We start from the raw sequence: 115343 nt of genomic DNA on the forward strand, positions 1-115343 counted from the left end.
AGAAGCGCCCTCCTCACCCAAGCGATCACTTCAACACTTTCACCGGGACGTGGTGGTATCCGGCGACGTTCTGCATATGCACGCGTTGCGACCGTCGAAATCGACCTCGAAGCGCGGCATGAAATCGAGCAGGTGCTCGAGCGCGATGCTGGTCTCCAACCGGGCCAGCGCTGCGCCGAGGCAACTGTGGATGCCGTAGCCCAGGCCCAGGTTCTGCGCTTGCGTGCGGTCGCGGGTGATGTCGAACGTCTCGCCGTCGTCGAAGGCGCGGGGGTCACGGTTGGCCGCCGCTTTCATCAGGAACACCGGCTTGTTGGCGGGAATCGTGCCGCCCGGCACTTCGGCTTCCTTCAACGTGTAGCGCACGTTGTACTGCACCGGACCCACATAGCGCAGCAACTCCTCGACGGCGGCGGGTAGCAGGCTGCGGTCGTCGAGCAACATCTGCCACTGCTCGGGATGCCGCGCGAACTCGACCACGGCACTGCCGACCAACTTGGTGACGGTCTCGGCGCCCGCGCGCCCAGTAGCGCGACGAAGCCGGTGATCTCGATGTCGTCGAGCTTGCGCATTTCGCCGTTCTCGCCCGGGATCTCGGCGGCGATCAGGCGGCTGATCATGTCGTCCTGGGGGTCGTGCCGGCGCTCCTGCACCAGGCCGAAGTAGTAGACCCCCGCGTCCATGTTGGCCTGCATGTTCTCTTCAGAAAGGTCGACCTGTCCGGGTTTGACCTCCAGGCCTTCGATCCAGTGCCGCACCTGCTGGCGGAACTCCTCGGGCACCCTGCCATCCGGGTGATCACCTCGACGAAACGGGCCGGAGAAATCCTGCACCACATCGAAGTTGTCCGGATCCACCTTGGACAGGTAGTGCTCGACGAGTTCGACGACCGTGTCGCGTTGCGACTGGATCGCCCGAGGGGTGAACGCCTTGTTGAGCAGGCTGCGCATGAAGCGGTGTTCGGGCGGATCCATGAAGATGATGGATTTCTGGAACCCCTTGCCGGACTTGATCATGTTCAGGTGGCACCCGCGGGTGGAAGAGAACGACTCGTGGTCCTTGAGTGCCGCCGCCACGTCCGCATGCCGGGTCAGCGCGTAGAAGTCCTGCTCCTCGTCGTAGTAGATCGGCGTCTCGTCGCGCATCCGCCGGTAGATCTCATACGGGTCGTCGAAGTACTCCTGCGAATACGGGTCGAACACCAGTTTCGGCTTGGTGATCTCCTCTTTCGCGGCGGGCTGGTGACCGCTTTCCGTTACGCGAGGGCGCAATTGTGTAACGTCAATAGTATGCCCCACGGGAAGGGTTTGAGTAGAGCGAATCGCTGTGTTCATAGTCGAATTCCGGCATTGATGACGTCATCGAGCAGGCCCAGCTCGCTGCCCAGCTCAGCCGCCGTTTTGCGGACGACGTCGACGTCCTTGCCGATGAACTCGCCGACATCGGCGACGAACCCGGCGACCGATCCGCGAGCGGAGATGAACTCCCCGACGCGGCTTGCCCCGCTGCCATGGGACACCGATGCCAGCAGCTTGGCCTCGTCCACGCCGAGGGAGGCGCCCAGCGACACCGCTTCGGTGAGCAAACCGATCTGTGCGGCGAACAAGGCGTTGTTGATCAGCTTGACCGCCTGGCCTGCGCCGAGCGGGTCGACATGCAGGATCGGGTCGCCGTAGGCTCACCACGGGTTGCACCCGCGCGACCGCCTCGTCGGAGCCGCCGACGAACAGGGTCACCTCGCCGGCGGCGATGTTGTGGCCCGCCGCTGACCGGCGCGTCGACGACCTCGACATCTCCGAACTGCTCGGCGATGGTCCGTGCGGTGGCGGGGTTTCCGGTCGTGTGGATGACGAGCGAGGCCCGCGGTTTCATCGCCGCCACCAACCCGTCGCGCAGGCAGATCTGCTGCACCTGCTCGTCGGTGAAGACGCACACGATCACCACGTCGGCGTCCGCGGCATCGGTCACGGTGCCGACCGGACCGCGCGCCGAGATCGCGCACCGCAGCGCGCTTGTCGTCGGTCCTGCCGACGGCTACGACCTCATGACCGGATGCGACGAGGCGGCGCACCATCGGGGCGCCCATCCGACCCGCCCCGACGAACCCGACGCGTGTCATCGCGGGTGATCCATCGACTCCAGGGCGGTGTCGGCCACGGTGAACACCGAACCCTCCGGCGCCGAGGCGCTCGCGGCGATGTTGGCCGCGTGCCGAACGTCCTTCTGCAGCAGCGCTCCTGCGATCGGGGCGAGACCCTCCACGGTGCCGCCGAACATGGAGATGCTGCCGAGCGCTTTGCTGGTGGCCGATCCGCCATTGAGGACCTCGGCGAGGCGCATCCGCGGGATGCCCAGCGACTCACCCAGATCCAAAGTGCTCAATGCGGCACCGAGGTTCGCCGTGAACAACAGGTTGTTGAGGATCTTGGTGACCTGTCCGCTGCCCAGCGGACCGAGGTGAACGATCGGGTCGGCATAGGTGGCGAACACCGGACGGCAGCGTTCGACGACCTCATCCTCCCCACCGACCATGACCAGCAGCTTGCCCTCCTCTACGGCGGGCGCGCCGCCACTGACCGGCGCATCGATGACCGAAACCCCCTGTTCGGCAGCGGCCTTCGAGATCTCCCGGCAGGTGTCGGGATGTACGGTGCTGTGAATGGCGACGATGCCGCCGGGGTAGACCGGCGAGCACACGGACTCGCCGTTGAGGACCTCGCGGACGTCGTCGTCCCCGACCACGCACAGGCAGACCAGATCGCTGGCGGCGCCGAGTTCGGCGGGTGAACTCGCCGTCTTCGCGGGGGTGTCTTTGTAGGGTTCCAAGCTGGCCTCTCGGCGGGCCCACAGTGTCGTCTCGAAACCGCCTTCGGCGATTCGGCGTGCCATGGGACCGCCCTGACTGCCCAGCCCGATGAATCCGACGCGCATCAACCCGCCTCCAACTTCGTTTCTGCGCTCAAGTGCGCGACTACACATTCCTCGACGAACGACAAGACCTTCAGGTGATATGCCGCAGCGCTGACCGACAGCGACGTGTTGTGTCCGGCGTTGCGTTGTTCGTCGAGAACGAACGCCGGTGCGGCCGTGAAGATCGCGGCGATGTCGGCCAGCGCGTCGGGATCGGTGCGCCACACCCGTTCGTGCTCGGCGACGATGAACTGCACCGGGACTTCCACCTGCGCCGCGAGCGCGGGGAAGTCGTGTCGCGGCCAGGTTTTTGTCATCTCCGCTTCGTACTGCGCGCCACCGGAGGAGTTGGTCATGCCGGAGAGCACCTCGGGCGGATAGAATTGCGCGGGCTGCCACAGCAGTTCCCGTAACCCGACCGGTCGCCGGGTGGCCGTCGCGGTCTTCATCATCTCGGCGGCCTGATCGCCGTACCGCAGGCCGGTGCCGGCCAGGCTGAGCCGAGAATGCCTGCGTCGACGGCGTTTTCATCTGCGGCCATCCGGACCGCCAGCTCGCAGCCGGCCGAGTGGCCGAGCAGGAACAGCCCGGCGCCGCGCGAACCGTCGGCGAGGACTTTCTCGACGGCGCCGTACGCCAGCGCGACGCGTTGGTCCGGTTCTTGCATCGCGTCCGGATACGGCGCCGAACTGCCGTAGCCCGGTCGGTCCAGCGCGACCACGGTGAATCCGAGTGCGGCGCCGACGCGTAGCAGCGACAGCCGCGGATGGCCAGGGCAGTCGAAATACGCTGCGGTGCTGGCCCCGCCGTGGAAGGCGACGATGACGGCCCTCGGTTCGTCGACGGCGGCGACAAGCCCCGACATCGGTACACCGTCGACGAGGACGACGCGAGGCCGGGGAGCCGCACCGGCGGCGACATCAGGCCGGGGAGCCGCACCGACGGCGACATCGAACCGGGGAGCCGCACCGGCGGCGACATCAGGCCGGGGAGCCGCACCGGCGGCGACATCAGGCCGCGGACTCACACTCACGAGTCGGTCCGCATCAGGATCGCCCGCTGGTGTCAGTCCGCCGCTGCTGACCACGGCGACGCGCGCATCCTCGACCTGTCGGTCGCCGGCGTCGCCGCGCAACTGTGTGACCGCCTCGTGGATCAGGCCCATGCCGTGGGTGCGGCCGTGGGACAGCTGACCGCCGTGGGTGTTCAACGGGATCACGCCGTCGCGGGCGATCGCCTGACCACCGTCGAGGAAGTCCTTGGCCTCGCCGATGCCGCAGAAGCCGAGTGCTTCCAACCAGGACAGGCAGTTGAATGAGAAGCCATCGTACAGCTCGGCGACGTCGACGTCGCTGGGCCGCAGGGAGGTTCGCGTCCACAGGTGCGCCGCCTGGCCGAGCACCTGGGGCTCGTGGGTGAGCGTGCTCTGGTCCCAGTCCGTGCGCTCGACGATCTGCGTGCCGACGGCTTCGAAGAGCACGGGTTCACGCGGCATGTCCTGGCGGCATCGACGGCCGAAACGATCACCGCGACCGCGCCGTCGCATGGCACGTCGCAGTCGTAGAGCCCGAACGGCGTGGTGATCATCCGAGCGCCCAGGTAGTCATCCATGCCCATCGGATCGCGGTAGATGGCAGTCGGGTTCAGCGCTGCATTCGCGCGCTGGTTCAACGCGATCCAGCCGAGAGTCTCCCGCGTGGTGCCGTACCGGTCGAAGTGCCGCTGCGCGTTCAGGGCGAGCGTGTGCGCCGCCGACATCGCGCCGAACGGCATCTGCCAGCTCGACGTGCGGGCACCACCGGGTGGTGCGGCCTTGCCTTCTTTCATCAGCTGCTGGAAAGTGGCTTCCCATCCGAAAGCACAGCACGTGACGGGCCATGCCGGTGGCGATCGCCATCATCGCGGCGATCACCGACCCGCCCGGACCGAACGTGTCCATGCCACCGTTGATCCACGCCGGACGGATTCCCAGCGCGCCCTCGAGCGCGGAGACGCCGCCCTCGCCCATGCCCGCGATGTCCAGGCCCGGATAGGTGGAGAGTCCGTCGATGTCGTCGAAGGACAGCCCGCGTCCGCGACGCCTCGCATCGTCAGCGACAACGGCGGCACCATCAGTCGGCGGCCGATCCGGGAGGCGCCGATGCCGACCGCGGAGTGTTCCTCGAACCGGTGCGTGGTCAGCGGGGTGCTGACGTGCTTGGCGAAATCCTGCGGTGCGATCTCGTCCTCGGGCGGGCCGGTCTGCTTGTCCGCGCTCGGCCGAAACACCGGCAGGAAGACATCTTCGAGCTTCTCGAACTGAACCTCGACGAGTTGGCCGAGTTCGAGATCGTCGGGATCGCAGTCGACGATGTTGGTGGTCAACCGAACTCGCGGATCCTCGATGACGGCGACCTGAGCCACCACATACGGCGGCGGGAGGTCGGGAAGCCGAACCGGTGGTTGACCGACAGGGTGGCCTTGCCGGACACGTCGCGCACACCCATGTTGTGACTGCGGCAGTACCGGCACACCGGCTGCGGGGTGGATCAGCGCCGCACAGTCGCGGCACTCCTGGATGCGCAGCACGTTGTCAGCACCTGCGGTCCAGAAGAACTCGTTGAGAACCGTGAGTTCCGGTAGCGGTCGAGTCACCGAACGAATCCCGAGATCGCTTCGTTGCTGTCGCCGGCCGTCGGATCGGGCTCGGAGGACTCGCGCGGTTCTTCGCGCACTTTGTTGTCGTCTGACGGCCGGTGTTCACCCATGTAGATGATCGCGTGGACGGGACAGTCGAACAGGGCCCGCATCACCGCGTCGCGGTCATTCTCCGGCACCGTTCCGTCGCCGATCAGCGACGCGTAACCCCAGTCGTCGAGCGAGAAGTACTCCGGCGCGTGCTTGGCGCAGATCCCGAAGCCGTCGCACAGCGTCCGGTCGAGCCGAATCCGCAAGCCATCACTCATGATTGGGCCACCGCCTCCACTTCGTAGGGTCGGACTGCTTCGAAGGCGCCGGCGCGGCAGGTCTGGCAGTCGTTGGCCAGATGGCGGGCGATTGCCTGCGGGAACTGGTGCAGCAGGCTGGCGGCGATGTTGGTGGCGCCGTCGAGTGCCGCAGGCGCCGCGACCGCGCAACACCACCGACCACCGTTGAAGGCGCGCGACGTCGTCGTCGGTCGCCACCCGTCGCGTAGTGCGGAGGCGACCGCGCTCATGGCGGCGGTGCCGTTGAAGCAGCTTCCGCACTGGCCGGCGTTCTCGCGGTCGAAGTAGGCCATCACCGACGCGGCGACGGCCACCGGGCAGTCGTCGGTCAGGATGGAAATGGCCCCGCATCCGAGGCCACTGCCCAGGCGGCGCATCGCTTCGTGGTCGAGCGTCGCGTCGAGGATGTCGGTGTTGAGCAGGCCGTATCAACGCGCCGGTGACGACCTCTTTGTCGAGTCCGTGCAGCTGCAGCAGCTCGGAAAATGCTGCGCCGTGCGGGATCTCGTAGAGCGTGGCCGGTCGAGCACCACCGGTGATGGTGGCGAGGAACGTTCCGGGCGACATCGGCGTGCCCACCGACCGGAACGCCTGCGCGCCGTGCTCGTGGATGAACGGCAGGTTGGCCAACGTCTCGACGTTGCTGACCATCGTCGGCAGCCCGGACACCCCTCGAAGGGCCGCGGCGGCTTGTCGGTGGGCTTGGCCTGCCCGCCGTTGATGCGCCGCACCGCCGCGGTCTCCTCACCGGCGACATATCCCGGTTCGACCGTCACGACGTTGACTTCGGTGCCGCCGAACGTGTCCGGTGGAAGTTGGCTCAGCGCGGTGCTCACGCGCGCCGCGAGGGCGTCGGAGACGTACACGTAGGCGCGCCGGCTCCGGCGACGGCCGCGGCCAGGCGTAGCCCGTCGAGAACCAGGTACGGGCGGTGGCGCAGCAGCCAGCGGTCTTTGATCGACGCCGGCTCGCCCTCTTCGCCGTTCGCGACGACGACCGTGTCCGAGCCGCGTTGGTGTGCGTCGCGCACGGAGCGCAGTTTGGTGCCGATGGGAAAAGCCGCGCCGCCGCGACCAGCAGTCCGGACAGGTCCACTTGCTCGGCCAGCGCCTCGGCGTCGGACAGCGGCTGGTAGCCACCGGCCTGCGCGTAGTCGGCGTAGTCCTCGGGGCCCGAGCCCGCTGGGCGCAGCAGACGCGGCGTGCAGTCCGGCCACGCGGTGACGGTGAGTTCGGTGGCGGTGGAGGTCATGAAGCGTCCTTGTGATCCGCGGATAGGCTGACGGCCATGAGGACTGCGGTGGTGCGCGTCGGCGTCGACCGTGCCGGCGAACTCGATTCTGCGCAGCTCGACGAGGGTGCGGCCCGCCTGCGTGAGCTGGCCGGTGCGGCAGGCATCGAACTGGTCGAGAACAAGCTGTCCGGTCTGCCCGCCCAACGCCGCGAGGTCGAACTGCTGATCGAAGGCGACGATCCCGACACGCTCACGCGTACCGCGCTCGACCTGTGCGCTCGAGCCTTTGGCGCGTTCGGCACCACACCGGTACCCGGCGTGGTGACGTTCATCAGTCGCGGCACCGACGCCGATGCGCAAGGCGTGCTCGCCGGATTGGGACTGGCCGGTGACATCGAACGGGTGCCGGGCGACGACGGCTGGGACGTCGTACACGTGACGCTGCGCAAGGCCGACCTCGAGCGCGTGCCCGAGAGCCGCGTCCACACCGCGCTCGAGGCGTCACTGAATTGCGAGGTTCGCATCCGCACGGTCTGAACCGGCGTGTGGGCCCACGCCAGCGGGGGGAACGTTCGCCCGCTCATCTAGCTGTCCAGGAACTTCAGGATCGCGGGCGCTGCCTGCACCCACGTGTCGAACATGTTGAATCGCTTGACCTTTCCGGAGGCGCGAGCCTCACCTGCGCGCTCCCAAGCGTCCTCGGGCCACGGCGGGTCAATGAGCTCGGAGCCCTTGATCAGGCAGCTCACCTCGAGCGAGGTCCGCTTCGGATGGTCGAGGTCGTTCTCACCGCCGCGGATGATCAGCGTGGGAACCTTGATGTTGTCGAACATTTCGTCCTCGACGCCGGGGATCGTCTGGCCGGGTTTGGGTACGAACGCGTTGAGCCACCGCAGCATCAGCTTGAGGAACTCGTCGGGATCCTGTGCGAGGATACGGTCCCGGTTGGCCGGATTCTCGGCGATGCGTTGTTTCCATTCGTCAACGGCGGCAACCGCCTTCATGCCGGCGCCACGCACCGCGAGGATGCTCGGCACGATGTAGTACGAACCCAGCACGAATGAGCCGTACACGCCGCCGACGATGTTCCACACCACGAGCTTCCGGACGATCTCGGGATGCAGCATCGCGGTCAGCATCGAGTCGCGGGCGCCGCCCGACCCGCCGGCGATGACGCACGGGCCGATGTCGAGGCGGGTGATCAACGCGTGCAGCGTGTCGGCGCGCATGTGCGATTCGCTCTGCCCGTAGAACTGAACGTCGGACTTGCCGCAGTTGGGCCGGTCCCACAGCAGCACGCGGTAGCCGCCCTTGACCAGCTCTTGCGCCAACGGCCAGCCCCTCTCGATGTCCTTGCTGAATCGACCGCCCGGGGTAAGCGCGATGAAATCGCCTTCTTGCCGAGGATCTCGTAGACGACGTTGCCGCCGTTGATCTCGATCGTCTTCTCGCCGCGTTTGAGCTTGGGGCCGGCGGACTCGGTCGTGGTCATGATCCGCCTCCGCGACGGTGCGCAAACTGACGATTTTTGGCGGCGTGTCGTGTGCAAACACGCACGGTCGCGCTGATGATGGGGCGCCTGCTCATGCCTGCACCAGCACCTCGTTGCCGACCACCCGGACCGGGTAGGTGCGGACGCTCCACTCGGGCTTGACCGCGGTGGTGCCGGTGGCCAGTTCGAAACCCCATTGGTGCCACGGGCAGTAGATGTACTCAGGTCGCGGACCATCACCGCGTCGCCGGGCACGCTGTCGTCGACGACGGTGCGCCCCCGGGCGCGGCCAGAACACAGCGGACCGCCTTCGTGCGGGCAGTAGTTCGCGATCGCGTAGAACGTGCCGTTGACGTTGTACACACCGACGCCGTGGCGTCCGATCGGCACCAATTTGTGCTTGCCTGGCGGGATTTCGTCGACGGTGGCGACGACGTGCTCACGCCCCTGGGCCAGCCGGGGCGTCTTCTGCTGCTCGTCCAACTCAGAACACCCGAACCTGGCCCTCGAGGGCCGGAACCGTCTCGGGAAGGTGATACGTGGCGATGCCGTTGCGGAACATCACGGCCTCGCGGGCGTGCTCGGGCAGGTGCTTGACCAGCCAGCGGGGATCGTCGAACGTCCAATGCGGATAGTCGCTGCTGTAGAGCAGGATCTTCTCGCACTCCATCCACTCGAACGCACGCGACAACTCGGTCTTGTCCTCGGGGTAGTCCAGCGGTTGGGTGGTGAACTTGATGTGGTCCTTGACGTACTCCGAGGGCTTGCGCTTGATGTCCAGCCACGATTTGCGGGCCTCGTAAATCGCGTCCATCCGCCACATCAGCGGCAGAATCCACGAGAAGGCGTGCTCCACCAACACGATTCGCAGTGTCGGGAACCGGTCGAACAGACCGTCGAACACCATGCTCATCACCTGGTTCGCGGCCAGCAGCGAGTAGGTGACCATGAAATCGTGGTTGTAGCTGGGGAATCCGACCGGCGGGATCGGCAGCTCTTCGTGATGGCTGCGCGACAGGTGACAGCTCACCGTGATGTCGTGCTTGGTGGCGGCCTCCCAGATCGGGTTGTACTTCGGATCACCCCATGCCGGGCGGGGTTCGGCTTTGATCAGCACCTGGCCCATGTACGGATGCCCGGCCCAGCGCTCGATCTCGCGTGCCGAGTCCTCGGGCGCCTCGATCGCCACACAGACCGATCCCCGCCAGCGCTCATGCCAGTTGTTGTGGCTGTCCAGCCAGTGGTTGGCCTGCCAGTCGTTGAGCGCGACGCTCATCGCGTGGTTGACCTCCGGGAACCGCGCCGGATAGGCGGCGGGTTCGAGGATCGCGATGTCGGCCCCGGCCTCCATGATCAGCTGCTTGAACGCAAGGGCCGGGTCGCTGCCGGCGAAGTTGCCGTCCGACGGGAACGTGTCGACGCGCATCGCATAGGCATGCGCGTAATCCGGCGCGTCGTAGTAGATCTGATCGCCGACCTTGCGCGTCAGGAAGTACTTGCTGCGCCATGGCTCCGGGATGTACGGCGTCAACTCGCCCGCTCTCGGCGTCGGGTGCACATCGGAATCGACGCAGCGCACCGCGACGCGCTCGGCCGCCGGCTTCCGCTCTGTCACTGTCACGGTCATCGTGGCTCCCTGCCTTCCAACTGCTTCCCAAGCCCTATCACTGTGCGCTCATCGACGCGCCGACGTCTATGCCGTACAGCTCCGCGGCGTTGCGCCAGCAGAGCTTCTCGCGCTGTTCGTCGGAGTACGCGGCGGGCACCTTCAGGTCGTTGAGCTGCCAGTGGGGATAGCTCGACCCGTACATCACCATGTCGTCCTTGCCGGTGAAACTCAGCCATTCCCCGGCATAGTCCACGTCGCCGGGGCCGTCCATCGCACCCTGCACGAAATACGTGTGGCCCGGCAGATAATCGCTTGGCATCCGCGGCGCCCACGGCGTCTGCTCGAGGTGCGGTCGGCCGAAGCAGTCCATCCGCCACATGAACGGCGTCATCATGTCGGCCGCCCCGTCGGCCCAGACGAACTTCAATGTCGGCATCCTTTCGAATACCCCTTCGACGATGAGATTCATCAGGTGGTACAGGTAATTCAGCGCCATGAAGCTGACGTAGTTCTCGTAGGTCCTCGGCACTCCGGACGGTGTCGGTGCGTACTGGACGCCGGCCCCCACCTCGATGTGCACCGCAACGGGCAGGTTCGCTTCCACTGCGGCCTCCCACAGCGGCCAGTACTGCGGCTTGCCGTACAGCTCGCGGGACTGCAGCGGGACAGCGATCTGCACCACCCGCGGATGATCGGCGTACTTGGCGATCTGCAGGGCGCCGGTGATGTCGTCGGGGTTGACGCGGATGGTGCCGCGGAACCGGTCGGCGTACGGATTGTCGTCGAGCCAACGCGTGACCATCAGCTCGTTGTGTGCCGCCGCGATCGCGGTGCCGAGATGGCGATCCGGCATGACGCCGCGCGTCATCGGGTGCAGGACAGCGACATCGACGCCACGTTCGGAGAACAGCTGCCGACCGACGAAGTCCGGGTCCGACCCCGGATACATGCGGTCGCGCTCGGTTTCGGGTGCGTACTCGCCACCGGGCGCGCCGTACCAGTCCATCTCGTAGTCGGGGAAGCCGCGGCTCTTGAACGGCTCGCGCATGAAGCTGCGCAGGTCTTTGTTCGACTTGCTGAAGATGTGCACGCTGGCGTCGATGAGCGGCGTGTCGACGGGCGTCGAACTCCCGTCCGGGTGTTGCATCACCAAGGCTGTCCTCCGATGTCATCCGGCGGTCGGCGGCGCCGGAGGGCGCCGCGCGAAACACCGAACACCTCCAGTGTAAAGCGTTGTTCTTCAATCGCAAGAATCCAGTTCTCAACGAATCGCTTACTTTTGCGCAGGTCAGGGTGCGCGCTGGTCAAGTGCACGACACACTACCTCCGAAACGGGTAGTCAAATCGGGAGAACGATTACGACGTCACAGGAGAATGTTATTCTCGCCGGGACGCGCTGCACATCTCTGAGGTCCCCGGGAGGCTTGGTGTTACTGGAGTTCGACGCCGATCAGCGACTCTGGCAGGAGACCGTGCGCGACGCGGTCACCAAGCAGTGCCCGGCCTCGCTGGTGCGCGGTATCGCCGAGAACGGGGTCGACCCGACACCGCTCTGGAAGACCTACGTCGACGCCGGCTGGACCGAGTTGGCCGATCCGGAGAACGCGGTCGAACTGGCGATCGTGCTCGAGGAGCTGGGCCGGGCCACCGACCCGACACCGTTCCTGGCGACCCTGACGCAGTTCGCGCCGCTGGCCGGTGACCGTTTTGATCCCCAACAGGCAGGCACGGCGGTGTACGACGGCGTGGCCGCGCACCGGGTCGAAGACGGCTGGGTGCTCAACGGCACGGCCCGGCACGTCCTCGACGGCGACCGCGCCGAGCGGTTCGCCGTCGTGACCGAGGCCGGCGTGTTCGTCGTCGACGCCGACAAGGCCACCTCACGCCGCAGCCCGTCTTCGATCCGGTGTTGCACATCGCCGAGGCGTCGTTCGTCGACGCCCGGGTGCCCGACACGGACCGGGTGCGGGTGGACGCCGAACGGGCCCGCCACGTCGCGCTGACCGGGATGGCCATCACCACGGTCGGCGCGTGCCAACGCATCCTTGACCTGGTGCTCGAACACGCCAAGCAGCGCCAGCAATTCGGCGTCGCGATCGGTTCGTTTCAGGCGGTCCAACACAAGGCGGTCGACATGCACGTCGCGACCGAACGTGCGCGGGCACTGTCGTACTTCGCGGCGCTGACGATCGCGGCCGACGATCCGCGTCGCCGGCTGGCGGCGGCGATGGCCAAGGCGTCGGCGGGGGAGGCGCAGGCGCTGGTGTTCCGGCACGGCCTTCAGCTGTTCGGCGCCATGGGTTTCACGTGGGAGAACGACCTTCAGTTCGCGCTGAAGCGAGCCAAGGCCGGCGAGCTGTTGCTCGGCGGCGCCGCGGAGCATCGCGCGGTGATCGCGGAGGAGTACAGGAGTAACGGTGCAGCTGACCTTTGATTCCGACGTCGAGGAGTTCCGCGCCGAGTTCGCGGCCTTTCTCGACGAGCACCTGCCGTCCGAGGCGCAGACGTTGGAGCGGCCGCGGTCGGTTTCGCACATGCCGCAGTGGGCACGCGACTGGCAGCGCCTGCTGTTCGACAACGGCTGGCTGCTGCCCGCGCAGCCCCCGGAGTTCGGCGGGCGCAACGCGACCGTCGTGCAGCAGTTCGTCCATCTCGACGAACTGTGCCGTCGGCGCATCTATCACAGCTTCAACCCGCAAGGCGTCAACATCATTGCGGCATCGTTGATTTCGTTCGGTTCGGAGGAGCAGAAGCACCGTTGGGCGGTGCCGGTGCTCAAGGCCGAGATCACCGCGTCGCTGGGGATGAGCGAACCGAGCGCAGGCTCCGACCTGGCCTCGTTACGCACCCGAGCGGTCCTGGATGGTGACCACTTCGTCGTCAACGGCCAGAAGGTGTGGACCTCGGGCGCGCACGACGCCGACTTCCTGTTGACCTTCGTGCGCACCGACCCCGATGCGCCCAAACACAAAGGCATCAGCGCGCTCATCATCGGTACGGACACACCGGGTGTGGTGTGCCGTCCGTTCGCCGACATGACGGGACAGGACAACCTCGACTTCAACGAGGTGTTCTTCACCGACGCCCGCGTCCCCGCCGAGAATCTGGTCGGACCGCTCAACGGCGGTTGGGGTGTCGCCAACGGTTCGCTCGGCCACGAACGCACGATGATGTGGCTCGGGTTCGCCGACCGGATCGACAACATGATCGCCGACTTCCGGCCGCGCACCGAACTGCAGCGCGACCAATACGCCACCACGATCATGGACTATCAGGCGTTGCGGGCGATGGGCTCGGCGGCGCTGGCGCGCGCCGCGCGCGGCGAGATGGACACCGCCTCGGTGTCGGTGCTGAAACTGTTCGGCTCCGAAGCCGAACGTCAGGCCATGGAGAACGCATTGGCGGCCGCGGGCGCCGACGGGCTGGTGCACCCGTCGACCTCCGGGCCCTACGAGCACATGAACCTCGACCACTACTTCGCGAGCTGGTTCGAGCGCTACGCCCGCAGTTTCGGCGGCACCATCGCCGGCGGTACGTCGGAGATCCAGCGCAACATCATCGCCACCCAGGTGCTCGGGTTGCCACGGCGCTGACGACGGTGACCGAGACGCTCGATATCGACCGGTCGAAACCCGGCGTCGTTGTCGTGCAACTGAATCGGCCCAACCAGCTCAACGCGATCAACGAGGCCATGCGCGACGAGCTCGTGTGGACGCTCGACCAGATCGCCGCGGACACGTCAGTGCATTCGGTGGTGCTGACCGGTGCCGGGCGCGGGTTCTGCTCCGGTATCGACGTGCGGAGTTTCGGCCCCACGGCGCCGGATGCGTCGGCGCCCGCGATCGAGCGGATGCGCTTTCAGGAGGCCATGGCCGCGCTGCCGCAGGCGATCCGGGCGCTGCCGCAGCCGGTCGTCGCGGCGGTGAACGGCCCGTGTGTCGGCGCGGGGCTGGCGTTGTGCCTGGCCGCCGATATCCGCATCTGTTCGACCGCAGCGACATTCGGCAACGCCGCGATCCTGCTCGGCCTGTCCGGCGCCGAAATGGGCATGAGTTATCACCTGCCCAGGATCGTCGGGACCAGCGTCGCGGCCGACTGGATGTTGACCGGCCGCACCGTGTCCGCCGAGGAAGCCGACCGCCGCGGCCTGGTCAGCGCGCTCGTCGAACCGGACCGGCTGATCGAGCGGGCGGTCGAGTTGGCCACGACGATTGCGGGCCTCTCGGCGCTGGGCGTGCAGTTGACCAAGCGGGCCCTGCAGGCCAACACCGACGCACCGCTGGACGCCGCGCTCGAACTGGAGAACCGCAACCAGGTGCTCAGCCATGCGACCGACGAGGCGGCGCAGCGGCGGCGCAAGTGGTCGGACACCTGAGGCACGAAAGGACGACCTGTGGCGTGGGACTTCTCGACGGACCCGGAGTGGGCGGAGCAACTGGCGTGGGTCGAGCAGTTCGTGCGCGAGGAGTGCGAACCGATCGACTACATCGTCAAGGAGTCGCATGACCTCAATGACCCGGTGCGCCAGGCGCTGATCCCGCCGCTGCAGGAGATCGTCAAAGAGCGGGGGCTGTGGGCCACCCACCTGGGCCCGCACCTCGGCGGGCCCGGTTTCGGTCAGGTCAAACTGGCGCTGCTCAACGAAATCCTCGGCCGATCCGAGTGCGCGCCGATCGTGTTCGGCTCTCAGGCACCGGATTCGGGCAACAGCGAGATCCTTGCCCACTACGGAACACCGGAACTCAAGCAACGGTATCTCGAACCGCTGCTCGACAACCGGATCGTGTCGTGCTTCTCGATGACCGAACCCCACGGCGGCGCCGACCCGAAGGTGTTCACCACCACGGCCACCCGCGACGGTGACCAGTGGGTCATCAACGGCGAGAAGTGGTATTCGTCGTTCGCCTCGATGGCGTCGTTCATCATCGTCATGGCCATGACGGACCCCGATGCCCCGCCTTATCAACGGTATTCGATGTTCGTGGTGCCGGGCGGCACTGCCGGCGTCAACGTGCTGCGCGATGTCGGGCTCGGCTATCAGCCAATCGGCGGTGGCGGGCGAGAAGGGTATGTCCGCTACGAGAACGTCCGCGTACCCGACGATCACATGCTGGGACCGCGCGGCGGCGCCTTCGTCGTCGCGCAGACCAGGCTCGGCGGCGGACGCATCCACCACGCCATGCGAACCGTCGGTCTGGTTCGGCGGATCTTCGACATGCTTACTGAGCGGGCGGTGTCGCGCTACACCCAAGGTTCGGTGCTGGCCGACAAGCAGATGGTGCAGGAGATGATCGCCGACTCGTGGATGGAGATCGAGGCGTTTCGGCTGCTGACCCTGCAGACCGCGTGGAAGATCGACAAATACAACGACTACAAGGCCGTGCGCGGGGACATCTCCGCCGTCAAGGCCATGATGCAGAAGGTGTTACACGACGTGTCGGCACGGGCCCTGCAGCTGCACGGCTCGCTGGGCACCTCGCACGAGATGCCGTTCGTGCAGTACCTGACGGAGTCGTTCGTGTTGGGTCTTGCCGACGGGCCGACCGAGGTCCACAAGGTGACGCTGGCCCGGCTGCTGCTCAAAGACGTCACGCCGGCGCCAGACGCGTTTCCGTCCGAACACCTGCTTCGACTGCGGGCAGCCGCCGAAGCCAAGTTCGCCGACAAGCTCGCGGGTATCCCGCGGAACTGACTGGGAGGGCGCTCGATGTCCTGTGACGGAAAGGTCGCACTGGTGACCGGCACCAGCCGAGGGCTGGGCAGGGCCATCGCGAAGCGGCTCGCCGCCGAGGGCGCGACCGTCGCGTTGACCGCCCGCACACTCGAGCCGGACCCGAAATACCAGGGCTCTCTGCACGAGACACTCGCGGAGATCGAGAGCCAGGGCGGGACAGCGGTCGCGGTGGCCGCCGACCTGTCCCAGAGCGACGAGCGTGAGCGGCTGTTCGCCGAGGTGGACGAAAAGGTCGGAGCCCCCGACATTCTCGTCAACAACGCGGCGGTCACCTTCTTGCGACCGCTGGATGAGTTCCCCGAGCGGCGGGTCCGCCTGATGATCGAGATGCACCTGATGGCTCCGCTGCACCTCACGCAGTTGGCCGTTCCCGCCATGCGTGCCCGCGGCCGCGGCTGGGTGCTCAACGTGACGTCGGTCGGCGGCGACCTGCCCACCGGTCCGCCGTTCTCCGAGTTCGACCGCACCGCCGGTTTCGGCGTCTATGGGACGGTCAAGGCGGCACTGAACCGGCTGACGAAAAGCCTTGCCGCCGAGCTGTATGACGACGGCATCGCGGTCAACGCCGCCGCGCCGACCAATCCGGTCGCCACCGAGGGCGCGGGCTCCTCGACCTGGCCAAGAGCGATACCGAAGACATCTTGCTGATCACCGAAACCGCGTTCCGGTTGTGCACGGGCGACCCGAAGACGCTGACCGGCAGCATCGCCCACACCCAGGCATTCCTGAAGGAGATCGGCCGGCTATGAGGGTTCAGCCTGCGGCGTACCTGCGCACCACACTGCCGCTGGATCTTTCGGTGCTGGAGACCCTGGACAGCGGCCGCTACCACTCGATCTGGCTACCCGACCATATGGTCAGCTTCTGGCCGGACTCCATCTGGACACCCGAATTCACCGACCTGGCAACGGTTTCACCGTCGCCGCACCGACACCTCGACGGGATGGCGGTCGCGGCAGCCGCCGCGGTGTTGACCCGTAACGTCCCTTTGGCGACCAGCGTCGTCGACACCGTCCGGCGCCACCCGTCGCTGCTTGCGCAGAGCGCGCTGACCATCGACCACCTCGCCAAGGGGCGCTTCATCCTGGGTCTGGGTAGCGGGAGACCGAGAACACGGTGCCGTACGGCTTCGACTTCGCCCAACCGGTCGGCAGGTTTGAGGAGGCGCTGCACGTCATCCGGCTGCTGTGGGAGAGCGAGGGTCCCGTCGACTTCGACGGACGGTTCTACCGACTGCGGCACGCGCGTCTGGACAGCGAACCGTTCGACGGTCGGCTGCCGCGGATCTGGATCGGCGGCAGCGGGCCTCGCACGCTCGACATCGTCGGGCGCTACGCGGACGGATGGTGGCCCACGGGGGCATGGACGCCGGAGGACTACGCGGAAAAGCTTGCCGCGGTGCGGCTGTCCGCCGAGAGGGCAGGCCGCGACCCGGCGGCGATCACGCCTTGCTTCATTCAGGTATGCCTGGTGGGTCGTGACGACGCCGCAATCGCCGAGATCCTCGACGCACCGCTGGTGAAGTCCTTCCTGCTGCAGGTGTCCGCCGAGGTGCTGCGCAAGGCAGGGTTCGAGCATCCGATGGGCGAGGATTGGCGCGGATACCAGGACATCGACCCCGCGGTGCTCACCCGCGAGCGCATCGTCGACTTCCTCGACCGGGTCCAACCGGAGATGGTCCTCGCGATGGTGCCGCACGGCACACCGAAACAGCTCGCACGCGTCATCAAGGAGTACGTCGACGCGGGCTTGCGGGTGCCGAAGATCATGGATTACGGCGCCGTGGCGGGCCTGCGGTACACCGCCCAGTCGGCGCAGAATGTGCGCGAGGTGGAGGACGAGCTGATGAACCTGTGCGAAGACGTGCAATGACTCACCTCGACGCGGGAGAGATGCTCGCGCGCGCCGAGGCGGCAACCGGGTTGCACGACTACGGCGATCCGAGACTGCCCGAGCGCTTTTCGTTGGTCGTGGAGCACCTGAATTCGGTCGGCATGGACGCCGGCGGTGCGCGGCGGGCCGCCGAGGTGTGCCACTGGCTGCTGACCTCACGGCTGGAATTCTTCGCCGACCGTCGCCGCTATCCGCTCACCGAGGAGGTCATCGAGCGGCCGATGTTCGTCACCGGCGAACCGCGCTCGGGCACCACGCTGATGCACGCGCTGATGTCGGTGGATCCGGAGTCCCGCGCGCTTCGGTTCTGGGAGGTCATGTACCCGTCACCGCCGCCGGGCACTGTCGAGGCCGCCGATCCGCGGCGCGCACGCGCGGACGCCGACTGGCGCGAGATCAACGCCAAACTGCCGAAGTGGCTGCACAGCCACCCCTACAACGACATGCTGGGCGACGGCCTGCCCGAGGACGAACGGACCTGGGCGTTCGACTTCCGGGTGCTCACACCCACCGCGTGGTGGCGGGTGCCGATGCAGACCGTCGTCGGCGGGCTGCCCGCCGACCCGACGGCGCAGTACCGGATCCACAAGGCGATGCTGCAGAACTTCCAGTTTCACCGGCCGCGTAAGCGATGGGTACTCAAGGGATTCCACGGATTCCGGCTCGCCGAGTTCTTCGACGCTTACCCCGACGCGACGCTGCTCTGGTTGCATCGGGACCCGGTACAGGTCGCGGCGTCGCGCACGATGATGATGGCCGACATCCTCGAAGGCATCGTCGGCCCCGTCGATCTGCAGGCCGCCGCGAAGATGCACCTACAGTTGACCCGCGAGAGCATCGCCAACACGATGACCAATCCACTGGTCGACGATCCGCGGATTCTGCACGTGCGCTACACCGACTTCGTCGCCGATCAGGTCGGCACGGTACGTCGCTACTACGCATTCGCGGACCGGGGGCTGAGCGCGGATGCCGGGGCCGCGATGCGCGCCTACCTGGCAGCCAATCCCGGCGATCGGCACGGCAAGTTTCGGTACTCCACTTCGCTGCTGACCGACATCGGCGAAGATCTCGACGCGTTGCACGACGAGTTCCGGCCCTTCCGGGAGCGTTTCGGCGTCGAAATCGAGAAGCGGGGCTGAGGTGACCGACGAACGGCTGTCGGTGCACAGCGTGACGTTCATGGGCGCATCGCTGCGCGAGATGGAGTCGCACTGGCGGGCGCTCGGCGTCCGGCGGCTCAGCCTGATCGACTCGCAGTTGGCCGAGCCGGATCTGGCAACGATGGTCGCGAGCGGGTATTCGGTCGAAACGGTGTGTCACCTGTTCGCAACGCGGGATTCGCTGCTGCGGGTCATCGAGGGGGCGGCCGACGTCGGCGCGAGGGCGGTCTACATGCTGACCGGCGGGCGTGGCAGGCTTGATTGGGCGGACGCCGCCGAGCGTTTCCGCGATGCCGTCACGCCCTGCGTGGCGGCCGCCGAGCAGGCGGGGGTGGCATTGGCGATCGAGAACGCGTCCAGTCTCTACGCCGACATCCACATCGCCCACAGCCTGCGCGACACGATCACACTGGCAGAGATGACCGGGCTGGGAATCTGCATCGACCTGTTTCACTGCTGGGCCGAGGCGGAACTGCCGGCGCTGCTCGAGCGGGCGTTACCGCGAACGCAGGCGATCCAGTTGAGCGACTACGTACTCGGCGACCGCGCCCTGCCTGCGCGCGCCGTGCCCGGCGACGGCACCATTCCCATCGAGCGCTTCGTCGCCACGGTGCTCGGGGCGGGATATCCACATCACTTCGACCTCGAACTGATCGGGCCGCGCATCGAGCGGGAGGGCCGCCTGGAGGCCTCCCGGCGCGCCTGCGCGGTGGTATCGGCGATGCTGGAAGAACGCGACGGCTAGGAGACGGCGATGGCGTTCGGAGACGGCCCGGATGATGCGGCGCTTAAGTCGGCGTGGGAATCCTTCTGCGACCGGTTGAAAGCGGCGGGGGATCGGGTCTTCAAGGACCACAACCCGGCGTCCGGCGTCCATCGTGTCGACGGATTCCGTTTCCTGACACAGAATCTGGGTCAGGCCTTCGACCTCGCACTGGAGACCCGGGACACGCGATACCCGATGATCCACACGTTCTGCCATGCCGGACGCAAACTCGGCGGCGACTGTGCGGACTTCCTCTACCAGCAGGCATGGATCGACGGGAGGTCGACCTACCGCATCACCGGCGAACGCGGCACGGCCAGCTTTCTCAACATCACCGTGCAGGGCCACGCCGCGAGGGGCCGGGTATTGCACGAACCGTTCGGCGATGTGCCCGAGGCAAATCTGACCGGCGCGCAATTGCACACGTCACCCGGCGGAGATTTCGAGATCTACATCGGCGGGCCGCAGCGCGACGGGAACTGGCTGCCCACCACGCTGGGGACGCGAAAGCTGTTCATCCGCCAGGGTTTCGACCGCTGGGATGAGCGACCGGCCCAGATGCACATCGAGCGCGTCGACATGGATTCGTCCCGACCGCTGCCGAATCCTGCAGACATGGTGGCGGCGATCGACTGGGCGGGCGACTTCCTGACCGGAATGATGGCCGACTGGCCCGAATACCCTTTCGTCTATGGGGGAGTCGACGCCGACCGGCCCAACGCGTTCCCCGAGATCGCGTCGACGGGCGCGGACGCGAAGCGAGGCCGCGCCGCGGTGAACATGCACTGGCGCCTCAAGCCCGACGAGGCGGTGATCATCGAGTTCGACGCGCACGACGGGCTGTGGATGCTGACCAACATGGGTGCCTTTTTCACCAGCATGGACTACCTGTACCGCCCGGTGAGCTACACGCCCAGTCGCACCGCAGTCGACGACGACGACCGGGTGCGAATCATCCTCTGTCACGACGACCCGGGCTATCACAACTGGTTGGACACACAGGGATTCGAGCGGGGGAACCTGACCTACCGGCACATGCTTGATGGCGAGCCCGCAACATTGACCACGCGGCTGGTCAAGCGCGCGAATCTCGCCGACGCGCTTCCACCGGACACCGCGACGGTGACGCAGGCGCAGCGCACCGCTCAGATGTGGGAACGCTTCCGCAGTGTTCGGCAGCGCTACGGGTGGTAGCGAGACCTCGCTTACAGCCGTTGCAGCTTGAACGTCCAGAACTGCATGCCGGGGACCGTTGAAACAGCCGACGTTGTAATGGGACTCGATGGTTCCCACGAGAGAAACCTCGTCCCACGAGTAGGTCTCACGGGTGGGGAGCACCTGGCCGGGGCAGCGCAAGCCGTCGGGCACGTCGACGGTCATGGTGTAACGCCCGTCGACCAGCTTTGCGGCCCCTTCGTAGTACGCGTAGAACTTCAGCCGCGGACGCGCGCGGACATATACGCAGTCGAGTGGTTTGTCCGGGAGGCAGGTGGTGATATACCAGACCCACGATGCCCGGTCGTACCTGTTGGTGAGCAGATCGTAGTTGCCCAGCGTCATCATGGCCTGCGCCGGCGGAGGCGCGACGAGGCCGGTGGCCATGAGGAGCGCGGCCGCCACGACAAGGATTTTGAAGCGCTTCAACGTCGGTCCTCCCAGTACCCCGCCCCGCTGCTCATCAAATCATCTCTCCGCGAATACCACGTGCCGATCTGTTGTTTGATCGACCGACTCCTCATCGCCTCGTCCCTCGGCGCATCGTCGCCGATCAGGCGATGACGGCGCCTTCCTTGCGTTCGGTGATCGGCCGCGCCAGTTCCTGTTCGTCGCAGACGCGCTGCAGCTTCTCCAACGTTTCGTCGAGACCCGGGCCGAGCGGCTTGCCCGGCGTGAAGGTCGCGGGCAGATTGCGCATGCCTTGGATCACCCCGATCGTGTCGTAGTGCACGGTGCCCGCGGGGTCGCACACGTAGTCGGGCATCCGGTCCAACACAGCCGTCAGCATCGACTTGAAGACCGTGCGCGCCACGTTGGAGCCGACGCACCGGTGCACGCCGATGCCGAAGCTGAAGTGCCGGTTGCCCTTCCGATCGAGAATGACCTCGTTCGGTTTCTCGAACACAGACGGATCGCGGTTGGCCATGGCCCACGACAGCCAGAGCCGCTCGTACTGCTTGAACTGCTGGCCCTCGACCTCGACGTCTTCGGAGAAGGTCCGGCCGTCGCCGGGCGCCGGGGTGAAGAAGCGCAGGAACTCCTCGGTGGCCGGGTGCAGCAGCCTGTCCCGCTCGCGGCTGAGCCGTTCCCGTTGATCGGGGTGCTCGCCGAGCCATTCCAACGCGTGCGCGGTCAGTGCGGTCGTGGTGTCGAAACCTCCGCCGATGATGAGTCCGAGGTTGCCGAGGATCTCCATGTCGGGTGGGGGTTCGCCGTCGATGCGCAACTGCATCAGCGCGTTCACCAGCCCGGGCCGCGGATTCTCGCGGACCTCCATCATGTTGTTGATGAGGTCGATCCCCATCTCGCGGTGCTGCTCGTTGATCTTCTCGCGCTCAACGGAGTGTTCGGGTGTACACCGAGGCGTGGGTCGGCTCGCTGTAGACGTTCCACTTCTTGAGGTCGATACCCATCATCGCCAACGTGAAGACCGCGGGTACCACGTTGGCGAGGTGCTCGACGAAGTCGATGCGGCCCGATTCGATGTGCTCATCGAGGGCCGCGCGGGTGATCTCGTCGACGAACGGTTCCCAGCGTTTGATCGCGGCGGGGGACAGGTACGGGTTGAGCGCACCGCGGTAGACACTGTGCTCGGGCTCGTCCATCTCGAGGATGCCGCCGCGAACCACCGTGGCACGACTGGCCTTCGGGATCGTGATGCCCTGAAACGGTGTCTCATTGGTGATGTCGTGGTGATTGGACACTGCAGGGCAGCGGGCCAGTTCGAAGACATGCTTGCTGTCGGCGGCGACCCAGTGCCCGTTGTAGGTGTCCGTCCAGGCCATCGGGCACCGGGACTGCATCTCCTCGGTGATCTTCTCGAACTGCAGCCGGTATTCCGGTGTGTGCCGGTCGAAGTGGTACCTGTGCTTTTTGCGGTCGTCGTCGGTCGCGACATCCTCGATGGTCACGGCGCGTCTCCTATTGCTCGCTCGGCGGCCGGCAGTACCGGCATCATTCGATGACGATGGCCTGTTCCGGACATGACTGCGCCGCCTCCCTCACGAGGTCCTCCTGATCGGCGGGCACCACTTCGTTCACCGGCGATGCATGGCCGTCGACATCGTCGAGTTCGAACGAATCGGGTGAGATCATCGCGCACAGGGTGTGCCCCTGGCAGCGTGTTCCGTCAACCGAAACCTTCACTATCGCAACTCCTTTCCGCCTAGTTGTGGTAGTCGTACCACTTCAGGTAACCGCCGGCGTCGACGCGCAACTGTGCACCGGTGACGAAGCGCGCTTCGTCGGAGGCCAACCACAGCACCGCATTGCTGATGTCCTCCGGCTCGATCCACGGCACCTTCATGGCCTGCTGGACGTAGAACACCGGCTCGGCATCCTTGAGCTCGGGCTTCTCGAGGTCGGGCCGGAAGGAGCGGTACATCGGCTCGCTCTGCAGCATGTTGGTGTTGCAGTTGGTGGGATGCACGACATTGGCTCGGATGCCGCGCGGCGCGAGCTCGGTCGCCAGATCGTGCACGTAGGCCGACAGCGCCCGCTTGGAATGCACGTAGGCCATGCCGCCGGGGTCATTACCCGGGTCGTTCTTCTGGTGGGTGTCCATCAGTGCCGCGGTGGATCCGGTCGCGATGATCGACGCGCCCTCCTTGAGGTGCAGCAGCGACACCTGGATCGCGTTGATGGTGCCGATCAGGTTCGTGTTGATGACGTCGATCCACGCCTGCAGCGGCGGTTGGCCTTTCATCCCCGCGACACCGGCCTGCGCGACGACGATGTCCAGTCCGCCGAGCTGGGAGATACCGTCCTCGAGCGCGGCTTTCAGCTGCGAGGCCTCGCGCACGTCGGCCTTGGCGGTGACCACGCGCTGACCGGTCTTCTCGATGAAGGCCGCGGTCTCCTCGAGATCCTCCGGGGTGGCCATCGGGTAGCCGATGGTGTCGATGTTCTCGCAGAGGTCGACCGCGATGATGTCGGCGCCTTCCTCGGCCAGCCGTACCGCATGGCTACGCCCCTGCCCACGCGCCGCACCGGTGACGAATGCGACCTTTCCCTGTACGCGTCCCACTCGAGATCCTTTCCCTTGCCTAGCTCGGTTGCCTAGCTCGCTACGTGTTTCGGCCGCCGTTGACGCCCAAGATCTGCCCGGTGATGTAGCCGGCCTCCTCGGAGACCAGGAACGCGCATGCGGCCGCGATGTCCTCGGGCCTGCCGATCCGGCGCACCGGGGTGGTGTCGATGTTCTGCTGCACCACCAGGTAGCCGCGCTCCTCGGACTTGCGCAGCATCGGGGTGTCGATGAATCCCGGAGGCACCGCGTTGACCGTGATGCCGCTGGGTCCATACTCCAGCGCAAGCGACTTCGTCAGCCCGTTGACCGCCGACTTGGCCGCCACATACGACGACATGTAGGGCTGCCCGGAATGGGTGCTCGACGAGGAGATGTTGACGATCCGGCCCCAGCCCGCCTCGACCATGTCGGGCAGCACCGACTGGATGCAGTGGAACACCCCGTTGAGGTTGACGTCGATCACGCGTTGCCAATCGGCGAAACTCAGATCGGTGAAACGTTTGAACTTCTCCATGCCCGCGGCGTTCACCAGAACCGTCACCGGCCCGAGTTGGGCGCGCACCGCGTCGAGCGCCTCGTCCACCTGGGCGCGGTCGGTCACGTCCGCGGTGAAGGCGAACTCTTCGTCCGACGGGTTGATGTCGATGACGGCAACATGCATGCCGTCGGCGCGCAAGCGGTGCGCCACGGCCTGTCCGATGCCCGAACCACCTCCGGTCACGACGGCGTTCTTCATGACTCCGCCTGGCCTCCGCCCATCAAGAATCGTCCTTTCGATTATGAGAACCGTACTCTCGCGTCTCGTACCTCCGCAAGACACGATGCGGCTGTGATTCGCACTGGTGAGACGTTCGAGGGCCGATTGTCGCACCGTTATCCGCAGGCAGCGGCGATTCCCGTCATTCCCTTGAGTTCTCTCCAGGCGAATGTATGATTCGCCGGTGATGAGAATGAAGTTTCCATCACACCACAACCCCATTAACCACGCTGGCATTGGCTGCTGAGGAGGATGATGCAGGAAGCGACGACCATCTCGGGTGACGAAGCGGCTCCCGATGCCGCCGTCGACCGGCGCCTGCTGATCGGCGGAAAGCTGCTCGAGACCTCCCGGGCGTTTCCTTCCATCAACCCCGCCACCGGTGAGGTGCTCGGGCATGCGCCCGACGCCACGGTCGCCGACGCCGAAGCCGCGGTGGCGGCGGCGCGGCGCGCGTTCGACGGGACCGACTGGTCGACGAACACCGAACTGCGCATCCGTTGCCTCGAACAATTCCACCGCGCACTGGTCGAGCACCGCGACGAGCTCGCCGCTCTGACGATCGCTGAAGTCGGCGCCACGGAGACGCTTTGTCAGGGCGCACAGCTGGACCAACCCATCGAGATCGTGCGCTACTACGCCGAGCTGGTGAAGAGCTATCCGCTGACGGAGGATCTCGGCAACATCGAGAGCCGCGGCATGCAGCACCACCGCTGGGTGGAGAAGGAAGCCGCAGGCGTGGTGGCGGCGATCATCGCCTACAACTATCCGAACCAGTTGGCGCTCGCGAAGCTGGCGCCGGCGCTGGCCGCCGGGTGCACGGTGATCCTGAAGTCCGCGCCCGACACCCCGCTGATCACCCTGGCGCTCGGTGAGCTGATCGCCGAGCACACCGACATCCCCGCCGGCGTCGTCAACGTGCTCAGCGGGGCCGACCCCGACGTGGGCGCAGCGCTGACCACCAGCCCGGACGTGGACATGGTGACGTTCACCGGGTCGACGCCGACCGGCCGCCGGATCATGGCGGCCGCCAGCGAGACGCTGAAGAAGGTCTTCCTTGAACTGGGCGGCAAGTCGGCCGCGATCGTCCTCGACGACGCCGACTTCAACACGGCCGCGCTGTTCAGTGCGTTCAGCATGGTGACCCATGCCGGCCAGGGCTGCGCGTTGACGTCGCGGCTGCTGGTGCCGCGTTCGCACCACGACGAGATCGTGGAGCTGGTCAAGAACAACTTCGGCCTCGTGCGTTACGGCGACCCGGCCGATCCCCAGACGTACATGGGGCCACTTATCAGCGGGAAGCAGCGGGACAAGGTCGATGGCATGGTCATGCGGGCCGTGGCGGCCGGCGCGACGGTGGTGACCGGCGGCGAGAAGGTCGACCCCGGCTACTTCTATACGCCGACGCTGCTCACCGACGTCGATCCAGACAGCGAGATCGCGCAGGAAGAAGTCTTCGGTCCCGTGCTCGCCGTCATCGCTTACGACGACGATGACGATGCGGTGCGGATCGCGAACAACTCGATCTACGGACTGTCGGGCGCGGTGTTCGGCAGCCAGGACAGGGCGCTGGCGGTCGCGCGCCGGATCCGCACCGGTACCTTCTCGATCAACGGCGGCAACTACTTCAGCCCCGACAGTCCGTTCGGCGGATACAAACAGTCCGGCATCGGCCGCGAGATGGGCACCGCGGGACTCGAAGAGTTCCTGGAATCGAAGACCTTTGCAACGGTGGTGAGTTGAGCACATGAGTAGACCGCTTGAAGGCATTCGCGTCTTGGAAGTCGCGATGTACGGGTTTGTTCCATCCGCAGGCGCGGTGCTGCGCGAGTGGGGCGCCGACGTCGTCAAGGTCGAACATGCGGTGACGGGTGACCCGCAACGCGGGCTGCGGCAGACCGGCCTGCTGCGCGTCGAAGGCGATCCGAACCCCAACATCGAGCACGCCAACCGGGGCAAACGCAGCATCGGGCTCGACATGTCGGTGCCCGAGGGCAAAGAGGTGCTGCTGGAACTCGCCCGCCGCGCCGACGTCTTCTTGACCAGCTTCCTGCCCGGGCATCGGCAGAAGTTCGGCATCGACGTCGACGACATCCGCGCCGTGAAACCCGACATCATCTACGCCCGCGGCAGCGCGCTGGGCCCACGCGGCGAGGAGTCGGTCAAGGGCGGGTACGACATGACCGCGTTCTGGTGCCGGGCCGGCACCGCGGCCACCATCACGCCGCCCGGCACGCCGGGCATGGTCGGCCCTCCCGGTCCGGCTTACGGCGACACCATCTCCGGCACGAACCTGGCCGGCGGGATCGCCGCGGCGCTACTGAAACGCGAGCGCACCGGCGAGCCGTCGGTGGTCGACGTCTCGCTGCTGGGCAGTGGGCTGTGGTCGCTCGGGCACACTGTCGCGCTGACCAAGCATCTCGGCCAGCGCATGGAGGCCTTCCCGCCGGGCGTGCACGGCTCGCCGATCAACCCGCTCGTCGGGCTCTACCCGACCGCCGACGACCGCTACATCTCGTTTGTGATGATGCAGCCGACCAAGTTCTGGGCTGACGTCTGCAAGCACATGGACCTCGACGAGCTCGCCGACGATCCGCGCTTCGCGACCGTCGAGTCGATCGCCGAGAACACCGAGACGGCCGCCGAGATCCTGAAGGAGGCGATGTCCAAGCGGCCGCTGGCCGAGTGGAGCGAGCGGTTCGCGACGCTGCTCGGACCGTGGGCACCGGTGCAGGACACCCTGCAGGCCGCCGAGGACGCGCAGATCCGGGCGAACGAATACATGGTGCAGGCGGGCGAACTCGAACTGGTCGCAAACCCCGTGCAGTTCGATGTCACCGCTCCGCAATCCGGTCCCGCGCCCAGCTTCGCCGAGCAAACCGACGAAATTTTGCTGGAACTCGGGTTGGATTGGGACCGCATCATCGAGCTCAAGACGGCCGGCGCGGTCACCTAGGTTCGAGGAAGAGTCTCCAATGCCCTTTGTCGCGTCGATCGGCACGTACCTGCCGTGTTGGGGTACGCCCCAACGCCGCGTGCCCGGCGACGACGAGGACGCGATCACCCTGGCCGTCGAGGCTGGCCGGGCGGCGTTGACCGCCAGCGGAGCCGTCGAGCGGGTGGTGTTGGTCAGCCGCGATCTGCCGTTGCTCGACAGCAGCAACGCGGCGGTGCTGCTCGCCGGGCTCGGGCTCGACCCGGAACTGGAGGTCGACGAGCGGCTCGGCGGTGCGCCCGCGACGCTGGACGCGGTCAGCTCCGCGCGGCCGCGGACATTGATCATCGGCACCGACCTGGACCCGGCGGGTGCGGCCGCGATCCTGACCGCAGAGCGCGGGCTGCAGGTACGCACCGCGGCCCGCGTGGCGCGCAGCCTTCCGGTGCGCACGCGCAAGTCGACCGGCGACGTGCACGACTACGGCGACCCCCGGCTCCTGCATGAACGAGGTCTCATCGCCTCGTTGGAAGCGGCATGGCTCGACACCCCGGCCGCGGTCGCGGGCGTCGACCATGCGTGGGCGGCCGAGCTGACGCTCGGTGATCCGCCCGAGTTGCCTACCACCGGCGCGAGTGCCAGCCTGTTCGCGATGGCCGGGATGTCCGAACGGAATTCGACCGGCCCCCTCGTCGCCGTCGAACAGGCCAGTCTCTCGGGCATCACTGTCACCGGCGGTGTCGCCGAGTTGCATCGGCGCGAGCCGACGGCGCGTCCCCAACCCGAGGGAACGGTCGTCGGGGACGCGGAAATCCCGATCTCGCTGGCCGCCTATGAGCGGGCCTTCGAAGCCAAGGTGCGCTGGGAAGCCGGTCGTCACCCCGATTCTGAGGAGCTGGAGTTCCCGCCCCGCTACCGGTTGGCCGACAACGGCACGCTGTCGACCGGCTATGAGCTGATTCCGTTGCCGCGCACCGGAACCGTGTACACCGAGACGACAGTGCACATCCCGGTGCCCGGTCTGCGCTCGCCCTACTCACTGGTGATCGTCGAGCTCGACGGCGTCGGCGTGCGGGCGCTGGTGAAGGTGACCGGAGCCGAGCCGGGGTCGGTTGACATCGGCACCCGCGGCCGACTGGCGCTGCGCCGCGTCGCCGTGCGGTCCGGAGTGCCCGATTACGGCTACATGTTCGAGCCGGACGCGGTGGCGGCATGAGGCGCGTAGCGGTTGTGGGCGCCGGAATGACCGCGTTCGGTGAACATTTCGCGCTCGGACTCAAGGATCTTCTGCCGATGGCGTTCGCCGAATGCGCGGCCAGCGTCGACAAGGGCTTGAAGAAATCGGACCTGCAGGCCGCCTGGTTCGGCGCAATGGGTACCGCCGACGGGTTTCCGGCCGGCATTCTGGCCGATACGCTCGGGCTGCCCGATCTGCCGGTCACTCGCGTCGAAAACTCCTGCGCCACTGGTAACGACGCAATTCGCAATGCCCTGTTCGGCGTCGCATCGGGTGCCTTCGACGTCGCGCTGGTGATGGGCGCCGACAAGCTGCGCGACACCACGTCACGAGACATGTTGTGGGAGTGGGAGGCGATGGCCCGCGACATGGCCTGGGACTACCCGCTCGGCGTGGTCTCGCCCGCCGGCTTCGCATTGCACGTCCGCCGCTACCTGCACGAGTCACATGCAACACCTGAGCACCTTGCCATGGTTGCCGTGAAGAACCACCGGCACGGCGCGAACAACCCCAAGGCGCGGCTGCGGTTCGAGATCACGATGAAACAGGCGATGGAAGCGCCGATCGTCGTCACCCCGTTTCGGCTCTACGACTGCGCGCCCCAGAGCGACGGCGCGGCCGCCCTCGTGCTCGCGGCGGAAGACGTCGTCGACCGATTCACCAACCGCCCGGTGTGGATTCGGGGCGTCGGCCTTGGCCTGGACTCCGTGATGCACCAACACAAAGCGGACATGACGACGATGCCCGCGACGGTGCGGGCCGCCAAGCAGGCTTTTGAGATGGCCAGTCTTGTTCCTGGCGATGTTCATGTTGCTGAAGTTCACGATTTCTTCACGGGCATCGAGCTGATCAGCTATGAAGATCTGGGATTCGCCGAGAGGTTCGGGGGACACAAACTCGTCGAAGCAGAAGTGACGACTATCGGCGGGGGGTTGCCCGTGAACCCGAGCGGAGGACTGAAGGCCAAGGGGCATCCGCCCGGCGCGACAGGTGTCGCGCAATGCGTCGAGCTGTTCGCACAACTTCGCGGTGAAGCCGTGAACCAGGTGGACGGTGCCCGGATCGGCCTTGCCCATAACATTGGCGGGCCAACCGCGGTCGCGGCGGTGACCATCCTGGAAGGAGACGGCAATGGCGCAGGGTAGTGGGCCGGAGCGCTGGTCTGCTGGGTTGCCGCCGTTGCGGAACCTTGCGGGGCCGATGCAGGCGGTTGGTGCGTTGTTTGCGATGTCGGCTGATGCGGTGCGGTTTGTGTTTCGGCGGCCGTTTCAGTGGCGGGAGTTTTTGGAGCAGTGTTGGTTCATTGCGCGGGTGTCGTTGGCGCCGACGTTGTTGGTGGCGATTCCGTTCACGGTGTTGGTCAGTTTCACGCTCAATATTTTGTTGCGGGAGTTGGGTGCGGCTGATCTGAGTGGGGCGGGTGCGGCGTTCGGCGCGGTGACGCAGGTGGGTCCGATCGTGACGGTGTTGATTGTGGCCGGTGCGGGGGCCACGGCGATGTGTGCTGATCTGGGTTCGCGCACGATCCGTGAGGAGATTGATGCGATGGAGGTGTTGGGCATCAATCCGGTGCAGCGGTTGGTCACGCCGCGGATGTTGGCTTCGGGGTTGGTAGCGTTGTTGCTCAACAGTTTGGTGGTGATCATCGGGATCATTGGTGGTTACACGTTTTCGGTGTTCATCCAGGACGTCAACCCGGGCGCGTTCGCGGCGGGGATCACGTTGTTGACCGGGGTGCCCGAGGTGATCATCTCGTGTGTCAAGGCGGCGTTGTTCGGGTTGATCGCGGGTCTGGTGGCGTGTTTTCGGGGGTTGACGATCACCGGTGGTGGGGCCAAGGCGGTGGGCAATGCGGTCAACGAGACGGTGGTGTATGCGTTCATGGCCCTGTTCGTGATCAACGTGGTCGTCACCGCGATCGGTATCCAGATGACGACGGGCTAGGGCGGGTTGTCGATGGGCACAGTGGCGGTGATCCGTAGCACTTATCCGCGGTTGACGCGCGGGGCGCGGCGGCCGGTGGAGTTTTTGGGTCGCATCGGCGATCACATGTTGTTTTATCTGCGGGCGTTGGCCGGGGTGCCGCATGCGGCGGTGCATTTCCGTAAGGAGATCGTGCGGTTGATCGCCGAGATCTCCATGGGTGCGGGCACGTTGGCGATGATCGGCGGCACCGTTGCGATCGTGGGGTTTTTGACGTTGGCCGCCGGCGGCACGCTGGCGGTGCAGGGGTATTCGTCGTTGGGCGATATCGGGATCGAGGCGCTGACGGGGTTTTTGGCGGCGTTCATCAATGTGCGTATCGCTGCGCCGGTGGTGGCCGGGATCGGGTTGGCGGCCACGTTCGGGGCTGGGGTGACCGCGCAGTTGGGCGCGATGCGCATCAACGAGGAGATCGACGCGCTGGAATCGATGGCGATCCGGCCGGTGGAATACCTGGTCAGCACCCGCATCGTGGCCGGGATGGTGGCGATCACGCCGCTGTATTCGATCGCGGTGATCCTGTCCTTCGTCGCGTCGCAGTTCACCACGGTAGTGTTGTTCGGCCAGTCCGGCGGCCTCTATGACCACTACTTCGACACCTTCTTGAACCCGATCGACCTGTTGTGGTCGTTCCTGCAGGCGGTGCTGATGGCGATCACCATCCTGTTGATCCACACCTACTTCGGCTACTTCGCCTCCGGCGGCCCCTCCGGCGTCGGCGTCGCGGTCGGCAACGCGGTACGCACCAGCCTGGTCGTCGTCGTCTCGGTCACCCTGCTGGTCTCCCTGTCCATCTACGGTTCCAACGGCAACTTCAACCTCTCGGGATAAGGTCGCGCCGATGAAGAGCAGTGTCGTTCGCCCACTGACGGGCCTGGGCATGATCGTGGCCATCGGCCTCATCATCGCCCTGGCCGTCAGCCTGTTCCGGGGCGATTGGGCCGATACCGTTCCGGTGACGGTGATCTCGGATCGTGCCGGGCTGGTGATGAACCCCGAGGCCAAGGTCAAGATGCGCGGCGTCCAGGTGGGCCAGGTCGACAAGATCGAAAGACGTCCCGACGGCACGGCTGCGCTTACCCTGGCGATGGATCGCTCTGCGCTGCACCTCATTCCGGGCAACGTGGACGTCGACATCACGTCGACGACCGTCTTCGGTGCGAAGTTCGTCCAGATGAACGCACCGCAGGATCCGTCGTCTCAGACGCTGCGTCCCGGGCAGGTCATCCAGAGCAAGCACGTCACGGTCGAGATCAACACCGTCTTCCAGAAACTGGTTCAGGTGCTCGACAAGATCGATCCCGCCAAGCTCAACCAGACGCTCGGAGCGATCGCGAGCGCGTTCAACGGCCGCGGCGAGAAGTTCGGCCAGACACTCGTCGACTTCAACGCGTTGCTGGCGAAGATCGAACCGAGCCTGCCGAACCTCGCCCATGACATCGAGGCCGCGGTGCCGACGCTCAGCGCCTACGGCGATGCTGCGCCGGATCTGATGTCGACGATTGAGAGCACCACGCAGATCAGCAACTCGATCGTCGATCAGCAGCAAAACCTCGACGAGTTCCTGGTCAGCGCAATCGGTTTGGCGGACATCGGCAACGAAGTGATCGGCGGGAACCGGCAGGCGCTCACCGACGTGACCCACGTGCTCCTGCCGACCGTGGAACTGCTCAGCAGGTATCGGGAGTCGCTGTGGTGCGGCATCGGTGGCCTGATCCCGTTCTCGAAGTCTGGGCCCCAGTACTCGGGCATCATCGTCAATGCCGGCCTGACACTCGGCGTGGAACGCTATCGCTATCCCGGCGACCTGCCCAAGGTCGCGGCAACGAGCGGTGGTAAGGACTACTGCCAGGAATTGGGCCTTCCGGAACTGCCACCGGAGTTCGTACCGCCGATGATCGTCGGTGACGTCGGCAACGACCCGAACCGCTACGGAAACGCCGGCATCCTGCTGAACTCCGAGGGCCTCAAAAACTGGCTGTTCGGGCCACTCGACGGCCCACCCCGTAACACCTCGCAGATTGGGATGCCGGGATGACGCGTTCAACGGGCACGCTGATCAAATTCAGCATCTTCGCATTGGTGATGACGGTGCTGACCGCCTTCCTGTTCGTCGTGTTCAGTGAGTCGAGAACCGGTTCGACGGAGAGCTATTCGGCCGTCTTCAACGATGCGTCGCGGCTCGAGGCGGGCGACAGCGTGCGGATCGCCGGCATCCGCGTCGGGACCGTGCAGGACGTTTCGCTGCAGGCTGATCGGAAGGTGCTGGTCAAGTTCGACGCCGACCGCAGCACCAAGCTGACCACCGGCACCAAGGCCGCCATCCGCTATCTCAACCTGGTCGGCGACCGCTACCTGGAGCTCATCGACACCCCGGACTCCGCGAAGATCCTGCCAGCCGGCGCTCAGATTCCGGAGAGTCGCACCGCCCCCGCACTCGACCTCGACCTGCTGCTCGGCGGCCTGAAACCCGTTATCCAGGGGCTGAATCCCGAAGATGTCAACGGTCTCACCTCTTCGCTGATCCAGATCCTGCAGGGTCAGGGCGGCACCCTGGAATCGTTGCTGTCGAAATCGTCGTCGTTCACCAACTCCCTCGCGGACAACAATCAGGTCATCGAGCAGTTGATCGACAGTCTGCGCACCACACTCGACACCTTGTCCAAAGACGGCGACGACTTCTCGGGCGCTATCGACAGGCTCAGCCGGCTCATCGAGGGCCTCTCGGCCGACCGCGATCCGATCGGTACCGCGATCGAGTCCCTGGACAACGGGACGACGTCGCTCGCCGATCTGCTCGGCCGGGCACGGTCACCGCTGAACAACACCGTTGATCAGCTGGCCCGACTGGCCCCGTTGGTCAACACCGACTTGGAACGCCTCGACGCGACGATCCAGCGCCTGCCCGAGATCTACCGCAAGCTCGCGCGCGTCGGCTCCTACGGGGCGTTTTTCCCGTACTACATCTGCGGCGTCACGTTCCGGGCCAGCGATCTCGAGGGCCGCACCGTGGTGTTCCCGTGGATCCGGCAAGAAACGGGAAGGTGCGTGGACGAGTAATGCTCAATTACCGCGGAGCACAGCTGATGAGGGCGGGCTTCATCGGCGTGGTCCTGATCATTTTGGTCATCACTGTCGGCCTGCAACCCGAACGGCTGATTACCTGGGCGACCTCGCTTCGGTATGAGGCGCTGTTCACCGAGGCGGGCGGTCTCGTGAGCGGTAACGATGTGACCGTGTCGGGTATCAAGGTCGGCTCGGTCTCGTCGGTCGAGCTCGTCAACGGCGATGCGCTGGTCGGCTTCACCATCGACGGCAAGTACGCGCTCGGCTCCGACACCACCGCGGATATCCGAACCGGCACGCTGCTCGGCGAGCGGGTGCTGGCACTGGAGTCCGACGGTAGCGGGACGTTGGATCGGAGCCGACCGATTCCGACGTCGCGAACGACGTCGCCGTACTCGCTGACCGACGCGGTTAGCGACCTGACCGCCAACACCGCCGCGACAGACACCGACACGCTCAATCAGTCACTGGACACCCTGGCGGCCAGCCTCGATCAGATTGCACCGCAACTGGGTCCGACATTCGACGGGCTCTCGCGATTGTCCCAGTCGCTCAACAACCGCAACGAAAGCCTCGCCGAGCTGCTGCGGACCGCCGGGGATGTCACCGGGATCTTCGCGGAGCGCAGCAAGCAGGTCAACGAGCTGATTCTCAATTCCAACGATCTGCTCGCGGTGCTCAACGAGCGCCGTTATGCGATCACCAGCCTGCTCAACGCCACTTCGGCGGTGTCTCAGGAGTTGACCGGCATAGTCGCCGACAACGAGAAAGAGTTGGCGCCGGCGTTGGAGCACCTGAACACGGTCGTCGCGATGCTGGAGAAGAACCGCGACAACCTCGCCAAGATGTTGCCCGGCGCGGCCAAGTACTACATCACGCAGGGCGAGATCGTGGCCAACGGCGCCTACTACAACGCGCTGGTGCCCAACCTGGTGTTCGGCCAGATCCTGCAGCCGTTCATGGACTACGCGTTCGGGTTCCGACGCGGCATGGACGCCGGCCAACCGCCGGACCAGGCGGGCCCGCGGGCCGAACTGCCCTTCCCCCGCAACGGAATTCCTCAGCCAGGAGACCTTCCCGATGATGGCAACCCGTAAGCGGCTGGTGGCCAGCACAGCGATCCTGCTGGCCATCGGTCTGGTCGCCGGCGCGGCGTTCCTGGTGCGCCAGGCGTTCTTCGGGCCGATCACCATCACCGCATACTTCCCCACGGCGACGGCGATCTACCCGGGCGACGAAGTACGGGTGTCCGGCGTGCAGGTCGGCACGATCGAATCCATCACACCCGAGGGCACCGAGACGAAGATGACCCTCAAAGTCGATCGGGGCGTGCCCATTCCGGCCGACGCCAAAGCGGTGATCGTCGCGCAAAACCTCGTCGCGGCCCGCTACGTGCAACTCACCCCGGCCTACCGCAAGGGGGATGGGCCGACCATGCCGGACGGCGCGGTCATTCCCAGCGACCGGACCGCCGTTCCGGTGGAGTGGGACGAGGTCAAGACCCAGTTGATGCGACTGTCGACGGAATTGGGTCCGCAGACCGGAGTTTCGGACACGTCGGTGTCCCGGTTCATCGACAGCGCAGCCAACGCGATGGGTGGCAACGGCGACAAACTCCGCCAGACGCTGGCCCAACTGTCCGGTGCCGCACGGATTTTCGCCGAAGGCAGCGGAAACATCGTCGACATCATCAAGAACCTGCAGATATTCGTTTCCGCGCTGCGCGACAGCAAGCAGCAGATCGTGATGTTCGAGAATCGGCTGGCGACCTTGACCAGCGTCCTCGACGAGAGCAGGTCGTCTCTGGACGCCGCGCTGTCGAACCTGTCCGTGGCGATCGGGGAGGTGCAGCGCTTCGTCGCCGGCAGTCGGGAGCAGACCACCGAGCAGGTCCAGCGGCTGGCCAACCTCACCCAGATCCTGGTCGATCACCGCCTGGATTTCGAGAACGTGCTGCACATCACGCCGAATGCGATCGCGAACTTCCAGAACATCTACTACCCGAACGGTGGTTCGGTGACCGGCGCATTCTCGCTGGTCAACTTCACCAACCCGGTGCAGATGATCTGCGGCATGGTCGGCGCGGTCGCCAACACCACCGCGCCGGAGACCGCGAAGTTGTGCGCGCAGTACCTGGGCCCGGCGCTGCGACTGCTGAACGTCAACAACGTCCCGTTGCCGATCAACGCGTATCTGCGACCGGCGGTGAGCCCGGATCGGATCATCTACACGGATCCCAAGCTCGCGCCGGGCGGTTCAGGGCCGGAGGACCCGCCCGAACCGCCGCCGACGGTGTCCGCGTACACCGGCGCGGGTGATGTGCCGCCGCCGCCGGGCTGGGGACCGAAGCCTCCCGGGCCGCCAGGACTGTACACAACCGACGATGATGCGCCCGCAACTCCGTCGCCGGCACTGTTCCCCGGCGCGCCGATTCCCGGTCCGCCCAACGTGGTGAGCGACGTGCCCGCACAGCCGCAGAGCATCGAAGGCATGCTGCTCCCGCCGTCCGCGGCGCCGGCCGCTCCGCCACCGGTAGCGCCGAACACACCCCTGTTGCCTGCGGAAGGGACGCCTCCAGCATGATCCGCGGACATGTGAAGCGATGGACGGTCGCCGGATCCGCCCTGGCGCTGATGCTGACCGGCTGCTCCTTTCAGGGGGTGAACTCACTGCCACTGCCCGGCGCCGTGGGTCGTGGTCCCGACGCCGCTACCTACCACATCGAGGTCGCCAATGTGGCGACGCTGGAAGCGAACTCGCCGGTGATGATAGACGACGTGGTCGTCGGCAGCGTCCGCAAGATGACGGTCGACGACTGGCACGCCGACGTCGAGATCTCGGTCAAACCCGGCGTGGCGGTGCCCGCCAATGCGGTGGCGACGGTGGGACAGACGAGCCTGCTCGGCTCGATGCACCTCGCGCTCAACCCGCCGCTGGGCGAAAAGCCGCAGGGTCGACTCGCGCCCGGCGCCACGATCCCGCTGAGCGACACATCGACCTATCCGTCCACCGAGCGGACGCTGTCCTCGTTGGCCACCGTGGTCAACGGCGGCGGACTCGGCCAAATCGGCGACGTCATCCACAACTTCAACACCGCGCTGAACGGGCGGGAGCCGCAAATTCGCGAGCTGCTCACCCGGCTGGACAACTTCGTCGGAGTGCTCGACAGTCAGCGTGACAACATCATCGCCTCGATCCAGCAACTCAACCGCGTCGCAGGCACATTCGCCAATCAGCGCGACACGATCGACCGCGCGCTCAAGGAGATCCCCCCGGCGTTGGATGTGCTGATCAAGGAACGGCCGAAGCTGACCACCGCGCTGGAGAAGCTCGGCCAGTTCGGTGACACCGCCGCCGGCCTGGCCAACGATGCCGGCGACGCCCTGGTGAAGGATCTCGAGAATCTCGGTCCGGTGCTCGGCGCGCTAGCCGACATCGGACCCGACCTCAATCTCGCACTCCTGTGGACCACGGCGTTCCCCTACGGGCCGACCTTCGCCGACCGGATCACCCGCGGTGATTACATCAACCTCTACGCCATCTTCGACCTCACCTACCCGCGGCTGAAGAAGACGCTTCTGCTCGGCACCCGGTGGGGCGACGAGGACGCCAAACTCATTCCGGCGCCCGGCGACCCGTACTACCTGAACTACTCCTACAGCCCGATGTCGCTCGGGGTTGCCCCGCCGCCGTATTCTGCGCCGCCGCCCGAGGGTGGCCCCCCGGCCGCCCCCGCGGCCGCGCCGCCGATACCACCGGCGACCGGACCGCTGCTGCCGGTCGCGCCGCCGCCGCCGGCCGCGCCTTGGCTGCCGCAAGCGACGATCAGCACGTCGGCGCAGATCTTTGCGGGTCCGTATGGGGCCGAAGCGCCCCCAGCACCTGCTCCGGCTGAGCCCCAACCGACTCCGGGAGGTGGTGGCTGATGCTGACCCGCTTTGTACGAAATCAGTTGATCATCTTCACCATTGCCTCGATCGTCGGTGTGACGGTGATGTTGTTCGTCTACATGCGGGTGCCGACCCTGCTCGGCATCGGTCGACTGACGGTGACCATGGAGTTGCCCGCCGCGGGCGGCCTCTATCGCTTCGGCAACGTCACCTACCGTGGCGTGCAGATCGGCAAGGTCACGGAGGTGAAGCTGACCGAGAACGGGGCCGAGGCGACGTTGTCGCTCGACACGTCGCCGAAGGTCCCCGCGGACCTGCAGGCCGAGGTGCGCAGTGTTTCGGCCGTCGGCGAGCAGTACGTGGATCTGCGCCCGCGCATCGACTCCGGGCCGTATCTGCAGGACGGGTCGCGAATCTCGGTCTCCGACACCACAATTCCACAGGAGATCGGTCCGGTGCTGGAGGGAATCAACAAGCTGGTCGGCAGTATTCCTGGCGACCGAATCTCCGATCTGCTCGACGAGTCGTTCAAGGCGTTCAACGGGGCGGGCCCCGATTTCCAGTCGCTGCTGGACTCGGCGGCCAAGGTGAGTGCCGAGGCCAACACCGTCTCCGACCAGACCCGTGGGTTGATCGACGACAGTGGGCCACTACTTGATTCGCAGGCCGAGACTGCCGAGTCGATCCGCACTTGGGCGAAAAGCCTTGCGGGCGTGACCGGTCAACTCCAGCAGAACGATCCGGAGATCCGGACGCTGCTGCAGCAGGGACCCGGCTTCGCGCAGGAGGTTTCGACGCTGCTGAACCAAGTCAAGCCGACGCTGCCGATCCTGCTGGCCAATCTCACCACCGTGGGTCAGATCCTGCTCACCTACAACCCGTCGTTGGAGCAGCTCCTGGTGATCTTCCCGGGCATCATCGCTGCGCAGCAGTCGTTCGGGCTTCCGCAGAACAACCCGACCGGCCTGCCCACGGGCGACTTCGCGCTCACCATCAACGACCCGCCGCCGTGCACGGTCGGCTTCCTGCCGCCGTCGAGCTGGCGGTCGCCCGAGGACACGACCTCCATCGACACCCCGGACGGGCTGTACTGTAAGCTGCCGCAGGATTCGCCGATCGCGGTGCGCGGTGCCCGAAACTACCCCTGCATGGCTCATCCAGGCAAGCGGGCGCCGACCGTCGAAATCTGCAATGACCCCAAGGGATATCAGCCGTTGGCCATGCGTCAGCACACGCTGGGCGCCTATCCCATCGATCCGAACCTCATTTCGCAAGGTATCCCGCCCGACGACCGGGTGGACTTCTCCGAGCGGCTCTATGCACCGGTGGAGGGCACTCCGCTGCCGCCGGGTGCTGCGCCGTCGGGAACGCCGCCCGGCATGCCGCCCCCGCCGCCCCCCGTCGCCGGTGCACCCGTACACGGCGCGGCATCTGCACCGCCCGCGCCGGCAGCAGCCCAGGCGCCGGTCGCACCGCCGCCACCACCCGGTAACTCCATCAACGGGACGCCGATTCCGCCGCCGCCAGCGGCGCCAGCGTCGGGCGGGGCAACGGCGGTGGCGCCGAGCGCCCACAGCAGCAACGCTTCCGGCGGGCCATCGGTCGCCGTCGCGCACTACGATCCGCAAACGGGTGAGTACATGACGCCCGACGGCCTGCTGCAGCAGCAGACGAATCTGGCGACGAACGAACCGAAATCGTGGAAGGACCTACTACCGACGTGATCGCACGCCGGTTCGGTCAGATTTTCTGTACCTTGACCGGCATTTCGATCACGACGGGGTGATTGGTGCCACACGCCCCGCTGGGCCCCTTGGTCTGATCGCGGCCGATGAGGAAGTCGGTGTTCTTGGTCATTCGCTGATTGATGGTGGGATTCCAGCCCAACAAAATGAACTTCTGGTGGCCGGGGGAGGTGCTGCCGTCGGGGCACCGAAGCCAGTCGGGGATGTCGTGATCGATATACCAGAAGTCGTCGAGCCGAATGGTCGCAGTCCAGCCGAGATCGCTGTGCACGACGCCCGTGCACTCGATCGGGCTGACACAGTCGGTGCTGATCGTCCAGGTCTGAACAACGGTCTTCTGGTCGAAGAAGACGTCGGCGCCACCGGGCGCCATGCCCCGCTTCGCCCATTCCCCGTCGGACATCACCCGATAGGTGCCGTTGAGCGCAACTTGGAAATCGTCGGCGTGCGCCGGCGTCGTGGCGCTTAGACTTCCGACCAGAGCGATTGCCGCGGCGCCCGCGGCCAGACCTACTGCACGCATGCCGAAAGCCTATCGTGGCCAGTGCATATCCTCTCCGAAAGGGAGAATTTCGTTCCCCGCGTATGTGACAATGGCGCAGTGCGATCCGTCGTCGCAGTGTTGGCTGCCTTGGTGACTCCCGCGTTGCTTTCCGGTGCGCCCCCCGCGGGCGCACAACCCGCGCTGCCGCCGCTGCCGCCGCCGGGCGCCGAATGCAGGAGCCCCAACTGCACGCCGGGCATCCGGCCGGGCGTCGTGCTGGGTTCCTACTGCAACAACACCACCTACTACGTGTTCGGGGTGACGTCGTGGGGACGCTTGGTGTTCTGCGGATCTCCGCGCCGCTACGAGCCGCGCTGGTTCCGATCACCGGAGATGCACGGCGTCAAACTGGAGAACGATCTGTGTCCCGGGATGGACGGCGAGGTCGCCCAGGCGCCCGACGGTCTCTTCCTTACCTGCGTGGCGAAGGACGGCCGAACGTACTGGGAGCGCGGGGACCTCTGAGCCGTTCTACCTGAACGCCGAGACTGCGCACAGACCACCGAAACCGCGAAAAGTACTATCTCCCCGCAGTTTCGGCGCCGGGCGCGGTTCAGCCGATCGGCTTGAACTCGATGTTGATCTCCGTCAGCCCACGCAGAATGAACGTCGGTTCGTAGAGGTACCGACGGGCGTCGATCGGCCCGTGCTTCTCCTCACTGACCGTGATGTCGGCCATCCGGTCGAGGATGCGCTCGATCGAGACCCGGCCCTCGACACGCGCGAGCGGTGCGCCGGGGCAGGAGTGGATGCCGCGGCTGAACGCAATGTGCTCGCGTACGTTCTTGCGGTCGAGTGAGAACTCGTGCGGGTTGTCGAACCGCTTGGGGTCGCGGTTGGCCGCGCCGGGGCTGACCATCACCGTGGTTCCCGCGGGCACCGGGGTGTCTCCGAGAGTCGTTGTCTTACGGGCCATCCGGAACACGCTCTTGACGGGGCTGTCCATCCGCAGGCACTCCTCGACGAAGACCGGGATGAGGCTGCGGTCGTCGCGCAACTGCTGCTGGATGTCGGGCCGGTCACTGAGCACCCGCATGGCGGCGCCGAGCAGTTTGGCGGTGGTCTCCTGGCCGGCTGCGAACAGGAACGTCGCGGTGCGGACCACGTCGACCACTTCGGGCGTCGATCCGTCCGGGTACTTCGCGGTGGCGATCGAGGTGAGCACGTCGTCGCGGGGGTTCTCCCGGCGCTCCTCGATGTAGCGCGCGAACTTCTCGTCGGCCCACTCGAGCGGGTTGGTCGCGATCACCTCGTGATCGAGGCCGCCGATGTTCGATCCCGGGCGCTGCGCGCCGAACGAGTCGCGGAACGCCTCGTGGTCCTCCTCGGGAACACCGAGCAGGTCAGCAACGACCAACAGCGAGAACGGTTTCGCGTACGCGGCGAGGAACTCGCAGCGGCCGTCGGCGATGAACTCATCGATGTGGCGGTCGGCCAACCGCCACATGAAGTCCTCGTTCTCCTTGAGGCGCTTGGGCGTCAGCAATCGGGCCAGGATGGACCGCGCGTCGGTGTGCTGCGGCGGGTCCATCGTGACCATGTGCTCGAACATCGGGATCTCGGTGCGGTGTTTCTCCAGTTGCTCGCAGATGTCGTCACCCTCGGGCGTGAACGGCATCGGCGTGAACGGACCCATCACCGCAACACAGGACGAGTAGTTCTCGCTGTCCTTGTAGACGCTGTTGGCGGCGTCCCAACCGGTCACCGCGAGCACGCCGTTGTCGATCGGACAACAGACCGGGTCCTTCGACCGGATGTGGTCGTAATAGGGGTGCGGGTCGGGAACGAGGGAGGGATCGGTGAAGTAGTCAACCGAATCGAAATCTGTGGTCATGGTCTGTAAGCCCTCCAGGGTCAACGCTTACCCGCGTGGTGATGAGCGGACGTCGCCGCTCACTGAATTACTTGACTGAATATGCTGAGCACTTGCTTAGCATGGGGTTAAGGTCGGGGTCAAGGTCACACGACGGGCCCGCCACTACGATCGGCGTGTCGGATGGGGCGGGAAAGAGAAATGATCAAATGACAACGGCTTCTGGGCCGGCGCGAAGGATCGGAGCGCCGGACGCGAAGAACCGCGGCGTGCTGCTCGACGCCGCCGAACAGTTGCTCCTCGAGGAGGGCTACGCGGCGGTCACGTCGCGACGGGTGGCGGACAAGGCGGGCCTCAAACCGCAACTCGTGCACTACTACTTCCGCACCATGGAAGATTTGTTCCTGGCGGTCTTTCGCCGGATGGCGGAGGCGGGCCTCGAAATGCTCACCGAGGCGCTCGCGTCGCCGCAGCCGCTGTGGGCGCTGTGGCGGTTCAGCACCCAGCCGGAAGCCACCCGGCTGACGATGGAGTTCATGGGCCTGGCCAATCACCGCAAGGCGCTACGGGCCGAGATCATCTACTACGCCGAACGGTTCCGCGAAGAGCAGAACAAGGCGATCGCCGCCGCGCTCCAGCGGTACGGCGCACAGACCAGCGAAGTGCCGCCGGTGGTGTGGACGGTGTTCGCGACCAGCGTGTCGCAGGCGCTGGTGGTGGAACGGGCGCTCGGCATGACGACCGGCCACGCCGAGACATTCGCGTTCTGCGAGAAGTGGATTCGTCAGCTGGAGGGTGAACCGCTTCCGGCCGATCGCACGAGTCCGCCGGCTGGTCACCAGTTCCGGATCGAGCAGAGCGCGCCCTTCGGACCCTGATGGGTGGCGACGACCACCCCGTCCACCGCGAGCACGCAGTGGATGTTCGGCGTCGCCTCGCCGGGCCCGCTGGTCGCCGTGACCATCGCCCATCGATTCGGGTCGGCCAGTTGCACGTCCAGGTTCCACTGCTGATCGGGGCCGACCTGGGCCTGGACCTTCGGGCTGAACTCGTAGGGATTGTGGCTGTACGCGGCCCAGTTCGGCGGGTCGACGTCGCGGTAGTAGATGTCGACGTAGAACGGTTGCTCGGCGAAGACGGAGTACTTGACGTTGTGCAACGGTGGCGGTGGCGGAGGACCCTGCGCCACGGCCGGCGCGTTGACCGACAGCACGCCGCCGGCCGTCAGCGCGGTTGCTGCCACGACAGCGAGCAAAGCGGGCCGGGCCGGGCGACGGGGGCTGCGCGCGAAGATCATTTCCGGATCTTAGAACGATGTTCGCGGGTCAGGCCCCGAATCGAGAACCGCATCAGCGCGCGAGGATCGTCGCCGACGCGGTGCCGGGCGCGCCGTACACCTGGGCCAATCCCACCTTGGGCTCGCCGGGCACCTGGCGGTCGCCGGCCTCGCCGCGCAACTGCCGGACGAGTTCGTGCACCTGCCGCAGCCCCGAGGCCCCGATCGGCTCACCGTTGGCGATCAACCCGCCGTCGGTGTTGATCGGCAGCGAGCCGTGGATCTCGGTGGCGCCGTCGGCGAGCAGCTTCTCCTGCTCGCCGTCGGCGCACAGGCCGGTCTCAGCCATGTGGATGACCTCGGCGCCCGCATCCGTGTCCTGCAGCTGGGCGACGTCGACGTCCTCGGGGCCCAGGCCCGCGGCCTCATAGGCCGCCTTGGCGGCGTACACGGTCGGGGAGGCGTCCTCGTCCAGCGGCGCTGACGTGGCGTGGACTTCGTAGGCGCCGAAGCGGCGGGTGCGAATCTCGGTGGCCCGCACGTACACCGGCTTGTCGGTGAAGCGGTGCGCGATGTCACCGCGGCACATGATGACCGCCGCGGCGCCCTCGTCGGGCGCGCAGAACATGTACTGCGTCAGCGGATAGTTCAGCACCGTGGAGTTGAGGATCTCCTCTTCCGGAATTGGCTTGCGGCGAAACGCGTTCGGGTTCAATGCACCGTTGCGGAAGTTCTTGGCCGCCACCTTGGCCAGCGTGCCCTGCGAGATGCCGTGCTTGTGAAGGTAGTGGTTGGCCTTCATCCCGAAGAACTTGGTGGTGACGAACTGGCCGTTCTCGGCGTACCACTGGGGCAGTGCCAGTTTGGCCGGGTCGTCGGTGAACGCCCCGCGCGGATGCTTGTCCAGGCCGATCGCAATGCCGATGTCGTACTTGCCGAGCCGGATGGTGTCGGCGGTCTGCTGAATCGCGCTCGCGGCGGTGGCACATGCGTTGAACACGTTGGTGAACGTGATGCCGGTCAGGCCGACCAGGCGAGTCACCGCGTCGGGATTGGAAACCTCATAGCTGCCCCCGAAACCGAACTGGATGTCCTTCCAGTCCACGCCGGCGTCGGTGAGCGCGGTCTGGATGGCCTCGGCGCCCATCTCCATCGCCGTCTTCGGGAATCGACCGAACGGGTGCAACCCCACGCCGATGATCGCCACGTCGTTTGTCATCTCGGTACTCCTGGGTCTAGACGGGCTTGAAGGCGAAGGTGACGACCTCGTGGCCGTCGTCGTCGGTGGTGAACGGCACCATCGTCAGCTCAACGTCCATACCGAACTCCAGCTTGGCAGGGTCGTTCTCGGTGAGCCGGCCCTCCACGCGGATGACGTCCTCGAGCTGGACCAGCCCGACGCCGAAAGGCACGAAGTCGTTGCCGGTCGGGCCCTTGTAGGGCGCGCCCGGCGGAAATCCCTGCGTCGTCCACGCCACCAGCGTGCCGCGTCGGGGCAGCTTGAGTTCGGACATCTCCCCGGCGCTGCACCGCGGGCAGCGCTGCTGGACCGGGAACGCGGTGGCGCCGCATGCGCCGCACCGGCTTCCGATCAGCTGCGGGTTGTCATCGGGCCAGGTCGAGATTTCGGGCGCGAGCGCCACTTGCTGTGTCGGCACGCGCCGACGATAACCGGAAATGACGTTCTCGTCTAGAGAGAACCTAATCGTCACCCGAGCGCGCCGGCTGTTAGCCTGCGCGGTGTGGACGATGACAAAGCGCAGATCACCGAGGTGCTCATCCGCTACGCGACCGGAATCGACTCTAAGGACTGGGCGCTGTTTCGCACATGCTGGGCCGACGACGTCGACATCGACTACGGCGACCTCGGTCGGCACAACGATCCCGACGACTTCACCACGCTGATGGAGCAGATCCACGGCGGCATGGGGCAGACGTATCACCGCATCTCCAACGCGGTGGTGCACGTCGACGGGAACAGCGCGACGGCGCGGTCCTACGTGCACGCGATACTGCAGGCGGTCCCCGGGGATTCGGCGAGCTGGATCGACGCGCTCGGCCACTACGACGACGAACTCGCCCGCACCGCCGAGGGATGGCGCATCGTCAAGCGCACCACCAACATCGCGCGGGTGATGAGCGCGGCGCAGTGACGTCCGAGTTCGCCGCGCGGTACGGGCCGTGGGCCGTGATCGCCGGAGCGTCGGAGGGTATCGGTGCCGCGCTGGCCGACCAGTTGGCCGAACGCGGACTCGATGTCGTGCTGATCGCCCGCAACGGCCCCCTGCTCGAGGAGGTCGCCGCCCGGCTCCGCGATCGACACGGCGTCCAGACCCGTGTCGTCGTCCAGGACCTGACCTCGCCCGACGTGGTGACGCAGCTGGCCGCGGCCACCGACGACCTCGAGATCGGGCTGCTGGTCTACAACGCCGGCGCCTCCGACCGCACGAACACGTTCCTGGACAACGAGATCGACTACTCGCTCAAACAGGTGGCGCTGGACTGCGTCGGGCCGATGGGTTTGGCCCATCACTTCGGCTCGGCGATGCGGGCGCGCGGCCGCGGCGGCATCGTGATCGTCGCGTCGCTGGCCTGCCTGGCCGGCTCGGCCACTCTCGCGGTGTACTCCGCGGTCAAGGCGTTCCAGCACACCTTCGCCGAAGGACTGTGGGCCGAGTTGCGCCCGCACAATGTCGATGTGTGTTGCACACCGCTCGGCATGACCTACACCCCGGCGTTGGCGCGGATGGGTGTCGAGCACGACCCGCAGACGCAGATGCGCTCCGAGGACGTCGCCCGCGAAATCATCGAAAACATCGGCAACGGGCCGACCTTCGTGGTGGGCGAGAACAACCGGGCGATGGCCCAGCAGGTGTGGACGGTCGACCGGCGCACACTCGTCGAGATGATCAGCGCGGCGTCAACGGATTTCGCCGCCAAGAGGAAGGGTTGACATGCGCGCGGTGGTGCTACGCGACGGCAAGCTCGACGTCCGTGAGACGGCCGATCCGGAACCCGGCCCCGGCGAGGCCGACGGCCGACTCGCCCTCGTTGTGCACCACGGGGCGTCATGACGATCCTGCCCGGGCCGATCCGTCAGATCGGTTATGTCGTCACCGATATCGACCGGGCGATCGAGAGCTGGCTGGAGCTCGGTGTCGGCCCCTGGTTCGTCATGCGGAACCTGACGCTGGCCGCCCGATACCGGGGCGAGCCGTGTGAGATCACCCAGTCGCTGGCGCTGAGCAACAGCGGCGACATGCAGCTCGAGCTGATTCAGCAGCACAGCGAGGCGCCGAGCATCTTCACCGAGTTCCTCGACGCCAGCGGTGAGGGCTTTCACCAGTTTGCTTACTGGGCAACTGATTTCGATGAAACCATGCAGGCCGTGGCCCGGGCCGGCTGGCCAGTCGTATGGTCGGGCGGCGAGGACGTCGGCACCCGCTTCGCCTACGTCGAACCACCCTCCAGCCCCGCACAGGTCATCGAGATCATGGAGCTCAACGAGGTTAACAGCGGCATGGCGCAGTTCGTCCGCGGTGCCGCCGAGAACTGGGATGGCAGCGAGCCGATCCGGGTGCTGGGCGGGTGACCCGCGCGCGAGCGTGCGCAAAGTGATGAAAATCTGCGGTGTGTCATGTGCAGACATGCACGCTCGCGGAAACGACTGAGAGCTATTTGGCGCGGTTCATCGCCTTGTCGGCGGCCGCCCAATGCTCGTCGGACACCCACAGCCGCGCGAACGCGTCGACGGCCTCGTCGGTGGAGGCGCCCTTCATCACACGCTTGATCTCGCCCGCCGCACGGTGCGCGAGTTGGCGGGCGATCGCGCGCCACTCGTCGTCGAACGACTCGCGCGCCAGCACCCGGTCGATCAAGCCGATCCGCTCGGCCTCGGCGGCCGAAAGGATGGTGCCGGTACCGGCGAGCAGCAGCGCCTTGCTGTAGCCGACGAGCGGCACCAACCGCTCGGCTCCGCCCCATGCCGGCATGATCTCGAGCGCCACCTGGTTGAAGCCGATCTTGATGTCGGATGCGGCCAGGCGAATGTCGGCCGCGACGGCGAACTCCGCGCCGCCGCCGAGCGCGTGCCCGTTGAGGACGGCGACGGTGACGCCGGGGAAGGTTGCGATGCGGTCGCACACCGAACGCATGCGCCGTGCCATGGCGGCCGCATCGGCCTCGGTGCGCAGCGCGGCCAGGAGTTTGAGATCGCCGCCCGACACGAAAGCGCGATCGCCGGCGCCTTTGACCACCAGTGCCGTGGCGCCCTGTGCTCCGTCGAGCGCGGTATGCAGCTGCTCCATGGTCTCCGGTGCGATCGCATTGCGTGCCTGCGGGCGATCGATGGTGATGACCGCCAAACCGTCGTCCAACTCGAGGTCGACCATCAAACGTTCTCCATTTGCGGTATTGGCATTCTCGAAATCAGAGAATAACATCGCCTCGAGTCGGAGCTGCCGCCCAAGTGTGGGGAGTCCATGCGCAACATTCCGGTCGAGCTGACCAAACGCTACGAGGAAGAAGGCTGGTGGACCCCCGAAACGCTCGGTGAGTTGTTGGCCCGCAATCTGGCCGCACATCCGGACATCGGGTTTTGGGTGCACTCCGATGTGCGTCCGTTCGCCGGCACCTTCGCCGACGTCGAGTTGCGGGCCCGACGCCTGGCTGCGGGCCTGCGCAAGCGGGGGGTGGGACCGGGCGATGTGGTCGCGCTGCAGCTGCCCAACTGGATGGAGGCTGCGGTCGCGTTCTGGGCGTCCACGTTCCTGGGCGCGGTCGTGGTGCCGATCGTGCACTTCTACGGCCGCAAGGAACTCGGCCACATCCTGTCGACGTCGCGGCCGAAGGTCTTCATCACTGCACGGGAGTTCGGTCGGATGGCGTTCCAGCCGGACCTGGCCGCGGCCGTGCCGATCGTCGGCCTGGTGGGAGAGCTCAGCTTCGACGAGCTTCTCGACGACGAGCCGATGACAGGGACGCTGTCGGCCGATCCGGCGGGCCCTGCGTTGATCGCGTTCACCTCGGGGACCACGAACAACCCGAAAGGCGTTGTGCACAGCCATCAGACGCTGGGTTTCGAAACCCGGCAGCTGCTGGAGAACTACCCCAAGGACCGCGGCAGGCAGTTGACCGCGACGCCGGTGGGGCACTTCATCGGCATGGTCGGCGCGTTTCTCATCCCGGTGCTCGAGGGTGCGTCGATCGACCTGTGCGACGTGTGGGATCCCGGCAAGGTGCTCGAACTCATGGAGGCTGAGGGCATTTCGATCGGCGGCGGGCCGCCGTACTTCGTCACCAGCCTGCTCGACCATCCGAACTGCACAGACGCGCATCGCTCCCGGTTCACCACCGTCGGCCTCGGCGGATCCACCGTTCCGGCTGCGGTGACCCGCCGGCTTGCCGACATGGGCTTCTTCGTGTTCCGGTCCTACGGCAGCACCGAGCATCCGTCGATCACGGGATCCAGGCCGACGGCGCCGGAGGACAAGCGGCTCTACACCGACGGCGATCCGCGTCCCGGCGTGGAGATCAAGCTCACCGAGGACGGCGAAATCCTTTCGCGCGGACCGGATCTGTGCCTCGGCTACACCGACGAGGCGCTGACCGCGCGGGCGTTCGACGACGAGGGCTGGTACCACACCGGCGACATCGGCGTGCTGGACGACGACGGTTATCTCACCATCACCGACCGCAAGGCCGACGTCATCATCCGCGGCGGGGAGAACATCTCCGCCCTCGAGGTCGAAGAGGTGCTGTTGAGCATGCCGAGCGTCGCAGAGGCAGTCGTGGTGGCCGCACCCGACGACCGGCTGGGGGAGCGGGCGGCCGCGGTGCTGCGCATCCGCGACGGCCATGACATGCCGACGCTGGACGAGGTGCGCGCGCACTTCAAGGCCGCGGGCGTCGCGATCCAGAAGTGGCCGGAGGAGCTGCACCGGATCCCGGAGGGGCAGGACTATCCGCGCACGGCCAGCGGCAAGGTGCAGAAGTTCCGCGTCCGTGACGAGGTGCGGCGTGCGCGGTGACACAGCGCGCGGCGTTGCGATTCCGGCGTGAATGAGAATAGGATTCTCCCGAGAGGAAAAGGAGTGTTCCATGGGACAACTTTCACACCGGGTGGATATACCGTTTCCGCTGTTCGATGCGGACAACCACCTCTATGAGCCGCCGGAGGCGATGACCAAGTACCTCCCGAAGGAGTACAAGGACATCGTCCAGTACGTCGAGATCAACGGCCGCACCAAGATCGCGATCAAGGGACAGATCAGCAACTACATCCCGAACCCGACGTTCTCCCACGTCGCCAAGCCCGGCGCCTGGGAGGAGTACTTCAAGTTCGGTAACCCCGACGGGAAGAGCAAGCGCGAACTCTTCGGTGAGCCGATGCGGTCCATCCCGGCGTTCTTCGAACCCGGGCCGCGGCTGGAGCTGATGAACGAGCTCGGCGTCGACCGCTCGCTGATGTTCCCGACGCTGGCGAGCCTCATCGAGGAGCGGTTGCGCGATGACCCGGTGGCGATCCACGTCATCATCCACTCGCTGAACCAGTGGCTCGACGAGGTCTGGGGTTTCAACTACCAGAACCGCATCTTCACCACCCCGGTGATCACGCTGCCGATCGTCGAGAAGGCGATCGAGGAGTTGGAGTGGGCGGTCAAGCGCGGCGCCCGCGCCATCCTCATCCGGCCGGCGCCGGTGCCCGGCTTCCGCGGTCCGCGGTCGTTCGCGCTGCCCGAGTTCGATCCGTTCTGGGAGCGGGTCGTCCACCACGACATCTTCGTCGGCATGCACTCCTCCGACAGCGGTTACTCCCGCTACACCTCGGAGTGGGACGGCGCTGCGCAGGAGATGCTGCCGTTCCAGACCAACGCGATGTCGATCCTCAACGAGTGGCGCCCGATCCAGGATGCCGTGGGCTCCTGGGTGATTCACGGGGCGCTGTTCCGGCATCCCAAGCTCAAGGTCGGCATCGTCGAGGCCGGTTCGAAGTGGATGTTCCCGCTGCTGGACTCGATGGCCGAGGTGTACAAGAAGGCCCCAGAGGCCTTCTTGGGCAACCCGGTCGAGGAGATCAAGAACCGCATCTACGTCAGCCCGTTCTACGAGGAGGGCATCGACGACCTGATCAACCTGATCGGCGTGGAGCAGGTGCTCTACGGCTCGGACTGGCCGCACCCGGAGGGTCTCGCGGAGCCGACCCACTACGTGACCGCGCTCGAGCACCTCTCGGTTGAGGATCAGGCGAAGATCATGGGCGGCAACCTCGGCCGCCTCGTCACCGTGTGACGTACCGAAACACCGCGCTACGACGATCAAGGGCGCCCCGCGCCCGATGAGGAGTAGCGCCATCAACACCTGGGAGACCATCCCCGAGATGGTCTTGAGCGCAGCGGACCGGTTCGGCGATGCGGAAGCTGTCGTCGACGGTCCGCTGCGCTTGTCCTTCACCGAGTTGGTGCAGCGAATTCGTTGCGCCGCAGGAGCTTTCACCGAACTCGGCATCGACAAGGGCGATCGGGTCGCGATCTGGGCGCCCAACTCGGCGAACTGGATCGTCGCGGCCTTCGGCCTGTTGAGTGCCGGCGGTGTGCTCGTTCCCGTCAACACCCGGTTCAAGCCGGACGAGGCGGCCGACATCATCTGCCGCAGCGGCGCCAAGGCCGTGCTGGTGCAGAAGGATTTTCTCGGGCTGGACTATTCGGGTCCGACGGGTGTGCCGGTGATCGACCTGGTTTCGGGCTTCCTGGCGTCGGGGGTGGCGTCCGATCGAGTCGGCGACCTGAGGGGCACCGACATCGCCGACGTCATCTTCACGTCTGGCACCACCGGTAGGCCCAAGGGCGCGATGATGAACCACCGGCAGACGCTGCGGGCCTACGAGGAGTGGGCGACCCTCGCGGATCTCCGCGAAGGCGACCGCTATCTGATGATCAATCCGTACTTCCATACGTTCGGGCTCAAAGCCGGGCTCGTTGCGTCCTTCCTGCGCGGCGCGACGATGCTTCCGGTGGCCGCATTCGACGTCGACCGGGTCGTCGATCTCGTCGAGCAGGAACGCATCACGATGCTGCCCGGCCCGCCCACGCTGTACCACTCGCTGCTGACCGTCGCCGACAAGGACCGGCTCGCGACCCTGCGGGCGGGGGTGACCGGCGCGGCCGACATCCCGGTGGAACTGATCCGTCGCATCCGCCACGAGTTGCCCTTCCAGTCCCTGATGACCGGCTACGGGCTCACCGAGGCGGGCAACGTGACGCTGTCGCGGCCCGGGGACACCCCCGAGGAGGTCGCGACCACGGCCGGCTTGCCGTGCGAGGACGTGGACGTCCGCATCGCCGGCGACGGCGAGGTGCTGGTGCGCGGTTACAACGTCATGCAGGGCTACCTCGACGACCCCGCCGCGACGGCCGAGGCCATCGACTCCGACGGTTTCCTGCACACCGGCGATCTCGGTGAGTTCACCGAGTCGGGACGGTTGCGGATCGTGGGCCGCAAGAAGGACATGTTCATCGTCGGCGGCTTCAACGCCTATCCCGCGGAAATCGAGGGTTTCCTGCTCGAACATCCGGCGGTCGCCCAGGCCGCGGTGATCGGCGTGCCCGATGACCGGATGGGCCAGGTCGGCAAGGCGTTCATCGTGCGCAATCCGGGTCACGACGGCGTCACGGCAGAGGATCTCATTTCGTGGAGCCGGGAGCGAATGGCGGGCTTCAAAGTGCCGCGCTCTGTAGAGTTCCTCGACAGGTTGCCGTTGAATGCCACCGGCAAGGTGATGAAGGACCGCCTTCAGGACAATCACGGCTGAGCGTGCGCACAGCCTGTAAATAACATTTCCGCAGGAAAGCGGCGTTTGCCGGGCGGTGCGGACGCGGGTATCGTCGCGGCGATACTCAAAATTGGATAATGACATTCTCATGATTGATGCATGAAGCAGAGGAGGTCGCTGTGCCGTCTTTCAGGCGCCGCGCGTCGGTGATCGACGCTGATCGCGTCGCACAGCCGCCGCAGGACGACCCTGAGCAGCGGCCAGCGGATTCGGAAGAGGTGCTCGCCCTCGCCGAGGAGGCCGAGGCTGAAGCGGCGGAGGCCGAGGCGATCGCCGCAGCCGCTCGCGCCCGGGCCAAGGCCATCCGGTTACGCAGGCAGGCGGCCGAGGCGAAGACGACCGAGGTGGTTTCGGCGCCGGTCGAGGAGACCGACGCGAAGCTCGACGAACCGCTCGAGGAAACCGCCGACGCAACGGAGGCCGGACCCGAGGCTGCACCGAGCGAGCCCGCCGACGAGACGGCTGAGGACGCCGCCGTCGGTACCGACGAAGCGCAGGCACCGCCGAAGCGGTCCCGTCGGCTCCGGATGCCGCGGATCAGGTGGAAGATCGTCGCCGCAGTGCTGGCAATCATCCTCACCCTGGCATTCGCCGTCGCCAGCGGTTTCATGGTGTGGCATCACCGGCAGGCCGTCGAGGAACAAGAGCGCACCGCGGAGTTCGCCGCGGCGGCGCGACAGAGTGTCGTGACCCTGATGTCGCTGGACTTCAACAAAGCCCAGGAAAACGTCAAACGCATCATCGACAACTCGACGGGGCAGTTCAAGGAGGACTTCGAGGCGCAGGCCGAGGACTTCGCCAGGGTCGCCAAAGATTCCAAGGTGGTCACCGAGGTCACCGTCAACGTCGCCGCGGTCAAGTCGATGACCGACAACAGCGCCACCGCGCTGGTGTCGGCCACCTCGCGGGTCACCAACTCCGCGGGCGCCAATCAGGAGCCGCGCTCCTGGCGCCTGATGGTGGACCTGGTCCGGGAGGGTGACCAGATCAAGATGTCGAAAGTCGAGTTCGTACCGTGAGTTCCGAAACCAACACCGAAGAGGTCGACGTGGACACCGCGGTCACCGACGAACCGGACTCCGCGGCAGCCGAGCCGGAGTCCACGGCGGTCGAGGAAGCGGCCTCGCAACCGACCGCCAAAAGAAGGCCGAAAAGGTTGGCGGGCATCGGGAAACACCTCGGCGCCATCATGCTCACGCTCCTGCTCGTCGTGTCGGCGGGTGTCGCGGCGTGGCTGTACTTCTTCCAGTTCCGGGTGGACCAGCAGACCGACGCGGACTCTCAACAGGTCGCGTTGGAGGCGGCGAAAACCGGCACGGTGGCGCTGCTGTCGTATGCCCCGGAATCCATGGAAAAGGATTTCGCGACCGCGAAGTCGCATCTGACCGGTGACTTCCTGGACTACTACACCCAGTTCACCGAGCAGATCGTGACCCCGGCGGTCAAGGAGAAGCAGGTCAAGACCAACGCGGCCGTCGTACAGGCCGGCGTGGCCGAAATACATCCCGACTCCGCGGTGGTACTGGTCTTCGTCAACCAGACGACGACCAGCAAGGAGAACCCGGACGGGGCGTTCGCTGCGAGCGCGGTCAAGGTCGGCATGACCAAGTCCGACGGCCGCTGGCTGATCAACGCCTTCGACCCCGTGTAGCGTCGCCGCCGTGACGGCGTCTCCTGACCAACGTCTCTCGGCGATCGTGCCGTTGCCGTCAGCAGAACACACTGCGGCGGTGTTCCACCCACTTGCGGGTCACGCGCCCCTGGCGCGCGTCGTGCGGCATTGCCTGGACGCGGTCGCCGATCCAGCCCGTGTCGTCGTGGCGGTCGCCGAACACCTTGCCGGGGAGGTCCGCGAGCTACTCACCCGCGAAGGAATGCCCGCGGTTGCGGTGGCAGTGACCGACGGGTCCGCCACCCGGGAACAATGTTTGACAGCCGCGCTCGAATACGTTGTGCGCCAGCCTGTTTCAACGCTGTTCGTGCTCGTGTACGACGTCCGGCAACCGCTGACCCCGTCGGGATTGGCGGACCGGGTGATCGAGCGCCTGGTGGACGGAGCTCCCGTGGTGCTGCCCGTGCTGCCGGTCACCGACAGCGTGAAAGTCGTCGACGAGCGCGGGGCGGTCATCACGTCGGTGGATCGCTCGACCCTTCAGGCCGTGCAGTTCCCGCGCGGATTCGCCGCCGATCACCTCGCTCGGTTGCTCACCGAGTCGGCCGGTGAGTTCGACGAGGCCGTCGCGGCGATTCGTTCGGCCACGCCGATCACCACCGTCGTCGGCGACACGCAGGCCGTCATCGCCGAACTGCCGCGCGACGCCTCGTTCCTCGAGGCGCTCATGGCGAGTCACCATTCGTGCTGACGCCGGCCAAGAGATGCTCGGCGATCGCGATGTCGCGCGCGAAAGTGACCTTGATGTTGCGCAGTTCGCCCGGAAACGTATGCACCGCAACATCGGTGAACGCCTCGATGCACGACGACGTATCGGTGCCCTCGAAGCGGTGACGCTCCGCGCTGCGGTACGCCTCGAGCAGCGGGACGGCCCGGAAGGCCTGCGGCGTCTGCACCCGAACCAGCGTTGGCGCTCCAGCCGGTTGCTGTAGCTCGGTGGTCACCACATCGGTCAGCGGCAACGCGGGTATGGCACCGCCGAACTCGCGCGCGACCGCGAGCGCGCGGGCGAACATCTCCGGGCCGGCCACCGGCCGCGCGGCGTCGTGAATCAGCACCACGTCGATCGACCCGGACTCGATCGCGGCGGTGAGATGGCGCAGCACGTTGAGCTCCGAACTGTGCCGGCTGTCACCGCCCTCGACGAACTCCACCCGGGCCATTGGCAATTCGCGCGCCACCACGTCGCGAGCCAGGTCGAGCTCGCCGCGCCGGTAGACCAACACGATGCGCTCGACGTCGGACACTCGGCTGAGAGTCTCCAGCGACCACGCCACCATCGGCCGACCCGCCAGCGGAAGGTAGGCCTTGTTGCCGGCGGCACCGACCCTGGCCCCCATGCCCGCGGCCAGCACCACGGCCACGGCGTGGGGTTCCCGGATGCTCATCCCCGTATCTTGGCACTGACCGCGCTCGCCGCCCGCACAGGCGGACGGCCCTGCCTGGATCGCTGCCATGCACTGCGGTGGGAATGTAGCGGAGGAGGACGGCGACGATGAGCGAGACAGAGCACCCACCGCCGGCCATACCGCACCGGGTGCGCAGGATGTCCGGTCGCGATCCCGACGAGCAGCACCGCGTGGCCACGCCGCTGGAACTGCTCTTCGATCTGACGTTCGTGGTCGCGTTCGGCATCGCGGCCAACGAGTTCGCCCACCTGCTCGCCGAGAACCACGTCGGCCCGGGGCTGCTCGGTTTCGCGTTCGCGACCTTCGCGGTGTGCTGGGCGTGGATCAACTTCAGTTGGTTCGCGTCGGCCTACGACACCGACGACTGGATCTACCGGCTGATGACCATGCTGCAGATGGTCGGCGTCATCGTCATGGCGCTCGGGTTCCCGCCGATGTTCGCGTCCATCGACCATGGTGGACACGTCGACAACCGGGTCATGGTCGCCGGGTACGTCGTGATGCGTATCGCCTTGGTGGGGCAGTGGTTACGGGCCGCCGCGCAGGACCCCCAGCACCGCTCCGCATGCCTGACGTACGTAGCCGCCGTCACCTTCGCTCAGGCGCTGTGGATCGTCAGCATCTTCCTGGACACGTCGGGACCGGTGACATTGGTGATCGTCGTCGTGCTGATCGGAATCGAGACGCTGGGCCCACTGCTCGCGGAGACCCGTCGTGGCGGCACGCCGTGGCACGCCCACCACATCGCCGAACGCTACGGGCTGCTGACGATCATCGCGCTCGGCGAGGGGGTGGTCGGCACGGTCGCGTCGTTGACGGCGGTGGTCAACTCACAGGGCTGGACGTTCGATGCCGCGTTCGTCGTCGTGGCCGGCATCGGGCTCACGTTCGCGATGTGGTGGATGTACTTCCTGATGCCGCAGGCCGAGCGACTGCACACCCGGCGCGACCGGTCCTTCTGGTTCGGGTACTTCCCGATGGTGATGCTGGGCGCCATCGTCGCGACCGGTGCCGGTCTGCATGCGGCCGCCTACTACATCGAGCACCATTCCGAACTCGGCTCGGTCGGAACCGTGCTGACGGTCGCCGTGCCCGTGGGCATCTTCGTGGTGTCGGTGTACGCGCTCCACGCGCTCATGGTGCGCTCGGTGGCGGCCGTGCATGTGCTGCTGATCGGGCTCACCGTCGCGGTGCTCGGCTTGGCGGTGTGGCTTGCGGCGGCGGGGATCTCGATGGCCAACTGCCTGCTGGTCGTCACGTTGGCGCCGATCGCGACCGTCGTCGGCCACGAAATCATCGGAGGAAACCGCCGCTCGCGGACCGGTTTGCGGACCTGATGCCCCGGGTACGCGTCTTGCATGCCGAAGACAACGAAGGGTGGTAGTGCCCGAAAGAGCGAACTGCCGAGCACGCTGAAGAAGTCGGACGCCAAGGCCCAGCGGACCTTCGCCAAGGCGCATGACGCCGCGGCCAAGGAGTACGGCGAAGGTCAACGCGCGCACCGAGTCGCCTACAGCGCGCTCAAGCACAGCTACGAGAAGGTCGGCGACCACTGGGAGCCCAAGTCCAAGAAGGGTCCGTCAGACCGTCGAGCACGTAGCGGTGGCCCTAATGCCAAGGGGGACACCGCGGAGGGCGTCAATGCGAACTCTTCCAAGAAACATCTGATGGAAGTCGCTCGGCGGCTGGATGTTTCGGGACGGTCGACGATGTCGAAGGACGAACTGGTATCGGCGATCAAGAAGGCGAACCGCCGCGCGACTGCCCGCAGCCGCTAGTTCGGATTTCGTCAAGGCCCTAGGCGGGCCGGGTATCCAGCCCTTCCAGCAGCATTCTCTCCTGCTCGACCATCATCAGCCTGCGAGTCTTGCGCCGGGTGATGACGATGCCGACCACCGCCAGCGCCCAGATCGCGTACTGCACGATCCAGGCCGCCCGGAACGAGTCGAACGAGATCTCCCCGGCGGTGTCGAGGATGACCCCCATCGCCTGCATCACCAACAGCGAGGCGATGAAGCCGCCCATGTTGACCAGGCCGGAAGCGGTGCCCAGCGTGGCGCTCGGATTGAAGGTCCGCGCGAAGTCGAAGCCGACCATCGACCCGGGACCGCCCACCGAGATCACCACGATCAGCACCACCAGCAGCCAGAGCGGCGCCGGCCCCGGCAACGCCAACACCACGGTCCACATCAACGCGTTGCTGGCGATGATCGCCAGGACAAGCCGGGAGCGCCGGTGTGGGCGCCGTCCGGTGAAGATGCCGATCAGCACGCCCGCCGTGATGGCGGCCAGCACCGAAACCGTCAACAACGTGCCTGCCAACCCGGCCGAAAGGCTCTGAGCACTGGTCAGATACGGGACACCCCACATCAGCGCGAACACGGTCACCGAGAACTGGGTGCCCATGTGGGTGAAGAACCCAAGCCGGGTGCCAGGCCGCAGCCAGACAGTCTTGACGCTGGTCAGCGTCTCGCGCACGGAGATCGTCTCTACCTCGACCGCGTTGCCGTTCGGAGTGTTCTTCACCAGCGCCACGGTCAGGACCATCGACAGCACGCCCAGAGCGGCCACCGACGCGTATGCCGTGGACCAGCCCCAAGCGTTGAGAACGGCGAAGAACGGGACCGCCGAAAGGATCTGACCGAGCTGCCCGCAGATTCCGGTCAGCTGGGTGACCAGAGGAACCTGTCGGTGACTGAACCAGTGCGGCACCAGCCGCAGCACCGAGATGAACGTGACTGCGTCGCCCAAGCCCAGCAGCGCTCGCGCGCCGATGGCGGTCGGCAGCGATTCGGTGAACGCGAGCGCGAGTTGGCCGGTCGCCATCAGCGTGGCGCCGACGAGGATCAAATTCTTGGAGCCGAAGCGGTCCAGCAGCAAACCCGCGGGCACCTGCGCGCCGGCGTAGACGATGACCTGCAGGACGACGAACGTCGACAGCAGGCTGGGACTGGCTTGGAACCGTTCTGCCGCATCGAGGCCGGAGACGCCCAACGTGGTGCGGTCGAGAACTGCAACGATGTATGCGAACAGTCCGGTGGCCCAGACGATCCAGGGACGCACACCGAACCTTTCCGATGATTGATAAGTCTGACTTTTCAATCGTTCCGTACGAGGGTCCTGGTGGCCAATCCTCTTGCGGTGAGTTCGCTCACCTAGCCCCCGAAACTCAGGTGAAGTTGGCTGAGAGTGCACCTTCCGTGCGCCAGCCGCCTAGCCGTTGTTGATAACAGCGCTGATAGGGACAGCCGCGTGGGCTTGCTGGCAAACTCCGATGAGACCACGTCGACCTTCGCTCGCAAACGCCGACACGCGGTTACAGTGATCCCATGGAGCGTCGCGGCGTTGGCTGAGTACCGCCTCGATGAACTGGCGCAGATCTCCGGTGTCAGCGCCCGCAACATCCGCGCCTACCGCGAACGTGGCCTGCTCGATCCGCCGCGGCGAGTCGGCCGCTCGGCGTTCTACGACGACTATCACCTGTCGCAGCTGCGCACCATCAACCAGTTGCACCGCCGTGGTTTCAGCTCGGCCCACATCGCCGAGTTCTTCGCCAGCCTCCGGCGAGGCGCCGATCTCGCCGACATTCTCGGAATTCAACGGGCCGTCCTGGGCCCGAGAACCGAATCCGGTGACGCCGGGCCCACGGCGGCCGACACCGCGGTGGAAGCGCTCGACATCGACCCCGACAGCGACGAGGGGCGCCGGCTGGTCGAGTACGGCCTGGCACAACTGGCCGACGGTGTCATGAGGTTGACCGATCCCGCGATGGCGCAAGTCGTGGCGCGCGCGGCGGACCAGCACGGCTACGTCAGTGCGCTGCTGCAGATCTTCGAGGCCTCTGGCCGGGCGATCGACGGGCTGGCGGAGGGGTTCTTACACGTGCTCGACGAATGCGTGGCCGCGCGGTTCGGTGAGGGCCGGGGGCCCCGGCCCGAGGAGGCCGAAGAGCTGGGCCGGTTGGTGCGCGACTACCGCGACCTGTGGACGAGCGTGGTGTCGCTTCGCCTGGACAAGGCGTTGCAAGAGCACACGGCGGGCGCCGGCTCCAGGTACGCCGAAGGCGTCGTGCTCAGCGGCCGCCGCGAGTCCTGAACTTCACCCCTTGATCTGCTGCCACCTGGCGGTCCACTCGTCGTACGTCGTGCAGTCGTCGCCGGTGCCGTCGACGCAGTCCTTCTGGGGCGTGGTCCAGTAGTGGATCTTGGCGGCGAAGCCGGCGTCGGTGGCGTGGTAGATGTCGCAGAAGTCGGGCTCGGTGGTGTGCTCACAGGCCTTCACGTTCGCGGGCGCCTCACCGAAGAACTCGGCGGCTTGGGCGTTGACCTCCGGCGAGGAGATCCAGTCCATCCACTTGTACATGCAGTTGGGGTGAGCGGCCGTCGACGAGATCATCCAGGTGTCCGACCAACCGGTGGAGCCCTCCTTGGGCAGCACCGTGTTGACCTGAACCTTGTTGCGCGCGCCGATCGTGTTGGCGATCACCTGCCAGGTGGTGCCGATGACCGAGGCGCCGGACTCGAAGGCCTGCACCTCCTTGGTGTAGTCCGACCAGTACTCGCCGATGTTCATGCGTTGCTTCTCGAGCAGTTCGACCGCGGCGTCGAGTTGTTCACCGGTCAAGGAGTACGGATCCTCAATTCCCAGTGCGGGTTTCGTCTTGGACAGGTACAACGCCGCGTCGGCGATGTAGATGGGGGAGTCGTATGCGGTGACCTTGCCCTTGTACCTGTCGGCGTCGTCGAACACCGCGGCCCACGAGTTGGGCGCGTCGCGGACGACCTCGATGTTGTACATCAGCAGGTTGGCGCCCCAGCCGTGCGGAATGCCGTACATCTGGCCGTCGACCGAATTCCACGATTTGTCCTTGAGGAACGACGAAATGTCTTCGTAGTTCGGCACCAGCGAGGTGTTGACGGGTGCCACATCGCCGGCGTAGATGAGGCGTAGCGTTGCATCGCCGGATGCCGAGACGCCGTCGTAGTTCCCGCTGCGCATCAACCGGACCATCTCGTCGGAGGTGTTTCCGAGCGTCACCTCCGTCTGACAGCCGGTCTGTTGTTCGAATGGCGTCACCCAGTCGGCGTCGCGGTTGTTGGAGCCGTCTTCGGCGTAGCCCGCCCAGGCGACCAAGTTGAGCCGTCCTTCGCCGGCGCCGACCGCGGCGAGCGGTTCGAGTTCGGGAAGCGTCTGGCCGGTCGCCGAACTCCGCTCGCCCGAACACGCGGTCGTCAGTGCCAGCACGACGGCGGCGCAGACGATGACGATCGAACCGGTTCGCGCGGCGCCCGGCATGAGCGGCATCTGCTACTCCTCCAGCAGTCGCATCGCCGCCGGTGCGCCGACCGCATCCGAGGGCATAACCAATCCTAAGAACGTGTGTCATCGGACAGTGGTTCATTGGCGCCCCGCGTGTCCGCGTAGCTCGGCAACCCGCCCCACAGTTGAGATTTTGATACAGCTGTGCGGACCTCAATCACATCTTGAAGCCGCGCTACGGGCAGTGGGACTAAACCTTACCGATCAGTAAGTCGCGCCAGCAAACAAATTTCAGTGGCCGACGGTCTCGAGAAGACAGATCACGCCCGAATGTCTCCTTTTGGCGCGGCGATGCTGCTGGTCGGACGGGCCGGAAATTTTTACATAACGATTAGATAACAATACTGCCTTGATCAGCGCAGTTCTGCCTACTCGACCGTAACCACCTGCATGCAGGACGTTTGTCCCGAATGGCTTCCGCCGGTATGGAACTGCGCGTTATCCCATGGCGGGTTACCCGAGCGTAGAACTGATCAGTAACCATTTTGGAGGCCAAAAAGCGTCTCCTCTTATGACACTCTTAGTACGGCTGGAGTGCACGGAAGGCGGTGCGCGAGGCACCGCGAGACCGCCCGCCCGGACCAGTCGGGATTCAATGCCGAATCGCGTGGCGCCGCGGCAAGGACACGGCAGCGCGCGGAGCGCCTTCAGACACAGTCGACGACGAGCATGACGCGGGACAGAGGGAGATAACCAGACGTGACGATAAACGAGCAGCACCGGGTGTCCACTGACCGCACCGCGGGACCCGCGCACGCCGGTACCCACGCGCTCGTCGATCGGCTGAACGCCGGTGAACCCTATGCGGTAGCCTTCGGCGGACAGGGCGGCTCATGGCTGGAGAACCTCGAGGAATTGGTCAGCTCGGCCGGCATCGAGTCGGAGCTCAGCGAGGTGGCCGGGGAGGCCGCGCTGTTGCTCGAGCCGGTGGCCCGTGAACTGGTGGTGGTGCGGCCGATCGGCTTCGAGCCGCTGCAATGGGTACGGGCGTTGGCCGCCGACGAACCGCTGCCCCCGACCAAGCAGCTCATCACCGCGGCGATCTCCGGACCGGGCATCCTGCTCGCACAGATGGCTGCGATCCGCGCCGCCGTCCGCCAGGGACTCGATCTGTACGACGCCCCGCCGGTCGCGATGGCGGGACATTCGCAGGGCGTCATCGCCTGCGAGTCGCTGCGCACTCGGGGCGCCAAGGACGCCGAACTGCTGGCGCTGCTGCAACTGATCGGCGCGGCCGGATCACTGGTCTCGCGGCGGCGAGGCATGGTCGGCCGCGGGGACAAGTCGCCGATGGTCTCGGTGACCAACGTCGATCCGGACCGCATCGCCGAGCTGCTCGAGGAGTTCTCCACCGACGTGCGCACGGTGCTGCCGCCGGTGCTGTCGATCCGCAACGGCCGGCGTTCGGTCGTCATCACCGGAACTCCCGAGCAACTGGGACGCTTCGAGCTGTACTGCGCCAAGATCACCGAGAAGGAAGAGGCCGAGCGCAAGAACAAGGTCCGCGGCGGCAGTGTATTCAACCCCGCCTTCAGCCAGATTCAGGTCGAGGTCGGATTCCACACCCCGCGGCTGGCGGACGGGGTCGAGCTGGTTGACCGGTGGGCCGAAAAGTGCGGTATCGACGCCAAGCTCGCGCACGAGATGACCGAGCACATCTTCGTGCGTCCGATCGACTGGGTCGCCGAGGTCGAGCGGCTGCACGAGGCCGGCGCGAAGTGGATCGTCGATCTCGGTCCGAGCGACACCGTGACGCGGTTGACTGCCCCGATCATCCGCGGCCTGGGGGTGGGCATCGTCCCCGCCGCAACGCGGGTCGGGCAGCGCAATCTGTTCACCGTCGGTGCAGAACCCGAGGTGCCGCCGGCGTGGTCGAGCTATGCGCCGACCACCGTGCAGCTGCCCGACGGCTCGGTCAAGCTGTCGACGAAGTTCACCCGGCTCACCGGACGCTCGCCGATCCTGCTGGCGGGGATGACACCGACGACCGTCGACGCCAAGATCGTCGCGGCCGCCGCCAACGCCGGTCACTGGGCCGAACTCGCTGGTGGTGGGCAGGTCACCGAGGAGATCTTCACCGACCGCATCGCCGAGCTGACCACGCTGCTCGAGCCCGGCCGTGCCGTGCAGTTCAACTCGCTGTTCCTCGATCCGTATCTGTGGAAGCTGCAAGTCGGTGGAAAACGGTTGGTGCAGAAGGCCCGTCAGTCCGGTGCGCCGATCGACGGCCTCATCGTCAGCGCAGGCATCCCGGAGCTCGAGGACGCCGTCGAACTGATCGACGAGCTCAACTCCGTCGGCATCAGCCACGTGGTGTTCAAACCCGGCACGGTCGACCAGATCAAGTCCGTCATCAAAATCGCCGCCGAGGTGCCGGGCAAGGACGTCATCGTCCACATCGAGGGTGGCCGCGCCGGCGGGCACCACTCCTGGGAAGACCTCGACGACCTGCTGCTGAACACCTACGGGGAGTTGCGCAAACTGCCCAACATCACGGTCTGCGTCGGCGGCGGAATCGGCACCCCGGAGCGCGCGGCCGAGTATCTGTCCGGGCGGTGGGCCACCGAATACGGTTTCCCGGCGATGCCGGTGGACGGCATCTTGGTGGGTACCGCGGCGATGGCGACATTGGAGGCCACCACCTCGCCCGCCGTCAAGCAGATGCTGGTCGAGACCGGCGGCACCGACCACTGGATCAGCGCCGGAAAAGCCCAGGGCGGCATGGCTTCCAGCCGCAGCCAACTCGGTGCCGACATCCACGAGATCGACAACGCCGCATCGCGTTGCGGCCGGCTGCTCGACGAGGTCGCCGGTGACGCCGAAGCCGTGGCGGCCCGCCGCGACGAGATCATCGCCGCGATGGCCACCACCTGCAAGCCGTACTTCGGCGACGTCGGCGAGATGACCTACCGCCAGTGGCTGGCGCGCTACGTCGAATTGGCGATCGGCGACGACGACAGCACCGCCGACACCAAGCTGCCCGGCACCCCGTGGCTGGCCGACACCTGGCGCGACCGGTTCGCCGAAATGCTGCACCGCGCCGAGGCGCGCCTGCACCCGCAGGACTCCGGACCGATCGCCACGCTCTTCGGTGACGCTGCGCTGCTTGATGATCCGGACCGGGCGATCGCCACGCTGGTGGCGCGCTATCCGGAATCGGAGACGCTGCGGTTGCACCCGGCCGACGTGCCGTGGTTCATCACGCTGTGCAAGACCCCGGGCAAGCCGGTCAATTTCGTGCCGGTCATCGACAAGGATGTGCGGCGGTGGTGGCGCAGCGACTCGCTGTGGCAGGCCCACGACGCGCGCTACACCGCCGACCAGGTCTGCATCATCCCCGGCACGCAGGCGGTTGCGGGCATCACCCGCGTCGACGAGCCGGTCGGTGAGCTGCTCGACCGCTTCGAGCAGACCGCGATCGATGAGGCACTCGCCGCTGACGGCAACCCTGTGCCGGTGGTTTCGCGACGCCAGGCCCGCGCCGACGTCACCGGGCCGCTCGCGGTGGTACTCGACTCACCCGACGTGTTGTGGGCGGGCCGCGTCGCGATCAACCCGGTGCACCGCATCGGTGCCCCGAGCGAGTGGCAGGCCAACGAAAACCGCAATGCCACACATCCTTCCACCGGGGCTCGGCTCGAGCTCAGTGGTGACCGGGTGACGCTGAGCGTGCCGCTGTCCGACATCTGGGTCGACATCCCGTTCACACTGCCGGCGTGCACGGTCGACGGCGGCATGCCCGTCGTCACGGTCGAGGATGCGTCGACCGCGATGCGTGCCGTGCTGGCGATCGCGGCCGGTGTCGACGGACCCGACGACTTACCCCCGGTGCGCGACAACGTCTCGACCGTGACCGTCGACTGGGAGCCCGAACGGGTCGCCGACCACACCGGTGTCACCGCGACGTTCGGCGCCCCGCTGGCGCCCGGTCTCACGCTCGTACCGGACGCGCTCGTCGGGCACTGCTGGCCCGCGGTTTTCGCGGCGATCGGGTCCGCGCTCACCGAGGACGGCTTCCCCGTCGTCGAAGGCCTGCTGAGCCTGGTACATCTCGACCACGCCGCGCACCTGCTGGGCGAGATGCCGAAAACCCGGGCCGAACTGGCGATCACGGCAACGGTTTCGACCGCCACCGATTCCGAATACGGACGCGTCGTACCGGTGACGGTGCAGATTCGCGACGCCGACGGCGACCTGCTGGCCACTCTCGAAGAGCGCTTCGCGATCCGCGGTCGCACCGGCGCGGCCGATCTCGCCGATCCGCCGCGCGCGGGTGGGGCGATCACCGACAACGCGACCGACACCCCGCGACGCCGGCGCCGCGACGTGACCGTCACCGCACCGACCGACATGAGCGCTTTCGCGGTCGTCTCCGGTGATCACAACCCGATCCACACCGACCGTGCCGCCGCGCTGCTGGCAGGGCTCAAATCGCCCATCGTGCACGGCATGTGGCTGTCGGCGGCCGCACAGCACGTCGTCGCCGCCACCGACGGCAAGCCCGCCCCGCCGGCGCGCGTCGTCGGCTGGACGTCGCGGTTCCTCGGCATGGTGCTGCCCGGTGACGAGGTCGACTTCCGCGTCGACCGCGTCGGAATCGACCGCGGCGCAGAGATCGTCGAGGTCACCGCCAAGGTCGCGGGCGACCTCGTCATGTCCGCGACGGCCCAGCTCGCCGCGCCCAAGACCGTCTACGCGTTCCCGGGCCAGGGCATCCAGCACAAGGGCATGGGTATGGAGGTGCGCGCCCGCTCCAAGGCGGCCCGCAAGGTGTGGGACACCGCGGACAAGTTCACCCGCGACACGCTGGGCTTCTCGGTGCTGCATGTGGTGCGCGACAACCCGACCAGCCTGATCGCCAGTGGCGTGCACTACCACCACCCCGACGGTGTGCTGTTCTTGACCCAGTTCACCCAGGTGGCGATGGCGACGGTGGCCGCCGCCCAGGTGGCCGAGATGCGCGAGCAGGGCGCGTTCGTCGAAGGAGCGATCGCCTGCGGTCACTCCGTCGGCGAGTACACCGCGCTGGCGTGCGTCAGCGGTGTCTACGAGCTGGAAGCGTTGCTGGAGGTGGTGTTCCACCGCGGCAGCAAGATGCACGACATCGTGCCGCGTGACCACCTCGGCCGGTCGAACTACCGGCTGGCCGCGATCCGACCGTCGCAGATCGACCTCGACGACGCCGACGTCAAGGCGTTCGTCGCCGAGATCTCCGAGCGCACCGGTGAGTTCTTGGAAATCGTCAACTTCAACCTGCGCGGCTCGCAGTACGCGATCGCGGGCACCGTGCGTGGGCTGGAAGCGCTGGAGGAGGAAGTCGAGCGGCGCCGCGAGATCACCGGCGGCAAGCGGTCGTTCATCCTGGTTCCCGGCATCGACGTGCCGTTCCACTCTTCGGTGCTGCGCGTTGGCGTGGCCGACTTCCGCCGCTCGCTGGAGCGCGTGATGCCGCGCGGCCAGGATCCCGACCTGATCATCGGCAAGTACATCCCCAACCTGGTGCCGCGGCCGTTCACGCTCGACCGCGACTTCATCCAGGAGATCCGCGATTTGGTGCCGGCCGAGCCGCTCGACGAGATCCTCGCCGACTACGACACCTGGCGCACCGAGAAGCCGGCCGAGCTGTGCCGCAAGGTCGTGATCGAGCTGCTGGCATGGCAATTCGCCAGCCCGGTGCGCTGGATCGAAACCCAGGACCTGCTGTTCATCGAGGAAGCCGCGGGCGGTCTGGGCATCGAGCGTTTCGTCGAGATCGGCGTGAAATCCGCGCCGACGGTCGCGGGCTTGGCGGCCAACACCCTGAAGCTGCCCGAATACTCGCACAGCACAACGGAAGTGCTGAACTCCGAGCGCGACGCGGCGGTGCTGTTCGCCACCGACACCGACCCCGAGCCCGAACTCGGCGACGAGCTGACCTCCGCTCCCGCGCCCGAGGCGGCCGCGCCCGTCGAGGCGGCCGCACCAGCCGCCCCGGCTCCAGCGCCCGCTGCGCCGGCGGGCGGCCCCAGGCCGGACGACCTCACGTTCGACGCCGCCGACGCCACCATGGCACTGATCGCGCTGTCGGCGAAGATGCGCATCGACCAGATCGAGCCGCTGGACTCCATCGAATCGATCACCGACGGCGCGTCGTCGCGACGCAACCAACTGCTGGTCGACCTCGGCTCGGAGCTCGACCTCGGCGCCATCGACGGTGCGGCGGAAGCGGATCTGGCCGGGCTCAAGGGCCAGGTCACCAAGCTCGCCAGGACCTACAAGCCGTTCGGCCCGGTGCTGTCCGACGCAGTCAACGACCAGCTGCGCACCGTGTTCGGCCCGTCCGGCAAGCGGCCCGCCTACATCGCCGAGCGGGTCACCAAGACGTGGGAGCTGGGCCCGGGATGGGTCAAGCACGTCACCGTCGAGGTGGCGCTCGGCACCCGCGAGGGGTCCAGCGTCCGTGGTGGGGACCTGGGCGGCCTGCACGACGGCGCGCTGGCCGACGGGGCGACCGTCGACAAGGTGATCGACGCCGCGGTCTCCGCGGTCGCGGCAAGGCGCGGCGTTGCGGTGTCGCTGCCGTCCGCCGCGGGCGCCGGCGGGGGCGTGGTGGACTCCGCCGCGCTCTCCGAGTTCGCCGAGCAGGTCACCGGCCGCGACGGCGTGCTGGCCTCGGTGGCCCGCACGATCCTGGGTCAGCTGGGTCTCGACACCGCGGTCCCCGCCCCGGAGGCCACCGATGCCGAGCTCATCGACCTGGTCACCGCCGAACTGGGTTCGGACTGGCCACGTTTGGTGGCGCCCGTGTTCGACGGTCGCAAGGCGGTGCTCTTCGACGACCGCTGGGCCAGCGCCCGCGAGGATCTGGCCAAGCTGTGGCTGCTCGACGAGGGCGAGATCGACGCGGACTGGCAGCGGCTCTCGCAGCGTTTCGAGGGCGCGGGTCACGTCGTCGGCACGCAGGCCACCTGGTGGCAGGGCAAGGCGCTCGCGTCGGGTCGCAACATCCACGCCTCGCTGTACGGGCGCGCCGCGGCGGGTGCGGAGAACCCCGACGCCGGCCGCTACAGCGACGAGGTCGCCGTCGTCACCGGAGCCTCGAAGGGGTCGATCGCCGCGTCCGTCGTGGCGCAATTGCTCGACGGCGGGGCGACGGTCATCGCGACGACGTCCAAGCTCGACGACGACCGGTTGGCGTTCTACCGCGCGCTCTACCGCGACAACGCCCGCTGGGACGCCAAGTTGTGGGTGGTGCCTGCCAACATGGCGTCCTACACCGACATCGATGCGCTGGTTCAGTGGGTCGGCACAGAGCAGACCGAAAGCCTTGGGCCGCAGTCGATCCACCTCAAAGACGCCCAGACGCCGACACTGCTGTTCCCGTTCGCCGCACCGCGGGTCGCCGGCGACCTGTCCGAGGCCGGATCGCGCGCCGAGATGGAGATGAAGGTGCTGCTGTGGGCAGTGCAGCGGCTGATCGGCGGCCTGTCACACATCGGAGCCGAACGCGACATCGCCGCGCGACTGCACGTCGTGCTGCCGGGCTCACCGAACCGCGGCATGTTCGGCGGTGACGGCGCCTACGGCGAGGCGAAGTCCGCGCTCGACGCGTTGGTGACCCGCTGGAAGGCCGAAACATCGTGGGCGCAGCGGGTTTCGTTGGCCCACGCGCTGATCGGGTGGACCAAGGGCACGGGCCTGATGGGTCACAACGACGCCATCGTCGGCGCGGTCGAAGAGGCCGGCGTGCGTACGTACACGACCGACGAGATGGCGCGCATGCTGCTCGGGTTGTGTGACATCGAATCCAAGGTGGCCGCGGCGCACAAGCCGCTGCAGGCCGACTTCACGGGTGGACTGGCCGACGTCGACATCGACATGGCCGAACTGGCCGCCAAGGCTCGCGACGAGATGGTGACCGAAAGCCGAACCGAGGAAACCGATGACGAGGGCACTGTGCGCGCGCTGCCGTCGCCGCCGCGGGGCTACAAGTCCGCGCCGCCGCCGGAGTGGGCCGACCTCGACATCGACCCGGCCGACATGGTGGTCATCGTCGGTGGCGCCGAGCTGGGACCCTACGGCTCCTCGCGCACCCGCTTCGAGATGGAGGTCGACAACGAGCTGTCCGCGGCCGGCGTGCTCGAGCTGGCGTGGACGACCGGACTGGTCAAGTGGGAAGACGATCCGACACCGGGCTGGTACGACACCGAAACCGGTGAGCTGGTCGACGAGGGCGAGCTGGTGGAGCGTTACCACGACGCCGTGATCGAGCGGGTCGGCATCCGCGAGTTCGTCGGCGATGGCGCGATCGACGCCGACCACACTGCGCCGCTTCTGGTTTCGGTGTTCCTCGACAAGGACTTCACCTTCGTGGTGTCCAACGAGGAGGAAGCCAGGGCGTTCGTCCGCGCCGATCCGGAGCACACCGTCATCGCACCCGTACCGGACAGCGGCGACTGGCAGGTCACCCGCAAGGCCGGCACCGAGATCCGGGTGCCGCGCAAGACGAAACTGTCCCGCACCGTCGGCGCGCAGATTCCCACCGGATTCGATCCGATGGTCTACGGCGTCAGCCAGGAGATGATGAACTCCATTGACCGGCTGGCGATCTGGAACCTCGTCACCACGGTCGACGCGTTCCTGTCCGCCGGCTTCACGCCCGCGGAACTGATGCGCTGGGTGCATCCCAGCCTGGTGGCCAGCACCCAGGGCACCGGCATGGGCGGCATGACGTCGATGCAGACCATGTACCACGGCAACCTGCTGGGCCGGAACAAGCCGAACGACATCCTGCAGGAAGTCCTGCCGAACGTGTACGCGGGCCACGTCGTGCAGTCCTATGTGGGCAGTTACGGCGCGATGATCCATCCGGTCGGGGCTTGCGCCACCGCGGCGGTGTCGGTCGAGGAGGGCGTCGACAAGATCAAGCTCGGCAAGGCGGAGTTCGTCGTCGCCGGCGGATACGACGACCTGACGCTCGAGGCCATCATCGGGTTCGGCGACATGGCCGCGACCGCGGACACCGAGATGATGCGGGCCAAGGGCATCAGCGACTCGAAGTTCTCCCGCGCCAACGACCGTCGCCGGCTCGGGTTCGTCGAGGGCCAGGGTGGTGGGACCATCCTGCTGGCCCGCGGTGATCTCGCGCTCAAGATGGGGCTGCCGGTGCAAGCGGTCATCGGCTACGTGTCGTCGTTCGGCGACGGGGTGCACACCTCGATCCCGGCACCGGGCCTGGGTGCGCTGGCGGCCGGCCGTGGCGGTCGCGACTCGCAGTTGGCGCGCTCGCTGGCCGCGCTCGGCGTCGGACCCGACGACATCGCGGTGGTGTCCAAGCACGACACCTCGACACTGGCCAACGATCCCAACGAGACCGAGCTGCACGAGCGGCTCGCCGACTCGCTGGGCAGGTCGGAAGGGGCACCACTGTTCGTGGTGTCGCAGAAGAGCCTGACCGGTCATTCGAAGGGCGGCGCGGCGGCGTTCCAGATGATGGGGCTGTGCCAGATCCTGCGCGACGGCATCATCCCGCCGAACCGCAGCCTGGATTGTGTCGACGACGAACTCGCCGGTGCTGCGCACCTGGTCTGGCTGCGTGACACCCTGCACTTCGGCGACAAGTTCCCGTTGAAGGCGGGGCTGATCACCAGCCTCGGCTTCGGCCACGTGTCCGGTCTGATCGCGCTGGTGCATCCGCAGGCGTTCCTCGCCGCGCTGAGCCCGGAGGAACGCGCGCAGTACAAGCAGCGCGCGGACGCCCGGGTGCTGGCCGGTCAGCATCGGCTCGCGTCGGCGATCGCGGGCGGCAAGCCGCTGTACGAGAAGCCGGCCGACCGCCGGTTCGGCCACGACGCCCCGGAGAAGCGGCAGGAAGCCGAGATGCTGCTCGATCCGGCGTCGCGGCTCGGCGACGACGACGTGTATGTGCCCGCACAAGCGTGAGATAGCGTTTCGCCCATGGCGATAGTCGGGGTGGGGATCGACCTGGTCTCCATACCCGAGTTCGCCGAGCAGGTCGACCAGCCGGGGACCGTTTTCGCCGAGACGTTCACGCCCGGCGAGCGGCGGGACGCCGCGGACAAGAGCTCGTCGGCGGCGCGACACCTGGCGGCCCGGTGGGCGGCGAAGGAGGCCGTGATCAAGGCGTGGTCGGGTTCGCGGTTCGCCAAGCGGCCCGTGCTGCCCGAGGCGATCCACCGCGACATCGAGGTGATCACCGACATGTGGGGCCGTCCGAAGGTGCGGCTGTCCGGGGCGATCGCCGAGCATCTGGCTGACGTGACGATCCACCTGTCGCTGACGCATGAGGCCGGCACCGCCGCGGCGGTCGCCATCCTCGAAGAGCGCTGACCCTTTGCTCCGCGAGGGTGCGTGTCTGTCGACGACACGCCGAGGTTTTCCGGCAGTTCATGCACGCTCACGGCTCCTCGGCGGTGCGCAATTGATGCCGCTACTGTCGCCGTCATGAGCGATCTGGTGCAGCGGACGCGCGACGTGCTGCCGTCGGTGCGGCGGGACCTGGAAGACCTGGTGCGCGTCGAGTCGGTGTGGGCGGACCCGGCGCGGCGCGGCGAGGTGCAGCGCAGCGCCGCCGCGGTGGCGCAGCTGTTGGCCGACGCCGGGTTCGGCGAGGTACAGATCGTCAGCGAGGGCGGTGCCCCCGCCGTCATCGCCCGCCATCCCGCGCCGCCGGGCGCGCCGACGGTGCTGCTGTACGCCCACCACGACGTGCAACCCGAAGGCGATCGGGCGCAGTGGGACTCGGCGCCGTTCGAGCCCACCGAGCGCGACGGACGCCTCTACGGTCGGGGCACTGCCGACGACAAGGCCGGCATCGCAATACATCTGGCGGCCTTCCGGGCGCACGGCGGCGATCCGCCGGTCGGTGTCACGGTGTTCGTCGAGGGCGAGGAGGAGTCGGGCTCGCCGTCGTTGCCGCGCCTGCTGGCGGCGCATCGCGAGGCCCTGGCCTGCGATGTGATCGTCCTCGCCGACTCGGACAACTGGAGCACGGAGGTGCCGTCGCTGACGGTGTCGCTGCGGGGACTGGCCGACTGCACCGTCGAGGTCGCCACGCTGGATCACGGACTGCACTCGGGGCTGTGGGGCGGCGTCGTGCCCGACGCGTTGAGCGTGCTGGTGCGGATGTTGGCCAGCCTGCACGACGACGACGGCAATGTCGCAGTGGCGGGGCTACACGAAGCCGCCGCTGCCGGCCTCGACTATCCGCCGGAACGTGTACGCCAGGAAACCGGACTCCTCGAGGGCGTATCCGAAATCGGTTCGGGCTCAGTGCCGCAACGGTTGTGGGCCAAACCGGCGATCACGGTCATCGGCATCGACGCCACGCCTGTCGACAAGTCGTCGAACACATTGATTCCGAGGGCGCGGGCCAAGGTCAGCATGCGCGTCGCGCCCGGCGGCGATGCCGCAGAGCACCTGGCGGCGTTGACGCGACACCTCGAGCAGCACGCGCCGTGGGGTGCGCAGGTGACCGTCACGCCCGGTGACCTCGGGCAGCCGTACGCGGTCGACGCCAGCGGGCCGGTTTACGACGCGGCCCGGGCCGCCTTCCGCCAGGCGTGGGGCGCCGAACCGGTGGACACCGGAATCGGCGGTTCGATCCCGTTCATCGCCGAGTTCGCCGCCGCGTTCCCGTCGGCGAAGATACTGGTGACCGGCGTGGAAGACCCTGCGACACAGGCACATAGCGTCAACGAGAGCTTGCACCTGGGAGTGCTGGAGCGTGCTGCCGTCTCGGAGGCCCTACTGCTGGCCCGACTGAGAGAACACAGCTCAGACGGACAGATTGCGACGTAGCTTGGCGACGTGCCCGGTGGCGCGCACGTTGTACTGCGCCTCGGCGATCCTGCCCGTCTCGTCGACGACGAACGTCGACCGGATGACGCCCTGAACGGTCTTGCCGTACATCGTCTTCTCGCCGAACGCGCCCCAAGCGGTGAGCACCTCGCGATCCGGGTCCGACAGCAGCGGGAACGTCAGCTGCTCCTTGTCGCGGAACTTGGCCAGCTTCTCCGGCTTGTCGGGGGAGATGCCGATGACGTCGAGCCCGGCGTCGTTGAGCTCACGAAGGTTGTCCCGGAAATCACACGCCTGCTTCGTACAGCCGGGGGTCGACGCCGCCGGGTAGAAGTACACGATGACCTTGCGACCCGTGTAGTCGGAGAGCTTCACGGTGTTGCCGTCGGCGTCGGGCAGGCTGAACGCAGAGGCTTTGTCGCCTACCTCGAGTCGCGGAGTCTGTGGCACGCGCGGGCATCCCTTCTGTCGACCGGTGCGCTGCAGCGAGCGCGGGCTGCTCTAGGGTAGATCGGCAGGCTTCATCTCAGAAGCTGCGACTTGGACGGCTTGGAGGCGCACGTGGCGGACCGCGATCCCGAGACCATCAAGCGGGATATCGATCAGGCTCGGGAGCAGCTCGCGACAACTGTGGACACGCTCGCCGAGCGGGCCAACCCCAGCCGGTTGGCCGACGACGTCAAGTCCGCGGTGGTGCGGTTCGTCACTAAACCGGCGGTGGCGATCTCGCTCACTGGCGTAGGAGCACTCGCGGTCGTGCTTGTGGTGCGTCGGATCCGGCAGCGCTGAGCGCAACAGCATCAGCGACGTCGCGCCGAGCGGAACCAGTCGACGACGGAAAAACCGGGGGGATTGGCGACCCGGCCGAGTCGGTTGCACGTATACACCGCGACCGGGACTTGCGCAGTTAATTCGTCGGGCGCATCCGCATCCGCGGCACCGATTCCGAAAGAACCGCCTAGCTGGGACATCAGCTAAGTACCCGTTTCCTTCCGATCTCCGCCCGTCGGGGGGCGTCTGGCCGATCAGCTAACTCGACTGTAACAGAGGTATCTGCCTTCATGCAGTTTGAACGGCGAATTACAGGGGAAAGTGAGCTGTTCCGCAACGCCAGCACGCCCAGGTCCGCCTCTCCGTCAACGGACGAATGTCGATCTCAGCACACTTGTCGGCGGCTAGGGCGTCAGTAGCGCAAATAATTTACGCGCGGGTCATCGGCAACCAGCCGGTCGGGTGCAGGATGGCGATACGGACTCGGAGAACGAAGCGCGACCGAGACGAGGCCACGGTCGCGTCGAGATGAAACTGAGTGCGCCGTCAGGGTTTCGAACCCCGGACCCGCTGATTCTCCGTCAGCGGGTCTGGTCCATTCCGGATGAATCCTGTCGGGAGGACACTCCGCTGGTGGGCTCCGGTTTAAGGTCCTGATTGGCGGGGGACGGCTCCGGTCGCTTCCGGTTGTGTCGTTGCCATTTGCGTCGCATAAGCGTCACCTGCCCTTATCCGGACCAGCGAATTTGCTGGCTGCGTCTACGCTGGACAAACGTGGATACACCTGAACTGGCCATCGTGCGGGTTGACCTCTGCACCGGCTGGCTTCGTCCATGGCCTGCAGTGGGCGATGGATTACCTCCAGACAGGTGAAATGGAAACTTTCCGCATGGCTGCGGACGGCTTCGCGGCGGCGGTCGGGATGGCCGAATGCGCGGTGGTGCTGTACGAGGCGCAAGCCCAGCGGCGAGGCGTGCCCACCAGTCGGCGACAGCACTATCCCCACAGCCTTGAGCCAACGATCACGAAGTGGTCGGCGCTGTATGCCCCCGGCTAGGTCTCTTGTCGTCGACGCTTGGCTGGTCGGAGTCCAATAACAATCGCGTGGCCGACTCGTGGTAGTAGGTGCGGCGTCGCGACTGTTCAGGAGTCAAATTCGCCGGATCCATGTTTGCCGACCCTAGTGGTGGCGCTGGTATTGCATCCGCTTAGATGTCAACACCAAGCGCAATCAAGCGTTTGCCGAAATCGTCTTAGCTGTCGCAGCCCTCAACTAACATCCGCGCCGTGTCGACTTTCGATGCCCTGTTCGACCGCTTGGATCCCGACCCGAGGATTCGGGGTAAGCAGTTCGAGCACGTCTGCAAATGGTTCCTGACGAACGACCCGCTCTACAAGCAACGACTGCGGCGTGTGTGGTTGTGGAAGGAGTGGCCCGACCGTCCAGGGGACATCGAGGCGGGTATCGACTTGGTGGCCGAGGATGCCGATGGACACCTGTGGGCAGTGCAGGCGAAGGCTTACGCAGAAGACAAGCCCATCCCCAAAGCTGAGTTGAACAAGTTCCTATCGGAGTCCAACACCAAGCAGTTCTCTCAGCGGCTGCTGATCTCAACGACCACGGGCGGCCTACACGAACTCGCACAGCGCGCTGTGGACGCACAGGAGAAACCGGTCACCGCGTTGGATCTGACAGACCTGCGAGCATCCGACGGGTACCTGGACTGGCCGGAGTCCCCGGACAAGCTGCGCCCGTCGCGGCCGCCGAAACCTGCCGCGCCGCATGACTACCAGCGCGATGCTATCCGGGACGTGGTGAAGGGCTTCAAGATCTCCGAGCGCGGCCAACTCATCATGGCCTGCGGCACCGGAAAGACGCTCACCTCCCTGTTCATCAGGGAGAAGCTCGGGGCCGAGCGAGTCTTGGTCCTGGTACCTTCGCTGTCACTCCTGAAGCAGACGCTGCGTGTGTGGATGGTCAACCGCCGCACCGACTTCGACATCTTGCCTGTCTGCTCGGATGTCACCGTGTCCCGCGACGAGGACGCCATCGTGGCGCATACATCCGACCTCGGGGTGCCCGTCACCACCGACCCAGAGGACATCGCCCGGTTTCTCCGTCGACGCGGTCCCCGCGTGGTGTTTGGAACCTACCAGTCCTCGCCGCAGGTGGCCGCCGCCTTCGCCATGGGCGGGGTGCCCACGATTGATCTGGTGTTGGCCGACGAGGCGCACCGGTGCGCGGGGCCTGTGTCGTCAGACTTCGCCACGGTGCTCGACGGCTCCCGAATCAAGGCCCGGCGGCGGCTGTTCATGACGGCTACGCCGCGCTACTTCACGGGCCGGGTGCTCAAGGCCGCCCAGGAAGCGGAGTACGAGTACGCATCTATGGATGACGAGGCCACCTTCGGTCCTGTGTTGCACAAGCTTGGTTTCGGTGCAGCCATCGAACGCCGCCTCCTGACCGACTACCAGGTGTCCATCGTCGGCGTGGACGACGCGACCTACCGGGAGTGGGCAGAGAGGGGCACTCTCGTCCGCATTGATGAGAGCAAGGTTACCGACGCCGCTACCCTGGCCGGGCAGATCGGCCTAGCCAAGGCGATGCGGAAATATGGCTTACGGCGCACCATCTCGTTCCATTCACGGGTGAAGCGGGCGAAGGAGTTCGCGGCCACGCTCCCAGAGGTGGTGGAGTGGATGCCCGCCGGGCAGCGCCCCAAGGGTAAGCCGTGGTGCGCGTACACGTCGGGCGAGATGAATGCTGGCGTGCGGGGGCGGCTCATCCAGCAACTCGGAGCCATCGGCGACGGAGAGTACGGGCTGCTCACCAACGCCCGCTGCCTGGCCGAGGGAGTGGACGTGCCGACGCTCGACGGGGTGGCCTTCATCGACCCCCGCCGTTCCGAGGTGGACATCGTGCAGGCGGTGGGGCGCGCAATCCGCAAGTCCGACGAAAAAAAGGTCGGCACCATCGTTATCCCGGTCTTCGTCGATACCGAGGCCGACCCCGAAGTGGCCCTGGACAGTTCGGTCTTCAAGCCGGTGTGGGACGTGGTGCGGGCCCTCCGCGCGCACGACGACGAGTTGGGCCGCCAGCTTGATGAGCTACGCCGCGAACTCGGGCGCAAGGGCGGAAGGCCGCGGCTGCCGGACAAGATTCACGTCGATCTCCCCAACGCGATAGGGCGCGACTTCTCCAACGCATTTGACGCCCGCCTGGTCGAAGAAACCAGCGCCCCCTGGGAGTTCTGGTACGGGCTGTTGGAGCAGTTCACCAATGAGCACGGCCATGCACGAGTACCGCGGGGATACTCGTCCGACGGCTACAAACTTGATAACTGGGTCACCAATCAGCGCGCCTTCAGACGCCGAGGAGTTCTTTCCGAGGAACGTCAGCAGCGTCTGGAGCAGCTGCCGGGTTGGGCGTGGGATCCCCACGACGAACAGTGGGAACAGACATTCAGAAGTCTTCGGGAGTTCGTAGCAGCCAACGGACATGCTCGGGTGTCGCGGTCGCACGATCAACTTGGCGCGTGGGTCCAAGCCCAGCGGCAGAAGTTCGCCAAGGGAACGCTTGAAAGCGATCGACAGCGGCGACTGGAATCCCTCGCCGGCTGGACGTGGGATCCCCATGACTATCAGTGGGAGACGGGGTTTGCACTCCTCGTGAAATACGTTCGGGCCCATCGGAATGCCCGAGTGCCGCGCTCCTACAGGGTTGATGATTTCAATTTGGGCTGGTGGGTTTCGACGCAGCGTCAGAAGTTCGGCAAGGGATCGCTTGACGGCGACAGACGACGCCGACTGGAAGCTATCGCTGGTTGGAGTTGGGATCCCTTCGTGGAGCAATGGGAGGAGGGATTCGCCCATCTGGCGGACTACGTCGGCGTCCACGGGAACGCACGAGTTCCAAGCGGTGGAACTTATGAAGGATTCCCGCTCGGCCGCTGGGTTAGCCGACAACGTGTCGCGCACAGTAAGGGTGAGCTGAGCACCGATCGCACCGCGCGGCTGGAGAGCCTGTCCGGTTGGGCCTGGGACGACATCGCGGCGCGTTGGGAGGAAGGGTTCAACCACCTCCTCGCCTACGTCGCCGAACGTGGAAGCGCGCGGGTGCCCTTCAGCTACCGAAGTCCGGATGGCCTGCGTCTCGGTCAGTGGATCAACGTTCAACGAAACGCCTATGCCGCAGGCACGTTGACCGATGACCGGCGTGAACGGCTGGAACAACTCAAAGGGTGGAGTTGGAACACACGGCTCCAATTATGGGAAGACGGGTATGCCGCACTACGCCGCTACGTCGATGAGTTCGGCGACGCCCGAGTGCAGTACCAGTGCGTCTATAAGGGATTCAAACTTGGCATCTGGGTGACGACACAGAGGCGCGCCTACACGACCGGGAAGCTGGAACGAGAACGCCAAGAGCGCCTTTCGCAACTTCCGGGATGGATGTGGGATGTCAAGGACGAGCAATGGGAGGACGGGTTCGCGCACCTCGTCGAGTTTGGCGAGCGAACCGGAACCGCGCGGATGCCGGTCAAGTACATCGACGAATCCGGATTCGCGCTGGGGGCTTGGACAAACTCTCAGCGGCAGCTCGGAAATAGAGGCGATCTCGATCCCGCCCGTGTGAAGCGTCTTGAAGCACTGCCCGGCTGGTCTTGGCACATGAAGAACGATGCCTGGGATGAGAAGTTCTCCCTCCTGATGGAATATGCCTCAGAGCACGGGAACGTGAACGTGCCGAGCGCGTATGTGTTTAGGGGCGTCGCTCTAGGTAGTTGGGCGGCTGTCCAACGCAGCGCCGCCGCTGCCGGGCGGCTGGATCCCGCCCGATACCGCCGACTCGACGCTCTTCCAGGCTGGGTGTGGGACACGTTTGACGCCCGCTGGGAGGACGGCTTTGCCAAACTGTTGAAATATGTTGAATGCGAGGGCACCCCGTTTGTGCCGCAGTCCTGCCAGCTGGACGGGTTCGCCCTGGGCGGTTGGGTGAGTGCTCAAAGAAGTAAGAATGCGGCTGGAGAACTCTCCGAAGACCGCAAGCGGCGGCTGGAGGCGCTGCCCGGATGGATGTGGGATGTCAAAGGAGAGCAGTGGGAGGCAGCTTTTGCGCTGCTCCAGCGGTACGCCAAAGCAGAGGGAAATCCAGACGTTCCGGGCGGCTGTGTTTTTGCGGGTTATAAGCTCGGGGACTGGGTAGAGCGCCAGCGGCGCGCATACGCCAAAGGCGATCTCAGCACCGGCCGCGTGCGACGCCTGGAGGCAGTCAAGGGATGGCAGTGGAACCCTAAGGCTGACCAATGGGAGCGGGGGTTTTCGGAGTTGCTGACATTCGTCGCTGAACGCGGGCACGCATTAGTGCCCGGCGCACACAAGGTCGGAAGTTATCGGCTCGGAGGCTGGGTTCTGACTCAACGCGTTGCGTTCGCCGACGGAACCATTGACCCGGAGCGGAAGCGCCGTCTGGAGGAAGTTCCGGGCTGGTCATGGAACCCTCACACGGACAGTTGGGAAAGGGCGTTCGGGCTGCTTGAGCAGTACGCCGCCGAACACGGCAACGCACGACCCCCCGACTCGTACAGGGTTGACAACTTCGGACTGGGCGCATGGGTCGGTATCCAACGAGGGGCGCAGAGGAAGGGGAAGCTCACCGCAGAACGAGTCCGCAGGCTCGAGCGCCTTCCCGGCTGGGTGTGGGATCACCGTGCAGCGAACTGGGAGGAGGGCATGGAGAAACTCCTTCAATTCGTAAAAAGCCAGGGGCACTGTTTCGTTCCTCAACGTGTCCCGTTCGACGGTTACCCACTCGGCACCTGGGTCGCCCGCCAGCGACGTGACTACGCTAGGGGCAGCCTCGATTTGGAACGGCAACGCCGTCTTGATGAGGTGCCGGGATGGACGTGGAACCCTCACGCCGAGAAGTGGGGCGTACCAGTTAGTTGAGAAGTATTCGCTGGAACATGGCCACGCCCGTGTTCCGGATGCCTACAGCGTGAACGGTTTCCGGCTAGGTTCCTGGGTGGGCATCCAACGCGCCGCTTATCGCAACGGCACGCTCACTCCTGACCGGAAACGGCGGCTTCAGCAGCTTCCCGGCTGGGTTTGGCAAGCGAAATAGGAGTTTGCCCAGTGTGAGCCCCTCGGCCTGTCTCAATTCTTTACTTGTGAGACAGGCGGAGTGAGAGTGTCTGCTGCAGCAGAAGGCCCAAGTCGTCATCTCACAAGAGTTGCCTCAAAACGTGGGTCTCAGATATTGCACCGTGATAGTCAGGCGGTGTCGCGCTTGTTTTGTGCGAATTGCTTTCGTTCCCAATCGATCACGTCGCTTAGCCGGTAGCGAACGTGCCGACCAAACTTGGCGTAGCGCGGCTGACCGCGCTCACTGAAATTCCCCACTGACGCTCATCGAAATTCCCCACCCGTGTGGCTCCGCCGAGAAGGGCGGGCCTCCTTGGAAGCTGCTGGTGTCTGACGCCTGCAGCCGTGTCGAAGGAGGCCCGCTTTCTCATGCTCACATGGGAGGACGATGTGGAAGTACATGCCCTGCGCCGCCGTGGTTGGTCGATCTCGGCGATCGCCCGCCACACCGGGTTCGACCGCAAGACGGTCCGCAAGTACCTCAACGGCGACGGCGAGCCCGGAGTGCGGGTCCGCCCCGGTCCTGATCCCTTCGACCCGTTCGTCGACTACGTCACCGCACGGTTGGCCGAGGACCCGCACCTGTGGGCCCGAACCCTGTACGACGAACTCGAAGAGCTGGGCTTTGGGCTGTCGTATCAGAGCCTGACCCGCAATATCCGCACCCGCAATCTGCGCCCGGTCTGTGAGGCCTGCCGAACCGCGACCGAACGACCCAACGCCGTTATCGCACATCCTGCCGGGGAGGAAACCCAGTGGGACTGGCTGGAATTGCCGAATCCACCTGAAATTTGGGGCTGGGGCAAGACCGCGCACCTGCTGGTCGGTTCGTTGGCCCATTCGGGCAAGTGGCGAGCGGCGTTGTCGCCGTCACAAGATCAGCCGCACCTGGTCGCCGGTCTTGACCGCGTGACCCGCGGACTCGGCGGGCTGACTCGGGTGTGGCGGTTCGACCGGATGGCCACGGTCTGCGACCCCGGCAGCGGCCGGGTGACCGCCTCGTTCGCCGGGGTGGCCAAGCACTACGGGGTCGCGGTGGCGATCTGCCCAGCCCGGCGTGGCAACCGCAAAGGCGTGGTGGAGAAGGTTAACCACACCGCCGCCCAGCGCTGGTGGCGCACCCTGGCCGACGACCTGACCGTCGAGGCGGCCCAAGCCAGCGTGGACCGCTTCGCCCGGGTACGCGGCGACACCCGCATCCGCGCCACCGCCGACGGCCGCTCATCGGTGGCCACTGTCGCCAAAACCGAACCGCTGCAGCCATTACCGATCGCGCCGTATCCGGTGATCGTCTCCGAGACCCGCACAGCGTCTCGGCAGGCGTTGGTGTCTTACCGCGGCAACCGCTACTCAGTGCCACCGGAGCTGGCTGCCGCCACGGTGGTCGTCTCACATCCGGTCGGTGGCCAATTCTGCGACATCGCCACGACCAGCGGAATCGTCGTCGCACGTCATCGGATGGCCGCGGACGGACTCGGGGTCATGGTTCGTGACAGTGGCCATGTCATCGCCCTCGACGCCGCCGCGATGACCACGGCAGCCACGGGACGCCCGCATCGGCGCAAGGAACGCATCCCACCCGGACCAGCGGCCAAAGCCGCTGCAGCACAACTACTCCAGCTGCGCGACAGCACAACAGTTGCCGCCGAACCCTCCGACCAGTCCACCGATTCCACTGTCGTCGACTTATCCGCCTATGAGCGGGCCGCCCAGAACAGGACCCTCCAATGACTCCGACCCCACGCACCCCCAAGACCACCACCACTGCCGAGTCTCCGTCGGCGGCGGCTTCCCGGTACCAGCAGCTGCGTTCGCATCTGGCCGGACTCAAACTGCATGCTGCCGCCGAAGCCTTGCCCGCCGTGCTCGACCAAGCCAGCGCCGAGAACCTGTCCCTGACCGTCGCGCTGGAGCGGTTGTTGGCAGTGGAGGTCGACGCCACCGCGGCCCGGCGATTGGCCGGCCGGTTGCGCTTCGCCTGCCTGCCCACCCCGGCCACCCTGGCCGATTTCGACGTCGACGCCGCCTCCGGCATCGACCGCAATCTCATCGATGAACTGGGCACCTGCCGCTACCTCGAATCCGCAACCAACATCCTGCTCGTCGGCCCGCCGGGAACAGGAAAAACGCACTTATCGGTCGGGCTGGCCCGAGCAGCCGCACACGCCGGCTATCGCACGTACTTCACCACCGCAGCCGACCTGGCCGCCCGCTGTCACCGCGCGGCCATCGAGGGACGCTGGGCCACCACCATGCGTTTCTACGCCGGACCCACGCTGTTGGTGATCGACGAACTCGGATATCTGCCCTTACCAGCAGAAGCCGCATCAGCCTTGTTTCAGGTTGTCTCGCAACGCTATTTGAAAACTAGCATCGTCATCACCACCAACCGCGGCGTCGGCGCCTGGGGCGACATCCTCGGTGACACCACCGTCGCCGCCGCCATGCTCGACCGACTCCTACACCGCTCAGTCGTGATCAACCTCGACGGCGAGTCCTACCGACTACGCGATCACCACGCCGCCGCCGAAACCCTACGCAGAACCACTACCGGCACCCGCCAACCACTACACTGACCGCTGCTCACAGGTGGGGAATTTCAGCAAGCACACCTGGGGACTTTCGACGAGCGCGGTCACGGCCCAGTGCCTTTCGATGCCCACTCGGCGGGTGTCTTTACGGGCACCCCGTAGCGATCGGCAAGTTCTTGGCGTGTGATCCACTTGTCGTCGGTGTATTCCTCCATGGCGGTTACTTTCCTTCGGTCCGCCCCAGTGTGGACGGAGTAGATAAACCGTAAGTCGGCGTGGTGATACCGCTGACCGGTTTTTGGGAGACGGCGAGACCCACTCTTGGCTCCAGCCGCTGTTGACGGTTCCCGTCCGAACACCCATATCCGCACTCCACACAACTCACCTCATTCTTGCCATTGCCTCCTTCCCGTCACTTCTCGCCAAATCTCCTCATTCCCTTATTATTACGCCAACCTCCCAACACGTCCGCCACCACAATTTCTGCACGGCACATTTGCACAAGGGTGCGAGAATGGTTGTGGCACAGCAAGTGCCACAAACCATGGCCGCCGGATCCGGTGCGCCGCAGTCACCCTGGGCAGGCGCGACGTTGTTGACGATCTCCAAGCTCAAGCGGTGGTCGATCAACTACTACATCGACACCGCCCAGACTACAGAAAAGGCCACCCGCGACCTCGTGCAGGCAGGTGGCGGGTTGGGGGAGTACTACTCCGAACACGAAACCCGCACCCCGACATGGCTCTTGGCCGGCGACACGCGCAGTGTCGCGACACTGGTCGGCCTGAGCGATGTTCGGCGCGCCGGGGGAGAAGCCGACCCGAAGGTGGTGGCCCGCTGGCTTGACGACGGTGTGGCACCCAATGGGGCGCAGGCCCGGACGTTCGGGCAGCGCGGGGTGCACGGGTTTGATTTGATGTTCGCCGCCCCCAAGAGCGTCTCGCTGGTGCGGGCCTTACGTGCCGATGATGTTGACGGCAAAGCGATCACCGACGCCCACACCACCGCACTATCAGAGGCGATGGAATACCTGGCAGCCCATGCCGGCTACACCCGGGTGCATAACCCGAACACCGGGGAGAAGGATCTAGTGCGCCTGCCCGGGTTGGCGGCGATCGCCTACCAGCACGAAACCTCCCGCTGCGGGGATCCGCACCTGCACACCCATGTCATCGTGCCCAACCGCCAAGCGCGTGCCGACGGCGCCATGGTGTCCATCGACGGCACGTCGCTGTATCACGAAGCCAAAGCCGCCGGTGGCCTCTATCAGGCCACCCTGCGCCGCGAACTACACCGATCGCTCGGCATGGAGTGGGCGCCGGTGGATCCGTCGACCGGGATGGCCGAGATCGCCGGCGTGGGTAGAGACTCCATCACCGCGTGGTCGCGGCGCTCCACCCAACTCCGCGAGTGGGCCGCCCACCATCTGAACGTGATCGACATGCCGTTGACGGCCGCGCAGCTCGCCGCCGCGCAAAAAGCGTCGCGCCCGGCCAAACCCGAAGAGCTCGCCTGGGCGCAGCTGGTTGCGCAGTGGCGCGGCGATGAGCGCGGCCTTCAGCTGGACCGCGCATTCTTCGACCGCGCCCGCGCGGCGCGGCGCGCAGCAGCGCGCACTCCCTTCGACCGGGCGCGCATCCTGGCCGCGGCCGAACGGATTGACAAGGCGGCGTTCACCCGTGCCGATTTGGTCGAGATCGTCGGTGCGCAGGTCCCCGTCGACAGTGAGCGCACGCCCGTGAGCTGGTCGAAGCCGCCGTCGACCAGATCAGTGTGCGCCTGAGCGCGCCGCGGGCCGCGCATCAGCGCGAAGGCCATGAGCGCTTCACCCTCGACGCCATCCTGCACGACGAAGCCGCGGTGCTTTCGCTTGTGGATGCGCGCGATGTGCGCGCCCAGCTGTGGGCCACCGCGGAGCACACCGCGCACTTGTCGGCCGATCAGGCGCGCGCCGTGGAGACCATTGCGCGCTCACCGTGGCTCGTCCAACCCTTAACCGCGCCGGCGGGCGCGGGCAGGACCACCTCGATGCGCGCGCTGCGCGCCGCCCGGCAGCGCTGCTACGGGCGCACCCTGGTGCTGGCCCCGACCGGTAAAGCCGTCGACGTCGCACTGCGTGAAGGTGCCGGCGATGACGGCTACACCATCGCCAAAGCCCTACAACTCCTGCACGCGAACACGTTTAAGCTGAAACCGAGCACACTCGTCGTCGTCGATGAGGCCGCGATGGTCGGCACCACCGATCTACGCGAACTGCTCACTACCACCACCGCGGCGGGGGTCAAGACAGTCCTGCTTGGTGACCAACATCAGCTGGCCCCGGTCAAGGCCCGCGGCGGCATGTTCGCCCAACTCTGTGCCGATCTGCCTTGGACCCAGCACCTCTCGGAAGTCTGGCGGATGCGCAATGCCGAGGAACGCAGCGCCTCAGTCGCTCTGCGCAACGGGGGGCCGGCCTCGGTACGCAGAGCGATCGCCTGGTACCGAACGCATGAACGGCTGCACTGCGGTGGCCAGATCACCATGGCCGCCGACGCGCTGGCCGCCTATCAAGCTGACACCGCCGCCGGCAAGGACACGCTGTTGTTGTGTGACACCACCGAAATGGCCGACGCCCTCAATCAACGTTTGCACCACGACACCATCAGCAAGGACGCGCAAACCATCACTGGGGCCCGTGGACACCGGATCGGCGTCGGAGATCTCATCCTCACTCGGCAGAACGACGGGTCGATTCCGCTGCGCAACATCGACGAGCCGGAGAACGAGAACACCCCGGTGCGCAATGGAAACCGTTGGTGCGTCACCCAGATCAATCCCGACAACAACCGTCTGGCCGCCCGTCGCCTCGAGGACAACACCCTGGCGGTATTTGACGGCGACTATATCCGCGAGCACATCACGCACGGCTACGCGGTCACCGTCCATTCCGCGCAAGGCGTCACCGCCGATACCACCCATGCCGTGCTGGGCGAGAAAACCACCCGCGCATTGGCGTACGTCGCGATGACTCGCGGCCGCCACAGCAGCACGGCATATTTGTACCAGCGCGCCGCCGAGCACGAATATGTGTTGCGGCCCGGCGATGCAGCCCATATCCCGCATCGCGGAACCAGACAGCACGCGGCGCGGCTGCTACGGGCGATCGTCGCCCACGACGAGCAGCCAATGACCGCGCTCGGCGTCGCGACCGCGAACGCACACGAAACGTTGCCCGCGAGCATCCACAGCATGATCGACCAAAAGGCAACCGCATTGCGCCGCCGCCACAGCGAATACCAGCGATGGCGGCCCGAATCTGCCGAAGTCGATTCCGCGGCGCGGGAGGCGCGCAGTCGCATCCTCGGCACCGACCTATCCGCCGACTACGGGCTAGAGATGTAGAAGGTTCATAGGCCGACCGCGATCCATCGAGTGCCTTGCTGTGTCGCTCGTTGAGGGAGACGGTCGGGATGAAGAAGAAGAGGATGGCCGCGAAACGCACGCTGTGCTGGCCACACACACCTAAACGTTGTCGCTCATAGTACGGCGCTGTCGACCGCCGTGCGGCACCTGGGCGGGTGGCGAGGTGGTCTACGTATACCTGAATGCTGGTCAAGGTCAGCTTTGCGGTTGCGGTCCGTCCATCGTCACTGGCACCGGCGCGACCGGCAACACCTGTTGCCCACCCTTTCGGGTTCAACCGTTGCCACGCCTGAACCCGAAACCGATCCACGGATCGCCGGCGCCCTTTAGCCTTTTCATGTGGCCTTTGTACCCGTCGTAGCTGCAAGAGCTGAGCTGAAGCGGATCAACGAACATCTGACTTCACCCCACCTTCTTATCGGGGGGCTAGCGGTCCAGCAATATCATCCGACGCGGACTTCAGCCGACATTGACTTAGTGTGCTCAGCTGAAACTGCATCTCAGCTAGTCGAGCATCTCTACAGTTCTCTCCAATGGAATTACCGAGACTTAAACAATGACCCGGAACGACCTTCTTATGTCATCGAGGAGCGGGGCGGCAGTAGGATAGTCTATCTCGGACCGAAGATAACCGAGCGGGATCCGTACCCGTACGTAGACTACAAACAGATGCTGTTGGACGCTACGCCATACAAATCTACAAATGACGTGGAGCTCGAAAACATAATGGTTCCGTCACTGGAGGCGTTAGCTCTGTTAAAGTTACTGTCTTTGGTAAGTCGGCTTGAAACAAAACCTGAAAAAGGTCATCAGGACCGTACCGATTTTATCAATTTGACCAATAAAGAGAATTTCAAGATAAATCCATTTCTGGATTTGATAGTTGGTCAAGATGCCATGGAACACCTAACTACGAAGATCACCGAGTTAAGGCAGAAGGCTGCTGAACCTCTATTCGAAGGTTCTTCTCTTCACACGCTGTCCCGCCTGCTATTCCCGGCTCCACTTCCCTCTATCATTTCGTCGCAGAGCCGATCGGTTGTTGAGTATTCTGTTGATAACGCACTTGATTTCTACTCTAGAATCGCTGGCCACTACGACGAGAGGAACAGCCGTTATGTGCATCTTGCGCACAATTTCATTATTAGTGAACTACACAGGCTACTCGACTCGGGAGTCGTGACGGGGGTTCTTGACCTAGGTTGCGGTACAGGGAAAATGATAGCAGCACATTTTGCCCATCATGGCGTCAGATGGGTCGCGGTAGATGGATCCAGCGAAATGCTGCAACTTTTCGATTCCAATACGAGAATTGGCGCGAAGTCGCCTGCCGACTGGGTCCTGGTTAAAGATGACCTATTGACGACGGAGTTTGCGCAGTTGCCGAACTTGGACGAGGACAGGTCACTCGTGGCCCTGCTTTCCTTCGTGCTAACGAGTCTGCCTGACGACAACGTCCTCACCAGGCTTTTAGCTGCTGTTCCTGAAGTGAGTGCGATAGTGATCGCTGATATACACCCGCTCTACACAGCCACACATCCCAGGTACAGTTTTTCGCTTTCGGAGGAGGGCGACTTCGACCTGATGCCGCGGGCCGTATTCCCCGATATTCTGGCAGATGCTCTAAAGGAAGCTGGTTTTGAGCGGCAATCGGAGCACCTGGTGAGAAAGCCCGAGAAAGAAAACCCTTACGCATTTGTGCACACCTTTGTTTCGAATAGTAGGGGCGCCTCGCACACAGGCGATCTAACCGTGGAAACGGAAATACCACCCCCGCTAGAGAATGATTTGTCAGACCATATTCTTCGGGCTGAGGGTCGGAAATACGAGGCATTGCGCCGGGAATTTCCAGCTCCAGGGGACGAGCGTACGAGGCAAATGTACTCTATTGTGAATAGGGTGCGAGTTATCGCCGCCGCTGCCGCGGCTTCAGCGGCAGCTTACGCGGAGACATTTCTTCGATCAAATGGACAAGGTGACCGCATCGTTGGAATGGCGCTCGTGCAGGGTGCACTGCTTACGGACCAATTTGCAGACATAGTCGGTATATATCGATCTTCTCAGAGCGCGTTCGAAGAGATACAAGCTCTGCAGACGCTACAGGCAATCGCAGATCGACTTCAATTGGACCAGCGTCTGGAGGCAGTCAAAGCTATCGAAATCAAACAGGCGGACCAATCCGGACGCTACGCCGGCGGACTTGGACCTATCCCGCTTCTGACTGACCAAATTCTGGAGGCAATGCGACCGCCACCGGGCAGCTGAGTCCCGTTACATGGCGCAAGGGGTGTCATGGAGCCTAGAACTGTGGGTAGACGTCCTGAAATATAGCTGTCGCCTGGCTATGCAAAGCGCAGAGCAACTCATCGTCCAAAGTGCCTCAACGAATTTCAGACTAGTTCGGTGAGCTGCATTTGCGGCAAGTGCTGACCGGTGCCGTCTATGTCGCCTGCAGCTGAAGCGAATCGCCATATTGATGGACTCTTTGAAAAAGTGCGTACTTCGTCCGCTGGGCCGCGAGCAGCCCGTGCGGTCATGACATTCCAACACATTGTTGCAGGTAGCCGCGGTCTGTCACGCGAGACAGCCCGGGCATTAGGTTCACAGCGGCGACAACCCTGTGAACGGGGATGATTCCAGCCTCAATAGGTGTTAGTCTGTCTACGAGCAAGGAACCGGCCCTCGGGTTTATCCTGACAGCTGGTCTGGCCCCTGGTGACAGCTACGGCACCCAGGGGTTGCTCTGTATCTGGGGCAGCAGGTCCTGCCGCTCGTCAAGGCACCGGGTCGACGAAGTGCACTGTTGGACGGATCAGCGAGAACAGCGAGTCATCGTGATGCGTCACCGTGCGCCGGTAGGCCGAGGACACGAGGTCCGGTAACCAAAGAAGGTGTTCAAACTTCGGCGACGACAACACCGCCTGCATGGACCGGTGTATCAGACCCTCGCCGCGCATCGCCGCTATGTTCTTCCGGTCCAAGTTGCTCAGGTTCCGCGGGTTGCGTTCTTCAAGCACCAGCAAATCGATCCGGCCGCGTAGAGGGGCAGCCCCGGCAGACAGCGCCGCCAATAGGCCTCGCATGCATTCGCGTCGCGCCGCCTCCAGATCCAGGTCGTCATCTGCGACGTGGGTGTGATGAGAGATCACGCAGATCTCCTCGCCCTTGCCAAGGAACTCCAGCATCGCCGAAGCCTTCTTGCGGCCATCCTCGGTCAGCAGCTCGTCCGTCGTGTGCCAGAAGGTGCCCCCGGCCACCCCGCGCAGCTCATCTCGTAACACATCCATCTCGGTGCGCTCCACCAGCACGGCGGTGAACACATAGAACCGGCCGAGACCGTGTTCGCCGTGCTCAAACGTCTCGTCGAGATACGCCACCGCTCCTGTCGTGTTGGTGTAGGCCTTCTCCAGCACCGGGTTGGATGGCCGCCGAGAAGACCTCGTCATCACCCCGCCGCCTGGGCCGCCGTCGCGGCCAGCTCGACATATGCCTTGTTGCCCAGCCTGGTGACCTTGCGGCCTAGTTTTTGGCCTGCGGCGGGCGCCAGGCCACACGAGACCGCGGCATCAGCCCACGTGCGTTCCTCCTGGCCCTTCATCCGGAAAATCATGCGCTCACGGTCGTCGAGCTTGCCGATGATCCACAGAAGCCGCGGATCGCTGATGTCATCCATGGTTGCCCCGGGAGAAGGGGCGGCCACAGTCTCTACCAGCGGCGCAGTCGCGCCCGGTTCACCGCGCACACTCACCGGCCGGTCCAACGCGTCCACCCGTTGGCCGCCGATCTGCGTATCACCGATGAGTCTGAAATTCCGGTGCTCATCAACAGTCAACTTCCTAATCAGTGGACACACTTTGTCGTCGGCCTCCAGTCCGGCCGGCAGCCACACCGCTTCCTCCAGCAGCACCGCAGAGGCCGCATCGACCAGCGTGTGCGGCGTGCTCTTGAACCCCAGCCACTCACGCATGAACCGCACGATCGCCTCGATATCCCCGCGCAGCACAGCACGCTGGGCGCGCAGCGTGGCCATGAGCGCGCGCCAGCCCCAAGTCACCCCCCGGTCAGCCAGCGTCGAAAATGACTGCAGCATCTTGGCGATGGATTCACCCGGCGCCCGCGAAACGCCATCCATCCATGACCGGTGCCCCGCCGCACCAATCCACGACGAGACCCCGGCCAGGTGGTCAGTCGAAAACAGTCGCGCCGCGCTCAGTTCTGGACCGGCCAGCATCTTCGCGGCGAACCCCGACGTCACGTCCGATAAGCCCGTTAGCACCGAGTCGGACCGCGGCGCGAACGAACTCGTCAGATCCGATACCCGCGACTGCAGCCCCTCCCACGTCGTGCCGACGCCGCTCCTGCCGAACACTCCGTGCGTCCGTGATCCCGGACCGATGCCCAAGGCGTCCCTGGTCCGGGCCGCAGCCTCGGCTGCCATCTGCGCCAGACTGGGCCCAACGTTGAGCTTCTCCCAGATCGGGACCGCGGGCATCAGATGCTTGAGCTTCGGGCCGGACAGCAGCTCTTGCCACGTCTCACTGGTGCGGGCCGTCGCCTCGGCCACGATCTCTGTGAGCTTCGGCCCAGCGTCGAGCTCTCGCCAGGCGGGGATCGTTGGCGTCAGATCAGTCAGCCTCGGACCGGACTGCAGCTGGTGCCAGACCGGCAACGCGGGCGCCAGATCGATCGGTTTTGGCCCAACTGTAAGCGCGTCGAAGGCCGACCGCGTCGAAGGCGAAGCCGCCAGATAGTGGTCAATCCTAAGGTGCTCAGCGATCCCACTCCCGGCGTCATTAGTCACCCACGCCCGACCCGCCGTCAGCCGATCGGCTGCCGAACCTACAGCTGGCAGCCGTCGCCGCGGAACCGAGTCCTCCGGATCGCTCGCCGACTCGCCGTCGGGCTCCTCGTCGGCAGTGTGCTCCATTTCCACGAGACGCCTCCTCATCGCATCGGCCCCTCCATACGGGGCCTCTACACCCAGGCCGCCTCAAACGGAGAAAACGACAACACTGTGACGGACATCACAGTCACCGGACTGCCGCCGCGGCGCAATCCGCAACACCATCCAGACGCCGCACGACCGTCACCCGCATTCTCGCAACAGGCACGACAACTTCCCGTCCCCGACACACTCGCCACGCCGGGCGAGCGTCAAGCCGCCAGAGCCGCAACGACCCTGTCCAACCGACGATGAGTAACCGCGGAAATCGCGGCGGCACGTCGGCGGGTAGCAACGCCAAGGCCATCTCGGTGCGGAGGGGCATACTCGCCGTCATGGCCGATGACCAGACCCAAGAGCACGGCTACAGCATTGATCTGCGGTTCCACAAGATCCTCGCGACCGTCGAGCAGGAGCTTCAGACGGCGTTGGCCAAGGCGCGCTTGGAGTCGGAGCATGGCACCACGATCGGGGATGGGGCCGAGGATGCCGTGCGCAACATGTTGCGCAGCTATTTGCCATCGGGATACGGAGTGGGCAAGGGCATCGTGTACGACGCGTTTGGCGACGGCTCACGTCAGTCCGACGTGGTGATCACTAACTCTGATCACCCGCTGTCATTCCCTGACGGGAAGTCCGGAACCTACGTCGTGGACGGTGTTGCTGCCGCCGGAGAGGTCAAGTCCTGCCTGGACATACCCAAACGCGACGACGCCATCACGAAGGGCACAGCCTTCAAACAGGTACGGATGACAGTCAATGAGTCCGATCGAGTGGTGACCGCCACAGAACAGGCGTACATGAAGCAGATCGGCATGGTGCCGCCGTACTTTGTTGTCGCCTTCGACAACAAGGTCGCTCCCGACACGATGGGCGAACGGCTCGAAAAGGCTGGGCTGATCGAACCCCCGGCGGGCAAGTCGATGGGCGAGCAGGACTGGGCGAACACCCCTCAACCTCCGCTCGACGTCATCTGCATCCTGGGGAAAGGCGTGTGGCTCTACGTGCGACCCAATAACCCGCTGGGAATCCGGGTCGGCTTTGAGAAACCAGACGGGTCGAAAACCGTCCGAGAAGACCTGTCGGGCTGGGCCTTTGTCAAAACGGATGCACCCCTGGTGTTGACGCTGGCCTGGCTGAACGCGGCGATGCCGCGGGTGTTCCGAGGGCAATCAGTGTTCTCGCCCTACCTCATCCCACCGACGAGGCACGCCAAGTACATGAAATCCCGAAACGAAGCGTCTACGACGCCCGAGAAGTAGGCTCCCAGCCCGTGAACGCCGCAACGTGGAGCGCGACATTCGCCGGAGTCAGTGCAGGTGTTGCGGTTGTCTCGGCCATCGCGTCCTTCGTGGCGGCGCGGCGGTCCCGGGCGGCCAAGAAGGTGGCCGAGGAGAAGCGGGACGAGGCTGTCGAGGCGGCGAAGACCGCCGCGTCGGGCATTGGGCGCATCGCGACGGTGCAGGAGTCGCGTCAGAGCGCTGCCGAGTCGGCTCAGGCGTCCAGCGTCACGATCGCGCTGTCTGAGGTGCAGCGCGGCTTCAGCGGCTGGAAGGTCCACAACGACAGCGGCCAGCCCATCGCGAACGTCGTGGTTAGCGGCGTGGGGGGTGAGCAGATTGTCGTTTACCTGGGCTCGGGACCAGAGCAGCGGCCCGAGTATGTCGAGCCCACGGTCGGCGCAAATCAGCAATCTCGATTGATGTTCCGGCCTACCGGCACCGATGCCGTCCACGCGGACGCATCTGACCTTGCGCGGATGGCGCTGCAGTTCACCGACGCGCGCCAGCAGAGGTGGGAGAAGATCGGCACCGCCCCCGTCCGGCCGGTTGGTCCTTGATCGGTGATCGCCGTCGTCGTCATGCCCGCTGGAACCCGCGCGGAGTGATCGGCAGGTAGGACCGCTGCCCGGTCGAGTAGAGCTGGCGATCACGCTCGCGCGAAGGCAGCACAACCGAACGAATCTCCATCCCTTCGGCCGCGCCTTGTAACCACCACTGCCGAGGGATGTGATAGCCGACCACGCGGTGATCGGTGCCGTCGACGGTACCGTCGGGCTTCACCTTGATCAGCTCGTGGGTCGCGCGCTTGAGGTGGTTCCCGGCCTGCATCGTGGTGCCCCACACCGCCATCTCGACGGTCGCCTTGTTGATGTAGTTGATGGTCCCGCTCTCACCAAGGTAGCGGCGGCGGGCCACATCCCATAGGGAGTCGAGCGCCTTGGTGATGAGCACCGAAATCGATAGCTCCCGTCCAGGATTCGCGTCCTCCAGCGTGAGCCACCAGTGCGCTTCACCCTTGTCGGCGTCAGGGTGACCCTTCTTGTGGAGGTAGACGTGGATGGGCCCTTCGTGCAGCGTGACGCGCTCCCCGTTCATCGGCTGCCAGGCCACCTTCGCGTCGTCGTCATCGACGGCGACGGCACTCACACCGTGCTTGACGGCGTTGTAGACGAAGGCGTCACCGAGAACTCGGTTTGCGCAGTCGATTAGCAACATAGCCAAGCCGTCGATGGCGTCTTCAAACTCGGCGTGAGTGAGCTGGATGCAGGAATCGACGCGGCTGACGCCACCCAGGAACACGGTGGCGATCAGCTCGCGGTCGAAGCCGTCGGCGAGGGCGGCGTCCAGCTTGGCCTTGTACTCGCGGAAGTCCGTCGAGGCCGACATGCCCAGCCAAGGACACTCGGGGTGCTCCACGTGCGCGAAGAACAGCCGGAGCAGCGCCTCGGAGGCGTGGTTGGCAGTCATCACGGCCTCCATGCGGATATACCGCTGCCGGGCCTCAGACGCCGGCGGCGGCATTGCGCCGAGGAACGCCGCACCGACCGATCGGTCAGTTCCATACAGCGGCGCGAGTTGATCGTCATTGCACGCCATCAGCGATAGCGACTCTATCCGCATCTTGATGAACTCCGCAGGGTCGGCTGTATAGAACACGGCGTTTAGCTCTGGATATTGGCCAGGGTCGAGTCGCCGCCCTTTCGGGTCGTCCTTCTCCCACGGCTTCGGCCCGCCTCGGTACTTGCCCATGAGCCGGAGTCTAGGAGCGGCACCCGACAACGCAACGGGCTCGGGCCCGCCACTGACGCAGGGTGTAGGAGAACGCCGGTCGCCGCCAGGGCCCGCTTCGGAAACCAGCTTCGGTTTCGCGCGATCGGAGTTGCCGTTTATTCGGCGGGAATGACCTGGATTCGACCGGAATCGGTCAGCTCTCCCGAAACGGAAGAAATGCCCTTATCCATTGTGTGACAAGCATTTTCGAGAACAACTCGGCGCGTGTACGGGAGGGCGTTCGGTAATCCGTTGATAGCAGGCAAGTCGTTGTTGGCAAGCTCCAGTCAACTGCTCGGGCGGTCCGTCGAAATAGTGCAAATCGACGACCATACACGGATTACAGTGGTGTCATTCAACACACGCGGTAGGTCACGGGCTGTAAAAGCCACGGACGTAATCGACTGGGAAAGCTACCGGTTCGCTGAGAACGACCACAGCAGGCCTGGTCCTCGATCAGTCAAGTGGCCATGCTGAGTGCCGTCGCGTGAGGACGCCTGTCGTGCGATGGGCGCGAGTCGCATGAGTCGGTGACGTTGCGACCGACTCGACGAGCTACAAGGAGTCAGGATGGCAGGCAGGCCCCCGCTGCGAATCGGGCAGCACGGCAAGATCAGCCGTAAGTACGTCGGCGGGGGAATATGGGAGGCCCAGTGCCGCTACCGGGACGCAGACGGAGTTACCCGCCGGGTGCGGCGCTTCGGCCCTGCGGACGAACATGATCGCCATGGCAAGCTTGCTGAGGATGCGCTGATTGAGGCGCTAGCGCAGCGGCGCCCACCCACAGCCGCAGGCGAGGTAGGAATCGACACGCCGGTTATGCGCTGGTGGACACCCACCTTCTGCGCTTGGAGGAGGAGGGGCGCAAGGCCACCACACTCGACACATACCGCATCGTTGCCGCGAAGCTGCGGACCAAACTGGGCGGCGTTCGGGTGGGGGAGGCCACCGCAGCCCGGATTGACGCGGCGCTGGATCCATGAGCAAGACTCATGGCGCTGGCATGGCGCGCCATTCGAAAGTGATCCTGCGCGGTGGAATGCAGCTTGCCGTCATGGCGAATGTGATTGGCACGAACCCTGTTCGGGACGTCGATCCAATCAAGTCCAAGCGGCCACCCAAGGGTGCCCCGCCGCTGACAGCCGATCAACTCCGCGACCTTCTCGCAGCACTCCGAGCGTCGGACTACTGCCGTCAGCATGACCTTGCGGACCCGTTCACTCTGTTCATCGCAACCGGCTTGAGGCGAAGCGAACTACTCGGCTTGCGGTGGAATGATTTCGATGAGACAGCGGGAACCCTGACCATTGCCGGCAAGGTCAGCAGGGTCAAAGGTGAGGGCTTGCGCTGGGAGGCTGAGACGAAGACGGCAGCCGGCCGCCGCACGCTAGCCCTGCCTCGCTTCGCTGTCGACGCACTGAAGCAGCGGCGTTCGTTGCCCTATCTCGGTGAGCACCCTGAGATCCTCTTCCCGTCCACAGCGGGCACCTGGCGCGACCCAAGCAACTTCGGCAGGGAATGGCGCAGAGTCCGTGAGGAGCTTTGCGTGCCCGACGTCACAACGCACAGCTTCCGGAAGTCCGTCGCCACGCTGATCGACGACAAGGGGCTGTCGGCCCGAATCGGCGCCGATCATCTTGGGCACCGAAGGGCGAGCATGACGCAGGACGTCTACATGGCACGCGGCAAAATTCACCCAGAGGTCGCGAACGTGCTGGATGACGCAATAAGCGACGCATAAGCGTCGCATTGCGACTGAGTCAAGCCAGAAAACCGACTGTGAAGTGCGCCGTCAGGGTTTCGAACCCCGGACCCGCTGATTAAGAGTCAGCTGCTCTACCAACTGAGCTAACGGCGCGCGGGTGCGACAATAACAGGCCCCGCCGCGCAGGGTGAAATTCCTACCGACCCGGGTGGTCGACGACGCCGGCGTGGCGCCTCGTGTCCGAGATTGCCCTTAGACTGTTGCCAAGAATCATCGATTTGTCAGCCCTGTTTGCGAGGTGGAGTGAGCAATGTGGCGAGTCCGTTCAGTGGCCCGTCCGCGTCGACGCGCATGGTTGGTGGCTCTTGCGCTGGTTCCCGCCGTGGCGCTGGGGCTGTCCGCATGCGGTGGCAACTCGGCGCCGCCACCGCCGCAGGTGATCGAACACAAGGGCACCCCGTTTGGTGACCTGCTGATTCCGAAGCTCACGGCCTCGGTGACGGACGGCGCAGTCGGGGTGAGCGTGGATACTCCGGTGACCGTCAGCGCGGGGGATGGCGTGCTCGGCGCGGTCACCATGGTGAACGAGTCCGGCAAGTCCGTTGCCGGCAAGTTCAGTCCCGACGGGCTGTCCTGGTCCACCACCGAACCGCTCGGCTTCAACAAGAGCTACACGCTGACGGCGGAATCGCTAGGGCTCGGCGGGGCCACCACCAGGGAGATGACGTTCGAGACCCATTCGCCGGAAAACCTGACGATGCCCTACGTGATTCCCAACGAGGGTGAGGTTGTCGGCGTCGGGCAGCCGGTCGCAATCCGGTTCGACGAGAACATCCCCAATCGGCTGGCCGCTCAGAGAGCCATCAAGATCAAGACCGACCCGCCGGTCGAGGGCGCGTTCTACTGGCTGAGCAACCGCGAGGTGCGGTGGCGGCCTGCGAAGTACTGGAAGCCGGGCACCAAGGTCGAGGTCGCGGTCAACACCTACGGCGTCGACCTCGGCGACGGCCTGTTCGGCCAGGACAACGTGAGCACGCGCTTCACCATCGGCGACGAGGTGATCACCACCATCGACGACAGCACCAAGACGCTGACCGTCAAACGCAACGGCGAGGTGATCAAGACCATGCCGGTGTCGATGGGCAAGAACAGCACGCCGACCAACAACGGCACCTACATCGTCGGCGACCGCCTCTCGCACATGGTGATGGATTCGTCCACCTACGGCGTTCCGGTCAACTCGCCCAACGGGTATCGCACTGAGGTGGACTGGGCCACCCAGATCTCCTACAGCGGCATCTATGTGCACGCCGCGCCGTGGTCGGTGGGCAGCCAAGGCTACAGCAACGTCAGCCACGGCTGCATCAACGTCAGCACGAGCAACGGGCGATGGTTCCACGACAACTCCAAGCGCGGGGACATCGTCGAGATCGTCAACACCGTGGGATCCACACTCCCCGGCACCGACGGTCTGGGTGACTGGAACATCCCGTGGGAGCAGTGGAAAGCGGGCAACGCCGGCGTCTGACCCTGAAAACGCCGAACGCGGCCCTCAGCATCCCTGCGAGGGCCGCGTTCGTGTCTGCGGGGTGGCTGACGGGACTCGAACCCGCGACATCCAGGATCACAACCTGGTTGCAAAAAGCGCATATATACGCAGGTCAGAGCTTATTTCTTGAGGGCGATTTTGCAACCTTATTGTGGACTAAAGTGCCTGTTGATAGACACAAAATCCCAGCTGAGAGTTGCTATAAGGTTGCAACCTTAAGTGCTACGGTAGCGCCATGAGGACGGCCAAGAAAGACGGTCAGGGCGTTACAGCTAGACGGCGCTCATGGGGCACCTTGCGCACCATGCGCAACGGCCGGATACAGGCGTCCTACGTCCACGAGGACGGTCACCGCTACTACGCAACCCACACGTTCGACGCCAAGATCGACGCCGAGGGTTGGCTAGCCAACGAGCGTAAACTGATCGCGCTGGGGGAGTGGTCACCGCCCGAAGCCCGTGCCAAGGCGAAGCTGCTCGCCGGTGTCACTCTCCGCGAGTATGCCGAGCAATGGCTATTGCATCGCGACCTTACCCCTAAGACCCGGTCGCTGTACCGGTCCCTACTCGACTCCCGCATCCTGCCCGTACTGGGCGATGAGTTTCTCCGCGCTGTTACGCCGGCGATGGTGCGCGGATGGTGGGTCGGGCTGGGGAAAGCTACGCCCACCCGCAACACGCACGCCTACCAACTCCTCAAGGCCATGTTCAACACCGCCGTGCAGGACAAGGCGGCGACCGAGAACCCGTGTCAGATCAAGGCGGCGGGGAAGCCACCCAAGGCCCGCGATGTTGACGTGCTGACACCGGCCGAACTGGTCACGGTGGCCCAATCCGCACCGGAGCGCTACCGGGTCGCAGTGCCGCTGGCCGCGTGGTGTGGCCTGCGATTCGGCGAGCTGATCGAACTTCGCAGGAAAGACGTCCACACGTCGGGGGATCGCATGGTGCTCAAAATCCGCAGGGCGGCAACCCGCGTGGACAACGAGCTAGTGGTGGGCGTGCCCAAGACCGACGCGGGCATCCGTGACGTGACCGTGCCGCCGCATGTCGCAGCGATGCTGAAGGCCCACATGTCGAGATACACGGGCAGCGGTCCCGAGGCCTTCCTGTTCACGACGACGCGCGGCCAGCGGCTCTCTACTACAGCGTTCACGAAATCCGTGAAACGGGGTTTCACCAACGTGGGGAAGCCAGACATGCGGGTCCATGATCTTCGCCATGTCGGGGCCACGCTCGCCGCGCAGGCAGGTGCGACCACCAAAGAACTGATGAAGCGGCTAGGGCACACCACGCCCGCGATGAGCATGCGCTATCAGCATGCCGCCGCTGAGCGTGATGCGGCAATCGCCGACGCCCTCTCTCGGCTCGCCGAAGCGCCGTCTATCACGTCAGGGCGCTAACCATCGGTACAGGCCGGTGTGAAGTCAGTCACAACTTGCGCTAGTGTTTTGTAGCAGAGCCTCCCACAAAAGGGCTTATGGCCTTGTGTAGCAAGTGGTTTAGACTGCAAGTACATGCCTGCGTGTACTTCTATCGTTGACGTATGAGTGTCGCCTGCCAGGGTGATGGGACCACCGTTTTGCCATGAGGATGGGACCGGTTGTTTCCGGTCGCGGGCCGTGTGGTGATGGTGACCGATGATGGTGCCGCCGGTCAATCCGACGGATTGGTGTGGGCCGGATTTGCGGGGCGGGGTTTCTGGCGCTGCCGGTAGGACTCGCCTTCGACGACGAGTTCGTAGGCCGCGGATTGCAGCCGGTCCATCGCGGATTGGGCAAGGAGTGGGTCGGCCATCATGGTCAGGATCTCTGGTGGTTCACGGTTGCTGGTGATGATGGTCGACGCGGTGCGGTGGCGCTCGACGATGAGCTCGTAGAAGTCGCTGGTTTCGGTGGCTTCGAGCCGGTGCAGCGCGAGGTCGTCGATGATGAGTAGCTCGACGCGGTGTAGTTTGCGCATCTCGTCTTCGTAGGTGGCGTCCAGGCGGGCACCGCGTAGGCGTTTGAACAGTTTGTCGGCGCGTTCGGTGTGCACGCTGTGGTGACGCCGGACGGCGACGTGCCCTAATGCGTTGGCCAGGAACGTTTTCCGACTCCGACCGGCCCCATGATGAGCACGTTGTAGGCGTCGGCGAGGAATCGCAGCGAGGTCAGCTCTGCCCACAGTTGTTGGTCGTAGGTGATCGCTGCGGTGTCGTCCCAGGCGTGTAGCTGCATCTGCGGGTCCAGGTGAGCGGCTTTGGCGCGCCGTGCTGCGGATTGGCGGTCGCGGCGGGTGACCTCGTCAGCCAGCAGCATCTCCAGGAAGTCGTGGTGCGGCAGCCGATTAGACCGGGCCAGCGCCAGCCGCTCGGGCAGGGTGTCGAGCAGCTGGCCGAGCTTGAGGCGGCGCATCAGCGCTTTGAGGTCGCTGGAGACCTCGATCGGCTTGACCGCCGGGGTGGTGTCGGTCGGGCGGGGCTCATGAGGGCCTCCGCACCGTGAAGTCGGTGGCAGAGCGGACGAACCGCGACGCCGTCGCTGGCGGTTTCGCCATCAGCGGCAGCTGCTCGCCCGCACCCCGGGACAGCATGCGCTCGATCAGCCCGACGTCGATGACTTCGGCGTCCAGCGCGCGGCGGCAGGCGTCATCGGCCGCGCCCGCGCCGTGGCGACGCACCAGCCCGAGCAGCCGGTAGACCTGGCGCATCTTGGTCCACGGCAGCGGATGCTCCAGCACCGCCGCGGCATACGCGCCGACATGGTCACCGTGCGCTGATGCCTTGCGCTGCAGGGTGTTCAGATCCCGCATCGCATAGACCGACGCCTCGGCCGGCAGATCGGCGGGATCGGTCTGGCGGCGCCCGGCGCGACGACGGGGTGGACCTTGATCAGCTCACCGCGCCAATACAGTTTGACCGTGCGCGCATCGGCCCGGGCATCCAGCCGCCGACCCACCAGCTCCCCGGGGACGCTGTAGAGGGCCTTGGCGATCTGCACGTGCCGATCCGGGGCGACCTTGGGATGGGTCCAGGTCGGGATGTCGAACACGTCATCGGGTGCCGCCTTGAGCTTGGGTGCCTCGTCGGTGGCGAACACCTCGGCGGGCCGGCATCGGGTGGTGCCGTGCACCCGCATCCCGGCCACCTGCGCACACCACTGCTGGGCTCGCGCCCGGCAGTCGTCGATGTCGCGGAACTGTTCTCCGGCGAAGAAATTCGACCTCACATACGGCACACTGCGCTCGACCCGCGGCTTGTCGCGCGGGCTGCGTACCCGGGCGGGGTCCACGGCGAACCCACGAGCCTGGGCGTACTCGCGAAACGCGTCGTTGAGCTTGGGGTCGGTCGCATCGGCCTTATCGACGATGGCCTTCATATTGTCGGGGATCACCACCGCGAACACCCCGCCGAAGAACGCCCAGGCAGCCTCGAACCCGCCGATCACATCATTGAGTGTTTGGCGGTAGGTCGGCCAGACGAACATATGCCGCGAATACACCGCGGTGAAGATCAACCCGTGCACCACCCGGCGGCGCCCGTCGGCTGCGTCGGTGAGCATGCCCAGCCGGCCGAAGTCGACCTGCACTTCGGCGCCCGGCTCACCGTCGGCCACCCGAACCGTGGTCTGCCGCTGCCCGAACCCCAATTCCGTTACCGCATAGCGGTGCAACGTTCGATACGACACCACCACACCACGGCGGCCCAGCAGTGTGTGCACCTTGGTCAGCGTCAGGTCCTGATCCAGCCACGCCTTGATCTGCTCGCCCTGAGCGGCGATGGTCTCCACGCCTCGCTCTTGCCGTTGGGCCGACTCGGCCGCACCCCGGCGATCACCGCCGCCAACAGCTCATCGGTCAGCTGGCAGACATCGCCGTCACGGTCCAGCCCGCACGCGCGTGCCCGATCCACATAACGGCGCACGGTCTTGCGGTCGGTGCCCGATAGCCGGGCCACCTCACGCAGTCCTCGACCCTGCAGCCACAGCCGCAGCATCTCCTTGATTTCGATCACCGACACCTCCCGGTAGCTCATTCGGCCAATACAGCGGCCGAACGACCGGAAGCCCCGAAGCCACGCCGGGGTGGTCCCATAACTGGCAAAGCAGCCAGCCCGGTGGTCCCATCAGTGGCAAGCAGGCGGTCCCATACTCATGGCAAAACCGGCGCCGAGCTGGTCCCTTCTAGCTGGCAGCCGACAGTATGAGCACAAAAGGACAGGTCGGGGTACAGAAGTCGCTTCCGGCCCTGCTGAGTATTCAACAATCCGCAGACGTGTTCGGGTTGTCGGCGAAGACTATCCGGCGCTGGCTCGCTGAGGGCCGGATTAAAGGCTGCCGCCTCGGTAAGCGAACGATACGCATTGACCGGGACAGCCTGCTGGCCGTCGCGCGGCCGATGGGTGCGCGGTGAGGGTCGAGGTTCTGAGCGGGATCGCAGTGAATCTCGACGGTGGCGCGGCGTGAAACCTGCTCCGGCTGCACAAGACCCAATTGATAGTCTTAAAAAGACGGGAAAGCGCGGACCGACGTCGAAGTGGCAGCCCATCGCCGGGCATCCCGACTTTCAGCTTCATCCGGACGGCAGGGTCCGCAAGACCTCAAACCGGCACCCTGTGACCGACCCATTCCTACTCGATGAACTGCGCGGTGAGCAGACGGCTCCGTCCTCGCGACCGTGGTACCTGCGGTGCTGCGGCCGACGCTGGCATGGTTCGTTGTTTGCCGCGCGGATGCATCAAGCGAAATGCCTCGAATACACGAAACACGAACGTCCGCACGCGGTTCGGGGCAGAGCGGCAGTCCATGCGCGTCACCGCACATCCGATACCGGCGGCACCGGTGATGCCCGCCTCCGCGTGCTCGACGTCCCGCCGAGGATTCTGTTCGGGGAGTACGGCGGCGACCTCTGGATCACGTTTGTGCCGCCCACGGTGGCCGACGACTTCAACTGAGAGCCGGATACGGCTGTCCAAATCTCGTGACTCACAAGGAATTCGACATGATGTGCAACCGTGGGCGGCACCTGATCAAGGTGGCTGGCCGGCCGTGCTCGCAGTGCGCGAAAGAGCGGCAGACCGCGCAGCGTCACCGCAACGCCGAAGGCCGGAAGCTGGCCCAAGCACTACAGGATCGCCGTGTCCCGCTTGATCCCGACCGGATCGCCGAAGGCCACCGACTGCTAGTCGTGCTTGACATGGCCCGCGCCGTGGATCGCGAAATCCGTTGAACTCAACCAAAAGAACTGCGTGTAATGGAATAAGCGGACAATGGGGGATCTATCTTTATGACCTACGAGTTCGAAACCATGACGTTCGCGCAATCCATGAAGTTGGGGGAAGCCGAGAACTGGGTTATCGAGAACGTCATTGGCGCGACCACAACCCTGCTTTACGGTGAGGCCAAGTGCGGGAAGTCATTCCTAGTGTCGGCCCTGATCAAAGCGCTGGCGACCGGCGATGACTTCCTCGGCGCACCAGTCCCGCAGGACCGAGCATTTTCGTTTGCTATCTGCTGGTCGGACGACATGGGTGCCATCGAGTACCGCGACCGAATTCTAACCGTCATGGACGATCAACCAGAGGCCGGATTCTATCGGCTGCCGATTATGCGAACGCAACAGATGTGGCAGGCGCTCTACGAGCGGGTGATGAGCGATGGCCACAACTTTGTGGTGATCGACAACCTTTCCCAGGCGGTCAACGGCTCTGTAAACAACGATGACGTGATGCGCGAGTTCTTCGACGGCGTACGGCTGTTCGTGCGTGCGGGCATTCCGGTCGTCGTGGTGGCGCATTCGTCGGACAAGTTCAACGCCAACGGTCACAAGTCGGAACTGCCGCTGGGGTCGTCCTACATCTCTCAGGCGGTGCGCTGGCGAATATTCGCCAAGCGGTCGCGCAAGGGGAACATGACCCTCAAGTTCATGGGAAACCACGCTGAGCCCTACGAGCTAACCCTGCTGCACGGGGCTGGTGCCCGGTTCGACGTGATCGACCGGAGGGTGGCCCGATCCGACGAGACTGATAAGCCGAAGCAGCAGCGCACCAAGTCGCGGCTCGACGCTGGCGCTGAATTGCTGGATTGGATGAGCGCCAACTGTAACGGCATGACGCTACGGGAGGCCGCGGCCAAGCTTGCAGCGGGCGAGGGCATCACGGAGAACACGGCCAAGCAGCGAATCAACCGCGCCGGCATCCGCAAAAACGGTGACGGCTGGGCGCTAAGTCCGTGTACCCGCTAAATCGCTCTGACCAGCACGTTTCTTGGATACGCTTCCCTACCTCAAGTACCCGGAAAAAAGCGCCTGTGACCTGCATGGGGACTGGGTACGGGGTACCCCCCTATATAGGTATTCGATGCCTCACACCTATACCCCCGGCCTGTTACTTTTCGACGATTGCGGACCAGGGGCATCGGGCTTATCGGTAGACGGTTCAACAACAACCGGACCACTTACGGAACTCACACCTAGCCAACCAACCCGTTCCCCTGCCTACCTCTTGGTACGCCGCGAGCGTTAGCGAGCACTGCGGGTCGCGGTATCGCCGGTGTGGTGAGCGCAGGCGCGAAGGGAGCGCACGCGACCGTAGCCGCTGCGCGGGTGGGTGGTTCCCCTTTTGGGGGGCGTTATGTCCCGTTGGGCAGCGTGGCTGGCTGGGGTAAGGCAGTGGTGGGGTTGGCATGTGCCGGTTAAACAATTCCCATTCTGCAAACTTCAATCTTGAACGCTATTTCTAAAAGGTATTTCTAATAGGGCCGCCTCATCAACGCGGCGATTTTCACCGAAGGGGACATTCAAAGGTTGGCATCAACCGAACACAAAGCCGAAACCGACGAACTGGTCAACATCATCCTTGAGGGGAACCACCACTAATGACCACCAACAAGAAGCGGCTCGAATTTCTGCGCACCAAGGACGGCGTCAAGTTGATGGGTTGGACCTTCTCCCTGCACGTGTCCTACGACGAGATTCTTCGGCTGAATGAATTCGTCGCCAGCGGTGAGCGCGCCACGACGCCGAAGCTTGAGAACCAATGGGATCGCTCGACCCTTCGCCGCGCGCCGCAGCGTGAGCTTGAGATGGAGCTGGACCGCCGCCAACGCCTGCACGCCGATCGCGCCACGCGCGGCCTACCCTCGGATCTACTTGAACGCGAGCTAGAGAAGCGCGGCCGTCTCGAACCCGAGGATGCCGAAGCATGAGCCGAACCCTGGACCGAACATTCTTCGCGCCGGCGCCGAACGGCGGCGCGTGGGTCAACGTACGTGGCGCATCGCTGTACTTGTCCGCCGGCCAACTAGCCGCACTGATCGACTGGCTGGCTGATGGTCGGCCCGATCAGCGACCGGCGCACCGGACTGGCCTACGGCCGTTCGGGAGCGGCGATGAGTGACCACCACATCGCCGTCATAGTGGACGGCACCCCCGTCGAGATGATCTCAGATCCGACAGGCCACCACGGCGTTGTCGAACTCGACGGCCTGCGGCACATCGTGTACGCGACAATCGTGCGCTGCGGGCCGCAAGCCGTCAGTCCGCCGAAAGCCCGCCTGCGGCGCTACGTCGGAGGCATTGAACAACCTCTAGAGGCGCACTCGTGAAGTACGACAGATCGAAATTCAACTTGGAGGAATGCCATAACCGCCGGATCGCCCGGGGTGACTTCAACATCGAGAAGGCGACGGATGGCGAACTGACCTACATGATGACGGTCGCCGAACTGTGGAGGGCCAGCGGATACAACGGAATCCGCGCCATCGGCCGCGCGCTTTTCACGACCGTAGACGCTGAGAAGGCGCGTCGTGAGTGGAAGTGGCATGGCGAAATGGCCGTGTTCGACGCAATGATCGCCGCCGAGAACCAGCCCGAGCCGCTGCCGTCGCCCGATCCGTCAACGCTCCCCAAGTGGTCCGACTTGCCGCCCGAGCCCATGCCCGACGTGTCTGCCCCTGACGGGTAGCCCCCGACCGACTACCAAACCCCATTTACTTCCCGTCCGGCACGGACGGTTCGGGCTTTATCTCGTTGCCCGCCAACACCGATGGCACGTCGCTCTGTTGGGAACTGACGAGACTCTCCGGCACCGGGAGCAATCTATTCAACATCTCTCTCATTAGGAGAAACGTGTCCTACAACGACAAGATCGCACGGCTGCAAAAGCTGCGCAACGAGGCCACGGCCAAGCGCCGCGCCATCACTGATCGGGTTGAGCGTGAACAGCGCGCCGACCTCAGCGAGAATGAAGCCGCGGCGTTCACGTCGCTCACCAAGAGCGTCCGCGACATCGAGGATCAGATCGAGCAACTCCGCGATGACGCCACCCGCGCCGGCCATGACAATCCCGACGTCATCGCGATCGCGCAGGCGGTCGCTCGCGTGGACGACAGCCGCACCGGCCACGGGTGGGCACACCGGGCGGCCGATGCCATCCATAAGGCAAATCGGTTCGACGGCGAAAAGCGCGCCATCACTGCGAGTTCGATCGACATTCCGACGCTCGTACAGCCGAATGTGGTCCCGATGGATCGACCGGGCCGAATCATCGACCTGTTGGTCGACCGGCAGACGGTGCAGTCCAACGCTTACGAGTTCTGGCGTCAGACGACGCGGACGAACAACGCGGACGTTGTGGCCGACGCCGCCGAGAAACCGGTGTCCGTGTTCACCGTGACACCGATCGAGGATCGCGTCAGAGTCGTAGCGCACCTAAGTCAGCCCGTCGCTAACAGGTTGTTCTTTGACCACCAAGAGCTACGCACTTGGTTGGACAGCGAATTGCGCGAAGGTCTGCTTGATGCCCTTGAGGCGCAGGTCGTCTCGGGCTCAGGCACGGGCGAGGACATGAGCGGCATTCTCACCGTCGCTGGCACGACGGCCGTCCCGTTCGACACCTCCGTCCCGGTCACACTGCGCGGTGCCCTCGCAACTGCTCAGACCGCGGGCACCATGGTGAACGGCTGGGTCCTGAATCCGGCCGACGTAGCCGACCTCGACCTGTTGCTCGAAACATCGGGATCGGGCTATCTGCTCGACGGCTATACGAACACCAACACCCGCAGCGCTAACGTGTTGGGCGGTCCCGACATTGCGCGTGTGGTGAGTCCGAGCGTGCCGGTTGGTACGGCGTTGCTGGCCGACTGGTCCAAGGCACGCACCTACGTTCGCGAAGATGTCCGGATCGACCTGGACCCGTTCACCCACTTCAGCACGAACCAGACCGTGGTCCGCGCTGAGATGCGAGTCGGGTTCGCCGTGCTCCGTCCCGAGGCGTTCTACGTCGTGGATCTCACTGCCTGATGTTCGACTACGATCCTGAGCGTCACGGCGATTTCCTCGATGTTGAGGATTGCGCCGAGCGTATGGGGCTCAGCGTCAAGCAGGTCATGGACTTGGTTCGGCGTGGCGCGTTGCGTTCACTGCCGATCGGGTTCGGTGAGCTGTTGGTCGAACCGGCAATAGTCACGGGAGCGGTCACAACGCCGTGACCCGTCGCGCCGGGGTGTCGCTGATTCCAGCGGCGCCCGGCGCACCCCAAACATGTTGCGCACCACGGGGGGACCCAAGAGTCTCCCACCGGCGCGGACACATACACCTGTCGCCCACGACATCGGGGTTCTCGGGCAGAGTTCAACATAACATCAACATTGATGAAGGATGCCATTCGAGTGCCGGTGGTTCGCTGTCACTGGTGACAGGCTTACCATCGAGGCGGGCCGACTCGATCTTTTGAAACACGCTCGCTCGCAATAGCTTTGGGCTTTGGGGGGGCGTACTCGAAAGTTGAAGCCCAGAGGTCGCAGCACCTACGTCAGGAACTTTTCCGTCCCCGAGATGGCGAAGGGTCAAAAAGGCGTTTCCGCAGGTAGGGGGATTTCTGCCATCACGGCAACGTGTCGAATCCGTTGCGCCGCAACATCATTAAACCATCGAAACATGCTGTACTGCAAGCTAATTCGCGAATCAGAGGGACCATGACCATATCGAAACCACCCCGCGCGCCAACGGGGCTGAAGGCCCGTGGAAGCGGACTTTGGCGCGAAATAACGACTGTTTATGCCCTCGATGTGGGCGAAATCCAACTGCTTCGGGAGTTGTGCAAGGTGGTCGACCGCATCGAGGAATTGGACCGCATCCTTGCCGAGGATGGCCTACTGGTCACCGGCAACCGTGGTCAGCTCCCAAGAGCACACCCGTTGTTGATGGAACTGCGAGAGGAACGGAAGGCCGTGGTCCGCCTCGTCGCCGAGCTGGCCCTACCACTCCCGGGTGAACAGATCGGCCGGCGCCGTAGCCCCCAGCAGAAGACCGCTGCCCGCTACGACCTGAGAGAGGCGTAGCCGTGGCACGGCTACGTGAGGAACGCAGCGGGTGGGATTGGTGGAGAGAAATGGACTATCCCCCCGGTCCGCTCCGCGAGTTCAATCCAGACGATTGGCCCGCAGCCACTGAACGCGAGGCATACAGCCAGTTTTGGGACGCACGCAGAGCCGCCGCACCACGCGGCTGGGTCATCGCCCGCCTTAGGATGCGGCGACACCGACGACGGGCGAAGTACCGCGCGACGTGAATACCTGGAAGCTGTGGCGGATCGCGGACGGCGCGCTGGTGTCGCTGCGGGCGTTCCGCATCCTGGGAAGGCTTGCGGTCCTGCCCACCACTGGCCTGATGCGGGCAGTATGTCCGATCGCGGGTCATCTGCCACCGCGCGAAGGTTGCAGCTGTGGGGTTTACTCCTGCCCGTCCCCAGGGTCGATGCTGCGGTACGTCGCCACGGCCGAGCGACCGTATGCGTGTGCGTTGACCTTCGGCACCGCTGAGGGGCGGCTCGTTGATGGCACGTTGGGGGGCAGCATCGCCGGGATCTGCTCGACTCTGTACCGCGCCCGCGCAATCCTGATCACCGACGAGCCCCCGAACGGATACGCCCTACCGATCTACCGGGGCATGTTCACCGTCGCCACCATGCGCGAGGTCGCGAAATCCTGAACCCATAAGACGGGCATGCGCCTACGCTTGGTTATGCGCTCGCTCGGCCAGGCGCTGGTCCTAATGATCGTGCTCAGCGCGATCCTCGAAATGTGGCCCTACCTGCTGGCAGCGGTCGCCCTAGTCGTGGTTGTGAGGCTGCTCGCCTTATGGGATGCAGTGAGCGAGGAACGGCGCGCCGACGACGCCGAGAGAGCCGCTTACCTGATCGAGCACGCCGATCGCGAGCACGCTCAAGTGCTGAACGGTGACGTTGCCGGTGTCTACGGCTCCTATCCCGTACCGGAGGAACTTCGCGGCGTGGGTATCTGGCTGGCGGGGGCCCCAAAGAGTTGGCGGTCCCCCACAACCCGGCCGGTGAGATCAACATGTGATGGCGTTAGGTGCCGAATCAACCGCGTGCGGGGCGGCATGTGCGTCAGCATTTAGATTTAGTCCAACCACCGACCGGGGTAACAAGGGGGGCGCGCGACATTGATTCCGAAGCTCACCGATGACGGCGACCTACCTCGCGGCCGGTTCTGTGCATCGGTAGAGGACATCGAAAAGCGGTTCGTCGCTGACTCGGCATACGAGGAGTCAACGACTCGCGAACAGATATGGTCCGACTTCATCGACCTAGTCGAATTGATCCGGAGGCTACGGGTACGTGTTCCGGCCGCATTCGTCGGCGGCAGCTTTGTGACGGACAAGACGGACCCGTCGGACGTGGATGCTGCACTGTTCATTGACATGAGTCGGATCACAAGACCGGACACGTTCTCGGAGGTTGAGAAGATCGTGGCGAACCCGAAGGTTGACCTAGGCCTAAAGGTCGACGCCTTTTTGATTCAGTGGCATCCTGACGGCACCCAGGTTGGTCGCGAGCCAAACTACATTGGACAGCGCGGAACGTGGGACGACTTCTGGCAGCGCAAGGTCGCCAAAGCCGACCGGAATCCGCCGCAGAGGTCACACGCAATGCCGGTCCGCGGCTACTTGGAGGTGGTCCTCGATGGCTACCGCTGAGTCGCGCGACGACCGCCTTGCCCGGTTTGAGGCCAGACTTGCCCAGCTTCCAGATCCTCATGTGTTTTCTGCCGAGGAATTGGAGCGCGCCGAGCAAGCCCGAGCGGCTCGACACTTCGGATTCGCGCAGCCGGTTTTCCGAACCTCGGTGAAGTTGCGGTTTTCCGGCGACGCTGTTGTCGGACACGACCTAAACAGTGTCATTGCCGGTGCAGTTATCGGTGGGGTGACAGAGGTGGTCGAGGCCGCCGCACAAGAGGTGAAGGTCCCGAAGGATTCCGCGCAGTTGTTCCTTTCGCCGGTAGTTTCTCCGGGATCAACAGTGCTGGAATTGTTCGGCCCGCCGATGCCGCAACCAGATCAAGAAAAACTTGACACCGAAATTGACGACGGACCAACGGACATCGCGCTATCGCACGTGTTCGCGCTCCTCGACACGGTAAACATGAAATCACTTGGCACGGTTGGTGATTCCGAGCTGGAAGTCAGTTCACGCCTAGGGAGCAAGTTGTTCACGTTGTCCAATGAGCTGATCGAATTCGGCGTAGACCTGGGCCTGGTGTGGACACGCCCCCGAGGTACGCGCCGACAGGCTGATTTCACGCGCTCGACCGCCCACGGTTTTCGTGCACTTCTCGACTACGAGCAGACCGAGCGAGTCCCCAAGACTGAGACTGGCGTTCTCGCACACATTTCAACTGATGGGACTATCGGTTTCACTTACGGGGCCAAACGCGATAAGCGGATCACCCTCGATGGGTCGAACATTGACGCAGAGCTGCTCCGCAGCCTGTGGGCCAGCGAGGTAACCCTCTCTTGGATCGAGGAAACGACAACGCATCCTCGGCGGAGGGCGACCAATACTGAACGAACAGCGATGAGTGTAGAACCAAAGGACTGACGCCTTGGACAAGTGAGTCAACAGCTCCCGCGTAGTCCCGCGCGGTCGAGATCCGCGCATCCCATAAGCCGAGCTGGCGCGAGCCTTAAGGTTGCAACAAGGGTGCAAGAGGTCCGATTAGAAGAACGGTCAGGGAGACGAAAAGCTCCCTGACCTGCGGGGTGGCTGACGGGACTCGAACCCGCGACATCCAGGATCACAACCTGGTGCTCTACCAACTGAACTACAGCCACCATCGCCGCGCGCCCGAGCGGGCATTACGGCGACGTCGATACTAGCCGCTCGGACGCTCAGCGACCGAATCGATATCCTTCGAGCTCCCGTTCGGGGTGCCCAATTCCTCGGCAATGGCGGCGATATCGCTGGTCGACGGCCCGGGGGCGGGCACGAACGCGGTGCGGCGGTAGTACTGCAGTTCGCGGATCGACTCATGGATGTCGGCCAGCGCCCGGTGCGCGAGCCCCTTCTCGGGTTGGCCGAAGTAAATCCGGGGATACCAGCGTCTGCACAGCTCCTTGATGGAACTCACGTCGATCATCCGATAGTGCAGATAGTCATCGAGCTTCGGCATGTCGCGGGCGATGAAGCCACGGTCGGTCGCGATCGAGTTGCCCGCCAACGGCGCCGTCTTGGCCTGTTTGACATGGGTGCGGATGTAATCGAGCACCAGTTCCTCGGCCTCGGGCAGCGTCACGGTCGACGCTCGTACCTCCTCGATGAGCCCCGATCGCGTGTGCATCTCGGTGACCACCGGAATCATCGACGACAACGCCTCATCATCTACGTGAATGACGACGTCGAGGCCCTCGCCCAGGATGTTGAGGTCAGCGTCTGTCACCAACACCGCAATCTCGATGAGCAAGTCGGACTTCAGGTCGAGCCCGGTCATCTCGCAGTCGATCCACACCAGTTCGTCGCGCACGACGCTCACAGTAAGCCTTACGGCGCCGCGTGGCCCGCTGCACCCGCCCGAACGGTGTGCCGCGCGAGTTAGGGTGCCAGGCATGACCACTGAGCCGACCGCCACTCCCGCACAGCAGATCGCCGCAGGTTATGCCGGCGAAGGCGCGGCGCTGGAGCTCGGCGGCGTCGTCGTCGACGGCACCTGTGACCCGGCCGCGCAGGTCCGCATTCCGTTGGCCACCGTCAACCGTCACGGGCTGATCGCGGGTGCCACGGGCACCGGCAAGACCAAGTCGCTGCAGGTACTCGCCGAACAGCTCTCAGCCGCGGGCGTGCCGTGCGTGATGGCCGACGTGAAGGGTGACCTGTCGGGGCTGTCGCGGCCCGGTGAGGCCGACGAGAACATCGAGTCGAGGGCCAAAGACACCGGTGACGCTTGGACGCCGACGACCTATCCGGTCGAGTTCCTGTCGCTGGGCACGACGGGGATCGGTGTCCCGGTGCGCGCGACGATCTCCAGCTTCGGGCCGATCCTGCTGTCGAAGGTGCTCGAGCTCAACGCGACCCAGGAGGCGACGCTGGGCCTGATCTTTCACTGGGCAGATCAGAAGGGGCTCTCGCTGCTGGACCTCAAGGACCTGCGCGCCGTCATCCAGTACCTCACCAGCGACGAGGGCAAACCGGAGCTGAAGGCGCTCGGCGCGGTGTCCAAAACGACGGCGGGCGTGATCCTGCGAGCGCTGGTGAACCTGGAGGCCGAGGGCGGCGACACGTTCTTCGGAGAGCCCGAGCTGGAACCCGACGATCTGTTGCGGGTCGACGATCAAGGGCGCGGCATCATCTCGCTGCTCGAGCTCGGCAGTCAGGGCGCGCGACCCGTGATGTTTTCGACGTTCCTGATGTGGGTGCTCGCCGATCTGTTCTCGACGCTGCCCGAGGTCGGCGACCTCGACAAACCCAAGCTGGTGTTCTTCTTCGACGAAGCTCATCTGCTTTTCGCCGACGCCTCCAAGGCGTTCCTCGAGCAGGTCGAGCGGACAGTGAAGCTCATCCGGTCGAAGGGCGTCGGCGTGTTCTTCTGCACCCAGTTGCCGACCGACGTGCCCAACGATGTGCTCTCCCAGTTGGGTGCACGAGTTCAGCACGCGCTGCGGGCGTTCACGCCGGACGACGAGAAGGCGCTGTCCAAAACCGTGCGCACGTACCCCAAAACCGATGTGTACGAGCTGAAGTCGGCACTGACTTCGCTCGGAATCGGCGAGGCCATCGTCACGGTGCTCTCGGAGAAGGGCGCTCCGACGCCGGTGGCGTGGACGCGGATGCGTGCCCCGCGGTCGCTGATGGACACCATCGGACCGGAGGCGATCACCGCGGCGGCGAAAGCCAGTCCGCTGCAAGCGGAATACGGCCAGACCATCGACCGCGAGTCCGCCTACGAACGACTCAACGCCAAGCTGGCAGCCCCGGAACCGCCCGCCGACGACGCGTTACCGCCGCCGTTGCCACCGGATGTCGGCGGGGCGACCGCCTCGGGTGAGGTGCGCTCGCGCGACACCGCCGAACCCGGGATGCTGGAGAAGATGTTGAGCAGTCCCGCGTTCAAGAGCGCAATGCGCTCGGCGGGCACGGTGATCGGTCGTGAGATCACTCGCAGTATCTTCGGCACCGGCCGCCGGCGCAGCCGCCGTCGCCGCTGACGCAGCGAAGGGTCGGGTTATCCGCCGCCGAGTTTCTTGTAGACGGCGCCGACGATCGGCGTCACGATCGCCCGAGGTGTGTACCCCGCTGCCACCGACATCGCCTTGGACGTCACGCCGGGTACGACGCGCATCTTGTTGCGCTCCAACGCATCCAGCGACTGTTTGGCGGTGTACTGCGTCGAGATCCACAAGAAGTCGGGAATCAGCTTCTCCACCAGCGACTGCTCCTCGTCGGAAGGCAGCGTCTCGCGAACGGGGCCCGGGGCGAGCACGGTCACGTGCACGCCGGCACGCTTGAGCTCACCGCGCAGCGACTCGCTGAAGGTGTTGACGAACGCCTTCGTCGCCGCATAGGTCGCATTGTTGGGAATCGGCGAATTTCCGGCCGCCGAGCCCGAAATCAGGATGCCGCCGGCCTTGCGCTCTACCATCCCGGGCAGTACGGCGAGGACCAGATCGTGCACGCCCAGCACGTTCAGCTGAACCTGCGCCTTCTCGTCCGCCGGGTCCAGCGATGCCACGGGGCCGAACGTCGCGGTTCCGGCGTTCGCGCACAGGATCGAGATGTTGCGGGTGGCCAGCTCGTCACACAGCTTGGTGCGTTCGGTCGGGTCGGCCAGGTCGACGGGTCGCACCTCGACCGTCACGCCGTACTGCTCGCTGAGCCGGTCCGCAAGCGCTCGCAGGACATCCTCGCGGCGGGCGGTGATGATCAGGTGGTGTCCACGGGCGGCGAGCTCGGCGGCCAGCGCTTCGCCGATGTTCTGTGATGCGCCGGTGACCACTGCACGGGCATCGGCGCTGGGAGCGGGTACTGACATGCGCGGGACTATATCGTGGGCGGACCATGACCGACCCACCCGATTCAGACCTGTTGCCCGCGCGGGCCGCCAGCCGGCGGCAGGTCGTCTCGTGGGCGCTGTGGGACTTCGGCGCGACCGGGCTGAACGCGGTGGTGGTGACCTTCGTGTTCTCGATTTACCTGACCAATTCCGTCGGTGACGACCTGCCGGGCGATATCAGCGCGACGAGCTGGCTGGGCTGGGCGCTGGGTCTGGCCGGCCTGGTGGTCGCGCTGCTGGCCCCGGTGACGGGAGTGTGGGTCGACGCACCGTGGCGGCGGCGCCGCGTGCTGGCCGTGCTCAGCGCGACAGCTGTCGTGCTGATCGCGTCGACGAGCTTTGTCCGCGACGACTACCGCTACCTGGCTCTGGGCCTGCTGCTCATGGGTTGCGCCTCGGCGTGCAACGAACTCGCCACCGTGCCGTACAACGCGATGCTGCGCCAGCTGTCGACACCGCAGACATCCGGGCAGATCTCCGGATTCGGTTTGGGCCTGGGCTATTTCGGTAGTGTCACGCTGCTGTTGGTGGTCTACCTCGGGTTCATCTCGGGCGACGGCGGGATGTTGAATCTGCCCGTCGATGACGGCCAAAACGTCAGGGCCGCCATGGTTTTCACGGCCGTCTGGTTCGGGATCTTCGCCGTGCCGGTGCTCGTCGCCGTGCCCAGCGTGAAGCCCGGGCCGATGGACAGCCGCGAAACCGTCGGTTTCATCGGTGGATACCGCAAGTTGTGGGCGGACATCCGCAGCGAATGGCGGCGCGACCACAACGTCGTCTATTACCTGATCGCCAGCGCGGTCTTCCGCGACGGCCTCACCGGGATCTTCGCGTTCGGCGCAGTGCTCGGCGTGCGCGTCTACGGCGTCTCCGAGGCCGACGTGCTGCTGTTCGGGGTGAGTGCCAGCACCATCGCCGCCGTCGGCGCCGTCCTTGGCGGTCTGCTCGACGACCGGTTCGGCGCCAAGCCCGTGATCGTCGCCGCGCTGACCGCGATGATCGCCGTCGGCCTCACGCTGATGACGCTCGACGGGGCGCTCGCGTTCTGGATCTGCGGGCTGTCGCTGTGCCTGTTCATCGGCCCGACTCTGTCGTGTGCGCGCACGCTGATGATGCGCATGTCGGCCGAGGGCAAGGAGGGTGTGGCGTTCGGCCTCTACACCACCACCGGCCGTGCCGTTTCGTACCTTGCGCCCATGCTGTTCTCGGTGTTCATCGCGGTCTTCGGGACCGACCGTGCGGGGATGGGCGGGCTGGTCGTGGTGCTCGCCGCCGGATTGTTGGCCATGCTTGCGGTGCGCGTACCGCCGCGGCCGACGGGCTAACCGCTGGCCGTGCAGATCGTCAGGCCCGTGCCGGTGCGCTGTTGCACCACGGCGCCGTCGACGGTGATCGAACAGTTCACCTCGCGGCCGACGTTGATGATGCTGACGCTCGCCGACGTCGCGGCCGACTCGGACAACTCCACTTCCTTGCTCCAGGGCAGCATCACGTTGAACTCGGTCTGAAGCAGACCGCCGGTGTCGACGTAGGTGATGTTGATCGCGCGCCCGGTGCCGTTGACGACGTAGACGACGGTCTGAGTGCTGCCGGGAGTGCTTCGGTCGGGCGAGGACGGCACAGTGGGCACATCGGGCAGCGTCGGCAGCGGCAGGCCCGGGCTGGTGGGCGTACGTGGCGTCGTCGTCGGGAGCCGTGACGGAAAGTCCGGCTCCTGCACCGGTGGGGGCGCCACAACCGTCTGCTGCTGCGCGGTATTGACGATGACCAGCGCAATGACCAGGCCGAGCACGATGAGCACCGCGATGCCTGCGGCGAGCCAGAGCCAGCGCGGCGACTTCGGTGGCTCCGGGGGCGGCGGCTGGGGCGGCTCGCCTGGCGGGTACGGCGCGCCGTGCTGGCCGGTGCCGTAGGGGTCGTACCCGTAGCCGGACGGCGGCAGCTGCTCCGTCGGTGCAGGTCCAGGGGGTGCCTGATAGGTGGGGCCGTAGGCCTGGCTGGCGTATGCCGGATCGCTGTATTCCGGATAGGGGTAGCCCTGCGGTTGCTCATCGCGGCCGGGCCGTGGTGTGTCGGTCATACCCACCTCATGGGTGCGAGAGTACCTGTGCGACCGCTCAACGGACCGCGCCTCGGGGCACGGCTTGCCAGGGTATGCAGAATTGGTCCGGTGGGAGAACAGGTTCGCCGGATCTACGGCGCGTCGATGTCGCCCGACGCGACCGCTTTCGCACACTTGGTCGACGACGGTGGCTTCCCCCGCGCCGTGCAGCGGTTTCTGAGCGGTTGGCGCGCGAGTTCGTCACGCGACGTCGAGCTGCCCGTCGAAGGCGCCGTCACCCGCGTGTTGCATTCCGCCGACGGCCACTGGCTCGCCTGCGAGGTTGCGCCCGACGGCGGCACCCGTACCCAGATCTGGGTTGTCACAACCGATCCCGACGACCGCGACGCGCGTCGTATCGACACCTGGCCATCGGACATGCTGGAAGGGGCTGCCGAGCTGATCAGCTGGGACGGCACCCAGGTCGCCGCGATCCTGACCGGCGAGGACGGCGTCGGCAGTTCGTGTCTGATCGATCCCGCGACCGGCGACACCGTCGTCCTGGACCGCCGCTCGGCCGGTCGACTGGTCGAT

General features: G+C 65.5%; 94 protein-coding genes, 2 tRNA genes and 13 pseudogenes (1 of these 109 running past the window's edge). 72 read left to right on the forward strand and 37 right to left on the reverse strand.

The window, feature by feature from the left end; translation table 11 throughout:
* Positions 1 to 25: 25 nt before the first annotated feature.
* The 7 genes and pseudogenes from G6N18_RS00005 to G6N18_RS24405 form a co-directional block, all read right to left on the reverse strand.
* A pseudogene (locus G6N18_RS00005) lies at positions 26 to 1220 on the reverse strand (cytochrome P450).
* A gap of 110 nt (positions 1221 to 1330) precedes the next feature.
* A pseudogene (locus tag G6N18_RS00010) lies at positions 1331 to 2119 on the reverse strand (NAD(P)-dependent oxidoreductase).
* Positions 2116 to 2931, reverse strand: a complete 816-nt coding sequence (locus G6N18_RS00015; protein WP_163689762.1) for an NAD(P)-dependent oxidoreductase — start codon at positions 2929 to 2931, stop codon at positions 2116 to 2118. The pseudogene G6N18_RS00010 and the gene G6N18_RS00015 overlap by 4 nt, the downstream one beginning before the upstream one ends.
* A pseudogene (locus tag G6N18_RS00020) lies at positions 2931 to 3775 on the reverse strand (alpha/beta hydrolase). The gene G6N18_RS00015 and the pseudogene G6N18_RS00020 overlap by 1 nt, the downstream one beginning before the upstream one ends.
* A 164-nt stretch (positions 3776 to 3939) precedes the next feature.
* Positions 3940 to 5544, reverse strand: a pseudogene (locus tag G6N18_RS00025) (thiolase C-terminal domain-containing protein).
* On the reverse strand, positions 5541 to 5855 hold the full coding sequence (locus tag G6N18_RS00030; RefSeq protein WP_083006845.1) for a ferredoxin: 315 nt from the start codon (positions 5853 to 5855) through the stop codon (positions 5541 to 5543). The pseudogene G6N18_RS00025 and the gene G6N18_RS00030 overlap by 4 nt, the downstream one beginning before the upstream one ends.
* Positions 5852 to 6253, reverse strand: a complete 402-nt coding sequence (locus G6N18_RS24405) for an NADH-ubiquinone oxidoreductase-F iron-sulfur binding region domain-containing protein (RefSeq protein ID WP_244960069.1) — start codon at positions 6251 to 6253, stop codon at positions 5852 to 5854. Before G6N18_RS24405 ends, G6N18_RS00030 begins: the two co-directional genes overlap by 4 nt.
* Before the next feature lie 118 nt (positions 6254 to 6371).
* Between G6N18_RS24405 and G6N18_RS24410 the strand changes: the two genes are divergently transcribed.
* Positions 6372 to 6746, forward strand: a complete 375-nt coding sequence (locus tag G6N18_RS24410) for a hypothetical protein (protein WP_244960070.1) — start codon at positions 6372 to 6374, stop codon at positions 6744 to 6746.
* Here G6N18_RS24410 and G6N18_RS24415 read toward each other — a convergent pair.
* Positions 6709 to 6906: a hypothetical protein gene (locus tag G6N18_RS24415; RefSeq protein WP_244960071.1), complete on the reverse strand. Its 198-nt coding sequence runs from the start codon at positions 6904 to 6906 to the stop codon at positions 6709 to 6711. The two genes, G6N18_RS24410 and G6N18_RS24415, sit on opposite strands and share 38 nt — an antisense overlap.
* Positions 6907 to 7163: 257 nt before the next feature.
* Between G6N18_RS24415 and G6N18_RS00040 the strand changes: the two genes are divergently transcribed.
* On the forward strand, positions 7164 to 7646 hold the full coding sequence (locus G6N18_RS00040; RefSeq protein WP_083006850.1) for a hypothetical protein: 483 nt from the start codon (positions 7164 to 7166) through the stop codon (positions 7644 to 7646).
* A gap of 47 nt (positions 7647 to 7693) precedes the next feature.
* Here the strand turns inward: G6N18_RS00040 and G6N18_RS00045 are convergent.
* The 4 genes and pseudogenes from G6N18_RS00045 to G6N18_RS00060 form a co-directional block, all read right to left on the reverse strand.
* Positions 7694 to 8601: pseudogene (locus G6N18_RS00045) on the reverse strand (alpha/beta fold hydrolase).
* A 91-nt stretch (positions 8602 to 8692) separates the two neighbouring features.
* A pseudogene (locus G6N18_RS00050) lies at positions 8693 to 9084 on the reverse strand (Rieske (2Fe-2S) protein).
* Between the two features lies 1 nt (position 9085).
* Positions 9086 to 10228, reverse strand: a complete 1143-nt coding sequence (locus G6N18_RS00055) for an amidohydrolase family protein (RefSeq protein WP_067218846.1) — start codon at positions 10226 to 10228, stop codon at positions 9086 to 9088.
* 37 nt (positions 10229 to 10265) lie between these two features.
* Positions 10266 to 11357 (reverse strand): amidohydrolase family protein, encoded by a 1092-nt coding sequence (locus G6N18_RS00060; protein WP_179962400.1) that lies wholly within the window; start codon positions 11355 to 11357, stop codon positions 10266 to 10268.
* A 280-nt stretch (positions 11358 to 11637) separates the two neighbouring features.
* Here G6N18_RS00060 and G6N18_RS00065 point away from each other — a divergent pair.
* The 9 genes and pseudogenes from G6N18_RS00065 (at position 11638) to G6N18_RS00105 (ending at position 20960) form a co-directional block, all read left to right on the forward strand.
* Positions 11638 to 12644, forward strand: a pseudogene (locus G6N18_RS00065) (acyl-CoA dehydrogenase family protein).
* Positions 12628 to 13803, forward strand: a complete 1176-nt coding sequence (locus G6N18_RS00070) for an acyl-CoA dehydrogenase family protein (protein WP_083006863.1) — start codon at positions 12628 to 12630, stop codon at positions 13801 to 13803. The pseudogene G6N18_RS00065 and the gene G6N18_RS00070 overlap by 17 nt, the downstream one beginning before the upstream one ends.
* A 5-nt stretch (positions 13804 to 13808) precedes the next feature.
* On the forward strand, positions 13809 to 14585 hold the full coding sequence (locus tag G6N18_RS00075; RefSeq protein WP_083006866.1) for an enoyl-CoA hydratase/isomerase family protein: 777 nt from the start codon (positions 13809 to 13811) through the stop codon (positions 14583 to 14585).
* Between the two features lie 18 nt (positions 14586 to 14603).
* Entirely contained in the window at positions 14604 to 15902 is a 1299-nt protein-coding gene (locus tag G6N18_RS00080; RefSeq protein WP_083006869.1) for an acyl-CoA dehydrogenase family protein, read from the forward strand.
* Between the two features lie 15 nt (positions 15903 to 15917).
* A pseudogene (locus G6N18_RS00085) lies at positions 15918 to 16693 on the forward strand (SDR family NAD(P)-dependent oxidoreductase).
* Positions 16690 to 17816, forward strand: a pseudogene (locus G6N18_RS00090) (LLM class flavin-dependent oxidoreductase). Before G6N18_RS00085 ends, G6N18_RS00090 begins: the two co-directional pseudogenes overlap by 4 nt.
* Complete coding sequence (locus G6N18_RS00095; protein ID WP_083006877.1) at positions 17813 to 18979, forward strand: sulfotransferase family protein; 1167 nt, start codon at positions 17813 to 17815, stop codon at positions 18977 to 18979. Before G6N18_RS00090 ends, G6N18_RS00095 begins: the two are co-directional and overlap by 4 nt.
* 40 nt (positions 18980 to 19019) lie before the next feature.
* Positions 19020 to 19745, forward strand: coding sequence for a sugar phosphate isomerase/epimerase family protein (locus tag G6N18_RS00100; protein ID WP_083006896.1), 726 nt, complete (start codon positions 19020 to 19022; stop codon positions 19743 to 19745).
* 9 nt (positions 19746 to 19754) lie between these two features.
* The gene (locus G6N18_RS00105; protein ID WP_163689767.1) at positions 19755 to 20960 is read left to right on the forward strand and encodes a DUF1214 domain-containing protein; all 1206 of its coding nucleotides are present in this window, start codon (positions 19755 to 19757) and stop codon (positions 20958 to 20960) included.
* Between the two features lie 11 nt (positions 20961 to 20971).
* On the opposite strand, the pseudogene G6N18_RS24420 reads toward G6N18_RS00105, so the two are convergent.
* From G6N18_RS24420 to G6N18_RS00130, 5 genes and pseudogenes are all read right to left on the reverse strand, one after another.
* Positions 20972 to 21410: pseudogene (locus tag G6N18_RS24420) on the reverse strand (hypothetical protein).
* A gap of 124 nt (positions 21411 to 21534) precedes the next feature.
* Positions 21535 to 22894, reverse strand: a pseudogene (locus tag G6N18_RS00115) (cytochrome P450).
* A 43-nt stretch (positions 22895 to 22937) separates the two neighbouring features.
* Positions 22938 to 23129 (reverse strand): ferredoxin, encoded by a 192-nt coding sequence (locus tag G6N18_RS00120; RefSeq protein ID WP_083006886.1) that lies wholly within the window; start codon positions 23127 to 23129, stop codon positions 22938 to 22940.
* 19 nt (positions 23130 to 23148) lie between these two features.
* Complete coding sequence (locus G6N18_RS00125; protein WP_059101928.1) at positions 23149 to 24009, reverse strand: mycofactocin-coupled SDR family oxidoreductase; 861 nt, start codon at positions 24007 to 24009, stop codon at positions 23149 to 23151.
* A 40-nt stretch (positions 24010 to 24049) separates the two neighbouring features.
* Positions 24050 to 24748, reverse strand: a complete 699-nt coding sequence (locus G6N18_RS00130; RefSeq protein WP_083006888.1) for an SDR family NAD(P)-dependent oxidoreductase — start codon at positions 24746 to 24748, stop codon at positions 24050 to 24052.
* Positions 24749 to 25024: 276 nt separating this feature from the next.
* Between G6N18_RS00130 and G6N18_RS00135 the strand changes: the two genes are divergently transcribed.
* The 12 genes from G6N18_RS00135 to G6N18_RS00190 are packed head-to-tail and all read left to right on the forward strand — an operon-like array spanning position 25025 to position 39604.
* Positions 25025 to 26512: an aldehyde dehydrogenase family protein gene (locus G6N18_RS00135; RefSeq protein ID WP_083006898.1), complete on the forward strand. Its 1488-nt coding sequence runs from the start codon at positions 25025 to 25027 to the stop codon at positions 26510 to 26512.
* A gap of 4 nt (positions 26513 to 26516) precedes the next feature.
* Positions 26517 to 27725: a CaiB/BaiF CoA transferase family protein gene (locus G6N18_RS00140; protein ID WP_083006891.1), complete on the forward strand. Its 1209-nt coding sequence runs from the start codon at positions 26517 to 26519 to the stop codon at positions 27723 to 27725.
* 19 nt (positions 27726 to 27744) lie between these two features.
* Positions 27745 to 28920 carry an OB-fold domain-containing protein gene (locus tag G6N18_RS00145; protein WP_067218788.1) on the forward strand — a complete coding sequence of 392 codons (1176 nt, stop codon included), beginning with the start codon at positions 27745 to 27747 and terminating at the stop codon, positions 28918 to 28920.
* Positions 28917 to 30086 carry a thiolase C-terminal domain-containing protein gene (locus tag G6N18_RS00150; RefSeq protein ID WP_083006894.1) on the forward strand — a complete coding sequence of 390 codons (1170 nt, stop codon included), beginning with the start codon at positions 28917 to 28919 and terminating at the stop codon, positions 30084 to 30086. The genes G6N18_RS00145 and G6N18_RS00150 overlap by 4 nt, the downstream gene beginning before the upstream one ends.
* On the forward strand, positions 30073 to 30885 hold the full coding sequence (locus G6N18_RS00155; RefSeq protein WP_163689769.1) for an MlaE family ABC transporter permease: 813 nt from the start codon (positions 30073 to 30075) through the stop codon (positions 30883 to 30885). The genes G6N18_RS00150 and G6N18_RS00155 overlap by 14 nt, the downstream gene beginning before the upstream one ends.
* Before the next feature lie 12 nt (positions 30886 to 30897).
* Positions 30898 to 31755, forward strand: coding sequence for an MlaE family ABC transporter permease (locus tag G6N18_RS00160; RefSeq protein WP_163689771.1), 858 nt, complete (start codon positions 30898 to 30900; stop codon positions 31753 to 31755).
* Between the two features lie 10 nt (positions 31756 to 31765).
* Complete coding sequence (locus G6N18_RS00165) at positions 31766 to 32962, forward strand: MCE family protein (RefSeq protein ID WP_083005946.1); 1197 nt, start codon at positions 31766 to 31768, stop codon at positions 32960 to 32962.
* Complete coding sequence (locus G6N18_RS00170; protein ID WP_067224713.1) at positions 32959 to 33984, forward strand: MCE family protein; 1026 nt, start codon at positions 32959 to 32961, stop codon at positions 33982 to 33984. The genes G6N18_RS00165 and G6N18_RS00170 overlap by 4 nt, the downstream gene beginning before the upstream one ends.
* Positions 33984 to 35087 (forward strand): MCE family protein, encoded by a 1104-nt coding sequence (locus tag G6N18_RS00175; RefSeq protein WP_083005949.1) that lies wholly within the window; start codon positions 33984 to 33986, stop codon positions 35085 to 35087. The genes G6N18_RS00170 and G6N18_RS00175 overlap by 1 nt, the downstream gene beginning before the upstream one ends.
* Positions 35071 to 36573, forward strand: a complete 1503-nt coding sequence (locus G6N18_RS00180; RefSeq protein ID WP_083005953.1) for an MCE family protein — start codon at positions 35071 to 35073, stop codon at positions 36571 to 36573. Before G6N18_RS00175 ends, G6N18_RS00180 begins: the two co-directional genes overlap by 17 nt.
* Positions 36570 to 37916 (forward strand): MCE family protein, encoded by a 1347-nt coding sequence (locus G6N18_RS00185; RefSeq protein WP_083005956.1) that lies wholly within the window; start codon positions 36570 to 36572, stop codon positions 37914 to 37916. Before G6N18_RS00180 ends, G6N18_RS00185 begins: the two co-directional genes overlap by 4 nt.
* Positions 37916 to 39604 carry an MCE family protein gene (locus G6N18_RS00190; protein WP_083005960.1) on the forward strand — a complete coding sequence of 563 codons (1689 nt, stop codon included), beginning with the start codon at positions 37916 to 37918 and terminating at the stop codon, positions 39602 to 39604. Before G6N18_RS00185 ends, G6N18_RS00190 begins: the two co-directional genes overlap by 1 nt.
* A gap of 16 nt (positions 39605 to 39620) precedes the next feature.
* Here G6N18_RS00190 and G6N18_RS00195 read toward each other — a convergent pair whose 3' ends face one another.
* Entirely contained in the window at positions 39621 to 40148 is a 528-nt protein-coding gene (locus G6N18_RS00195) for an Rv2253/PknI dimerization domain-containing protein (RefSeq protein ID WP_067224725.1), read from the reverse strand.
* Between the two features lie 78 nt (positions 40149 to 40226).
* Between G6N18_RS00195 and G6N18_RS00200 the strand changes: the two genes are divergently transcribed.
* The gene (locus tag G6N18_RS00200) at positions 40227 to 40634 is read left to right on the forward strand and encodes a hypothetical protein (RefSeq protein ID WP_083005963.1); all 408 of its coding nucleotides are present in this window, start codon (positions 40227 to 40229) and stop codon (positions 40632 to 40634) included.
* 88 nt (positions 40635 to 40722) lie between these two features.
* Here the strand turns inward: G6N18_RS00200 and G6N18_RS00205 are convergent, their stop codons facing one another.
* Positions 40723 to 42003, reverse strand: coding sequence for a cytochrome P450 (locus tag G6N18_RS00205; protein WP_083005967.1), 1281 nt, complete (start codon positions 42001 to 42003; stop codon positions 40723 to 40725).
* Positions 42004 to 42191: 188 nt separating this feature from the next.
* Here G6N18_RS00205 and G6N18_RS00210 point away from each other — a divergent pair, with 188 nt between their 5' ends.
* Positions 42192 to 42860, forward strand: a complete 669-nt coding sequence (locus G6N18_RS00210; RefSeq protein ID WP_083005970.1) for a TetR/AcrR family transcriptional regulator — start codon at positions 42192 to 42194, stop codon at positions 42858 to 42860.
* On the opposite strand, the gene G6N18_RS00215 is transcribed toward G6N18_RS00210, so the two are convergent.
* From G6N18_RS00215 to G6N18_RS00225, 3 genes are read right to left on the reverse strand one after another with little or no spacing between them, the layout of a single operon-like run.
* Positions 42818 to 43279 (reverse strand): Rv2576c family protein, encoded by a 462-nt coding sequence (locus tag G6N18_RS00215; protein WP_083005973.1) that lies wholly within the window; start codon positions 43277 to 43279, stop codon positions 42818 to 42820. The genes G6N18_RS00210 and G6N18_RS00215 overlap by 43 nt on opposite strands.
* A gap of 52 nt (positions 43280 to 43331) precedes the next feature.
* A complete protein-coding gene (locus G6N18_RS00220) occupies positions 43332 to 44477 on the reverse strand; it encodes a thiolase family protein (RefSeq protein ID WP_083005975.1) in 1146 nt (381 codons plus the stop codon).
* A gap of 16 nt (positions 44478 to 44493) precedes the next feature.
* Complete coding sequence (locus G6N18_RS00225) at positions 44494 to 44916, reverse strand: Zn-ribbon domain-containing OB-fold protein (RefSeq protein WP_083005977.1); 423 nt, start codon at positions 44914 to 44916, stop codon at positions 44494 to 44496.
* Positions 44917 to 45000: 84 nt separating this feature from the next.
* Between G6N18_RS00225 and G6N18_RS00230 the strand changes: the two genes are divergently transcribed.
* The 3 genes from G6N18_RS00230 to G6N18_RS00240 all read left to right on the forward strand — a co-directional run bounded on the left by G6N18_RS00230 (position 45001) and on the right by G6N18_RS00240 (position 46850).
* On the forward strand, positions 45001 to 45411 hold the full coding sequence (locus G6N18_RS00230) for a nuclear transport factor 2 family protein (RefSeq protein ID WP_083005979.1): 411 nt from the start codon (positions 45001 to 45003) through the stop codon (positions 45409 to 45411).
* A complete protein-coding gene (locus G6N18_RS00235) occupies positions 45408 to 46211 on the forward strand; it encodes an SDR family NAD(P)-dependent oxidoreductase (RefSeq protein ID WP_234806236.1) in 804 nt (267 codons plus the stop codon). The genes G6N18_RS00230 and G6N18_RS00235 overlap by 4 nt, the downstream gene beginning before the upstream one ends.
* A gap of 117 nt (positions 46212 to 46328) precedes the next feature.
* On the forward strand, positions 46329 to 46850 hold the full coding sequence (locus G6N18_RS00240; protein ID WP_083005983.1) for a VOC family protein: 522 nt from the start codon (positions 46329 to 46331) through the stop codon (positions 46848 to 46850).
* Positions 46851 to 46932: 82 nt separating this feature from the next.
* Here G6N18_RS00240 and G6N18_RS00245 read toward each other — a convergent pair whose 3' ends face one another.
* Entirely contained in the window at positions 46933 to 47649 is a 717-nt protein-coding gene (locus tag G6N18_RS00245; RefSeq protein WP_083005985.1) for an enoyl-CoA hydratase/isomerase family protein, read from the reverse strand.
* A gap of 90 nt (positions 47650 to 47739) precedes the next feature.
* Here G6N18_RS00245 and G6N18_RS00250 point away from each other — a divergent pair, with 90 nt between their 5' ends.
* The 6 genes from G6N18_RS00250 to G6N18_RS00275 all read left to right on the forward strand — a co-directional run bounded on the left by G6N18_RS00250 (position 47740) and on the right by G6N18_RS00275 (position 54451).
* Positions 47740 to 49287: an AMP-binding protein gene (locus tag G6N18_RS00250; protein ID WP_083005987.1), complete on the forward strand. Its 1548-nt coding sequence runs from the start codon at positions 47740 to 47742 to the stop codon at positions 49285 to 49287.
* A gap of 70 nt (positions 49288 to 49357) precedes the next feature.
* Positions 49358 to 50548 carry an amidohydrolase family protein gene (locus G6N18_RS00255; RefSeq protein ID WP_067224756.1) on the forward strand — a complete coding sequence of 397 codons (1191 nt, stop codon included), beginning with the start codon at positions 49358 to 49360 and terminating at the stop codon, positions 50546 to 50548.
* 46 nt (positions 50549 to 50594) lie between these two features.
* Complete coding sequence (locus tag G6N18_RS00260) at positions 50595 to 52067, forward strand: FadD3 family acyl-CoA ligase (RefSeq protein WP_083005989.1); 1473 nt, start codon at positions 50595 to 50597, stop codon at positions 52065 to 52067.
* A 140-nt stretch (positions 52068 to 52207) separates the two neighbouring features.
* On the forward strand, positions 52208 to 53107 hold the full coding sequence (locus tag G6N18_RS00265; protein ID WP_083005991.1) for an Rv1363c family protein: 900 nt from the start codon (positions 52208 to 52210) through the stop codon (positions 53105 to 53107).
* Positions 53104 to 53739 (forward strand): Rv1363c family protein, encoded by a 636-nt coding sequence (locus G6N18_RS00270; RefSeq protein WP_109749560.1) that lies wholly within the window; start codon positions 53104 to 53106, stop codon positions 53737 to 53739. Before G6N18_RS00265 ends, G6N18_RS00270 begins: the two co-directional genes overlap by 4 nt.
* A gap of 10 nt (positions 53740 to 53749) precedes the next feature.
* Positions 53750 to 54451, forward strand: coding sequence for an IspD/TarI family cytidylyltransferase (locus G6N18_RS00275; protein ID WP_083005993.1), 702 nt, complete (start codon positions 53750 to 53752; stop codon positions 54449 to 54451).
* Here G6N18_RS00275 and G6N18_RS00280 read toward each other — a convergent pair.
* A complete protein-coding gene (locus G6N18_RS00280) occupies positions 54426 to 55148 on the reverse strand; it encodes an IspD/TarI family cytidylyltransferase (protein WP_179962342.1) in 723 nt (240 codons plus the stop codon). The genes G6N18_RS00275 and G6N18_RS00280 overlap by 26 nt on opposite strands.
* Positions 55149 to 55255: 107 nt before the next feature.
* On the opposite strand from G6N18_RS00280, the gene G6N18_RS00285 reads away from it, so the two are divergent.
* Together G6N18_RS00285 and G6N18_RS00290 are read left to right on the forward strand one after the other, a co-directional pair.
* Entirely contained in the window at positions 55256 to 56506 is a 1251-nt protein-coding gene (locus tag G6N18_RS00285) for a low temperature requirement protein A (protein WP_083005995.1), read from the forward strand.
* A 21-nt stretch (positions 56507 to 56527) separates the two neighbouring features.
* The gene (locus G6N18_RS00290) at positions 56528 to 56947 is read left to right on the forward strand and encodes a ChaB family protein (RefSeq protein WP_083005997.1); all 420 of its coding nucleotides are present in this window, start codon (positions 56528 to 56530) and stop codon (positions 56945 to 56947) included.
* 19 nt (positions 56948 to 56966) lie between these two features.
* Here the strand turns inward: G6N18_RS00290 and G6N18_RS00295 are convergent, their stop codons facing one another.
* Entirely contained in the window at positions 56967 to 58232 is a 1266-nt protein-coding gene (locus tag G6N18_RS00295; RefSeq protein ID WP_083005999.1) for an MFS transporter, read from the reverse strand.
* A gap of 282 nt (positions 58233 to 58514) precedes the next feature.
* On the opposite strand from G6N18_RS00295, the gene G6N18_RS00300 reads away from it, so the two are divergent.
* A complete protein-coding gene (locus G6N18_RS00300) occupies positions 58515 to 59264 on the forward strand; it encodes a MerR family transcriptional regulator (RefSeq protein WP_083006045.1) in 750 nt (249 codons plus the stop codon).
* A 3-nt stretch (positions 59265 to 59267) separates the two neighbouring features.
* On the opposite strand, the gene G6N18_RS00305 is transcribed toward G6N18_RS00300, so the two are convergent.
* Positions 59268 to 60464, reverse strand: a complete 1197-nt coding sequence (locus G6N18_RS00305) for an ABC transporter substrate-binding protein (RefSeq protein ID WP_083006048.1) — start codon at positions 60462 to 60464, stop codon at positions 59268 to 59270.
* 723 nt (positions 60465 to 61187) lie between these two features.
* Here G6N18_RS00305 and G6N18_RS00310 point away from each other — a divergent pair.
* The 3 genes from G6N18_RS00310 (at position 61188) to G6N18_RS00320 (ending at position 72287) form a co-directional block, all read left to right on the forward strand.
* Positions 61188 to 70409 carry a type I polyketide synthase gene (locus G6N18_RS00310; protein ID WP_083006002.1) on the forward strand — a complete coding sequence of 3074 codons (9222 nt, stop codon included), beginning with the start codon at positions 61188 to 61190 and terminating at the stop codon, positions 70407 to 70409.
* A 15-nt stretch (positions 70410 to 70424) separates the two neighbouring features.
* Positions 70425 to 70817 (forward strand): holo-ACP synthase AcpS, encoded by a 393-nt coding sequence (acpS, locus tag G6N18_RS00315; protein WP_067224771.1) that lies wholly within the window; start codon positions 70425 to 70427, stop codon positions 70815 to 70817.
* A gap of 114 nt (positions 70818 to 70931) precedes the next feature.
* On the forward strand, positions 70932 to 72287 hold the full coding sequence (locus G6N18_RS00320; RefSeq protein WP_083006004.1) for a dipeptidase: 1356 nt from the start codon (positions 70932 to 70934) through the stop codon (positions 72285 to 72287).
* Here the strand turns inward: G6N18_RS00320 and bcp are convergent.
* Positions 72264 to 72737: a thioredoxin-dependent thiol peroxidase gene (gene bcp / locus G6N18_RS00325; protein WP_083006006.1), complete on the reverse strand. Its 474-nt coding sequence runs from the start codon at positions 72735 to 72737 to the stop codon at positions 72264 to 72266. The two genes, G6N18_RS00320 and bcp, sit on opposite strands and share 24 nt — an antisense overlap.
* 111 nt (positions 72738 to 72848) lie before the next feature.
* Between bcp and G6N18_RS00330 the strand changes: the two genes are divergently transcribed.
* The 9 genes from G6N18_RS00330 (at position 72849) to G6N18_RS00365 (ending at position 87403) form a co-directional block, all read left to right on the forward strand.
* Positions 72849 to 73076 (forward strand): DUF3618 domain-containing protein, encoded by a 228-nt coding sequence (locus G6N18_RS00330; RefSeq protein WP_067224880.1) that lies wholly within the window; start codon positions 72849 to 72851, stop codon positions 73074 to 73076.
* Between the two features lie 871 nt (positions 73077 to 73947).
* A complete protein-coding gene (locus G6N18_RS00335) occupies positions 73948 to 74115 on the forward strand; it encodes a hypothetical protein (RefSeq protein WP_234806237.1) in 168 nt (55 codons plus the stop codon).
* Positions 74116 to 74345: 230 nt separating this feature from the next.
* On the forward strand, positions 74346 to 79007 hold the full coding sequence (locus tag G6N18_RS00340) for a DEAD/DEAH box helicase (RefSeq protein WP_083006008.1): 4662 nt from the start codon (positions 74346 to 74348) through the stop codon (positions 79005 to 79007).
* Complete coding sequence (locus G6N18_RS24830) at positions 78946 to 79182, forward strand: helicase associated domain-containing protein (RefSeq protein WP_083006010.1); 237 nt, start codon at positions 78946 to 78948, stop codon at positions 79180 to 79182. Before G6N18_RS00340 ends, G6N18_RS24830 begins: the two co-directional genes overlap by 62 nt.
* 389 nt (positions 79183 to 79571) lie before the next feature.
* Positions 79572 to 80933: a Mu transposase domain-containing protein gene (locus G6N18_RS00350; RefSeq protein WP_083006017.1), complete on the forward strand. Its 1362-nt coding sequence runs from the start codon at positions 79572 to 79574 to the stop codon at positions 80931 to 80933.
* Complete coding sequence (gene istB / locus G6N18_RS00355) at positions 80930 to 81778, forward strand: IS21-like element helper ATPase IstB (protein ID WP_083006019.1); 849 nt, start codon at positions 80930 to 80932, stop codon at positions 81776 to 81778. The genes G6N18_RS00350 and istB overlap by 4 nt, the downstream gene beginning before the upstream one ends.
* Positions 81779 to 82247: 469 nt before the next feature.
* Positions 82248 to 83516, forward strand: coding sequence for a MobF family relaxase (mobF, locus tag G6N18_RS24770; protein ID WP_308215047.1), 1269 nt, complete (start codon positions 82248 to 82250; stop codon positions 83514 to 83516).
* The gene (locus tag G6N18_RS24775; protein WP_308215048.1) at positions 83507 to 85117 is read left to right on the forward strand and encodes an ATP-dependent DNA helicase; all 1611 of its coding nucleotides are present in this window, start codon (positions 83507 to 83509) and stop codon (positions 85115 to 85117) included. The genes mobF and G6N18_RS24775 overlap by 10 nt, the downstream gene beginning before the upstream one ends.
* Positions 85118 to 85477: 360 nt before the next feature.
* Entirely contained in the window at positions 85478 to 87403 is a 1926-nt protein-coding gene (locus G6N18_RS00365) for a methyltransferase domain-containing protein (RefSeq protein WP_133052477.1), read from the forward strand.
* Positions 87404 to 87912: 509 nt separating this feature from the next.
* On the opposite strand, the gene G6N18_RS00370 is transcribed toward G6N18_RS00365, so the two are convergent.
* Complete coding sequence (locus G6N18_RS00370) at positions 87913 to 88551, reverse strand: hypothetical protein (protein ID WP_083006024.1); 639 nt, start codon at positions 88549 to 88551, stop codon at positions 87913 to 87915.
* A 32-nt stretch (positions 88552 to 88583) separates the two neighbouring features.
* A complete protein-coding gene (locus G6N18_RS00375) occupies positions 88584 to 89702 on the reverse strand; it encodes a hypothetical protein (protein WP_133052478.1) in 1119 nt (372 codons plus the stop codon).
* Between the two features lie 713 nt (positions 89703 to 90415).
* Between G6N18_RS00375 and G6N18_RS00380 the strand changes: the two genes are divergently transcribed.
* On the forward strand, positions 90416 to 91342 hold the full coding sequence (locus G6N18_RS00380) for a DUF6602 domain-containing protein (RefSeq protein ID WP_133052479.1): 927 nt from the start codon (positions 90416 to 90418) through the stop codon (positions 91340 to 91342).
* Positions 91343 to 91353: 11 nt separating this feature from the next.
* The gene (locus tag G6N18_RS00385) at positions 91354 to 91920 is read left to right on the forward strand and encodes a hypothetical protein (protein WP_083006030.1); all 567 of its coding nucleotides are present in this window, start codon (positions 91354 to 91356) and stop codon (positions 91918 to 91920) included.
* A gap of 19 nt (positions 91921 to 91939) precedes the next feature.
* Here the strand turns inward: G6N18_RS00385 and G6N18_RS00390 are convergent, their stop codons facing one another.
* The gene (locus G6N18_RS00390) at positions 91940 to 93112 is read right to left on the reverse strand and encodes a hypothetical protein (RefSeq protein WP_083006032.1); all 1173 of its coding nucleotides are present in this window, start codon (positions 93110 to 93112) and stop codon (positions 91940 to 91942) included.
* Positions 93113 to 93960: 848 nt separating this feature from the next.
* On the opposite strand from G6N18_RS00390, the gene G6N18_RS24425 reads away from it, so the two are divergent.
* Both G6N18_RS24425 and G6N18_RS00395 read left to right on the forward strand, forming a co-directional pair.
* Positions 93961 to 94116, forward strand: a complete 156-nt coding sequence (locus G6N18_RS24425) for a hypothetical protein (RefSeq protein ID WP_234806238.1) — start codon at positions 93961 to 93963, stop codon at positions 94114 to 94116.
* Positions 94113 to 94874, forward strand: a complete 762-nt coding sequence (locus G6N18_RS00395; protein ID WP_234806239.1) for a site-specific integrase — start codon at positions 94113 to 94115, stop codon at positions 94872 to 94874. The genes G6N18_RS24425 and G6N18_RS00395 overlap by 4 nt, the downstream gene beginning before the upstream one ends.
* Positions 94875 to 94918: 44 nt before the next feature.
* On the opposite strand, the gene G6N18_RS00400 is transcribed toward G6N18_RS00395, so the two are convergent.
* Positions 94919 to 94991 (reverse strand) — tRNA-Lys (locus G6N18_RS00400).
* Positions 94992 to 95148: 157 nt separating this feature from the next.
* Here G6N18_RS00400 and G6N18_RS00405 point away from each other — a divergent pair.
* Both G6N18_RS00405 and G6N18_RS00410 read left to right on the forward strand, forming a co-directional pair.
* Complete coding sequence (locus tag G6N18_RS00405) at positions 95149 to 96366, forward strand: L,D-transpeptidase (protein ID WP_083006034.1); 1218 nt, start codon at positions 95149 to 95151, stop codon at positions 96364 to 96366.
* A gap of 256 nt (positions 96367 to 96622) precedes the next feature.
* Complete coding sequence (locus tag G6N18_RS00410) at positions 96623 to 97789, forward strand: tyrosine-type recombinase/integrase (protein WP_234806240.1); 1167 nt, start codon at positions 96623 to 96625, stop codon at positions 97787 to 97789.
* A 253-nt stretch (positions 97790 to 98042) separates the two neighbouring features.
* On the opposite strand, the pseudogene G6N18_RS00415 reads toward G6N18_RS00410, so the two are convergent.
* Together G6N18_RS00415 and istA are read right to left on the reverse strand one after the other, a co-directional pair.
* A pseudogene (locus G6N18_RS00415) lies at positions 98043 to 98782 on the reverse strand (ATP-binding protein).
* Between the two features lie 67 nt (positions 98783 to 98849).
* Positions 98850 to 100401, reverse strand: a pseudogene (gene istA, locus G6N18_RS24835) (IS21 family transposase).
* 167 nt (positions 100402 to 100568) lie between these two features.
* On the opposite strand from istA, the gene G6N18_RS00425 reads away from it, so the two are divergent.
* The 14 genes from G6N18_RS00425 to G6N18_RS00490 all read left to right on the forward strand — a co-directional run bounded on the left by G6N18_RS00425 (position 100569) and on the right by G6N18_RS00490 (position 109263).
* Positions 100569 to 100778, forward strand: coding sequence for a helix-turn-helix domain-containing protein (locus G6N18_RS00425; RefSeq protein ID WP_083006957.1), 210 nt, complete (start codon positions 100569 to 100571; stop codon positions 100776 to 100778).
* Between the two features lie 49 nt (positions 100779 to 100827).
* Complete coding sequence (locus tag G6N18_RS00430; protein WP_133052486.1) at positions 100828 to 101319, forward strand: hypothetical protein; 492 nt, start codon at positions 100828 to 100830, stop codon at positions 101317 to 101319.
* A 26-nt stretch (positions 101320 to 101345) separates the two neighbouring features.
* Entirely contained in the window at positions 101346 to 101594 is a 249-nt protein-coding gene (locus tag G6N18_RS00435; RefSeq protein WP_083006952.1) for a hypothetical protein, read from the forward strand.
* 57 nt (positions 101595 to 101651) lie between these two features.
* A complete protein-coding gene (locus tag G6N18_RS00440; RefSeq protein WP_083006950.1) occupies positions 101652 to 102608 on the forward strand; it encodes an AAA family ATPase in 957 nt (318 codons plus the stop codon).
* 632 nt (positions 102609 to 103240) lie between these two features.
* Positions 103241 to 103570, forward strand: a complete 330-nt coding sequence (locus G6N18_RS00445) for a hypothetical protein (protein ID WP_083006947.1) — start codon at positions 103241 to 103243, stop codon at positions 103568 to 103570.
* Between the two features lie 123 nt (positions 103571 to 103693).
* Positions 103694 to 103969, forward strand: a complete 276-nt coding sequence (locus tag G6N18_RS00450; protein ID WP_083006944.1) for a hypothetical protein — start codon at positions 103694 to 103696, stop codon at positions 103967 to 103969.
* The gene (locus G6N18_RS00455) at positions 103966 to 104328 is read left to right on the forward strand and encodes a hypothetical protein (protein ID WP_083006942.1); all 363 of its coding nucleotides are present in this window, start codon (positions 103966 to 103968) and stop codon (positions 104326 to 104328) included. Before G6N18_RS00450 ends, G6N18_RS00455 begins: the two co-directional genes overlap by 4 nt.
* Positions 104329 to 104492: 164 nt before the next feature.
* On the forward strand, positions 104493 to 105665 hold the full coding sequence (locus tag G6N18_RS00460) for a phage major capsid protein (RefSeq protein WP_163689774.1): 1173 nt from the start codon (positions 104493 to 104495) through the stop codon (positions 105663 to 105665).
* Positions 105665 to 105853, forward strand: a complete 189-nt coding sequence (locus G6N18_RS00465) for a hypothetical protein (protein ID WP_083006938.1) — start codon at positions 105665 to 105667, stop codon at positions 105851 to 105853. The genes G6N18_RS00460 and G6N18_RS00465 overlap by 1 nt, the downstream gene beginning before the upstream one ends.
* 579 nt (positions 105854 to 106432) lie before the next feature.
* Positions 106433 to 106705, forward strand: coding sequence for a P27 family phage terminase small subunit (locus G6N18_RS00470; RefSeq protein WP_083006935.1), 273 nt, complete (start codon positions 106433 to 106435; stop codon positions 106703 to 106705).
* A 226-nt stretch (positions 106706 to 106931) separates the two neighbouring features.
* Positions 106932 to 107354, forward strand: a complete 423-nt coding sequence (locus G6N18_RS00475; RefSeq protein WP_083006932.1) for a hypothetical protein — start codon at positions 106932 to 106934, stop codon at positions 107352 to 107354.
* Between the two features lie 33 nt (positions 107355 to 107387).
* A complete protein-coding gene (locus G6N18_RS00480) occupies positions 107388 to 107783 on the forward strand; it encodes a hypothetical protein (protein ID WP_133052485.1) in 396 nt (131 codons plus the stop codon).
* Between the two features lie 45 nt (positions 107784 to 107828).
* Positions 107829 to 108362 carry a DUF6932 family protein gene (locus G6N18_RS00485; RefSeq protein WP_083006928.1) on the forward strand — a complete coding sequence of 178 codons (534 nt, stop codon included), beginning with the start codon at positions 107829 to 107831 and terminating at the stop codon, positions 108360 to 108362.
* On the forward strand, positions 108349 to 109263 hold the full coding sequence (locus G6N18_RS00490; protein ID WP_083006926.1) for a hypothetical protein: 915 nt from the start codon (positions 108349 to 108351) through the stop codon (positions 109261 to 109263). Before G6N18_RS00485 ends, G6N18_RS00490 begins: the two co-directional genes overlap by 14 nt.
* A 160-nt stretch (positions 109264 to 109423) precedes the next feature.
* On the opposite strand, the gene G6N18_RS00495 is transcribed toward G6N18_RS00490, so the two are convergent.
* Both G6N18_RS00495 and orn read right to left on the reverse strand, forming a co-directional pair.
* Positions 109424 to 109496, reverse strand: a tRNA-His gene (locus G6N18_RS00495).
* Between the two features lie 41 nt (positions 109497 to 109537).
* Positions 109538 to 110185 (reverse strand): oligoribonuclease, encoded by a 648-nt coding sequence (orn, locus tag G6N18_RS00500; RefSeq protein ID WP_067224882.1) that lies wholly within the window; start codon positions 110183 to 110185, stop codon positions 109538 to 109540.
* 82 nt (positions 110186 to 110267) lie between these two features.
* Here orn and G6N18_RS00505 point away from each other — a divergent pair, with 82 nt between their 5' ends.
* Positions 110268 to 111863 carry a helicase HerA-like domain-containing protein gene (locus G6N18_RS00505; protein WP_083006923.1) on the forward strand — a complete coding sequence of 532 codons (1596 nt, stop codon included), beginning with the start codon at positions 110268 to 110270 and terminating at the stop codon, positions 111861 to 111863.
* 17 nt (positions 111864 to 111880) lie between these two features.
* On the opposite strand, the gene cmrA is transcribed toward G6N18_RS00505, so the two are convergent.
* Entirely contained in the window at positions 111881 to 112687 is an 807-nt protein-coding gene (gene cmrA / locus G6N18_RS00510; RefSeq protein ID WP_083006920.1) for a mycolate reductase, read from the reverse strand.
* Between the two features lie 26 nt (positions 112688 to 112713).
* Here cmrA and G6N18_RS00515 point away from each other — a divergent pair, with 26 nt between their 5' ends.
* Positions 112714 to 114033: an MFS transporter gene (locus tag G6N18_RS00515; RefSeq protein WP_083006918.1), complete on the forward strand. Its 1320-nt coding sequence runs from the start codon at positions 112714 to 112716 to the stop codon at positions 114031 to 114033.
* Here G6N18_RS00515 and G6N18_RS00520 read toward each other — a convergent pair.
* Positions 114030 to 114788 carry an MmpS family transport accessory protein gene (locus G6N18_RS00520; protein ID WP_067224788.1) on the reverse strand — a complete coding sequence of 253 codons (759 nt, stop codon included), beginning with the start codon at positions 114786 to 114788 and terminating at the stop codon, positions 114030 to 114032. The genes G6N18_RS00515 and G6N18_RS00520 overlap by 4 nt on opposite strands.
* Positions 114789 to 114914: 126 nt before the next feature.
* Here G6N18_RS00520 and G6N18_RS00525 point away from each other — a divergent pair, with 126 nt between their 5' ends.
* Positions 114915 to 115343: the 5' portion of an alpha/beta hydrolase family protein gene (locus tag G6N18_RS00525; protein ID WP_083006962.1), read on the forward strand. 1410 nt of this gene lie beyond the right edge of the window; 429 of the gene's 1839 nt are visible here — the first part of the coding sequence; its start codon is at positions 114915 to 114917; its stop codon lies off the right edge, out of view.

This window comes from Mycolicibacterium celeriflavum (assembly GCF_010731795.1).
GTDB classification, from domain to species: Bacteria; Actinomycetota; Actinomycetes; order Mycobacteriales; family Mycobacteriaceae; genus Mycobacterium; species Mycobacterium celeriflavum.

Coding starts and splice junctions, on each gene's coding strand:
- G6N18_RS00015 (WP_163689762.1), bottom strand. CDS start 2,931: ATGCGCGTCGGATTCATCGGGCTGGGCAGTCAGGGCGGTCCCATGGCA.
- G6N18_RS00030 (WP_083006845.1), bottom strand. CDS start 5,855: ATGAGTGATGGCTTGCGGATTCGGCTCGACCGGACGCTGTGCGACGGC.
- G6N18_RS24405 (WP_244960069.1), bottom strand. CDS start 6,253: ATGCGCCGCCTGGGCAGTGGCCTCGGATGCGGGGCCATTTCCATCCTG.
- G6N18_RS00040 (WP_083006850.1), top strand. CDS start 7,164: ATGAGGACTGCGGTGGTGCGCGTCGGCGTCGACCGTGCCGGCGAACTC.
- G6N18_RS00055 (WP_067218846.1), bottom strand. CDS start 10,228: ATGACCGTGACAGTGACAGAGCGGAAGCCGGCGGCCGAGCGCGTCGCG.
- G6N18_RS00060 (WP_179962400.1), bottom strand. CDS start 11,357: ATGCAACACCCGGACGGGAGTTCGACGCCCGTCGACACGCCGCTCATC.
- G6N18_RS00095 (WP_083006877.1), top strand. CDS start 17,813: ATGACTCACCTCGACGCGGGAGAGATGCTCGCGCGCGCCGAGGCGGCA.
- G6N18_RS00100 (WP_083006896.1), top strand. CDS start 19,020: ATGGGCGCATCGCTGCGCGAGATGGAGTCGCACTGGCGGGCGCTCGGC.
- G6N18_RS00105 (WP_163689767.1), top strand. CDS start 19,755: ATGGCGTTCGGAGACGGCCCGGATGATGCGGCGCTTAAGTCGGCGTGG.
- G6N18_RS00130 (WP_083006888.1), bottom strand. CDS start 24,748: ATGAAGAACGCCGTCGTGACCGGAGGTGGTTCGGGCATCGGACAGGCC.
- G6N18_RS00135 (WP_083006898.1), top strand. CDS start 25,025: ATGCAGGAAGCGACGACCATCTCGGGTGACGAAGCGGCTCCCGATGCC.
- G6N18_RS00140 (WP_083006891.1), top strand. CDS start 26,517: ATGAGTAGACCGCTTGAAGGCATTCGCGTCTTGGAAGTCGCGATGTAC.
- G6N18_RS00145 (WP_067218788.1), top strand. CDS start 27,745: ATGCCCTTTGTCGCGTCGATCGGCACGTACCTGCCGTGTTGGGGTACG.
- G6N18_RS00150 (WP_083006894.1), top strand. CDS start 28,917: ATGAGGCGCGTAGCGGTTGTGGGCGCCGGAATGACCGCGTTCGGTGAA.
- G6N18_RS00155 (WP_163689769.1), top strand. CDS start 30,073: ATGGCGCAGGGTAGTGGGCCGGAGCGCTGGTCTGCTGGGTTGCCGCCG.
- G6N18_RS00160 (WP_163689771.1), top strand. CDS start 30,898: ATGGGCACAGTGGCGGTGATCCGTAGCACTTATCCGCGGTTGACGCGC.
- G6N18_RS00165 (WP_083005946.1), top strand. CDS start 31,766: ATGAAGAGCAGTGTCGTTCGCCCACTGACGGGCCTGGGCATGATCGTG.
- G6N18_RS00170 (WP_067224713.1), top strand. CDS start 32,959: ATGACGCGTTCAACGGGCACGCTGATCAAATTCAGCATCTTCGCATTG.
- G6N18_RS00175 (WP_083005949.1), top strand. CDS start 33,984: ATGCTCAATTACCGCGGAGCACAGCTGATGAGGGCGGGCTTCATCGGC.
- G6N18_RS00180 (WP_083005953.1), top strand. CDS start 35,071: ATGATGGCAACCCGTAAGCGGCTGGTGGCCAGCACAGCGATCCTGCTG.
- G6N18_RS00185 (WP_083005956.1), top strand. CDS start 36,570: ATGATCCGCGGACATGTGAAGCGATGGACGGTCGCCGGATCCGCCCTG.
- G6N18_RS00190 (WP_083005960.1), top strand. CDS start 37,916: ATGCTGACCCGCTTTGTACGAAATCAGTTGATCATCTTCACCATTGCC.
- G6N18_RS00195 (WP_067224725.1), bottom strand. CDS start 40,148: ATGCGTGCAGTAGGTCTGGCCGCGGGCGCCGCGGCAATCGCTCTGGTC.
- G6N18_RS00205 (WP_083005967.1), bottom strand. CDS start 42,003: ATGACCACAGATTTCGATTCGGTTGACTACTTCACCGATCCCTCCCTC.
- G6N18_RS00210 (WP_083005970.1), top strand. CDS start 42,192: ATGACAACGGCTTCTGGGCCGGCGCGAAGGATCGGAGCGCCGGACGCG.
- G6N18_RS00215 (WP_083005973.1), bottom strand. CDS start 43,279: ATGATCTTCGCGCGCAGCCCCCGTCGCCCGGCCCGGCCCGCTTTGCTC.
- G6N18_RS00220 (WP_083005975.1), bottom strand. CDS start 44,477: ATGACAAACGACGTGGCGATCATCGGCGTGGGGTTGCACCCGTTCGGT.
- G6N18_RS00240 (WP_083005983.1), top strand. CDS start 46,329: ATGACGATCCTGCCCGGGCCGATCCGTCAGATCGGTTATGTCGTCACC.
- G6N18_RS00245 (WP_083005985.1), bottom strand. CDS start 47,649: ATGGTCGACCTCGAGTTGGACGACGGTTTGGCGGTCATCACCATCGAT.
- G6N18_RS00250 (WP_083005987.1), top strand. CDS start 47,740: ATGCGCAACATTCCGGTCGAGCTGACCAAACGCTACGAGGAAGAAGGC.
- G6N18_RS00255 (WP_067224756.1), top strand. CDS start 49,358: ATGGGACAACTTTCACACCGGGTGGATATACCGTTTCCGCTGTTCGAT.
- G6N18_RS00260 (WP_083005989.1), top strand. CDS start 50,595: ATGAGGAGTAGCGCCATCAACACCTGGGAGACCATCCCCGAGATGGTC.
- G6N18_RS00280 (WP_179962342.1), bottom strand. CDS start 55,148: ATGAGCATCCGGGAACCCCACGCCGTGGCCGTGGTGCTGGCCGCGGGC.
- G6N18_RS00285 (WP_083005995.1), top strand. CDS start 55,256: ATGAGCGAGACAGAGCACCCACCGCCGGCCATACCGCACCGGGTGCGC.
- G6N18_RS00290 (WP_083005997.1), top strand. CDS start 56,528: ATGCCGAAGACAACGAAGGGTGGTAGTGCCCGAAAGAGCGAACTGCCG.
- G6N18_RS00305 (WP_083006048.1), bottom strand. CDS start 60,464: ATGCCGGGCGCCGCGCGAACCGGTTCGATCGTCATCGTCTGCGCCGCC.
- acpS (WP_067224771.1), top strand. CDS start 70,425: ATGGCGATAGTCGGGGTGGGGATCGACCTGGTCTCCATACCCGAGTTC.
- G6N18_RS00320 (WP_083006004.1), top strand. CDS start 70,932: ATGAGCGATCTGGTGCAGCGGACGCGCGACGTGCTGCCGTCGGTGCGG.
- G6N18_RS00335 (WP_234806237.1), top strand. CDS start 73,948: ATGGCTGCGGACGGCTTCGCGGCGGCGGTCGGGATGGCCGAATGCGCG.
- G6N18_RS24830 (WP_083006010.1), top strand. CDS start 78,946: ATGAGGTGCCGGGATGGACGTGGAACCCTCACGCCGAGAAGTGGGGCG.
- G6N18_RS00350 (WP_083006017.1), top strand. CDS start 79,572: ATGCTCACATGGGAGGACGATGTGGAAGTACATGCCCTGCGCCGCCGT.
- istB (WP_083006019.1), top strand. CDS start 80,930: ATGACTCCGACCCCACGCACCCCCAAGACCACCACCACTGCCGAGTCT.
- mobF (WP_308215047.1), top strand. CDS start 82,248: ATGGTTGTGGCACAGCAAGTGCCACAAACCATGGCCGCCGGATCCGGT.
- G6N18_RS00380 (WP_133052479.1), top strand. CDS start 90,416: ATGGCCGATGACCAGACCCAAGAGCACGGCTACAGCATTGATCTGCGG.
- G6N18_RS00390 (WP_083006032.1), bottom strand. CDS start 93,112: ATGGGCAAGTACCGAGGCGGGCCGAAGCCGTGGGAGAAGGACGACCCG.
- G6N18_RS00395 (WP_234806239.1), top strand. CDS start 94,113: ATGAGCAAGACTCATGGCGCTGGCATGGCGCGCCATTCGAAAGTGATC.
- G6N18_RS00405 (WP_083006034.1), top strand. CDS start 95,149: ATGTGGCGAGTCCGTTCAGTGGCCCGTCCGCGTCGACGCGCATGGTTG.
- G6N18_RS00410 (WP_234806240.1), top strand. CDS start 96,623: ATGAGGACGGCCAAGAAAGACGGTCAGGGCGTTACAGCTAGACGGCGC.
- G6N18_RS00425 (WP_083006957.1), top strand. CDS start 100,569: ATGAGCACAAAAGGACAGGTCGGGGTACAGAAGTCGCTTCCGGCCCTG.
- G6N18_RS00440 (WP_083006950.1), top strand. CDS start 101,652: ATGACCTACGAGTTCGAAACCATGACGTTCGCGCAATCCATGAAGTTG.
- G6N18_RS00445 (WP_083006947.1), top strand. CDS start 103,241: ATGACCACCAACAAGAAGCGGCTCGAATTTCTGCGCACCAAGGACGGC.
- G6N18_RS00450 (WP_083006944.1), top strand. CDS start 103,694: ATGGTCGGCCCGATCAGCGACCGGCGCACCGGACTGGCCTACGGCCGT.
- G6N18_RS00465 (WP_083006938.1), top strand. CDS start 105,665: ATGTTCGACTACGATCCTGAGCGTCACGGCGATTTCCTCGATGTTGAG.
- G6N18_RS00480 (WP_133052485.1), top strand. CDS start 107,388: ATGCGCTCGCTCGGCCAGGCGCTGGTCCTAATGATCGTGCTCAGCGCG.
- G6N18_RS00490 (WP_083006926.1), top strand. CDS start 108,349: ATGGCTACCGCTGAGTCGCGCGACGACCGCCTTGCCCGGTTTGAGGCC.
- G6N18_RS00505 (WP_083006923.1), top strand. CDS start 110,268: ATGACCACTGAGCCGACCGCCACTCCCGCACAGCAGATCGCCGCAGGT.
- cmrA (WP_083006920.1), bottom strand. CDS start 112,687: ATGTCAGTACCCGCTCCCAGCGCCGATGCCCGTGCAGTGGTCACCGGC.
- G6N18_RS00515 (WP_083006918.1), top strand. CDS start 112,714: ATGACCGACCCACCCGATTCAGACCTGTTGCCCGCGCGGGCCGCCAGC.
- G6N18_RS00520 (WP_067224788.1), bottom strand. CDS start 114,788: ATGACCGACACACCACGGCCCGGCCGCGATGAGCAACCGCAGGGCTAC.